The organism is Nocardia sp. NPDC059180 (assembly GCF_042754945.1).
Taxonomy (GTDB): domain Bacteria; phylum Actinomycetota; class Actinomycetes; order Mycobacteriales; family Mycobacteriaceae; genus Nocardia.
The window spans coordinates 1-113,225 of record NZ_JBHZBU010000009.1 but is presented as its reverse complement, the minus strand read 5'-3'; the positions used below and the strand labels follow the sequence as shown (position 1 = coordinate 113,225).

The 113,225-nt window shown below is 67.4% G+C and carries 113 protein-coding genes and 2 tRNA genes (1 of these 115 running past the window's edge); 71 read left to right on the top strand and 44 right to left on the bottom strand.

What is annotated here, in order from left to right; translation table 11 throughout:
* From ACFXNW_RS24975 to ACFXNW_RS24965, 3 genes are all read left to right on the top strand, one after another.
* A protein-coding gene (locus tag ACFXNW_RS24975; RefSeq protein WP_379420219.1) for a hypothetical protein crosses the window boundary here: on the top strand, positions 1–1,002 show its 3' portion. 24 nt of this gene lie to the left of the window's left edge; 1,002 of the gene's 1,026 nt are visible here — the last part of the coding sequence; the start codon falls outside the window, past its left edge; its stop codon occupies positions 1,000–1,002.
* Positions 1,003–1,162: 160 nt separating this feature from the next.
* Positions 1,163–1,357 carry a hypothetical protein gene (locus tag ACFXNW_RS24970; protein ID WP_379420218.1) on the top strand — a complete coding sequence of 65 codons (195 nt, stop codon included), beginning with the start codon at positions 1,163–1,165 and terminating at the stop codon, positions 1,355–1,357.
* A gap of 161 nt (positions 1,358–1,518) precedes the next feature.
* Positions 1,519–2,724 (top strand): PLP-dependent aminotransferase family protein, encoded by a 1,206-nt coding sequence (locus tag ACFXNW_RS24965; RefSeq protein ID WP_379420217.1) that lies wholly within the window; start codon positions 1,519–1,521, stop codon positions 2,722–2,724.
* On the opposite strand, the gene glpK is transcribed toward ACFXNW_RS24965, so the two are convergent.
* Positions 2,706–4,205: a glycerol kinase GlpK gene (glpK, locus tag ACFXNW_RS24960; RefSeq protein ID WP_379420216.1), complete on the bottom strand. Its 1,500-nt coding sequence runs from the start codon at positions 4,203–4,205 to the stop codon at positions 2,706–2,708. The genes ACFXNW_RS24965 and glpK overlap by 19 nt on opposite strands.
* 189 nt (positions 4,206–4,394) lie before the next feature.
* Here glpK and glpD point away from each other — a divergent pair, with 189 nt between their 5' ends.
* Positions 4,395–6,128, top strand: coding sequence for a glycerol-3-phosphate dehydrogenase (gene glpD, locus ACFXNW_RS24955; protein WP_379420215.1), 1,734 nt, complete (start codon positions 4,395–4,397; stop codon positions 6,126–6,128).
* Between the two features lie 31 nt (positions 6,129–6,159).
* Here the strand turns inward: glpD and ACFXNW_RS24950 are convergent, their stop codons facing one another.
* The 5 genes from ACFXNW_RS24950 to ACFXNW_RS24930 all read right to left on the bottom strand — a co-directional run bounded on the left by ACFXNW_RS24950 (position 6,160) and on the right by ACFXNW_RS24930 (position 13,746).
* On the bottom strand, positions 6,160–6,993 hold the full coding sequence (locus tag ACFXNW_RS24950) for an MBL fold metallo-hydrolase (RefSeq protein ID WP_379420214.1): 834 nt from the start codon (positions 6,991–6,993) through the stop codon (positions 6,160–6,162).
* The gene (locus ACFXNW_RS24945; protein WP_379420213.1) at positions 6,990–7,553 is read right to left on the bottom strand and encodes a TetR/AcrR family transcriptional regulator; all 564 of its coding nucleotides are present in this window, start codon (positions 7,551–7,553) and stop codon (positions 6,990–6,992) included. The genes ACFXNW_RS24950 and ACFXNW_RS24945 overlap by 4 nt, the downstream gene beginning before the upstream one ends.
* A gap of 33 nt (positions 7,554–7,586) precedes the next feature.
* Complete coding sequence (locus tag ACFXNW_RS24940; RefSeq protein ID WP_379420212.1) at positions 7,587–7,781, bottom strand: hypothetical protein; 195 nt, start codon at positions 7,779–7,781, stop codon at positions 7,587–7,589.
* Positions 7,782–7,869: 88 nt separating this feature from the next.
* Complete coding sequence (locus ACFXNW_RS24935) at positions 7,870–8,652, bottom strand: DNA-formamidopyrimidine glycosylase family protein (protein WP_379420211.1); 783 nt, start codon at positions 8,650–8,652, stop codon at positions 7,870–7,872.
* A 24-nt stretch (positions 8,653–8,676) separates the two neighbouring features.
* A complete protein-coding gene (locus ACFXNW_RS24930) occupies positions 8,677–13,746 on the bottom strand; it encodes an ATP-dependent helicase (protein WP_379420210.1) in 5,070 nt (1,689 codons plus the stop codon).
* A 68-nt stretch (positions 13,747–13,814) separates the two neighbouring features.
* On the opposite strand from ACFXNW_RS24930, the gene ACFXNW_RS24925 reads away from it, so the two are divergent.
* Positions 13,815–14,360 carry a histidine phosphatase family protein gene (locus ACFXNW_RS24925; RefSeq protein ID WP_379420209.1) on the top strand — a complete coding sequence of 182 codons (546 nt, stop codon included), beginning with the start codon at positions 13,815–13,817 and terminating at the stop codon, positions 14,358–14,360.
* Positions 14,361–14,374: 14 nt separating this feature from the next.
* Here the strand turns inward: ACFXNW_RS24925 and ACFXNW_RS24920 are convergent, their stop codons facing one another.
* Positions 14,375–14,995, bottom strand: coding sequence for a TetR/AcrR family transcriptional regulator (locus ACFXNW_RS24920; protein ID WP_379420208.1), 621 nt, complete (start codon positions 14,993–14,995; stop codon positions 14,375–14,377).
* A gap of 69 nt (positions 14,996–15,064) precedes the next feature.
* Here ACFXNW_RS24920 and ACFXNW_RS24915 point away from each other — a divergent pair, with 69 nt between their 5' ends.
* Positions 15,065–16,012: a patatin-like phospholipase family protein gene (locus ACFXNW_RS24915; RefSeq protein WP_379420207.1), complete on the top strand. Its 948-nt coding sequence runs from the start codon at positions 15,065–15,067 to the stop codon at positions 16,010–16,012.
* 86 nt (positions 16,013–16,098) lie between these two features.
* Positions 16,099–16,935: an SDR family oxidoreductase gene (locus ACFXNW_RS24910; RefSeq protein WP_379420206.1), complete on the top strand. Its 837-nt coding sequence runs from the start codon at positions 16,099–16,101 to the stop codon at positions 16,933–16,935.
* 6 nt (positions 16,936–16,941) lie between these two features.
* Here ACFXNW_RS24910 and ACFXNW_RS24905 read toward each other — a convergent pair whose 3' ends face one another.
* Positions 16,942–18,471: an aldehyde dehydrogenase family protein gene (locus tag ACFXNW_RS24905; RefSeq protein ID WP_379420205.1), complete on the bottom strand. Its 1,530-nt coding sequence runs from the start codon at positions 18,469–18,471 to the stop codon at positions 16,942–16,944.
* Positions 18,472–18,581: 110 nt separating this feature from the next.
* Between ACFXNW_RS24905 and ACFXNW_RS24900 the strand changes: the two genes are divergently transcribed.
* The 3 genes from ACFXNW_RS24900 (at position 18,582) to ACFXNW_RS24890 (ending at position 21,760) form a co-directional block, all read left to right on the top strand.
* Complete coding sequence (locus tag ACFXNW_RS24900) at positions 18,582–19,034, top strand: Lrp/AsnC family transcriptional regulator (protein WP_163825970.1); 453 nt, start codon at positions 18,582–18,584, stop codon at positions 19,032–19,034.
* A gap of 64 nt (positions 19,035–19,098) precedes the next feature.
* Entirely contained in the window at positions 19,099–20,448 is a 1,350-nt protein-coding gene (gene lat / locus ACFXNW_RS24895; RefSeq protein WP_379420204.1) for an L-lysine 6-transaminase, read from the top strand.
* Between the two features lie 124 nt (positions 20,449–20,572).
* Complete coding sequence (locus ACFXNW_RS24890; protein WP_379420203.1) at positions 20,573–21,760, top strand: hypothetical protein; 1,188 nt, start codon at positions 20,573–20,575, stop codon at positions 21,758–21,760.
* 17 nt (positions 21,761–21,777) lie between these two features.
* Here the strand turns inward: ACFXNW_RS24890 and ACFXNW_RS24885 are convergent, their stop codons facing one another.
* From ACFXNW_RS24885 to ACFXNW_RS24870, 4 genes are all read right to left on the bottom strand, one after another.
* On the bottom strand, positions 21,778–22,125 hold the full coding sequence (locus tag ACFXNW_RS24885) for a hypothetical protein (protein ID WP_379420202.1): 348 nt from the start codon (positions 22,123–22,125) through the stop codon (positions 21,778–21,780).
* A gap of 16 nt (positions 22,126–22,141) precedes the next feature.
* Positions 22,142–23,077 carry a patatin family protein gene (locus ACFXNW_RS24880; protein ID WP_379420201.1) on the bottom strand — a complete coding sequence of 312 codons (936 nt, stop codon included), beginning with the start codon at positions 23,075–23,077 and terminating at the stop codon, positions 22,142–22,144.
* Positions 23,078–23,348: 271 nt separating this feature from the next.
* The gene (locus ACFXNW_RS24875) at positions 23,349–25,151 is read right to left on the bottom strand and encodes an acetyl/propionyl/methylcrotonyl-CoA carboxylase subunit alpha (RefSeq protein ID WP_379420200.1); all 1,803 of its coding nucleotides are present in this window, start codon (positions 25,149–25,151) and stop codon (positions 23,349–23,351) included.
* A gap of 151 nt (positions 25,152–25,302) precedes the next feature.
* The gene (locus ACFXNW_RS24870) at positions 25,303–26,208 is read right to left on the bottom strand and encodes a sulfurtransferase (protein WP_379420199.1); all 906 of its coding nucleotides are present in this window, start codon (positions 26,206–26,208) and stop codon (positions 25,303–25,305) included.
* 167 nt (positions 26,209–26,375) lie between these two features.
* On the opposite strand from ACFXNW_RS24870, the gene ACFXNW_RS24865 reads away from it, so the two are divergent.
* A complete protein-coding gene (locus ACFXNW_RS24865) occupies positions 26,376–27,131 on the top strand; it encodes a helix-turn-helix transcriptional regulator (protein ID WP_379420198.1) in 756 nt (251 codons plus the stop codon).
* Here ACFXNW_RS24865 and ACFXNW_RS24860 read toward each other — a convergent pair.
* From ACFXNW_RS24860 to ACFXNW_RS24850, 3 genes are all read right to left on the bottom strand, one after another.
* A complete protein-coding gene (locus ACFXNW_RS24860; RefSeq protein WP_379420197.1) occupies positions 27,054–27,692 on the bottom strand; it encodes a nucleoside triphosphate pyrophosphatase in 639 nt (212 codons plus the stop codon). The genes ACFXNW_RS24865 and ACFXNW_RS24860 overlap by 78 nt on opposite strands.
* 28 nt (positions 27,693–27,720) lie before the next feature.
* Positions 27,721–28,053, bottom strand: a complete 333-nt coding sequence (locus ACFXNW_RS24855) for an acyl-CoA carboxylase subunit epsilon (RefSeq protein WP_379420196.1) — start codon at positions 28,051–28,053, stop codon at positions 27,721–27,723.
* Positions 28,054–28,181: 128 nt separating this feature from the next.
* Entirely contained in the window at positions 28,182–29,822 is a 1,641-nt protein-coding gene (locus tag ACFXNW_RS24850; RefSeq protein WP_379420195.1) for an acyl-CoA carboxylase subunit beta, read from the bottom strand.
* A 168-nt stretch (positions 29,823–29,990) separates the two neighbouring features.
* Between ACFXNW_RS24850 and ACFXNW_RS24845 the strand changes: the two genes are divergently transcribed.
* Entirely contained in the window at positions 29,991–30,176 is a 186-nt protein-coding gene (locus ACFXNW_RS24845) for a hypothetical protein (RefSeq protein WP_379420194.1), read from the top strand.
* Between the two features lie 28 nt (positions 30,177–30,204).
* The gene (locus ACFXNW_RS24840; RefSeq protein WP_379420193.1) at positions 30,205–30,999 is read left to right on the top strand and encodes a biotin--[acetyl-CoA-carboxylase] ligase; all 795 of its coding nucleotides are present in this window, start codon (positions 30,205–30,207) and stop codon (positions 30,997–30,999) included.
* A gap of 9 nt (positions 31,000–31,008) precedes the next feature.
* Here the strand turns inward: ACFXNW_RS24840 and ACFXNW_RS24835 are convergent, their stop codons facing one another.
* Positions 31,009–31,185 (bottom strand): hypothetical protein, encoded by a 177-nt coding sequence (locus ACFXNW_RS24835; RefSeq protein ID WP_379420192.1) that lies wholly within the window; start codon positions 31,183–31,185, stop codon positions 31,009–31,011.
* Between the two features lie 219 nt (positions 31,186–31,404).
* Here ACFXNW_RS24835 and ACFXNW_RS24830 point away from each other — a divergent pair, with 219 nt between their 5' ends.
* Genes ACFXNW_RS24830 through ACFXNW_RS24820 form a run of 3 tightly spaced genes read left to right on the top strand, consistent with a single transcriptional unit; the run spans position 31,405 to position 33,965 of the window.
* Complete coding sequence (locus tag ACFXNW_RS24830) at positions 31,405–31,935, top strand: PH domain-containing protein (protein WP_379420191.1); 531 nt, start codon at positions 31,405–31,407, stop codon at positions 31,933–31,935.
* Positions 31,936–31,975: 40 nt separating this feature from the next.
* Positions 31,976–32,653, top strand: a complete 678-nt coding sequence (locus ACFXNW_RS24825) for a response regulator transcription factor (RefSeq protein WP_036533618.1) — start codon at positions 31,976–31,978, stop codon at positions 32,651–32,653.
* A 1-nt stretch (position 32,654) separates the two neighbouring features.
* The gene (locus ACFXNW_RS24820; protein ID WP_379420190.1) at positions 32,655–33,965 is read left to right on the top strand and encodes an ATP-binding protein; all 1,311 of its coding nucleotides are present in this window, start codon (positions 32,655–32,657) and stop codon (positions 33,963–33,965) included.
* A gap of 12 nt (positions 33,966–33,977) precedes the next feature.
* On the opposite strand, the gene ACFXNW_RS24815 is transcribed toward ACFXNW_RS24820, so the two are convergent.
* Entirely contained in the window at positions 33,978–34,523 is a 546-nt protein-coding gene (locus ACFXNW_RS24815) for a GtrA family protein (RefSeq protein ID WP_379420189.1), read from the bottom strand.
* A gap of 39 nt (positions 34,524–34,562) precedes the next feature.
* Here ACFXNW_RS24815 and ACFXNW_RS24810 point away from each other — a divergent pair, with 39 nt between their 5' ends.
* A complete protein-coding gene (locus ACFXNW_RS24810) occupies positions 34,563–35,783 on the top strand; it encodes a 5-(carboxyamino)imidazole ribonucleotide synthase (protein WP_379420188.1) in 1,221 nt (406 codons plus the stop codon).
* Positions 35,776–36,285 (top strand): 5-(carboxyamino)imidazole ribonucleotide mutase, encoded by a 510-nt coding sequence (gene purE / locus ACFXNW_RS24805; RefSeq protein ID WP_379420187.1) that lies wholly within the window; start codon positions 35,776–35,778, stop codon positions 36,283–36,285. Before ACFXNW_RS24810 ends, purE begins: the two co-directional genes overlap by 8 nt.
* Before the next feature lie 113 nt (positions 36,286–36,398).
* Here the strand turns inward: purE and ACFXNW_RS24800 are convergent, their stop codons facing one another.
* Positions 36,399–36,530 carry a hypothetical protein gene (locus ACFXNW_RS24800; protein ID WP_379420186.1) on the bottom strand — a complete coding sequence of 44 codons (132 nt, stop codon included), beginning with the start codon at positions 36,528–36,530 and terminating at the stop codon, positions 36,399–36,401.
* A gap of 702 nt (positions 36,531–37,232) precedes the next feature.
* Here ACFXNW_RS24800 and ACFXNW_RS24795 point away from each other — a divergent pair.
* Together ACFXNW_RS24795 and ACFXNW_RS24790 are read left to right on the top strand one after the other, a co-directional pair.
* Positions 37,233–38,579 (top strand): helix-turn-helix domain-containing protein, encoded by a 1,347-nt coding sequence (locus tag ACFXNW_RS24795; protein WP_379420185.1) that lies wholly within the window; start codon positions 37,233–37,235, stop codon positions 38,577–38,579.
* Between the two features lie 14 nt (positions 38,580–38,593).
* Positions 38,594–38,974 carry a hypothetical protein gene (locus ACFXNW_RS24790; RefSeq protein ID WP_379420184.1) on the top strand — a complete coding sequence of 127 codons (381 nt, stop codon included), beginning with the start codon at positions 38,594–38,596 and terminating at the stop codon, positions 38,972–38,974.
* Between the two features lie 215 nt (positions 38,975–39,189).
* On the opposite strand, the gene ACFXNW_RS24785 is transcribed toward ACFXNW_RS24790, so the two are convergent.
* Positions 39,190–39,588, bottom strand: coding sequence for a VOC family protein (locus ACFXNW_RS24785; RefSeq protein ID WP_379420183.1), 399 nt, complete (start codon positions 39,586–39,588; stop codon positions 39,190–39,192).
* A gap of 126 nt (positions 39,589–39,714) precedes the next feature.
* A complete protein-coding gene (locus tag ACFXNW_RS24780; protein WP_379420182.1) occupies positions 39,715–40,026 on the bottom strand; it encodes a hypothetical protein in 312 nt (103 codons plus the stop codon).
* A 96-nt stretch (positions 40,027–40,122) separates the two neighbouring features.
* Here ACFXNW_RS24780 and ACFXNW_RS24775 point away from each other — a divergent pair, with 96 nt between their 5' ends.
* Together ACFXNW_RS24775 and ACFXNW_RS24770 are read left to right on the top strand one after the other, a co-directional pair.
* The gene (locus tag ACFXNW_RS24775; protein ID WP_379420181.1) at positions 40,123–40,806 is read left to right on the top strand and encodes a TetR family transcriptional regulator; all 684 of its coding nucleotides are present in this window, start codon (positions 40,123–40,125) and stop codon (positions 40,804–40,806) included.
* Between the two features lie 160 nt (positions 40,807–40,966).
* Positions 40,967–42,127: an acyl-CoA dehydrogenase family protein gene (locus tag ACFXNW_RS24770; RefSeq protein ID WP_379420180.1), complete on the top strand. Its 1,161-nt coding sequence runs from the start codon at positions 40,967–40,969 to the stop codon at positions 42,125–42,127.
* A 170-nt stretch (positions 42,128–42,297) separates the two neighbouring features.
* On the opposite strand, the gene ACFXNW_RS24765 is transcribed toward ACFXNW_RS24770, so the two are convergent.
* Positions 42,298–42,780, bottom strand: a complete 483-nt coding sequence (locus tag ACFXNW_RS24765) for an SRPBCC family protein (RefSeq protein WP_379420179.1) — start codon at positions 42,778–42,780, stop codon at positions 42,298–42,300.
* A 55-nt stretch (positions 42,781–42,835) separates the two neighbouring features.
* Between ACFXNW_RS24765 and ACFXNW_RS24760 the strand changes: the two genes are divergently transcribed.
* A complete protein-coding gene (locus ACFXNW_RS24760) occupies positions 42,836–44,161 on the top strand; it encodes a serine hydrolase domain-containing protein (protein WP_379420178.1) in 1,326 nt (441 codons plus the stop codon).
* A gap of 63 nt (positions 44,162–44,224) precedes the next feature.
* Here ACFXNW_RS24760 and ACFXNW_RS24755 read toward each other — a convergent pair whose 3' ends face one another.
* Both ACFXNW_RS24755 and ACFXNW_RS24750 read right to left on the bottom strand, forming a co-directional pair.
* Positions 44,225–44,563, bottom strand: coding sequence for a GNAT family N-acetyltransferase (locus ACFXNW_RS24755; protein ID WP_379420379.1), 339 nt, complete (start codon positions 44,561–44,563; stop codon positions 44,225–44,227).
* Positions 44,563–45,927, bottom strand: a complete 1,365-nt coding sequence (locus ACFXNW_RS24750) for an FAD-binding oxidoreductase (protein WP_379420378.1) — start codon at positions 45,925–45,927, stop codon at positions 44,563–44,565. Before ACFXNW_RS24750 ends, ACFXNW_RS24755 begins: the two co-directional genes overlap by 1 nt.
* A 122-nt stretch (positions 45,928–46,049) precedes the next feature.
* Here ACFXNW_RS24750 and ACFXNW_RS24745 point away from each other — a divergent pair, with 122 nt between their 5' ends.
* Together ACFXNW_RS24745 and ACFXNW_RS24740 are read left to right on the top strand one after the other, a co-directional pair.
* Positions 46,050–46,376: a hypothetical protein gene (locus ACFXNW_RS24745; RefSeq protein WP_379420177.1), complete on the top strand. Its 327-nt coding sequence runs from the start codon at positions 46,050–46,052 to the stop codon at positions 46,374–46,376.
* Between the two features lie 58 nt (positions 46,377–46,434).
* Positions 46,435–46,929, top strand: coding sequence for a GtrA family protein (locus ACFXNW_RS24740; RefSeq protein WP_379420176.1), 495 nt, complete (start codon positions 46,435–46,437; stop codon positions 46,927–46,929).
* 133 nt (positions 46,930–47,062) lie between these two features.
* Here the strand turns inward: ACFXNW_RS24740 and ACFXNW_RS24735 are convergent, their stop codons facing one another.
* Genes ACFXNW_RS24735 through ACFXNW_RS24725 form a run of 3 tightly spaced genes read right to left on the bottom strand, consistent with a single transcriptional unit; the run spans position 47,063 to position 49,037 of the window.
* Complete coding sequence (locus tag ACFXNW_RS24735) at positions 47,063–47,701, bottom strand: Type 1 glutamine amidotransferase-like domain-containing protein (protein ID WP_379420175.1); 639 nt, start codon at positions 47,699–47,701, stop codon at positions 47,063–47,065.
* 5 nt (positions 47,702–47,706) lie between these two features.
* The gene (locus tag ACFXNW_RS24730; RefSeq protein WP_379420174.1) at positions 47,707–48,543 is read right to left on the bottom strand and encodes a maleylpyruvate isomerase family mycothiol-dependent enzyme; all 837 of its coding nucleotides are present in this window, start codon (positions 48,541–48,543) and stop codon (positions 47,707–47,709) included.
* The gene (locus ACFXNW_RS24725; protein WP_379420173.1) at positions 48,540–49,037 is read right to left on the bottom strand and encodes an HIT family protein; all 498 of its coding nucleotides are present in this window, start codon (positions 49,035–49,037) and stop codon (positions 48,540–48,542) included. The genes ACFXNW_RS24730 and ACFXNW_RS24725 overlap by 4 nt, the downstream gene beginning before the upstream one ends.
* A gap of 357 nt (positions 49,038–49,394) precedes the next feature.
* Between ACFXNW_RS24725 and ACFXNW_RS24720 the strand changes: the two genes are divergently transcribed.
* The 5 genes from ACFXNW_RS24720 to ACFXNW_RS24700 all read left to right on the top strand — a co-directional run bounded on the left by ACFXNW_RS24720 (position 49,395) and on the right by ACFXNW_RS24700 (position 54,063).
* Complete coding sequence (locus tag ACFXNW_RS24720; protein ID WP_379420172.1) at positions 49,395–50,513, top strand: Re/Si-specific NAD(P)(+) transhydrogenase subunit alpha; 1,119 nt, start codon at positions 49,395–49,397, stop codon at positions 50,511–50,513.
* A complete protein-coding gene (locus tag ACFXNW_RS24715) occupies positions 50,513–50,827 on the top strand; it encodes an NAD(P) transhydrogenase subunit alpha (protein ID WP_163825992.1) in 315 nt (104 codons plus the stop codon). The genes ACFXNW_RS24720 and ACFXNW_RS24715 overlap by 1 nt, the downstream gene beginning before the upstream one ends.
* Before the next feature lie 4 nt (positions 50,828–50,831).
* On the top strand, positions 50,832–52,253 hold the full coding sequence (locus tag ACFXNW_RS24710; RefSeq protein WP_379420171.1) for an NAD(P)(+) transhydrogenase (Re/Si-specific) subunit beta: 1,422 nt from the start codon (positions 50,832–50,834) through the stop codon (positions 52,251–52,253).
* A gap of 117 nt (positions 52,254–52,370) precedes the next feature.
* Positions 52,371–53,516 carry a DUF5925 domain-containing protein gene (locus ACFXNW_RS24705; protein WP_379420170.1) on the top strand — a complete coding sequence of 382 codons (1,146 nt, stop codon included), beginning with the start codon at positions 52,371–52,373 and terminating at the stop codon, positions 53,514–53,516.
* Positions 53,517–53,613: 97 nt separating this feature from the next.
* Positions 53,614–54,063, top strand: a complete 450-nt coding sequence (locus tag ACFXNW_RS24700) for a nitroreductase family deazaflavin-dependent oxidoreductase (RefSeq protein ID WP_379420169.1) — start codon at positions 53,614–53,616, stop codon at positions 54,061–54,063.
* Between the two features lie 127 nt (positions 54,064–54,190).
* Here the strand turns inward: ACFXNW_RS24700 and ACFXNW_RS24695 are convergent, their stop codons facing one another.
* Both ACFXNW_RS24695 and ACFXNW_RS24690 read right to left on the bottom strand, forming a co-directional pair.
* Positions 54,191–55,405, bottom strand: coding sequence for an MFS transporter (locus tag ACFXNW_RS24695; protein ID WP_379420168.1), 1,215 nt, complete (start codon positions 55,403–55,405; stop codon positions 54,191–54,193).
* Entirely contained in the window at positions 55,402–55,989 is a 588-nt protein-coding gene (locus ACFXNW_RS24690; RefSeq protein WP_379420167.1) for a hypothetical protein, read from the bottom strand. Before ACFXNW_RS24690 ends, ACFXNW_RS24695 begins: the two co-directional genes overlap by 4 nt.
* A 151-nt stretch (positions 55,990–56,140) precedes the next feature.
* On the opposite strand from ACFXNW_RS24690, the gene ACFXNW_RS24685 reads away from it, so the two are divergent.
* Together ACFXNW_RS24685 and ACFXNW_RS24680 are read left to right on the top strand one after the other, a co-directional pair.
* Positions 56,141–57,094 (top strand): AraC family transcriptional regulator, encoded by a 954-nt coding sequence (locus tag ACFXNW_RS24685; protein WP_379420166.1) that lies wholly within the window; start codon positions 56,141–56,143, stop codon positions 57,092–57,094.
* The gene (locus ACFXNW_RS24680) at positions 57,091–57,516 is read left to right on the top strand and encodes an acyl-CoA thioesterase (RefSeq protein ID WP_379420165.1); all 426 of its coding nucleotides are present in this window, start codon (positions 57,091–57,093) and stop codon (positions 57,514–57,516) included. The genes ACFXNW_RS24685 and ACFXNW_RS24680 overlap by 4 nt, the downstream gene beginning before the upstream one ends.
* Before the next feature lie 26 nt (positions 57,517–57,542).
* Here the strand turns inward: ACFXNW_RS24680 and ACFXNW_RS24675 are convergent, their stop codons facing one another.
* From ACFXNW_RS24675 to ACFXNW_RS24665, 3 genes are all read right to left on the bottom strand, one after another.
* On the bottom strand, positions 57,543–58,358 hold the full coding sequence (locus ACFXNW_RS24675; RefSeq protein WP_379420164.1) for an SDR family oxidoreductase: 816 nt from the start codon (positions 58,356–58,358) through the stop codon (positions 57,543–57,545).
* 53 nt (positions 58,359–58,411) lie between these two features.
* On the bottom strand, positions 58,412–58,906 hold the full coding sequence (locus ACFXNW_RS24670) for an Lrp/AsnC family transcriptional regulator (protein ID WP_163826004.1): 495 nt from the start codon (positions 58,904–58,906) through the stop codon (positions 58,412–58,414).
* Positions 58,907–59,032: 126 nt separating this feature from the next.
* Positions 59,033–59,242: a hypothetical protein gene (locus ACFXNW_RS24665; protein WP_379420163.1), complete on the bottom strand. Its 210-nt coding sequence runs from the start codon at positions 59,240–59,242 to the stop codon at positions 59,033–59,035.
* Here ACFXNW_RS24665 and ACFXNW_RS24660 point away from each other — a divergent pair.
* The 4 genes from ACFXNW_RS24660 (at position 59,232) to ACFXNW_RS24645 (ending at position 63,394) form a co-directional block, all read left to right on the top strand.
* Positions 59,232–59,516 carry a hypothetical protein gene (locus ACFXNW_RS24660; protein ID WP_379420162.1) on the top strand — a complete coding sequence of 95 codons (285 nt, stop codon included), beginning with the start codon at positions 59,232–59,234 and terminating at the stop codon, positions 59,514–59,516. The genes ACFXNW_RS24665 and ACFXNW_RS24660 overlap by 11 nt on opposite strands.
* A gap of 400 nt (positions 59,517–59,916) precedes the next feature.
* Positions 59,917–61,014: a pyruvate dehydrogenase (acetyl-transferring) E1 component subunit alpha gene (pdhA, locus tag ACFXNW_RS24655; RefSeq protein ID WP_379420377.1), complete on the top strand. Its 1,098-nt coding sequence runs from the start codon at positions 59,917–59,919 to the stop codon at positions 61,012–61,014.
* Positions 61,011–61,985: an alpha-ketoacid dehydrogenase subunit beta gene (locus ACFXNW_RS24650; RefSeq protein WP_379420161.1), complete on the top strand. Its 975-nt coding sequence runs from the start codon at positions 61,011–61,013 to the stop codon at positions 61,983–61,985. The genes pdhA and ACFXNW_RS24650 overlap by 4 nt, the downstream gene beginning before the upstream one ends.
* A gap of 20 nt (positions 61,986–62,005) precedes the next feature.
* Positions 62,006–63,394, top strand: coding sequence for a dihydrolipoamide acetyltransferase family protein (locus tag ACFXNW_RS24645; protein ID WP_379420160.1), 1,389 nt, complete (start codon positions 62,006–62,008; stop codon positions 63,392–63,394).
* On the opposite strand, the gene ACFXNW_RS24640 is transcribed toward ACFXNW_RS24645, so the two are convergent.
* Complete coding sequence (locus tag ACFXNW_RS24640; protein ID WP_379420159.1) at positions 63,391–64,605, bottom strand: benzoate/H(+) symporter BenE family transporter; 1,215 nt, start codon at positions 64,603–64,605, stop codon at positions 63,391–63,393. The genes ACFXNW_RS24645 and ACFXNW_RS24640 overlap by 4 nt on opposite strands.
* A gap of 188 nt (positions 64,606–64,793) precedes the next feature.
* Between ACFXNW_RS24640 and ACFXNW_RS24635 the strand changes: the two genes are divergently transcribed.
* On the top strand, positions 64,794–65,609 hold the full coding sequence (locus ACFXNW_RS24635; RefSeq protein WP_379420158.1) for a sulfurtransferase: 816 nt from the start codon (positions 64,794–64,796) through the stop codon (positions 65,607–65,609).
* Positions 65,610–65,612: 3 nt separating this feature from the next.
* Here ACFXNW_RS24635 and ACFXNW_RS24630 read toward each other — a convergent pair whose 3' ends face one another.
* The 3 genes from ACFXNW_RS24630 to ACFXNW_RS24620 form a co-directional block, all read right to left on the bottom strand.
* On the bottom strand, positions 65,613–65,984 hold the full coding sequence (locus ACFXNW_RS24630) for a hypothetical protein (RefSeq protein WP_379420157.1): 372 nt from the start codon (positions 65,982–65,984) through the stop codon (positions 65,613–65,615).
* 172 nt (positions 65,985–66,156) lie between these two features.
* Positions 66,157–66,855, bottom strand: a complete 699-nt coding sequence (locus ACFXNW_RS24625; protein ID WP_379420156.1) for an HNH endonuclease family protein — start codon at positions 66,853–66,855, stop codon at positions 66,157–66,159.
* A gap of 198 nt (positions 66,856–67,053) precedes the next feature.
* Positions 67,054–67,416, bottom strand: coding sequence for a hypothetical protein (locus ACFXNW_RS24620; protein WP_379420155.1), 363 nt, complete (start codon positions 67,414–67,416; stop codon positions 67,054–67,056).
* Between the two features lie 239 nt (positions 67,417–67,655).
* Between ACFXNW_RS24620 and ACFXNW_RS24615 the strand changes: the two genes are divergently transcribed.
* Positions 67,656–70,478, top strand: a complete 2,823-nt coding sequence (locus tag ACFXNW_RS24615) for a DEAD/DEAH box helicase (RefSeq protein ID WP_379420154.1) — start codon at positions 67,656–67,658, stop codon at positions 70,476–70,478.
* Entirely contained in the window at positions 70,475–71,245 is a 771-nt protein-coding gene (locus tag ACFXNW_RS24610; RefSeq protein ID WP_379420153.1) for a hypothetical protein, read from the top strand. The genes ACFXNW_RS24615 and ACFXNW_RS24610 overlap by 4 nt, the downstream gene beginning before the upstream one ends.
* Positions 71,246–71,338: 93 nt before the next feature.
* On the opposite strand, the gene ACFXNW_RS24605 is transcribed toward ACFXNW_RS24610, so the two are convergent.
* Complete coding sequence (locus ACFXNW_RS24605) at positions 71,339–72,415, bottom strand: amidohydrolase family protein (protein ID WP_379420152.1); 1,077 nt, start codon at positions 72,413–72,415, stop codon at positions 71,339–71,341.
* 109 nt (positions 72,416–72,524) lie between these two features.
* Between ACFXNW_RS24605 and ACFXNW_RS24600 the strand changes: the two genes are divergently transcribed.
* A complete protein-coding gene (locus tag ACFXNW_RS24600) occupies positions 72,525–73,727 on the top strand; it encodes a hypothetical protein (RefSeq protein ID WP_379420151.1) in 1,203 nt (400 codons plus the stop codon).
* A gap of 26 nt (positions 73,728–73,753) precedes the next feature.
* On the opposite strand, the gene ACFXNW_RS24595 is transcribed toward ACFXNW_RS24600, so the two are convergent.
* Positions 73,754–74,389, bottom strand: a complete 636-nt coding sequence (locus ACFXNW_RS24595) for a TetR/AcrR family transcriptional regulator (RefSeq protein ID WP_379420150.1) — start codon at positions 74,387–74,389, stop codon at positions 73,754–73,756.
* Between the two features lie 108 nt (positions 74,390–74,497).
* Here ACFXNW_RS24595 and ACFXNW_RS24590 point away from each other — a divergent pair, with 108 nt between their 5' ends.
* From ACFXNW_RS24590 to ACFXNW_RS24565, 6 genes are all read left to right on the top strand, one after another.
* The gene (locus ACFXNW_RS24590; protein WP_379420149.1) at positions 74,498–74,899 is read left to right on the top strand and encodes a Dabb family protein; all 402 of its coding nucleotides are present in this window, start codon (positions 74,498–74,500) and stop codon (positions 74,897–74,899) included.
* Positions 74,900–75,018: 119 nt separating this feature from the next.
* Positions 75,019–76,521 carry a CoA-acylating methylmalonate-semialdehyde dehydrogenase gene (locus tag ACFXNW_RS24585; protein ID WP_379420148.1) on the top strand — a complete coding sequence of 501 codons (1,503 nt, stop codon included), beginning with the start codon at positions 75,019–75,021 and terminating at the stop codon, positions 76,519–76,521.
* A gap of 4 nt (positions 76,522–76,525) precedes the next feature.
* Positions 76,526–77,683, top strand: a complete 1,158-nt coding sequence (locus tag ACFXNW_RS24580) for an acyl-CoA dehydrogenase family protein (RefSeq protein ID WP_379420147.1) — start codon at positions 76,526–76,528, stop codon at positions 77,681–77,683.
* Positions 77,680–78,774, top strand: coding sequence for an enoyl-CoA hydratase/isomerase family protein (locus ACFXNW_RS24575; RefSeq protein ID WP_379420146.1), 1,095 nt, complete (start codon positions 77,680–77,682; stop codon positions 78,772–78,774). The genes ACFXNW_RS24580 and ACFXNW_RS24575 overlap by 4 nt, the downstream gene beginning before the upstream one ends.
* Positions 78,771–79,679, top strand: coding sequence for a 3-hydroxyisobutyrate dehydrogenase (mmsB, locus tag ACFXNW_RS24570; protein WP_379420145.1), 909 nt, complete (start codon positions 78,771–78,773; stop codon positions 79,677–79,679). Before ACFXNW_RS24575 ends, mmsB begins: the two co-directional genes overlap by 4 nt.
* Position 79,680: 1 nt before the next feature.
* A complete protein-coding gene (locus ACFXNW_RS24565) occupies positions 79,681–80,457 on the top strand; it encodes an enoyl-CoA hydratase (RefSeq protein WP_379420144.1) in 777 nt (258 codons plus the stop codon).
* 15 nt (positions 80,458–80,472) lie between these two features.
* On the opposite strand, the gene ACFXNW_RS24560 is transcribed toward ACFXNW_RS24565, so the two are convergent.
* Positions 80,473–81,537 carry an Hsp70 family protein gene (locus tag ACFXNW_RS24560; RefSeq protein ID WP_379420143.1) on the bottom strand — a complete coding sequence of 355 codons (1,065 nt, stop codon included), beginning with the start codon at positions 81,535–81,537 and terminating at the stop codon, positions 80,473–80,475.
* Positions 81,538–81,697: 160 nt separating this feature from the next.
* The gene (locus ACFXNW_RS24555; RefSeq protein WP_379420142.1) at positions 81,698–82,246 is read right to left on the bottom strand and encodes a MarR family winged helix-turn-helix transcriptional regulator; all 549 of its coding nucleotides are present in this window, start codon (positions 82,244–82,246) and stop codon (positions 81,698–81,700) included.
* Positions 82,247–82,364: 118 nt separating this feature from the next.
* Here ACFXNW_RS24555 and ACFXNW_RS24550 point away from each other — a divergent pair.
* Positions 82,365–82,439: transfer RNA gene (locus tag ACFXNW_RS24550), tRNA-Cys, on the top strand.
* Between the two features lie 94 nt (positions 82,440–82,533).
* Here the strand turns inward: ACFXNW_RS24550 and ACFXNW_RS24545 are convergent.
* Positions 82,534–83,889, bottom strand: a complete 1,356-nt coding sequence (locus tag ACFXNW_RS24545; RefSeq protein WP_379420141.1) for a metallophosphoesterase — start codon at positions 83,887–83,889, stop codon at positions 82,534–82,536.
* Positions 83,890–83,971: 82 nt separating this feature from the next.
* The gene (locus ACFXNW_RS24540; RefSeq protein WP_379420140.1) at positions 83,972–84,643 is read right to left on the bottom strand and encodes a hypothetical protein; all 672 of its coding nucleotides are present in this window, start codon (positions 84,641–84,643) and stop codon (positions 83,972–83,974) included.
* A 304-nt stretch (positions 84,644–84,947) separates the two neighbouring features.
* On the opposite strand from ACFXNW_RS24540, the gene ACFXNW_RS24535 reads away from it, so the two are divergent.
* A complete protein-coding gene (locus tag ACFXNW_RS24535; protein ID WP_379420139.1) occupies positions 84,948–85,877 on the top strand; it encodes a hypothetical protein in 930 nt (309 codons plus the stop codon).
* Positions 85,878–85,927: 50 nt separating this feature from the next.
* Here ACFXNW_RS24535 and ACFXNW_RS24530 read toward each other — a convergent pair.
* The 3 genes from ACFXNW_RS24530 to ACFXNW_RS24520 all read right to left on the bottom strand — a co-directional run bounded on the left by ACFXNW_RS24530 (position 85,928) and on the right by ACFXNW_RS24520 (position 87,886).
* Positions 85,928–86,000: transfer RNA gene (locus tag ACFXNW_RS24530), tRNA-Arg, on the bottom strand.
* An 86-nt stretch (positions 86,001–86,086) separates the two neighbouring features.
* Positions 86,087–86,824, bottom strand: a complete 738-nt coding sequence (locus ACFXNW_RS24525; RefSeq protein WP_379420376.1) for a DUF305 domain-containing protein — start codon at positions 86,822–86,824, stop codon at positions 86,087–86,089.
* 105 nt (positions 86,825–86,929) lie between these two features.
* Positions 86,930–87,886: a DUF3105 domain-containing protein gene (locus tag ACFXNW_RS24520; protein ID WP_379420138.1), complete on the bottom strand. Its 957-nt coding sequence runs from the start codon at positions 87,884–87,886 to the stop codon at positions 86,930–86,932.
* 115 nt (positions 87,887–88,001) lie between these two features.
* On the opposite strand from ACFXNW_RS24520, the gene argS reads away from it, so the two are divergent.
* From argS to murA, 23 genes are all read left to right on the top strand, one after another.
* Positions 88,002–89,663, top strand: coding sequence for an arginine--tRNA ligase (gene argS / locus ACFXNW_RS24515; RefSeq protein WP_379420137.1), 1,662 nt, complete (start codon positions 88,002–88,004; stop codon positions 89,661–89,663).
* A gap of 46 nt (positions 89,664–89,709) precedes the next feature.
* Positions 89,710–91,125, top strand: a complete 1,416-nt coding sequence (gene lysA / locus ACFXNW_RS24510) for a diaminopimelate decarboxylase (protein WP_379420136.1) — start codon at positions 89,710–89,712, stop codon at positions 91,123–91,125.
* 40 nt (positions 91,126–91,165) lie between these two features.
* Positions 91,166–92,542: a homoserine dehydrogenase gene (locus tag ACFXNW_RS24505; RefSeq protein ID WP_379420135.1), complete on the top strand. Its 1,377-nt coding sequence runs from the start codon at positions 91,166–91,168 to the stop codon at positions 92,540–92,542.
* Positions 92,539–93,639, top strand: a complete 1,101-nt coding sequence (gene thrC, locus ACFXNW_RS24500) for a threonine synthase (protein WP_379420134.1) — start codon at positions 92,539–92,541, stop codon at positions 93,637–93,639. Before ACFXNW_RS24505 ends, thrC begins: the two co-directional genes overlap by 4 nt.
* A 24-nt stretch (positions 93,640–93,663) precedes the next feature.
* Positions 93,664–94,626: a homoserine kinase gene (thrB, locus tag ACFXNW_RS24495; RefSeq protein ID WP_379420375.1), complete on the top strand. Its 963-nt coding sequence runs from the start codon at positions 93,664–93,666 to the stop codon at positions 94,624–94,626.
* 315 nt (positions 94,627–94,941) lie between these two features.
* Positions 94,942–97,062, top strand: coding sequence for a transcription termination factor Rho (gene rho / locus ACFXNW_RS24490; protein WP_379420133.1), 2,121 nt, complete (start codon positions 94,942–94,944; stop codon positions 97,060–97,062).
* A gap of 770 nt (positions 97,063–97,832) precedes the next feature.
* The gene (gene rpmE, locus ACFXNW_RS24485; RefSeq protein WP_163826033.1) at positions 97,833–98,063 is read left to right on the top strand and encodes a 50S ribosomal protein L31; all 231 of its coding nucleotides are present in this window, start codon (positions 97,833–97,835) and stop codon (positions 98,061–98,063) included.
* A 93-nt stretch (positions 98,064–98,156) separates the two neighbouring features.
* Positions 98,157–99,227, top strand: a complete 1,071-nt coding sequence (gene prfA / locus ACFXNW_RS24480) for a peptide chain release factor 1 (protein WP_379420132.1) — start codon at positions 98,157–98,159, stop codon at positions 99,225–99,227.
* 48 nt (positions 99,228–99,275) lie between these two features.
* Positions 99,276–100,148, top strand: coding sequence for a peptide chain release factor N(5)-glutamine methyltransferase (gene prmC, locus ACFXNW_RS24475; protein WP_379420131.1), 873 nt, complete (start codon positions 99,276–99,278; stop codon positions 100,146–100,148).
* A 132-nt stretch (positions 100,149–100,280) separates the two neighbouring features.
* Positions 100,281–100,946, top strand: a complete 666-nt coding sequence (locus ACFXNW_RS24470; protein ID WP_379420130.1) for an L-threonylcarbamoyladenylate synthase — start codon at positions 100,281–100,283, stop codon at positions 100,944–100,946.
* Positions 100,947–101,000: 54 nt separating this feature from the next.
* Positions 101,001–102,182 (top strand): MraY family glycosyltransferase, encoded by a 1,182-nt coding sequence (locus tag ACFXNW_RS24465; RefSeq protein WP_379420129.1) that lies wholly within the window; start codon positions 101,001–101,003, stop codon positions 102,180–102,182.
* Positions 102,183–102,214: 32 nt separating this feature from the next.
* The gene (locus ACFXNW_RS24460; protein WP_379420374.1) at positions 102,215–102,679 is read left to right on the top strand and encodes a hypothetical protein; all 465 of its coding nucleotides are present in this window, start codon (positions 102,215–102,217) and stop codon (positions 102,677–102,679) included.
* Between the two features lie 244 nt (positions 102,680–102,923).
* Entirely contained in the window at positions 102,924–103,772 is an 849-nt protein-coding gene (gene atpB / locus ACFXNW_RS24455) for a F0F1 ATP synthase subunit A (RefSeq protein ID WP_379420128.1), read from the top strand.
* A gap of 76 nt (positions 103,773–103,848) precedes the next feature.
* Positions 103,849–104,094 (top strand): ATP synthase F0 subunit C, encoded by a 246-nt coding sequence (locus ACFXNW_RS24450; protein ID WP_011207590.1) that lies wholly within the window; start codon positions 103,849–103,851, stop codon positions 104,092–104,094.
* A gap of 5 nt (positions 104,095–104,099) precedes the next feature.
* Positions 104,100–104,660 (top strand): F0F1 ATP synthase subunit B, encoded by a 561-nt coding sequence (locus ACFXNW_RS24445; RefSeq protein ID WP_379420127.1) that lies wholly within the window; start codon positions 104,100–104,102, stop codon positions 104,658–104,660.
* 19 nt (positions 104,661–104,679) lie between these two features.
* Complete coding sequence (locus ACFXNW_RS24440) at positions 104,680–105,489, top strand: F0F1 ATP synthase subunit delta (RefSeq protein ID WP_379420126.1); 810 nt, start codon at positions 104,680–104,682, stop codon at positions 105,487–105,489.
* Positions 105,490–105,539: 50 nt separating this feature from the next.
* On the top strand, positions 105,540–107,180 hold the full coding sequence (gene atpA, locus ACFXNW_RS24435) for a F0F1 ATP synthase subunit alpha (RefSeq protein ID WP_379420125.1): 1,641 nt from the start codon (positions 105,540–105,542) through the stop codon (positions 107,178–107,180).
* Positions 107,181–107,310: 130 nt separating this feature from the next.
* Complete coding sequence (locus ACFXNW_RS24430) at positions 107,311–108,282, top strand: F0F1 ATP synthase subunit gamma (protein WP_379420124.1); 972 nt, start codon at positions 107,311–107,313, stop codon at positions 108,280–108,282.
* Positions 108,283–108,307: 25 nt separating this feature from the next.
* Complete coding sequence (atpD, locus tag ACFXNW_RS24425) at positions 108,308–109,756, top strand: F0F1 ATP synthase subunit beta (protein WP_379420123.1); 1,449 nt, start codon at positions 108,308–108,310, stop codon at positions 109,754–109,756.
* Positions 109,757–109,762: 6 nt separating this feature from the next.
* Positions 109,763–110,140 (top strand): F0F1 ATP synthase subunit epsilon, encoded by a 378-nt coding sequence (locus tag ACFXNW_RS24420; RefSeq protein WP_379420122.1) that lies wholly within the window; start codon positions 109,763–109,765, stop codon positions 110,138–110,140.
* 249 nt (positions 110,141–110,389) lie between these two features.
* Positions 110,390–110,812 (top strand): DUF2550 domain-containing protein, encoded by a 423-nt coding sequence (locus ACFXNW_RS24415; RefSeq protein ID WP_175583222.1) that lies wholly within the window; start codon positions 110,390–110,392, stop codon positions 110,810–110,812.
* A 41-nt stretch (positions 110,813–110,853) separates the two neighbouring features.
* Positions 110,854–111,447, top strand: coding sequence for a cob(I)yrinic acid a,c-diamide adenosyltransferase (locus ACFXNW_RS24410; RefSeq protein ID WP_379420121.1), 594 nt, complete (start codon positions 110,854–110,856; stop codon positions 111,445–111,447).
* Positions 111,448–111,539: 92 nt separating this feature from the next.
* Complete coding sequence (murA, locus tag ACFXNW_RS24405; protein WP_379420120.1) at positions 111,540–112,799, top strand: UDP-N-acetylglucosamine 1-carboxyvinyltransferase; 1,260 nt, start codon at positions 111,540–111,542, stop codon at positions 112,797–112,799.
* Positions 112,800–113,225: the final 426 nt, after the last annotated feature.

The window sequence follows — 113,225 nt, the reverse complement described above, 5'->3', positions numbered from 1 at the left end:
GACAGCGGGTCCGGCGGATCGGATTTCGGCCCGCCGGTGGGAGACTTCGGGCCGCCGATGTCGGATTTCGGTCCGCCGCTCAGCGATTTCGGTCCGCCGACCACCGGAGGCCCCGATGTGGGGTGGCAGGCGGAACCGGCACCCGAGAAACCAGGTCTGACCTGGCGCCCGGCCGGTGAAACCGCGCAGGAGCCGCCGCCGAGCGTGCCCGCGCCGCCGCCGCAGTTCCGCGCGCCCGACAGCACCACCTTCCTGGACAATCCGCCGCGGCCACCGCGCCCCGAGCTCGCGGATGCAGGTGAGGACCGCACCGTCCGCCTGTCGACCACCGAGGACGAGACCTGGTGGAACCAGCCGACCAAATCCGGTGAGCCGCCCGCCCCGCCTGCCGAGTCCGCGCAGGAACCGGGCCTGTCCTGGGCCGACGATCCGATCGCCAAGCGCCTGACACCGCAGTCGGTGAGTGAGGCGCTGGCGCGTCCGACCAAACCGAAGCGCCCGATGGGCCCGATCATCGCCGGATCGGCGGCGGTCGTCGCCGTGCTGGTCGCGCTCACCCTGACCATCGTGCTGATGACCGGTGACGACAGTGAGGCCGGATCCGCACAGGCGCCCGCCACCACCAGCGCCGCCCTGAGTTGCCCGGCAAGCAAGGACGGCAACGTCACCGTCGGTAACGGTGCGGGTGATACCGCGAGCGGGGCCGGAGCCATTCTCGGCTACCAGCACGCGTTCTACTCCACGCGCGATGGTGCGAAGGCGCACAGTTTCGCGGCACCGGAGGCGAACGTGCTGCCCGCCGCGGATCTGCAGCTGGTCATCGATGAGCAGATCCCGGACGGCACCACCTACTGTGTGCGAATGACCGAGCGTGAGCCGAACGTCTTCGATGTCGACCTGACCGAGCACCGGCCCGACGGCAGGACCTTCGTGTACCCGCAGACGGTGAAGACCATCGAGCAGGGCGGCAAGCATCTGATCCTCGCCATCCTGGACCGGTGAGGCGAACCGAACTCTGGCTCGATCTGAAAGCCTCGCGGTGCGAGCTTCATGAAAACAGCATGGGCGCAACAGCTTTCGCGGACGTAGTGCAGGGATTGCTATTGCTTTGCGCGGATTCTCTCCGGTAGGGTTCGGAGCGGAATCTAGGGAGGGAGTACCCATGTTGAAGAAATCGTTCGCCGGTGCCGTGATCGTGGTCGGCCTGCTGTCCGCTGGGGCGACTGTTGCGCCTGCTATGGCGGTGGCCGGTCCGTGCCAGCCGGGTGTCACCAAGGACTGTAAGGACACCAAGAAGCAGCCGCCGTGCCAGCCCGGCGTCACGAAGGACTGCAAGTACAAGGAGCCGCGGCGCTAACGGCGCAGCATTCGAATCGGCCCCATCTCGGTTTCGGGATGGGGCCGATTCGTTTCCCGGGAAAAAGATCTTGTCTCAAAATATGAGACGATAATTTCACAGTATGGTCAGCGATATGCGACAGTGGAGTCGGCGCACCTCGCGTAATCCCTGGAGGTTCCATGTCGCAGCACCTTCCGCCCCTGGCCGGCCGACTGAGTGGCCTGACCAGCTCGGCCATCCGTGACCTGCTCAAACTCACCGCGCGCGCGGAGATCATCAGCCTCGCCGGTGGTCTACCCGACGCGGCGCTGATGCCACGCGAGCGGATCGCGGTAGCCGCCGACACCGCACTACGCGACACAGCATCTCTCCAATACACCGAATCGCCCGGGTGGGGTCCGCTGCGCACCCTGCTGGCCGAACGTGAGAGCACACGGCTGGGCCGGGCCGTCCCGATCGACGAGGTGTTCGTCACCCACGGTTCCCAGCAGGCGCTGTCGCTGCTGTCGGAGGTGCTGCTCGATCCGGGCGCACTGGTCGTCGTAGAGGATCCGGCCTACGTCGGGGCGCTGCAGGTCTTCCGTGCGGCAGGCGCGCGGATCGTGGCGCTGCCGCTGGATGCCGACGGCATGCGGACAGACCTGCTCGGCGAGCTGCTCGCCCGAGGTGAACGTCCCGCCGTGGTGCATACGGTGAGCAACTTCCACAACCCCGGTGGGGTCACCATGAGCCCGGCGCGCCGCCGGGAACTGGCTGCGCTCGCCGACCGGTACGGGTTCTGGGTGATCGAGGACGATCCCTACGGTGAGCTGCGGTTCGACAAGCCCGCCCCGGAGCCGGTCGCGACGTATTCGCCGAAGGTGATCCGGCTATCGAGCGCGTCCAAGATCTTGGCGCCGACCCTGCGGGTGGGCTGGATGGTCGCACCGGATCCGGTGTGCCGCGCGGTGGAGCTGCTCAAACAGGGCGCCGATCTGTGCGGTTCGGCGCTGACCCAGCAGATCGCAACCGACCTGCTCGCCGACACCGACTGGCTCGCCGGACATATCGATACCGTCCGCACCGCCTACGCCGAACGCGCGACCGCACTCGTCACCGCACTGCGTGACACCTTCGGTGATCGGCTCACCTGCACCGACGCCGACGGCGGCATGTTCGTCTGGGCGGACTTCACCGACGGCACCGACACCACGGCGCTGCTACCGCACGCACTCGACGCCGGTGTCGCCTACGTGCCAGGACAGGCGTTCTCGGTGAGCACCGCGCGCCCGCAGTCGTTGCGCATGTGCTTCTCCACGGCCGCGCCCGCCACCCTCGCCGAGGCCGTGGACCGGCTCGACCACGCGGCCGTCACACAGGCTCCGGCTCAGTCGGTCCAGTTGTAGGTGCGCTCGACGGCCTTGTTCCACGCGTCGAGCCGCTCCCGGCGGTCGGTATCGGTCATGGCGGGCTCCCAGGTCTTGTCCGCGGCCCAGTTGGCCTGGATATCGTCGGTACCGGCCCAGTAGCCGACGGCCAGGCCCGCCGCATACGCGGCGCCGAGAGCAGTGGTTTCGTTGACGACGGGCCGGACCACCGGGACGCCGAGGATATCGGCCTGGAACTGCATCAGCAGTTCGTTGTTCACCATGCCGCCGTCCACCTTGAGCGTGGTCAACTCCAGTCGCAGCTGTTGGGATTCGGCGTCGGCGCGCATGGCGTCGGTGACCTCGCGGGTCTGGAACGCGGTGGATTCGAGCACGGCCCTGGCCAGGTGGGCCTTGTTCACGAAACGGGTCAGGCCGGCGATGACACCGCGCGCGTCCGGCCGCCAGCGCGGGGCGAACAAACCGGAGAACGCGGGCACGATGTAGGCGCCGCCGTTGTCGTCGACGCTGCGTGCCAGCGGCTCGATCTCGGCGGCCGAGGAGACGATGCCCAAGTTATCGCGGAACCACTGCACCAGCGAGCCGGTGACGGCGATCGAACCTTCGAGCGCGTAGACCGGCGCTTGCTCGCCGAGGCGGTAGCAGACGGTGGTGAGCAGGCCGTGTTTGCTGAACACCGGCGTCGTCCCGGTGTTGAGCAACATGAAATTGCCAGTGCCGTAAGTGTTCTTGGCGTCACCGGGTGACAGGCAGGCCTGGCCGAAGGTGGCGGCCTGCTGGTCGCCGAGGATTCCGGCTACCGGAACACCGGCCAGCGGGCCCGAGGCGATCTCCGCGTACACCTCCGAGGAACTGCGGATCTGCGGCAGCATGGCCATCGGCACACCGAATTCGGCGCAGATCTGGCCGTCCCACTGCAGTGTGCGCAGATCCATCAGCATGGTGCGCGAGGCGTTGGTGACATCGGTCAGATGCTGACCGGTCAAATTCCACAGCACCCAGCTGTCGATGGTGCCGAAGCACAGCTCACCCGCTTCGGCGCGTTCGCGCGCGCCCTCGACATGATCGAGAATCCAGCGCAGCTTGGGGCCGGAGAAGTATGTCGACAGCGGCAGGCCGGTGCGGTCCTGGTACCTGGTCCGGCCGACCTCGCCCGCCAGTTCGGTGCACAGCGACTCGGTGCGGGTGTCCTGCCAGACGATGGCGTTGTGGATCGGCTTGCCGGTGGCCCGGTCCCAGACGACGGTGGTCTCGCGCTGATTGGTGACGCCCACCGCCGCGATATCGGCGGCGGTGATGCCGGTCGCCGTCAGCGCCTCGCCGAGCACGGCTTCGGTGTTGTGCCAGATCGCCTCGGCATCGTGTTCCACCCAGCCCGGCCGCGGGAACAGCTGTTCGTGCTCGCGCTGGGCGAGGCCCGCGACGCGCCCCGCGCGGTCGAAAACGATGCACCGACTCGACGTCGTTCCCTGATCGATGGCGGCCACATAGCGTCGCATTGGTGCAGGCTACCGGAACCCGCGGCCGGTCACGGCGGGCTCGGGGCATCCAGGAACCGCAGGCGCGCAAGGGCGTCGCACGCGTGGGGTGCAGCTGCGGCGATAGGGTGTACTCCGAAGCTCGAACGCGCCCGATCACAGACCACAACGTCGACCACCGACGCTTGCGTCGGTTGGAGGAGCCGAGCAATGACCAAGAAGCCCGAATCGCAGTTCCTCGGTCCGCAGCAGCGGCTGGATGCCTGGGGCAGGCTGGGCAAAGACCATTTCGACGTGGTCGTCGTCGGCGGCGGCGTTGTCGGCGCGGGGATCGCGCTCGACGCCGCGACTCGTGGCTTGCGGGTGGCGCTGGTGGAGGCGCGTGATCTGGCGTCGGGCACGTCGAGCCGGTCGTCGAAGATGTTCCACGGCGGACTGCGGTATCTGGAGCAACTCGAGTTCGGGCTGGTCCGTGAGGCGCTGGCCGAACGCGAACTCTCCATGTCGATGCTGGCACCGCATCTGGTGAAACCGCTGCGATTCCTCTATCCGCTGACCCGGCGGGTGTGGGAACGGCCCTATGTGGCCTCCGGTCTGCTGCTCTACGACACCATGGGCGGCGCGAAATCGGTGCCCGGGCAGCGTCATCTGAGCAGGCATGGTGCGCTGCGGTTGGCGCCGGGTCTGCGTCGCGATTCGATGATCGGCGGGATCAGCTACTACGACACCGTCGTCGACGACGCCCGCCACACCATGACCGTGGCCCGCACCGCCGCCCATTACGGCGCGGTGATCCGTACCTCCACCCAGGTCGTCGGCTTCCTGCGCGAGGCCGATCGAGTGGTCGGGGTCAAGTTGCGCGACAGCGAGGACGGGCGGACCACCGAGACCCGCGCGCACGTCGTGATCAATGCGGCCGGAGTCTGGACCGACGAGATCCAGGCCCTGTCGCATCAGCGCGGGCGCTTCCATGTGCGCGCGTCCAAAGGTGTACACATCGTGGTCCCGCGTGATCGGATCGTCAGCGATGCGGCGATCATCCTGCGCACCGCGTCGTCGGTGTTGTTCGTGATCCCGTGGGGCAGTCACTGGATCATCGGTACCACCGACACCGACTGGAACCTCGACCTCGCGCATCCGGCCGCGACGAAGGCCGATATCGATTATCTGCTCGAGCACGTCAACCGGGTGCTGGTCACCCCGCTCACCCCGGACGATATCGACGGCGTGTACGCGGGTCTGCGGCCGTTGCTGGCCGGGGAGAGCGACGACACCTCGAAGCTCTCGCGCGAACACGCCGTCGCCCGGATCGCGCCCGGTCTGGTCGCCATCGCGGGCGGGAAGTACACCACCTACCGAGTGATGGCCTATGACGCCGTCGATGAGGCGGCGCAGGACATTCCGGCCCGGGTGTCGCCCTCGATCACCGAGAAGGTGCCGCTGCTCGGCGCCGACGGCTACTTCGCGCTGGTCAACCAGACCGTGCAACTGGCCGAGGCCTACGGCGTGCACCCGTACCGGATCAAGCATCTGCTCGACCGGTACGGCTCACTGATCGACGAGGTCATGGCCCTGGCCGATGGCAAGCCCGAACTGCTGCAACCGCTCACCGACGCACCGTCGTACTTGCAGGTCGAGGTGGTCTACGCGGCGGCCGCCGAGGGCGCGCTGCACCTGGACGACATCCTGGCGCGGCGCACCCGAATCTCCATCGAGTACTCCCATCGCGGTGCGGACTGTGCCGAGCAGGTGGGGCTGCTCGTGGCGCCAGTATTGGGCTGGGACGATGACGATGTCGACCGGGAGGTCGGCCTCTATCTGGCCCGGGTCGAGGCCGAGATCTGTTCCCAGACCCAGCCCGACGACGCAGGCGCCGACGCGTTGCGGGTGGCCGCGCCGGAGCCGCGGCCGGAGATTCTGGAGCCGGTCCCGCTGGATCGCTGATCCGCGGCGTTCGGAGCTGTAGACCGCTGACTCAGACCCCGGCGGACTGCATCTCGCGCAGCTCACCGGCGTGGTGGGCGCAGAAGATTCGGACGTCATCGCCTTGGGCGGCGATGAGTTCGCGTAGTCGCTGCTGATTGTCGATCCTGGACTCGGCGACCGTCTGGACGAGGCGCTCGAAGACGGTGATACCCAATGGCTGATGCGGGTGGGTGGCGTCGAGGACCCCTGGGTCGAAGTAGGCGTCACCGGCGCTGAGCAGCCAGCCGTCGCCGGTATCGACGGCGACGCCCGCATGCCCGCGGGTGTGCCCGGCCAGCGGCACGAGCAAGATCTCCGGCGGCACACCGGCCAGTTCACGTACCGCCTCGAACCCGAACCATGGCTCGCCTTGCTCGCCGTGCAGCTGCCAGTCCGGGCCGTGCGCGAACTGGATCGCGCGGTAGCGGAACCGTTCTCGTGGCCCGTACTTACCTTCCAGGGCCTGCATTTCCTCCGCGTAGACGTGTACGCGGGCGTGCGGGAAGTCGGCAAGGCCGCCCGCGTGATCGAGGTCGAGATGGGTCAGCACGATATCGCGGACGTCCTCGCGCCGGTAGCCGAGCTGCTCCACCTGCGCGACCGCGGTCCGCGCCGGATCGAGGACGGGCCTGGTCATCTGAATGAACTGGCTGCCGAGCCATTCGGCGGGGCGGCGCACGGCTTGTTCGCCGATGCCGGTCTCCACCAGCACCAGTCCGGTGTCGTGCTCGATGAGCAGGCAGTGGCAGACCATCTCACCGCGGTGCAGCAGTCCGCCGGACCCGGTGAGCAGGCGGCCGCCGAAGGGGCGCATGGTTCCGCCGTCGAGGTGATGGATCTTCATCGGGACAACTCCTGGTCCAAGAGGGTGTGGAAGTGGTCGGCGACCGCGCGCAGTGGCGCGATATCGCGGTTGGTCTTGGCGAGCAGCAGGGCGCCCTCGAGCATGGCGAGCGCGACGGTGGACAGGTGCTCGGTGCGTTCGGCGTCGACGCCCTCGGCCCGGAGGAAATCCGCGATGGTGACCCGCCAGGATTCGAAACCGTCGGCGCAGGCGGTGCGGATCGGTTCGCTGTCGGAGGCATCGAGCGCGACCGAGGCCAGCGGGCAGGCGCGTTCGAAATCGGATTCGATGAGTGTGGTTGCCAGCAGATCGAATACAGCATCGATATCGCCGTGTTCGAGTGCGGCCGCGAGGACCGCGTTCAGCTGCCTGCTGGACTGGCCGAGCGCTTCGGCGGCGAGTTGTTCCTTGCCGCCGGGGAAGTGGAAATACAGCGAGCCCTTGGGCGCTCCGCCCGCGGTGACCAGCTGGTTGAGGCCGGTGGCGTGATAGCCCTGGGTGTGGAACAGGTCGGCGGCGGCGTCGATGAAGCGCTGCCGGGAGTCCGTGCGTGGAGTCACGAGGGAGACGTTACGCGAACTATGACGACCGGTCTAGTGAGCGATGGAGAATCGTTCCATCTGCTGCGTCGGCGGCGCAGGGGCCGGAGGTACGACGGGGGAGAGCGCCGGGCCGGTCGCATGCAGCAGCAGATAGCTGAACAGCAGGGTGGCCAGGACGGCGAGCACGGTGGTCAGCACGCGGCCGGCGATGGCGGCCAGGCGCTGCCGCGTCGTCGGTGCCCGCATGTGGTGCTCGCTTTCGATCGGTCGGCGAAATCGACTACGCCGTCCTTGTCGTACGAACTCGTTGAATCATTAGCAATTGAAGGGCAAATCACAGCGAAACCGCAGGTTGGCAGCGAGGGCAGAAGTAGATGCCGCGCTCACGACGGGACACCCGATCCGACTCGGGCGCGGTCTCGCCGAGCAGCTCGACCTTGATCGGAGTGCCGCAGCGCTGGCACGGTCTGCGGGTGCGGCCATAGGCCAGCGGACGCCACGGCGGCTGGTGCGCGGCAGTGGTGAGGACCCGATGCGCTTCGTTGACGAGTGCGAGCAGATCCGGCACGGCCGCGACCGGGGTGGCCGGGTGCACGCGACGCAGGAAGCACACCTCACTGCGGTAGATATTGCCGATGCCCGCCAAATTGCGCTGATCGAGCAGGGCGATACCGATGGCTTCGCCGGGATGGTTCATGAGCAGGCCAACGGCCTCGGCGGGATCCCAGTCGGGGCCGAGCAGGTCGGGGCCGAGATGGTCGATCGCGCGGTGCTCCTCGCCGCGGCGCAGCACCTCGACGATGCCGAGGGAGAACCCGACAGCCTCCACCTCCTCGGCCGCCAGTACCACGCGGGCGGTGACGCGCGGCTGGGTCCAGCGCTGGCCACAGTGGAACACTCGCCAGCTGCCCTCCATTTTCAAGTGGGTGTGGATACTCACCGTCTCGGTGCGGATGAACAGGTGTTTGCCGTAGCTGCCGACGCTGTCCACCGTTTGTCCGCGCAGATCGACCGTGGCGTAGCGGGGGACGCGGAAGTCGCTGCGGGTCAGCACCTCACCGGCCAGCGCCGCACGCAGGCGTTGTGCGGTGAGGTAGACGGTGTCACCTTCGGGCATCGCCTGTACCGGAGGGTGCGGTGGTCACGGGCGGCCTCGCAGGCGCAAGCCGCGCGGCGTGGCGGCGAAACCTGCATCGGTGAGGAAGGTGGCGAAGGTATTGCCGTGCACGGATTCACCGTCGACCCGGTCGATCACCAGCGAATCGACCCTGCGCTCGTGCACCAGCGCTGCGAGTGCCTGAGTCGCCTGCTGCCGGGCTGCCGGGTCTTCGGTGAAGGTGAGCAACGTCTTACCGCCGCGTTCCAGATACAGAACCAGTTCCCCGCCGACCAGAACCACCAGTGCGCCTGCCTTTCGGCCCGGTCGGTGCCCGGATTCGCCGGAGCCCTTGGGCCAGGACAGTGCGGCGCCATAGGGGTTGGCCGGATCGCAGGCGGCCAATGTCAGCGCCTCGCCCTCTGGTCCACCGCCGGTGCGGTCGGTATCGAAAGACCGCAACCGGTCGACCACGTCGGTGGTGGAGAACTGGGCGCCGCCGAGTGAATCGATGAAATAGCCGCGACGGCACCGGCCGCGGTCCTCGAATTCGGTGAGCACCCGATACATCAGCGCGAAGCCACCCGGTACGCCCTCGCTCTGGACCGAGCCCCTCGTCAGGACGCCGTAGCGCTCCAAGAGCAGGTCGGCGGTGGCATGTGCGCGGATCGTATTGTCGGACAACCGGTCCGGCAGCAGCGACCAGCGTCCGGCGACCGTCGGCGGACCCGAACGCGTCGGCAGCGCCTGGCGCGGGAGGTAGGCCCGGCCACGTGGGGTGCGCCGTGGTGAGCGATGCGCGGTCGGTGTGCGGGTGGAACCGGACAATCGTGCGCGGACAGGGGCGAAGGTGTCGCCGGAGACGAGGCCGGCCCACACCAGATCCCACAGGGCTTGCGCCACCGCGGCGTCATCGAGCAGGCCCGTCGCGTCCGAGAGCTGCCGGAAGAAATAGGCGCCGCCGCCGTGCAGCATCGGTGGCACCCGCATCAGGGCCGGCTGCTCGGCCGGGCCGGAGCCTCCCGTGTCGCTGCCTGTCGGCGTCCCGTCGGCAGGTGGGCGCGATGCCCGTGGTCCCGCAGCGCTGTCCACCGAAGCCGCAGCGCGTCCCGCTGTTGTCTCGTCAGCCGGTAGGGCCGATGCCGCTGACGCCGGCCGACCGTCCGCGGCGGCTGCGGTGCCGCCGGATCTCGACTCGGATCGAGCGCCTTTCGCGCTGCGCCGCGCGGAGCTGGGGTGCGGTTTCGCGGCGGCGTGTCTTTCAGCGGGCGAGTCCAGCGAATTCGAGCCCGATGTAGCGGCGTCCGGGCCGAGCTCCGGTGCGTCGAGGTCTACCGGCACGGCCGATGGCGCAGGCGCTCCTGGCGTCCACGCGGGTAGTTGTGCGCCGAGTGCGGTGAGGAGCCGCAGATGTAGTTCGGTGAGTTCGATGTCGTCGGTAGGCGGCAAGGTGATCGGTGCCTGGTCGGCTGGGTGCAGGGCGATCCAGCCGTCCTTGGCGTTGATGGCACCGTGGCCGGACCAGCGCACCTCGCCGGTGGCCATGAGTTCGTCCAGCATGGCGGGGGAGTAGTCGCGCACCCGGGCGGGCAGCACCAGTGATTCCAGCGCGGACGCGGGCATCGGCACACCGGCCAGCTGCTCCACGGCCGCGGCGACACCGTCGATGCCGCGCAGTTCCCCGGTGCCCAGATGTTGCCAGGCGGGCAGGAAACGGCCGAAGGTGGCGGTGGACACTGGTTCCACTTCGTGGCGTGCGGCTGCCAGACTGCGTCTGCGCAATCGGCGCAGCACCTGGGCGTCGCACCATTCCGAGCCGGAGGCGGCGGGCGTGAATTCGCCTTCCACCACCCGTTTCTCGGCGGCAAGGCGATGCAGGGCACTGGCGGCGACCGCGGTGCCGAGACCGAACCTGGCCGCGACCGCCTCCACTCCGAACGGGCCGTGGGTGCGGGCGTAGCGGGCCACCAGGTCGCCGAGTGGATCGGCGACCGGCTCGATGAAGGCAGCCGGGGTGCCGATGGGCAGCGGCACGCCGAGCGCATCACGCAACCGCGCCGCGTCCTCGACGGCGGCCCACCAGGTGCGACCGGCGAAGGAGACCTCCAGGGCGCGCCGGGCCCGCACCAGCTCGGCGAACCAAGGCGAGGGGTCCTCGCGGCAGCGTTCGGTGGCCTCGGCGGCAGTGAGCGGGCCGAGTAGTCGCAGCAGATCGGCAAGGCCTTCGACGTCGCGCGCCAGTCGCTCTGGTGTGAGCCGCTGCAATTCGCGTTCGGTCTGCTCGATGATCGAAGCGTCGAGCAGTTCCCGCAGCTCCACCCGGCCGAGCAACTCGGCCAGCAGCCCCGAATCCAGCGATAACGCCGCGGCCCGGCGCTCGGCCAGTGGACTGTCGCCGTCGTACATGAACTGGCCGATGTAATCGAACAGCAGTGCGTTGGCGAACGGTGACGGCGTGGCCGTCTCCACTTCGATCAGCCGCACCTGCCGCCGCGCCAGCCTGCCGAGCAGATCGCTCAAGGCGGGCAGATCGTAGACGTCGCGCAGGCATTCGCGCACTGTCTCCAGCAGGATCGGAAAATCCGGGAACTTACGCGCCACGTCCAGTAACTGCGCCGACCGCTGACGCTGCTGCCACAGCGGTGCACGCTTGCCGGGATCACGCCGCGGCAGTAGCAGGGCGCGCGCGGCGCATTCACGGAATCTGGAGGCGAAAAGCGCTGAGCCGCCGACCTGTTCGGTGACGATATCGTCGATCTCATCCGGCTCGAAAGCGAACAGTTCGGCGCCGGGGGGATCGTCGGTGGTATCCGGTAGCCGCACCACGATGCCGTCATCGGAGGCGTTGGGTGCGACGTCGACCCCGAACCGTTCACGCAGCCGGGCGCCCACAGCCAGTGCCCACGGCGCGTGTACAGGCAGCCCGTAGGGGGAGTGCAGTACCAGCCGCCAGTCGCCGAGTTCGTCGCGGAAGCGTTCCACGATGAGTGTGCGGTCGGTCGGCAGCCGTCCGGTCGCATCGCGTTGGTCATCGAGCAGCGCAACCAGATTGGAGGTTGCGTTCTCGTCGAGTCCGGCCGCGCGCACCAGCTCCGCGATGCCGTCACGCCGCAGGTCGCGAGGGGGCGCTGATCGAGGGTGCGAGCCGGCCTCGTGTCGAGAGTCGGATCGGGATTCGGCCTGGCCGTTGCTCGCTGCGGGGTCCGGTGAGTGCGCTCCACGAGCCTCCGCCGACTCGGGCCGCCCGCGCCGACTGCTGCCGCCCGGTGAGACACCGCCGGATTCCTGACCGGCCCGGCGGATGAATTCACCAAGCGCCGCACCCAATTCGGCGGGCCGCCCGAGACCGTCGCCGTGCCAGAACGGCAGTCGCCCCGGCAGGCCGAAGGCGGGCGTCACCAGGACCCGGTCGAAGGTGATCTCCTCGATGCGCCAGCTGGTCGCGCCGAGGGCGAAGACATCGCCGACGCGCGATTCGTAGACCATCTCCTCATCGAGTTCGCCGACCCTGGACGCCTTTTCGCCCACCATGTACACCGCGAACATGCCGCGGTCGGGAATCGCGCCGCCCGAGGTGACCGCGAGCCGCTGCGCACCTGGCCTTCCGGTCAGCGTGCCCGCGTCGCGATCCCAGACCAGGCGCGGGCGCAGTTCGGCGAATTCATCGGAGGGGTACCGCCCGGACAGCAGGTCGAGAACCGATTCGTAGGCCGAACGTGGCAGCGTCGCATAGCTTCCGGTGCCGCGGACCACCTCGAACCAGGTGTCGACGTCGACCGGGTCGAGCGCGCACATCGCGACCGTCTGCTGAGCGAGGATATCGAGTGGGTGGGCCGGGATCTGGATGGCTTCGATCTGCCCGGTGGTCATGCGTTGGGCGGCGACGGCACAGTGGATGACGTCGGTGCGGTGCTTGGGAAAGAGCACCCCGCGTGAGATCTCGCCGACCTGATGACCGGCTCGGCCGATCCGCTGCAACCCACTTGCCACCGACGGCGGCGCCTCCACTTGCACCACCAAGTCGACGGCACCCATATCGATGCCGAGCTCGAGGCTGCTGGTGGCGACCACACAGCGCAGCCGCCCGCTCTTCAGATCGTCCTCGATCAGCGCGCGTTGTTCTTTGCTGACCGAGCCGTGGTGCGCGCGAGCCAGCAGCGGCGCCGCGCCGTGAACCACCTCGGTGGACGGTCCGAGCTGCGCGGGCGGCGCGTGTTCGGTCTCGACCGGATCGCCGGTACGTTCGGCGAACGTCTCGTTCAGGCGCGCGGTGAGCCGTTCGGCCAGTCGGCGCGAATTGGCGAACACGATCGACGACCGGTGCGCGAGCACCAGATCAACGATCGCCTCGTCCACATGCGGCCAGATCGACCCCGGCTGATCCGATGCACCGGGCTCGGTCATATCCGCGACCGGGACCCGCACCGACAGGTCGAAGGTCTTCGGTGCGGGCGGGGACACGATGGTGAGCGGTGCGTTGCCGACCAGGAAGCGCCCGACCTCCTCGGGTGGGCGCACGGTGGCCGAGAGCCCGATCCGCTGCACCGGGCGTTCGGAGAGCAGGTCGAGCCGGGCCAGCGACAACGCCAGATGCGAGCCGCGCTTGGACCCTGCGATGGCGTGTACTTCGTCCACGATCACCGTCCGTACCGTCCGCAGCGTTTCCCTGGCGGCGGAGGTGAGCATGAGGAACAGCGATTCCGGCGTGGTGATCAGGATGTCGGGCGGCGTGCGCTGCATGGTCCGGCGTTCGCTTGCGGTGGTATCGCCGGAGCGCACGCCGACGCTGATGTGCGGTGGGTCGAGACCGAGTCGTTTCGCGGTCTGGGTGATGCCGACCAGCGGGGCACGCAGATTGCGCTCCACGTCGACGGCGAGGGCTTTCAACGGCGAGATGTAGAGCACCGTGGTACCGGCCTCGTCCGACTTCTCCCCGCCCGCCAGCTGATCAATCGCCCACAGGAACGCCGACAATGTCTTACCCGACCCGGTCGGGGCGACGACAAGAGTGTGTTCACCGGCCGCGATCGCCCGCCACGCGCCGAGCTGGGCGTCGGTCGGCGCGGGGAAGGCGCCGTCGAACCACTCCCGGGTCGCGGTGGAGAACTCGGTCATGAGTTCAGTGTGCACCCCGGCACCGACACGAACACCGCGACCAGCGCCGATCCCCGTACCCTGCACCTGTGCCCGGCGTGCTGAAACTCGACCTGATCGGCCATGGTGTGACCGAGGCCATGCGCCGCGCGCGTTTCCCCGACGACGAGCCGCTCACCGAATCCGGCCGCAGCGCACTCGGGCCGTATCGCCCGACTGCCGACGCGGTGGTGCTGGTCGCCCCTGAGCGCCGCGCCATCGACACCGCGCAGGCGCTGGACCTGTCAGGCACCGCCGAACCCGCCTTGCGTGACCTCGATGCAGGTAGCTGGCGCGGTCGCGAACTAGCCGCGCTCGCACCCGGCGAAGCACACGCCTGGCTCACCGACCCGGGGTTTCGCGGGCACGGCGGTGAATCGATCAGTGATGTCGTCGACCGCGTAGCGGCATGGCTCGGCGCAATCGCCGACACCGGCCGATCCACGGTCGCCGTCACCCACCCGGCGGTGATCCGGGCAGCATTGTTGGTGGCGCTCGATGCGCCCGCGGCGTCTTTCTGGCGTCTCGACATTCCGCAGGGCCGGGCCATCCGGCTGCACTACCGGGGCGCCTGGACCGTGCGATTCGGTCGCTGAACGACGGACGTCGGTCAGCTGCGGCTACGCACCGCAGAAGTCTCCGTACCCGTAGCGAGCAGCATCCGGACCGCATCGGTGACCAACCGCGCCGACAGCGATGGATCGACGGCGCGCTGGATGCCGAGGCCGATTCCCATGCTCAGCACCGCGCCCGCCGCGTCCATTGCGGGCAATGGCAGCTCGATGCCCGCGGAATCGGCGAGGATCTGGACCTGTGCGGCGACCGCGCCGCGGACGGCATCGAGGCTCGATACCAACTCGGCGTTCAGCTGCGGATCGTCCCGCGCGACGATGGCGAACTCGAATTCGAGCATGGTCCACCCGACGTCGCCCAGGGTGCGTTCGGCCCACTCCTGCAGGCGTTCGAGCTGGTCGTCCAGGCCGGTCCCGGCGGCGAGCAGGGTGGTGATCTCGCCGAACTTCGTCTCGTGGATCAAATCGAGTACTTCGAGGCACAGCTGCTTCTTGGTGCGGAAGTTCGAATACACCGCTCCTTTGGAGTAGCCGGCCGCCTCTGCGACCCGGTCGAGGCTGGTCCGGGCATAGCCGTCGGTCAGGAACAGATCGCGTGCGGTGGCGATCAAGTCGGCGCGGGTGCGCGCCTGACTTTCGGACCGGGTCAGTCGAGCCATAGCACCGATTCTAGATTCCTCCAGGATTCAGATACCGACAGTATCCGAAATCTGCTAGTGTCTGAAAACATGAGTAACAACAACAGGTCACAACGCCGTGGCCTGGCCATCGGATGCGGTGGCACCCTCGGTGCCGCCTGGATCGTGGCCGCGCTCGCTTCGGTGCGCGACGCGCTGGACTGGGACCCGCGCACCGCGGACGTACTGATCGGCACCTCGGCCGGCGCGGAGCTGGTGACCATGCTCGGAAGCGGCATCGGTGTCGACGAGCTGGTATCGATGCAGCGTGGCACTACCTCGAATCCGATCCTGGCCGCGCATATGCGCGATGAACCCGGCCGTTTCCCGCCACTGCCCCGGCTGCGGTGGAAACCGTCGCGACTGGCCGTGCGCGGCCCCGCCTCCGGGCAGCGGCTGCTGACCGCGGGTAGCACCCTCCTGCCGGTCGGTGGTGGTGACGCGGGCTGGTTGCAGCGGCTGGCCGAAGATGTCGCGCCCGGTCAGAATTGGGTGTCACATCCGGCGACCTGGCTGGTGAGTATGGACACCGCGACCGGCGAACGCGTCCCCTTCGGCGCTCCCGATGCGCCGGCCGCCACAGTGGGCGAGGCATTGCGTGCTTCCTGGGCGATTCCCGGCTGGTACCCGCCGGTGACGATCGGTTCCCGCCGCTTCGTCGACGGCGGCGCGGGCTCCACCGCGTCGGTGGACCTGCTCGCCGGACAGCAGCTCGACGAGGTGATCGTGCTCGCCCCGATGGCGTCGGCCGAACGCATTCCCGCCTCCGGCCCCGGGCATCTGCTCGAACGTCAGCTTCGCGACCGGATGAGCGCCCAACTCGCCACCGAGATCGCCACTCTGCGGGCCACCGGGACCCGGGTGCTGTCGCTCGGCGCGACCGCAGACGACCTCGCGGTCATGGGCCCCAACTTCATGGACGGCCGTCGCCGCCTCGCCACCTTCGAGCACAGTCTGAACAGCACCCGCCGGGCGCTGGAGCACGCCGCGCTCGTGTGAGCGATCTGGCCAGGAGGCGGTCGCGCCGCGCTTCCATACCCGGGCCCCGATCAGGCGCCGACAGAAACATTCTGAGGAGAGCGGAAATGGGAATTCTCGGCCACGGATACCCCGGCATCGACCTGGCCGCCGCGACGGTGCTGATCACCGGCGCCGGTCGCGGCATCGGTCAGGCGACGGCGGAAATGTTCGCCGCCAAGGGATCCGACGTGGTGATCGCCGATGTGGACCTCGTCGCGGCCGAGGCAGCAGCCGCCGCGATCGGTGCGCGTGCCTTCGGCCTCGATGTGCGTTCGCGGGCCGACTGGGACTCCGTTGTCGCCGAGACCGGTGCGGTCGACGTCCTCGTCAACAATGCCGGTGTCATGCCCGCGGGCGCCTTCCTCGACGAATCCGACGAGGTCGGCCACGCGACCATGGACATCAATGTGTGGGGCCTTATCCACGGTATGCGTGCGGCGGTGCCCGGCATGGTCGAGCGCGGCCGCGGCCATGTGGTGAACGTGGCCTCCCTCGCGGGCAAGGTGCCGGTGCCGGGTCTAGCGGTCTACAACGCCAGCAAGTTCGCCGCGGTCGGTCTCTCGGCCGCCACCCGGCTGGAATTCGCCGAGCACGGCGTCAGCGTCAGCGCAGTGCTGCCCTCGGCGGTACGAACCCGCCTGTCCTCCGGCCTCACCCTCGGTCGCGGTATGCCGACCGTCGATCCGGCCGACGTGGCCGAGGCGATCGTGCAGACCTGCCGCACCCGCCGCGCCGAGGTTGCCGTGCCCAACTATCTCGGCCCGATCGACATCGCGTTGGCCGCGGCACCGGAACGCGCGGTTCGCCTGGTGCGCAATCTCTTCGACGGCAACCGCGCGCTGCACCCGGCCGATGAGCAGACCAGGGCCGCCTACGAAGCCCAGGTCCGCTCGATCACCTGAGCGGGCTCAGCCGAACTCGATACCCTGGGCCAGCGGCAGGTCGTCGGAGTAGTTGATGGTGTTGGTGGCGCGGCGCATATAGGCCTTCCAGGAATCGGACCCGGATTCGCGCCCGCCACCGGTCTGCTTCTCGCCGCCGAAAGCGCCGCCGATCTCCGCGCCCGAGGTGCCGATATTCACGTTGGCGATGCCGCAGTCGGAGCCGTCGGCGGCGAGGAAACGTTCGGCCTCGCGCTGATCGGTGGTGAACACCGACGACGAAAGCCCCTGCGGCACCGCATTGTGCAACTCGACCGCGGTATCGAAATCGTGATAGGTGAGCACGTACAGGATCGGTGCGAAGGTCTCCTCCCGCACCACCGCGGTCTGGGTGGGCATGCGGATGATCGCCGGACGCACGTAGTAGGCGTTGTCGCCGAAACCTTCCACTCGTTCACCGCCGCAGATCAATTCGCCGCCGTCGGCGAGCGCGCGGTCGATCGCGGCGGTCATGCCCGCGTAGGCCCGGCCGTCGATCAGCGGCCCGACCAGGACACCGGGCTCCAGCGGATTGCCCACGCGCAGTTGCAGGTATGCGCTCTCCAGCAGGTCCGTCAGCGGGCCTGCCACGTCGGTGTGCACGATCAGCCGCCGCAAGCTCGTGCAGCGCTGCCCGGCGGTGCCCGCCGCCGCGAAGACGATGCCGCGTGCCGCCAGCTCCAGATCCGCCGACTCGGTCACGATCGCCGCGTTGTTACCGCCCAGCTCCAGCAGGCAGCGCCCGAGACGCCCCGCGACTCGCGGGGCGACCGTGCGGCCCATCCGCACCGAACCCGTCGCACTCAGCAACGCCACGCGCTCGTCGTCTACCAGACGTTCGCCGGCCTCCGCGCCGCCGAGGATCAACTGATGAACCTGAGGATCGGCGCCGACATCGGCCGCGGCGCGGCGCAGCAGCGCATGGCAGGCCAGTCCGGTCAGCGGTGTGGTCTCCGACGGCTTCCACACCACGGTGTCACCACAGACCAACGCGATCGCGGTATTCCAGGCCCACACCGCGACCGGGAAGTTGAACGCCGAGATCACTCCGACCACGCCCAGCGGATGCCAGGTTTCCATCAGCCGGTGGCCCGGACGCTCCGACGGCATCGTCCGCCCGTAGAGCTGACGGGACAGTCCGACGGCGAATTCGCAGACATCGATCATCTCCTGCACCTCGCCGACCGCCTCGGCGCCGATCTTGCCCGCCTCCAGCGTGACCAGCTCGCCCAGCAGGTCCTTATGGGCCTCGAGCAATACGGCGAGCCTGCGTACCAGCGCGCCGCGCACCGGTGCGGGTACCGTGCGCCAGGTCCGAAACGCGGTGGCGGCCCGATCGATCGCGGCCTCGACGTCGTCGGGGGAGTCCGGTCGCAGGGTGGCCAGCTGCCCGCCGGTGATGGGGGTGCGGGCCACCAGCGTGCCCGGTATCGGCGGTTCGGCGCCCAGCGCGTCGAGCAGTGCTTCGGCGCGGCCCGGGAGTACTCGGGTCGAGTGTTCACCGACGATGTGGGTCATCTGGGTCCTCCGCTTCGACGTGGGTGACCGGTGTGCGCGGCGCTCCGGTCGCGGAATGAACGATTACAAGTTTTCTGCACGGGCCGCGTTGGCTGCGTTAGCCTTCGCTGATGGCGGAAACACCGGCAAAGCCCGTTCTCGACGATATCGATCGGCTACTGATTCGCGAGTTGATGGCCGATGGCCGGGCGACCCTGTCGAATCTGGCCGAGAAGGCGAGCCTGTCGGTGTCGGCCGTGCAGTCACGGGTGCGCAGGTTGGAAGCGCGAGGCGTGATCCGGGGCTATACCGCGAACGTCGATCCCGAGGCGCTGGGGCATCTGCTGTCGGCATTCGTCGCGATCACTCCTCTCGACCCGTCGCAACCCGATGACGCGCCCGCATTGTTGCAGCAGGTCCCCGGAATCGAGGCGTGCCACTCGGTAGCGGGCGATGAGAGTTATGTGCTGCTGGTGCGGGTGGCCTCGCCCCGCCATCTCGAGCAGCTGCTGCAGGAGATCCGGGCGACCGCCAATGTGCGCACGCGAAGCACCATCATCTTGCAGACATTCTACGACAGGTAGGGCTTGACCGGAGTTTCTCCGTTTTGTTGTAGCGATTTCGCTAAATCTTTCGTACCCTGCGGATGTGACCATCGAACTGGAGCGCACCCGCTCGGATGGTGACGAGGTATCGGTCACCACCGCCACCCGGGTCCACGAGATCTTGTCGGCGAGCATCCTCGCCGATGGCTTCGAGCTGGTTTTGGACCTTCGACAATCGCAGGGCCGCCAGCTCGTCGACGAACGCGACGGCAGCACCTACCTGGACATGTTCGGCTTCTTCGCCTCCAACGCTCTCGGCATGAACCATCCGGCGCTCGCCGGTGACGAGGCGTTCGTCGCCGAGCTCGCCACCGCCGCACTCAACAAGCCGAGCAACTCCGACATCTACACCGTGGCCATGGCCCGCTTCGTGCAGACCTTCGTCCGGGTGCTCGGCGATCCCCGGCTCCCGCATCTGTTCTTCATCGACGGCGGCGGCCTCGCGGTGGAGAACGCGCTCAAGGTGGCTTTCGACTGGAAGAGCAGGCATAACGAAAGCCACGGCCGATCACCGCGACTGGGCACCAAAGTGATGCATCTGACCGGCGCCTTCCACGGCCGCACCGGCTACACCCTGTCGCTGACCAATACCGATCCGGCCAAGACCGCGCGCTTCCCTGCCTTCGACTGGCCGCGCATCGACGCGCCGTATCTGGGTGCGGGCGGCGATATTGCGGTCGCGGAGCAGCAGGCGCTCGACCAGGCCACCCTGGCCTTCGCCGGGAACCCGCACGACATCGCATGTTTCATCGCCGAACCCATCCAGGGTGAGGGCGGCGACCGGCATCTGCGTCCCGAATTCCTCCAGGCGATGCAGCGGCTGTGCCATGACAACGATGCGCTGTTCGTGCTCGACGAGGTGCAGACCGGGGTCGGCATGACCGGAACGACCTGGGCCTACCAGCAATTGGGGCTCGCACCGGACGTGGTCGCATTCGGTAAGAAGACCCAGGTCTGTGGCGTGATGGCAGGTGGACGCGTCGACGAGGTACCCGACAACGTATTCGCGGTCAGTTCCCGGCTGAACTCCACCTGGGGTGGCAATCTCACCGATATGGTGCGCACCCGCCGGATCCTCGAGGTGATCGAGCGCGACGGGCTCATCGATCGATCGCGGCTGCTCGGCACCCACCTGTTGGACCGGCTCACCGCCCTGGCGGACCGGCACCCGACGGTGACCGAACCTCGTGGTCGAGGCCTAATGTGCGCGATCGACCTGCCGGACACCCGGTTCCGTGACGACGTGCTCACCCAGCTGCGTGAACGCGAACATGTGCTGCTCCTGGGCACCGGTGAACGCGGCATCCGGTTCCGTCCGCCGTTGACGGTCACCGCCGAGGAACTCGACGCCGCGGTCTCGGCGGTGGATCGGGTACTGACCGACCTCGACTGAGCGCGATTCGGCTCGAACGGGTTTCGCGCTGTTTCGGCGCGGACAGCTGCGCTACCGGCTGGTTATCCCTAGGGTGCCTGCCATGTCCTCCGCTCAGCACTTCATTCAGTCGCGGGTTCCGTGCGTGAATCGTCGTCGGGCACCCCTTGCCGCCTCGCTCGCGGTGGTCGCCGCCGTCGCCGGTTGCTCCACCAGCGAAGCGGGCTCGGTTCAGCACACCGAAACCACCACCGGCGCGACGACCTCGGCGCCGCCACCCCATCTGGCCGACCTGCTACCGGGTATGCCGCCGCCGCTGTCGGATACCGACGTCTACGCGGCCAACCGGGAACTCGATCCGTCGGTCGCCGACCACCGGCCGCTGGTCTATGTGCCCAATAGTGAATCGAATTCGGTCACGGTGATCGACCCGGCGACCTTCCAAGTGGTCGATACCTTCCCCGCGGGTGGGCTGGAGCCACAGCATGTGGTCCCGTCCTACGACATGCAGACGCTGTATGTCACCAACGACCTGCCCATCGGCGGCGGCAGCCTGTTGCCGATCGACCCGCGGACCGGTACGCCGGGGCAGCCGATTCCGGTGCGCGACCCCTACAACATGTATTACACCCCGGACGGCAAGTTCGCCCTCGTCGTCGCCGAGGCGGATAAGTCGCTGGATTTCTACGACCCCGAGACCTGGCAGAAGCTGCACGGCGTCCCGGTGCCCGACTGCGCGGGCGTCGACCATATGGACTTCACAGCCGACGGCCGGTTCGCGCTGGCCAGTTGCGAGTTCATCGGCCGGATGCTGGTTTTCGATGTCGCCGAACGCAAGCCGATCAGGACGATCGATCTGCCCGGCGGCCGGTCCGGCAAACCGCAGGACGTCAAACTCTCGCCGGACGGTAAGCAGTTCTTCGTCGCCGATATGGTTGCCAACGGCATGTACGTCTTCGACGCGCTCACCTTCGAGAACACCGGCTTCATCCCCACCGGCCACGGCGCACACGGGCTCTACATCACCCGTGACTCGAAGCAGATGATCATCACCAACCGGCACGAGGGCAGCATCTCGGTCTGGGACTTCGCCCAAGACAAGCTGGTGCACAAATGGTTCCTGCCCGGCGGCGGCAGCCCGGACATGGGCAATATCTCCGCCGACGGCCGCGTCTTCTGGGTCTCGGGTCGTCACCACGGCGAGGTCTATGCCATCGACATCATCGACTGGAAGCTGCTGGCACGGATTCCGGTCGGTAAGGGTGCGCACGGACTCACGGTGTGGCCGCAGCCGGGGCGTTACTCCACCGGGCATACCGGGGTGATGCGCTGAGATATGGCGGAAAGGGCTCAGTCCACCCGACGCGGACTCAGCCCGAGCGCGCCCTCGGTGAAGCGGTGAACGGCCGTCAGCCCGGCATCGAGGGCGTCGGTATAACCGGGTCGGGACCAGCCGGCGATCTCGGCCGAACCGTCCGTGCTCGGGGTGACCACGATCTCGGCGACCAGTTCGGCGGTGGTGGGTTCGCATACCGCCCACGAGTAGTGGGTTTCGGCGTCCCACTGGCCGTTGCGGCGCAGAACGTAATCCGGGTCGGTGATACCGCCCTCGGCGAGCGCCGGGCGATCATCGATGCGTTCGTCGGCCCGGAGGGCGCGCAGGTACCAGGAGCCGGCGTTGATCTCGATCGGTTCCATCAGCTCTCTTCGTGTGTCAGGTGGTGGCCGCCACGATATCGCCCAGCGTGACATGCGCCGCGCGCCGCCCGATTTCGAGCGCCTGCGCCAGCAGATCGGTATCGCGGGCCGCGCTGTCGACGGCGGGCGAGCCCGCGGGCGGGTGGATCTGCAGGACGGCATCGCCGAGGCCGGTCAGCACTCGATCCTCCACCGACTGCTGCTGTGGGCGCTCCAACCAGGCCCGGTAGGCGCCCGGTGCACGCACCCGCAGATACGCGCCACCGACGACGGAATGGATCCGCGATGCGGGCGGACGCCGCTCGTCCATGCGTCGGGTGCGCAACACCACCGCATGGGTCGCGCCCGAACGCAGTGCGGTACGGATCGGCACGGTCTCGGCCAGTCCGCCGTCGAGGTAGAACGCGTCGCCGAGCGGGACCGGTGGCCCGGCCAGGATCGGCAGGCCCGCGGAGGCCCGCAGCGCGGTCATGAGGGTGTGCTTGTCCACGATGTGGCGGCTCAGATCGACCGCGAGCCCGGTGCGGACATCGGTGGCCACCGGATGGAAGGTGGTGGGGTTGGCCAGGATGGCCGGGAAGTCCATCGGCTCGATGCCGTCGTAGACCTGATGCACCAGATACCGCAGATCGAAGGCCGGGCGTCCACGCAGCAGCCTGGCCGGGTCGATGGCGCGGCGCATGATGGCCGGATCGGTCCACGACCGCATACCGGGCTCCGCCCGACCGCACAGCAGCCACGCCCCGTTGATGGCGCCGGCCGAGGTGCCGTAGACGGCGTCGAACACCGAGCCAAGCCCCAGCTGTTCGAGTCCGTGCACCATGCCGCTGGAATACACACCGCGGCTGCCGCCACCCTCGACGACGAGCACCAACCGGTGTCCGTCGGTACGGCTACCGGATTCGACGCGGGTACGAATGACCTCCGCGACGGCGGGCGTAGAGCTGGTCACCCGACCACGATACTGGGTTTATTTGCCGCTGGCGCGGCGTGTTCACGGCCCCTGGTGTCTCGCGTTTCCGCTACCGCTGCTTGCCTTCGGCTTGCGCAGCGGCAGCGGAAACGCGAGACGGGCCGCGAACCGGGGCTCCTCGGGGTCGCCTCTCCAGTGTCTGCAACTGGGTTGCGTTTCCGTGAGCGCTGCTGTCGTCGACTCGTGGAGCGTTGGCGGAACGCGAATGGGGCTCCTCAGGTCGCCCTGTGGAGCCCCATTCGCGAGGGTCTTACTTGATCTCGGCGAGCACCGTGCCCTGAGTGATGGCGGCACCGGCTTCCACCGCAAGGCCGGTGACCACACCGGCCTTGTGCGCGTTGACCGGGTTTTCCATCTTCATGGCCTCGAGCACCACGATCAGGTCGCCGGCCTCGACGGTCTGGCCTTCCTCGACCGCGACCTTGACGACGGTGCCCTGCATCGGCGCGGTGACCGAGTCACCCGATGCCGCGCCGCCGCCCGTGCCGCCACGCTTGCGCGCCTTGGGCTTCTTGCGGATCACGCCTGCGCCGTTACCGCCCGCGCCTGCGGCGCCCGCACCGACGGTGAAGTTGCCGGGCAGCGAGACCTCGACGCGACGGCCGCCGACCTCGACGACCACCTTCTGCCGCGGGCCGTCCTCGTCCTCGTCGAGGGGAGCGCCACCGGTGTAGGGCTCGACGGTGTTGTTCCACTCGTTTTCGATCCACTTGGTGTAGACGTCGAACTTCTCGCCGTCACCGATGAAGGCGGGATCTTCGACGATCGCGCGGTGGAACGGGATGACGGTGGCCAGGCCCTCGACGTGGAACTCGGCCAGCGCGCGCCGCGCCCGCTCCAGCGCCTCGGTGCGGTTCGCGCCGGTGACGATCAGCTTGGCGAGCATCGAGTCGAACTGGCCGCCGATCACGCTGCCCTGCACCACACCGGAGTCCACGCGCACACCGGGGCCGGTGGGCTCGGAGTACACGGTGACCGGGCCGGGAGCGGGCAGGAATCCGCGACCGGCGTCCTCGCCGTTGATCCGGAACTCGAACGAGTGCCCGCGCGGAGTCGGGTCTTCGGTGATCGAGAGTTCTTCGCCGTTGGCGATGCGGAACTGCTGGCGCACCAGGTCGATACCGGCGGTCTCCTCGGTGACCGGGTGCTCGACCTGCAGGCGGGTGTTCACCTCGAGGAACGACACGGTGTCGCCCTGCACCAGGTACTCAACGGTGCCGGCGCCGTAGTAGTGGGCTTCCTTGCAGATGGCCTTGGCCGAGGCGTGGATGCGCGCACGCTGATCATCGGTGAGGAACGGCGCGGGCGCCTCCTCGACCAGCTTCTGGAATCGGCGCTGCAGCGAGCAGTCACGGGTGCCCGCGACCACGACGTTGCCGTGCTTGTCGGCGATGACCTGCGCCTCGACGTGGCGGGCCTTGTCCAGGTACTGCTCGACGAAGCACTCACCGCGACCGAAGGCGGCGACCGCCTCGCGGGTGGCCGACTCGAACAGCTCGGGGATCTCCTCGATGGTGTGGGCGACCTTCATGCCGCGGCCACCACCACCGAAGGCGGCCTTGATGGCCACCGGGACGCCGTACTGCTTCGCGAACTCGACGACCTCGTCGGCGTTCTTGACCGGGTCCTTGGTGCCCGCGGCCATCGGCGCCTTGGCGCGCTCGGCGATGTGGCGTGCGGTGACCTTGTCACCGAGGTCGCGAATGGACTGCGGCGACGGGCCGATCCAGATCAGCCCGGCGTCGAGGACGGCCTGGGCGAAGTCGGCATTCTCGGAAAGGAATCCGTAGCCGGGGTGGATGGCGTCCGCACCGGACTTGGCGGCGGCATCGAGGATCTTGTCGAACACCAGGTACGACTCTGCCGACGTCTGTCCACCGAGGGCGAAGGCCTCATCGGCGAGCTTGACGAACGGGGCATCGGCATCGGGTTCGGCGTATACCGCGACGCTCCCGATACCGGCATCCTTGGCCGCCCGGATCACGCGCACGGCGATCTCGCCTCGATTAGCTACGAGTACCTTCGTGATCTGCGCGCTGGCATGGCTGGGCACTGAGCCTCCTGTGCAATCTTCTCTGTGGTCGCCCCTGGTCGACAACTTTTCATCTGGGGCGAGTGTAGGCAGTCTGCCAATAGACGCCGAACTCGGATAGTCCTACCGAAGAGTAGGTCGTGGATCACACCCGCTCCGAGGCGGGGCTGTTCTACCTGGTGCGAGCACGTCGACCGGCTCCAGCGGGTGCGGTGCCCGGCTCGGATCCGCGGGCGATCGGCATGCGCACCGAGTTGCCCCATTCGGTCCAGGAGCCATCGTAATTACGCACCGATTCGAAGCCGAGCAGATACTTCAGCACGAACCAGGTGTGGCTGGAGCGCTCGCCGACCCTGCTGTACACGACCAGCGGGTCTTCGGCGGCCAGGTCGCCGTAGAGAGCGTCGAGTTCGGCGCGGGGACGGAAACGTCCGTCGGAGTGGAACGTCTCGGCCCACGCGATGTTCACCGCGGTCGGGATATGGCCGCCGCGCAGGGCGAGATCGTCGGGCGCCGACGGCGCCTCGCCGCTGTACTCCTCCGGTGAGCGCACATCGACCAGCGGTTTGCCGAGGTGGCTCAGCACATCGGAACGAAAGGCGCGGTCGGTGCCGTCGTCGCGGCGGGCGGCCGGGTAGTGGCTGCCTCCGATACGAGGCGGTTCGAAGGTGGTGTCGCGTTCCTCGCCGATCCAGGCCTCACGGCCGCCGTCGAGGAGCCGGACGTCCTCGTGGCCGAACAGCGTGAGAACCCACAGGGTGTGCGCGGCCTGTGCGTTGCCGCGATCGCCGTAGACGACAACGGTGTCCTCGCGTTCGATGCCCTTGGCTCGCATGAGTTCGGTGAAGCCCGCGCCGTCGATGTAATCGCGGGTGACCGGATCGTTGAGGTCGCCGCGCCAGTCGATCTTGGTGGCGCCGGGGACGTGCCCGATGTCATAGAGCAGGATATCTTCGTTCGACTCGATGATCTTCAGCCCCGCAGCGCCGATGTTTGCCGACAGCCACTCCGTGGTTACTAGTCGTTGTGGGTGTGCGTAGGAACCGAATGCGGGATTGGGGTCCGGGGCAACGGGCACGTCAAGGGTCCTTCACGCGAGGTAGGCGGCGGTAGGGCGGTTTCGGGTCGCACAGTGCATGCTATGTGTGACTCGAAGTTGAATCTCGTTTCAGATCACAAATCGGCTGAATGGGCGAATAAGTCGCACGAGCATCCGATAAAGTCTCCCGGGAGGAGGGGTGAGCTATGTCCGATTCATGGCCGCGGCGGCGACTGCTCGCGATCCTACGTGGCGCCAGCGAGCCTCTCGACGCCCAGGAGCTGGCCAAGATCACCGGACAGCACGTCACCACCGTCCGTTTTCACCTCGATGTGCTCACCCGTGAGTCCCTCGTTCGCCAGTTCCAGCAGCCCCCACGGGGTCGTGGGCGCCCGCGGATCGGCTACCGCGCCGTGCAGCGAACGGTCGGTTATCAGGAATTGGCTCAGGTGCTCGCCGACCAGCTCGGACCCGATGCGCGCCGCCGTGCCGAAGCCGCGGTCGCGGCCGGGCGAGCATGGGGCGCCAAGCTCGATGTGGTCGAGCAGCCTGCCGAATCGCTGGCCGATGCCAAAGACCTGGCGATGTCGCTGATGTCGGAACTCGGGTTCGCGCCCGAACGTGATCCCGCGGGCGATACCGACGAGAAGGTCACCATCCGGCTGACCGCGTGCCCCCTGCGCGAGCTGGCCCGCACCCATTCCGAGGTTGTGTGCGGCGTACATCAGGGGCTGATTCAAGAAGTGCTCGACCGCAATGGCGCGCGTGAGCGGATAGCGGTCACCCTCGACCCGTTCGTGGAGGCCGAGGTGTGCGAGCTGCGCCTGGCGTTGCTCGCCGTCGGGCGTGAGCGCTACGACGAGGGCCCGCGACCGGCGCAGGCGTCAGTGGTCGGACGGCTGACGCCACAGGTCCGCGACACCGACTCCGACATCGTCGAGCAGCCTGCGCAGCAGCGGTAACCCGATCCCGATCACGCTCGACGGATCCCCGTCGATGCGGTCGACGAACCAGCCGCCGAGACCGTCGAGGGTGAACGCGCCCGCGACCTGCAGGGGCTCACCGGTGGCGATATAGGCGTCGAGTGCCTCGGGTTCGGGTTCGGCGAAATGAATCGTGGTGGAGCTACAGTCCACCGCTTCGGCCGTGACGGCCCCGTCGAGCAGCCGTAGCACGCAGTGCCCGGTGATGAGTTCGGCGCTGCGTCCCGCCATCGCGTTCCAGCGGGCTCGCGCCACCTCGGGAGTGTGCGGTTTTCCTTGCAGCATGCCGTCGATCAACAGCATGGAATCACAGCCGACCACCACACAGTCGTCCGCGAACTCGGGAACCGTCGCGGCGATGACGGCAGCCTTCGCCTCGGCCAAGGCGACCACCACACCCTGCGGTGGGGTGTCGGCGGGTAGTGCGGCGGCGACCGCGTCTTCGTCCACGTCCGAGACCCGGACGATGGGTTCGATGCCCGCGGAACGCAGCACCGTGCGCCGGGCAGGGGACGCTGACGCAAGGACCAATTCGGTCACGGTAGATCCCCTCCCCGGTGCCGGTGGGTCAGCGCAGATGCGACAGCTGCGGGAACGCGTACGGCGAGAACGGCGAGGTGCCGCGGTGCATCATGGTGGGCTTGCCCCAGAAATCATTGGGCCCCTGCGGGCCCGCGGCCGTGCCGCTGCCTGCCGCCGCGGTCAGCACACACACCAGCGCCGCGATCTCCTCATCGGTGGGCGCACCCTTCTCGATGATCAGGAAGGGCTTATCGCCTGTGACCGCAGCCAGGGCTGCGTCGACGTCGGTGCCGACCACCGCGGCGTCCTCGGTGAGCGAGTCGACCGCGAGGTCGAGTTCGGCGGCGGTCAACACATCTTCATCTGCCACAATCGTCACGGTGCCAGATCCTCTCTCTTTTCTTGACCAGACGGGGGTGGTGTCCGGTCAAGAGACGCAATCATCGTCGGATTCACTCATTGCATCAATGCAACCAGTGTGCGCGGCTCAACGAGGGTATCGCTGATTCACAGCGGAATGTTGCCGTGTTTCTTCGGCGGAAGGGTCACCATCTTGCGTTCGAGCAGTCGCAGCGCGGACACGATCTGCCCGCGAGTGTGCGACGGCGGGATGACCGCGTCGACATAGCCGCGCTCGGCGGCGACGTAGGGGTTCACCAACGTGTCCTCGTACTCGTTCTGGAGCTCGAGCCGCAGCGCATCGACGTCGGCGCCCTCCTTGGCGGCCTCCAGCAACTGCTTGCGATAGACGAATCCGACGGCCCCCGAAGCGCCCATGACGGCGATCTGCGCGGTCGGCCAGGCGAGGTTCACATCGGCACCCATGTGCTTGGAACCCATGACGTCGTAGGCGCCGCCGTAGGCCTTGCGAGTGATGATCGTGATTTTGCCCACAGTGGCCTCGCCGTAGGCGTAAAGAAGCTTCGCGCCGCGCCGGATGATGCCGTTGTATTCCTGTCCGGTGCCGGGCAAGAAGCCGGGAACATCGACCAGGGTGATGATCGGAATATTGAACGCGTCGCAGGTGCGCACGAAGCGTGCGGCCTTCTCCGAGGCGTCGATATCGAGACAGCCGGCGAACTGGGTGGGCTGGTTCGCGACGATGCCGACGCTGCGGCCGTCGACTCGGCCGTAGCCGATGATGATGTTCATCGCGCGCTCGGCCTGCACCTCGAGGAACTCGTCGTCGTCGAGCAGGCGACGGATGACCTCGTGCATGTCGTAGGGCTGGTTCGGCGAGTCCGGAATCAGGGTGTCCAGCTCGATGTCCTCGTCGGTGAGCGAGTCCTCGATGGCGCCGTCGATCGGATCGGTGGCCGGGAAGCGCGGCGCCTCGGCGCGGTTGTTGCTCGGCAGGTAGGACAGCAGATCCTTGACGTAGTCGAGGGCGTCCTGCTCACCGGAGGCGACGTAATGCGCGACGCCGGACTTGGTCATATGGGTGTGCGCGCCACCCAGCTCCTCCATGGTGACTTCCTCACCGGTGACCGTCTTGATGACGTCCGGGCCGGTGACGAACATCTGGCTGGTCTGGTCGACCATCACCACGAAGTCGGTCAGTGCGGGGGAGTACACGTGGCCACCGGCGGCAGGGCCCATGATCAGCGAGATCTGCGGGATCACGCCGGAGGCCTGGATGTTGCGGTGGAAGATCTCGCCGTAGAGGCCGAGCGAGACCACGCCCTCCTGGATGCGGGCGCCCGCGCCCTCGTTGATGCCGACCAGGGGACGACCGGTCTTGATCGCCAGGTCCATGACCTTGACGATCTTCTCGCCGTACACCTCGCCGAGGCTGCCACCGAAGACGGTGACGTCCTGGCTGAAGATGCACACGTCGCGGCCGTCGATGGTGCCGTAGCCGGTGACGACGCCGTCGCCGAGCGGGCGGTTGTTCTCCAGGCCGAAGTTCACGCTGCGGTGCCGGGCCAGGGCGTCCAATTCGACGAAGGAACCCTCGTCGAGCAGGGCGAGGATGCGTTCGCGGGCGGTCATCTTGCCCTTGGCGTGGACCTTGTCGACCGCGGCCTCACCCATCGGGTGCTGGGCCTCTTCGAGCCGATTCCGCAGGTCAGCCAGCTTGCCGGCGGTGGTGTGGATATCTGGGGCACCCGCCGGACCCGGCGAAGGCTGCTGCTGGACACTCGTCATGGGTCGGAGTGTAACCAGTACCAATCCCGTCCGGTAACCCAGGAAGGGCTACCCGTCAGTAAAACCGCAGGTGGGCGGGGGTCGGGGCAGAAAATCGGTTTCTTTTCGGATCGGGTCCGCAATACCCTGTGAGCGTTGGTTTTTCGAGCTCAGGGGAGGAGAGCGATCATGTGGGAATGGGGTAGAAGCGTCGCGGAACACGCCACCGCGGCCGCGTTCACTCAACCGGTGACGGAGCCGGAGCCGAAGTACACCGAGGCCGAATTCACCGTCGAAGCGCCGGAAGGCGAGGCAGAGGACGCGCGTCGGATGTGGCGGGCAGCGCGTCCGAGCGAGTTCGACCTCGCCGGGTAGCGCTGCCGACGCCGAGTAACCTGCCGGTATGCAGAGGCCACCGCTGGATGTCGCGCAGTTGAAGAGCAGTCTCACCGAGGTTGCCGAGCTGTCGTTCTACACCGGCATCGAGGTGGTGGAGTCGACCGGATCCACCAACGCGGACCTGATCGCGCGGGCCGCGGATCCCGACGTCGACCGGATCGCGCTGCTGGCCGAAACACAGGAGCACGGGCGCGGCAGGCACGCCCGAGTGTGGGTGAGCCCGCCGCGCGCGCAGATCTCGCTGTCGGTGCTGGTGCGGCTGCGGGGTATCGATCCGAATGCGCTCGGCTGGCTACCCCTGTTGACAGGCGTCGCCGTCGTGGACGCCCTGCGGGGGACCGCGTCGGTGCCCGCGACCCTCAAATGGCCCAACGATGTCCTGATCGAGGGCCGCAAGGTCGCGGGCATCCTCGCGGAGGTGGCGGCGAGCGGTGCCGATCCCGCCGTAGTGGTCGGGGTCGGGTTGAACGTGAGCCTCACCGAGGACGAGCTTCCGGTACCGCACGCGACCTCGCTGACGCTGGCAGGTGGCGCCATCGACCGCACCACGCTGGTGCGGTCGATGCTCACCGAATTCGCCCGGCGGCTCACTGCCTGGAGTGACGCGGGCTGGGCCGCCGACGGACTCGCCGCCGACTACCGCGAGCGTTGCGCGACCCTCGGCGCCCGGGTACGCGCCGACCTGCCCGGCGGCAAGTCCCTGACCGGCATCGCCACCGACGTCGACGCGGCGGGCAGGCTGCTCATCGGCGATCAGCCGGTCTCGGCCGGCGACGTCACCCACCTGCGCGCGCAGTGATGGCTCCGATCACGCCGAGGTGAGCGCACCGCGCGCGGCTTCCCTGGCCGGCAGCTTGTCTCGCTGCTCCTCGAGCTTCGCCACGTCGCCGCGCAGCTTGTCGAGGCACAGATCCAGTTCCTCCCTGGCGTCCTCTCCGGTGGCGCGAAATCGTTGTGGTCGAAGATGGGTCGGTTTCTTGGTCACGCGCGCCTCCAGTGTCATTGGGGGACAGACGTATCCGATCGGTATCAGCTCATCCACCGGGTTCGATGCGCCTGCCGGGCGGGGCAGGACGATGTAGCGGGAAAACCGGGCAGAGCGGCTCGATCATGATGTGCGCCACCGTGCGTCGGCTGACGATTGTGCAGCACCGCGACGTTGCGCGTCGGTCATTTCGGCATCTCGAGCGGTAGGGTTCGGCACATGGGTTATCCGGAGGACGTCCTGGCGCCCGACGAAGAGCTGATCGTGCATCGTCATCCGCACTGGAAGATGCTGTTCTGGCCGGTCGTGACACTGATCGTCGCCACCGCGCTGGCCGGCTTCGCCGGCGGTCTCGCCTGGCGCAACACCGAGACGCCGGGCCGTTCGATCCTGCTGCTGGTGATCTTCCTGCTGTGGCTGCTCATCATCGTATGGCGTTGTGTCGTACCGCTGATCAGCTGGAAGTCGACGCATTTCATCATCACCCAGCGCCGGGTGCTTGTCCGTCAGGGCGTGCTCACCCATACCGGCATCGATATTCCGATGAGCCGCATCTCCAGCGTCCAGTTCCGGCACGGGTTGTTCGATCGGCTGCTCGGCACCGGCACCCTGATCATCGGGTCGTCGTCGGAGGAACCGCTCGAGTACGACGACATCCCCGAGGTGCAGAAGGTGCACGCGCTGCTCTACCACCAGGTGTTCGAGGTCGAGCGTCGTGGTCACCACGACGATTCGCACGGCTATCGGTGAGCTGCGCATCGGTTCGGTCGCGGGTCCGTAATCTTTCCTTATGACCGCCGTACTGCTGGCCGAGGACGATGAGGCCATCGCCGCACCGCTGTCGCGTGCACTGGGCCGGGAAGGGTATTCGGTCACCGTCGAACGCTTCGGTCCCGCGGTGCTGCGCCGCGCGCTCGAGGGCAACCATGACCTGCTGATCCTCGATCTCGGATTGCCCGGCATGGACGGGCTCGAGGTGTGCCGCCAGGTGCGTGCGCGCGGTGCCGATCTGGCGGTGTTGATGCTGACCGCCCGTACCGACGAGGTGGACTTCGTGGTCGGGCTCGACGCGGGCGCTGACGATTACGTCGGCAAACCGTTCCGGCTGGCGGAACTGCTGGCCCGGGTGCGAGCCCTGCTGCGGCGCAGCGGAATCGGCGACGACACCGTCGAGGTCGGCGGTATCCGGTTGGAGCCCGCGGCGCGGCGGGTGCTGGTCAACGGGGTCGAGGTCGGGTTGGCCAACAAGGAGTACGAGCTGCTCAAGGTCCTGATCGACCGGGCCGGGCAGGTGGTCTCGCGCGAGACCATCCTGCGTGAGGTCTGGGGCGATGCCGAATTGCGTGGCTCCAAGACCCTCGATATGCACATGTCCTGGTTGCGCCGCAAGATCGGCGACGAGGGCCCGATGGCCGAGCGGCGCATCGTCACCGTGCGCGGTGTCGGGTTCCGGCTGAACACCGACTGACGTGCGGCGCCGGATTCTGCGGTCGATGCTGACCGTGCTCATGCTCACCACGGTGGCGCTCGGTGTGCCGTTGACCTACACCGCGTGGCTGTGGGTCGAGGACATCACCAGAAATGATCTGCAGAGCAGGCTCGAGCGGATCGCCGTCGAGGTCATCGCGCAGGAGCGCGACGACGGCCGGGTGCACGACGGGCTCGATCTGCGCACGGTGCGCCCGCTGGTGCCCGAGGACGGGCGGCTCACCATCGTCTACCCGGCGCCGCACGACAACGCCTCACAGGTCGATATCGGGGCCGAGCGGGTCCGTGACCCGATGTTGGAATCGCTGTCGATGGGTGCGTCGGGGTCGTTGCGGCTGGAGGTGCCGTCGGCGCCGATGCATGCCAGGCAGCGCCAGGCCGTCGCCGTCGTCGGGCTGGCCGTGCTGGCCTCGCTGGGCGCGGCGGTGACCGTCGCGGTGGTGACCACGCGCCGGGTCGCCGATCCGTTGCGCGATGTCGCGGCGCGGGCGGCCCGGCTGGCCATGGGCGATTTCCGGCCCGATCCCCGTCGGCACGGCATCGCCGAGCTCGACCGGGTCTCCGATGTGCTCGATTCGGCGACCGTCGAGATCGCCGGTCGCCTGCAACGGGAGCATGCGCTGGTGGCCGATGTCTCCCATCAGCTGCGCAGCAGACTGACGGCGGTGCGGTTGCGGCTCGACGAGCTGTCGGCCCACCGCGACCCGGATGTGGTGCACGAGGCCGAGGAGGCGATGGCGCAGGTCGACCGGCTGACCGAGGCGATCGACGACCTGGTTCGCGCCTCCCGCGACGAGGACGCCACCGAACGCGATCCGGTGCCGGTGATGGATGAACTGCGCGGCATCGTCACCGAATGGACCCATCCGTTCACCGAGGCCGGGCGCACGCTGCAACTGATCGGTGATCAACAGCTACGCGCCCCGATCACCGGCTCCCGGCTGCGAGAGGCGGTGGCGGTGCTGATCGACAATGCCCTGATGCACGGCGGCGGCACCTGCACGGTGTCGGTGCGCACCGTGCGGCCAGGCGGGGATCGGGAGCCGCTGGTGTGCGTGGAGATCGCCGACGAGGGCGACGGCGTCAGCGACGAGCTGGCTCCGCACATCTTCGACCGCGGCTTCTCCGGTGCGGGATCGACCGGTGTGGGGCTGGCGCTGGCGCGCGCGCTGATCGAGGCCGACGGCGGGCGGCTGGAGTTGCAGCGGCGCAGGCCCGCATTGTTCGCGGTGTTCCTCGGCGCGCCGACGGCGATGCGTCAGGCGAACGGTGTGGTGGGGGAGCCGCGGTAGAACAGTGTGAGGTCAGCTGTGGCCGAGCCGGCGTTCCTCTTCGACGAGTTCTTCGAACTCCTCCATGATCTGTTCCATCTCGTCCGGGAACACCCAGCGGCGCATGGCCCAGAATCGGAACGCCATCTGCAGCAGGTTGCCGATGATGAAGGCGCTGATGAAGTCGGCGATGTTCTCGACAAGGAAGCTGACATCGGGCTGACGCAGGTGGAAGACGTAACTGGAGATCCACAGCGGCAGGAAACTCAGCACCACGCCGACGCCGCTGACCGCGAAGAACAAAGCCGCCTCATGGTGGCGTTCGCGGCCGCCGCGGTTCTTGAACGACCATTCGCGGTTGAGGATGTAGGAACAGATCACCGCGATCACACCGGAGATGATCTTCGCGGTGACCGGCTTGGGTTCCAGAACGGTCCACTTCAGCAGGAAGTAGATGCCGCTGTCGATGATGAACGTGGTCGCGCCGACGATCGCGAACTTGATCAGTTCGCGGTGGCGGTACGCGATATCCTGCGCAGGCTTGGGAAGGACGCGGACCACGTCGTCGACGAATGACACAAGGCACGAGTGTACCGGTAGCGGTCATTCGCAGCGGACATGACAGTATTGACCGACGTGAGCGCACGTTCCTTCGATCCCTCGGCGATGCCGACCGTCACCATGATCGGCGGTGGCCAGCTGGCGCGCATGACGCACCAGGCCGCCATCGCACTCGGCCAGCGCCTTCGGGTACTCGCCGAGCAGCCCGGCGACCCTGCCGCGCAGGTCAGCCCCGATGTCGTCCTCGGCAGCCACACCGACCTGGCCGCGCTGCGCGCCGCCGCCGTCGGCTCGCACGCGCTGACCTTCGATCACGAGCACGTGCCGACCGAGCATCTCGAGACGCTGGTCGCCGAGGGCGTGAACGTCCAGCCGCCACCATCGGCGCTGCTCTACGCACAGGACAAGCTGGCCATGCGGACCAAGCTGGCGAGCATGGGGCTGCCGGTGCCCGCGTTCGTGGAGGTCGCCGAGCCCGCCGACGCGGTGAAGTTCGGTGCCGAACAGGGCTGGCCCATCGTCATCAAGGCGGTGCGCGGCGGCTACGACGGGCGCGGGGTGTGGATGCCCGAGGACGCCGAGGAGGCCGAGCGGATCGTCGCCGATCAGCTCGCCCACGGCGTGCGGTTGCTGGCCGAGGCCCGGGTCGATCTGAAGCGTGAGCTGTCGGCGATGGTGGCGCGCTCGCCCTTCGGGCAGGCCGCGACCTGGCCGGTGGTGGAGACGGTGCAGCGCAAGGGGCAGTGCGCGGTGGTGATCGCCCCCGCGCCGGAGCTGTCCGAGCAGGTGGGCGCCGAGGCCGAGACCATGGCGCTCGCGCTCGCGAACGAACTCGGTGTGGTCGGCGCGATGGCGGTGGAGCTGTTCGAGACCCACGACGGCACCCTGCTGATCAACGAGCTGGCGATGCGTCCGCACAACTCCGGGCACTGGGGGATGGACGGCGCCCGCACCGGTCAGTTCGAACAGCATCTGCGTGCGGTGCTCGATTACCCGCTCGGCGATACCAGCCCGCTGGCGCCGGTGACCGTCATGGCGAACATTCTCGGCGCGCCCGAGGCGCCTGCCATGTCGATGGACGAGCGCCTGCATCATCTGTTCGCCCGGATGCCGGATGCGAAGGTGCATCTATACGGCAAGGGAGAGCGCCCGGATCGCAAGATCGGGCATGTGAACGTGCTGGGCGAGGATGTCGCCGCGGTGCGGGAGAAGGCCGAGCGCGCGGCGCATTGGATGTCGCACGCCGTATGGACCGATGGATGGGATCCGCATGAGTGAGCACGAGGGCCCCGCGGTCGGCCTGATCATGGGCAGCGACTCCGACTGGCCGACGATGGAGGCCGCCGCCGAGGCACTGGCCGAATTCGGTATCCGCTTCGAGGTCGGCGTGGTCTCCGCGCACCGCACCCCGCAGCGCATGCTCGACTACGCCCGTGACGCCGCAGGCCGCGGCATCAAGGTCATCATCGCGGGCGCGGGTGGCGCTGCCCACCTGCCCGGCATGGTCGCCTCCGCGACCCCGCTCCCGGTCATCGGCGTCCCCGTCCCGCTGAAATACCTCGACGGCATGGACTCCCTGCTGTCCATCGTCCAGATGCCCGCAGGCGTCCCGGTGGCCACCGTCTCCATCGGCGGCGCCCGCAACGCAGGCCTGCTCGCCGCCCGCATCCTCGCCACCAACGACCCGGACCTGCGCACCCGCATGGAAAAGTTCCAGGCAGGTCTGGAGCAGATGGTTCTCGAAAAGGACGAAGCACTGCGCAACAAACTGCTGGGCTGACCGGCGATCAGACGCTGAGTTCCTGTTCCGTCGGAAATCCATTCAGATCCATTCTGTTCGAAGGTGTTGAGTGGAGCGGTCGAGTCGCCTCAACTGTTGTCCTGCTGACGTAATCACGCATCGAACTCGTCATCGTCGAACGACGGTTCCTGGTAGGTCGATTCCGGCCACCAGATGGCAGCGACCAGGACTACCAGCGGAAGCCCGATCGCGGCGGCGAACCCGAGCACAGTTCCCGTATTCACCGCGCGCCTCCTACGGATGACCAGCGTGCGAACGACATTCGCGGACACACGGTTTCGATATCGGCGATATACATGAGCCCGTCGAGTTCCAACGGGGTGAGGTGGTGTGGCGCAGGCACGATGACTGCATCGGCCCCGTACCTACGAACCTGGTCGGCCAGGGGTAATACGGTCAGCAGACTCGGCCATATCAGTTGGTACCCCAGCCGCCGACCCAGTCGCTGTACCTGCGCTGAATCCCAGTCAGGAGCGCGGCTGACGTCGATGTCGATCCATCCGAGCGCGATTGGTTGCATTGTCACCGCCTGCTCAGGTCGTCGTGGCTCCCGGCGTCGCGGAACCGGCGAGAAGTCAGGTCGAGATGGAAATGGGCGGTCTCGCACTCGGGCATCACGGACTCCGTCAGCGGTTGAGTTCTGGGACAGGGCAAGTCGGTGTGACAGGCTGAGGACCCAGCCGTGTCACGGGTCACGCGACCGGCGCCGAGGGCTTTCGCCACCCGCCGGATCACATCAGTCCGGTGGGTGTGCTGCTCGAACACGAAGAGGCTCAATCGATGGAGCGGCAACTCCCCGGCGCCGGTGCCAGATCAGAGTCACACTCGTTCTGGGTGCGAACCAGGAAAGATTCGGAACGATTGACCTACTCTGGCGGGCAGATCCGGAAAGATCCGGAACGCCATAACCCATCGACTGGTCTGGAATGGGCATGTTCGAGTGGACTGGGATCGAAATCAAGGCCATGCGCGAGGCTGCGCTTGATCTAACACAAGAACGGTTCGCCGAGCGGCTTGGTGTCGACGATCGCACTGTGCGTAACTGGGAACGGGGTACACGACTCCGCCCCCGATACGTTGCGCGCCTAGATGCGCTGCGCGCACGGCTGAGTGCTGAGCAGGCTCGAAGATTCGATGTTGCCATCGAGCGGACACATTCCACGCGGAATCCGGTGGTCACCGATTCCGGCTCGGCCGTACCTTTGCCGTTGGTCGGCCCGACTACCACTTCGCTGCTGGTTGCGCACCGCGGTGACTACTCGACGGAGATCAGCGACATGGACCGCCGCGAATTACTGCGACTACTCGGACTGGCGACTGCGGCCGTCACGACCTCGATCGACTGGGATCGTGTCTGTGTCACGGCGTCCTCGGGTGCTGTCGATCAAGCCACGCTGGACCAGTATGCGGTGATCAATAAGCATTTGTGGCAAGAGTTCTCATCCGCCAAGACCAAGACAAGCGTATTCCCTGCTGCTCGCGCGACCATCGCCGTCCTCGTCGACGGACTGCGCAAGGCCCACGACCGAATGGCGCGGCGGCGACTGTGCGAGCTTGCTGCCGACGTTCTGCAACTGGCGGGGGAGTCGCTGTTCGACGGCCTGCACTTCACCGAAGCGGCCCACTGCTACACCCTCTCGGCGCAGTCCGCCGTGGCCGCTGGTGCATTCGACCTACATGCGACTGCCCTGACCCGACACGCCTTCCTCCAGATATACGACCAGCGCTACACCGAAGCCCGCCAGATGCTCGAGTTCGCTCGCCGGACTGCGCAACGGGGCGACAGCGCCCTGTCGACCCGGTACTGGATCGACAGTGTCAGAGCGCACGCCGAAGCCGGTCTCGGGGAAATAGTCAGCTGTGAACGCTCCTTCGAGTGCGCGCGTGGTGTCACGCAGCTCGAGGTCGCAGAACCGACGGGGTGGTTGCGGTTCGATGGCGAACGCATAGACGAGGATCTCGCCAGCTGCCATGTTCTTCTTGGCCGACCCGACTTCGCAGAGGTACTGCTCGCTGGGTTGCTCGATCGTCCTCTTTCGACGCGCCGGCGCGGTGGAGTCCTCATCGACTTGGCGGGAGTCGCAGCTCTGCGTAACGATCCGGTGCTTTTGGCGTCAGCGGCGAACGCCGCTATGGAAATCACGCGGCACACCCACTCCGGCTACCTCGCACGTCGACTCAGCTATCTCCGCCCGCGCTATCAGCGGCTTCTCGCTGACCCCCACATCGCCCATCTGGATCGCCAAATCGCTAACCTCGCAACGACACGCTAACCACGAGGAGCACCATGCACGACGACAGCGAACGTGGCGGCCAGGTCTTTCGCCAGGCATGGATTACCGGGGTCTCCAAGCACTACCCCGGAACCCCCAAGGATAGTTACATCGTCCCGTGGGTCGACACACCCGACTGGGAACGCGCGAGTGCAGCCGCCGTCTATCAACAGGTCGCGAATTTCATCGGCATCAGTGGCGGCAACACTCGTCACCTCGAACGTGCACAAAAGAGCCAGTTCGTCGCGTTGTGTTGGATCGCGCAGATATACAAGCACATCGACAATCCGAAGGCGGGCTACGTGGCTCCGTGGGACCAGCTTCCCGAGTGGCAGCAGGAAACCGACGCCGATATCTTCGAAGCCGTCGAACTCGACGTGACCGCCGCCAACTAACCGGCTCTAACAGAGTCTCCCTGATGACGTGGAGGCCTGGCCAGGCGCGATATGTGAGCCGACGATAGCGGGTGAGTTTGTGGATGCAGCCGCACGTTGCCGCTCGATGACGACGTGGGCGTCGTAGACGGGGCGACGGTGCGGCGCTACGCGTAACCGCACAGGCGTCCGCAGCATGCGAGCCCGCAGCGATGCGGAGGGGCCCTCGGACCCGCTCAGTTCAGCGGCGTCATGAACGTCCACAACCGTTGTTCGCAGTCGCGGACGCTGTAGTCCCGATAGCCGTACGACTGGTCGATGGGCTCGTACAAGGTCTGCACACCCTTGTCTTTCACATGGCGGAAGTGCGCGTCCACATCGCTGACGACGATGGACATCCCTTCAGTGCAAGCGCCGAGGGACGCGGGCGAGTCCAGACCGAACTGTTCGGATACCTGATGCAGCCAGATGACGCCGTCACCCGCACCGACCTCGCCGTGGATGACGGTGCCGTCGTCTGCGCGGACCAGCAACCCAGGCGCCAGGCCGAAGACCTCGGTCAGGAATTCGTGCGCGGCCCCGATATCGCGATAGACCAGCGTCGGGATCCGACGCTGAATGGTGGTGTTCAGCATGGCCATCCTCCAGATTCGTCGGTGGGTGCGGCCCAATGGTGGTCCTGGTCAAAGACCAGTCGATGCGGCAGCGCCTGGCGGGCCGAGGAAGTCGGCGAGTCTCGACGCGTAGGGCGAGGCCGGTGTTCAGGATGCTTTTCGGTGCTCGTACTCGTGCGCGGCAGCGAGAAGGACCGAGATCGGGACGGTGTGCGAGCCGCCCTTCGCGGTGATCACAGCGGCTTCGATGACCTCGCGTAGCCAGGCCCCCGTGGGTAGGCCACGGTCTTTGGCGATCTGTCGGGCTTCCTCGAGTACGGCCGTCGGCATCCGCACGCTGTATCCGGACATTCGGGCCGAGCCGGTCGACTCGGGGATCACGAGTTCAGCGCCTTCCAGCTCGGCACTGAAGTCGGTGTTCTCGAACTGCTCACGGGCCGCGTCGATCTTGTTCTTCATGACCTCGATCATATCGAGGTGTATCACGAATGTGATACACGCAGGTGTCGCGCGTGCGACTCGATCGCGGGAGTCCGCGCTCGATACGGTGAAACGATGACGACCGACGGGACGGCGCGGATCAAGGCGGAGGACGACACCGTTCGCTTCCGTTTGGCGGTAGTGGATGTGGCGTTGCGCTTGTTCGCCGAACAGGGATATGAGGCGACGTCGGTGGATGAGATCGCGGAGGCGGCGGGGATTTCCCGGCGGACCTTCTTTCGGCAGTTCCGCTCGAAAGAGGACGTGATCTTCGCCGATCACGAGGCGCAATTGGCGGCGGCGGGCGAATATCTGGCCGAGAGCGATGAGGATCCGTGGGATGCCGTGTGCTCGGCGGTGGTGCAGGTATTCGAACGGTTCACCCAGTGGCGCGATATCGCGGCGCGGCGTTATCGGGTGGTGCGGCGAGCGCCCGCGCTGCGCGAGCGCGAGATCGTGACAGTCTTCCGGTATGAGCGGCTGTTCACCGACTTCTTGCGCCAACGGCTGCCGGAGACGTCGGATCTGGCGCGAGTGCAGTTCACGGCGGCGGTGACCGCGACCCACAACTATCTGCTGCGGCGCATGGTGCGCGGTGAATCCGATGCGGGAGCGGCCGATCTCCGGGTCGAGCTGGCCGCCATTCCGCGTGGTACGGCACGGACCGGCTCCGATGAGATGGTGCTCGCGGTGTTCCCGCGCGATCTGCCCCCGCGCCGGGTCGCCGACCTGCTCCAACATCGCCTCGGTAATCTGTGACCAGCGACACGCCAGATATCTGACACTGAGTGCCAAATGGTTGCCGCAAGTGGCAATGGCCCCGCGCGTATACTCAACATCGACGTGGCACTGAGTGCCGGACCAATCTGTGTGTCCGGAAAGGACCGCAGCTTTTCACACACGATCAGGAGCGTGCCCGATGGCGGGAAACCCCGATTTCGACCTGTTCAAGCTCGAGGACTTCCATGATGAGCTTCGTGCGGCCATCCGCGGCCTGGCCGAGAAGGAGATCGCGCCCTACGCCAAGGACGTCGACGGCAACTCCCGCTTCCCTGAAGAGGCGCTGACCGCCCTCAACGCGGCGGGCTTCAACGCCGTGCACGTGCCCGAGGCCTACGGCGGCCAGGGCGCCGACTCGGTCGCCACCTGCATCGTCATCGAAGAGGTCGCCCGCATCTGTGGTTCCTCCTCGCTGATCCCCGCGGTCAACAAGCTCGGCACCATGGGCCTGATCCTCAACGGCTCCGAGGAGCTCAAGCAGAAGGTGCTGCCCGACATCGTCAACGGCGAGATGGCCTCCTACGCGCTGTCCGAGCGTGAGGCGGGCTCCGACGCCGCAGGCATGCGTACCCGCGCCAAGCAGGACGGCGACGACTGGGTTATCAACGGTTCCAAGTGTTGGATCACCAACGGCGGCAAGTCTTCCTGGTACACCGTGATGGCTGTGACCGAGGCCGACAAGGGCGCCAACGGCATCTCGGCGTTCATGGTGCACAAGGATGACGAGGGCTTCGTCGTCGGCCCGCTCGAGCACAAGCTCGGCATCAAGGGTTCGCCCACCGCCGAGCTCTACTTCGAGAACTGCCGGGTCTCGGGCGACCGGATGATCGGCGCGCCGGGCACCGGGTTCAAGACCGCGCTGCAGACCCTCGACCACACCCGCCCCACCATCGGCGCGCAGGCCGTCGGCCTGGCCCAGGGCGCGCTGGACGCGGCCATCGCCTACACCAAGGACCGCAAGCAGTTCGGTAAGGCGATCGCCGACTTCCAGAACACCCAGTTCATGCTGGCTGATATGGCGATGAAGGTCGAAGCGGCCCGCCTGATGGTCTACACCTCGGCGGCCCGCGCCGAGCGTGGCGAACAGAACCTCGGCTTCATCTCCGCCGCGGCCAAGTGCTTCGCCTCCGATGTGGCCATGGAGGTCACCACCAACGCCGTCCAGCTCTTCGGCGGCGCCGGCTACACGACCGACTTCCCGGTCGAGCGCATGATGCGCGACGCGAAGATCACCCAGATCTACGAGGGCACCAACCAGATCCAGCGTCTGGTGATGTCGCGCGCCCTGCTCAAGGGCTAGCGCGCGTTGTCACGGCTCGGCTGATCGCGTCTGCCGGGCCGTCGCACTGCCGCCAGTGGTATCTGGGGCTGCTCCATGAGCTCGACGACCGCCCCGGGCGATCGCTCCATAAGGAGCGGTCGTCCGGGGCGGTTTCGTTTGTGCCGCATCGGTATCCGTGCCTCCGGGCGTCAACCGGCGAATGTGCGGAGGAGGCGAACGTAGCGGCTCCAGCGGGCGGGGCGGGGGAGCTGTCCGGTGATATCGCGCTGAGCCCGGTCGAGCCCGTCCTCCAGAAGGGCGTCATGCAACCACCGGTATGCCAGTGGCCAGGTGAGGCGGGCCGGTCCCCGGGCGTGCATGGCCAATAGGTGGCGCAGCGTCGTCGTGCCGTCGCCCGCGTCGTGGACGGTGAATTCGTGAAAGCCGTCGAAGCCGCGCGGGCCCGTGAATCGGAATCGCACCCACCGTCCTGGCTGGTAGCCCTCGACGGTGTACCGCACCGGCCCGTGCCCGCCGACCGCGCCGACTTCGAGGCAGCGATCGAATCGCATCGGCGGCCAGCCGCTGATCGGCCAGAGTCGGTCGCCGTTGCCCGCGAGGGCATCAATCAGTACGCCTACCTGCGACAACGGTGCGGGCAGCGTTCGGCTGTGGATATTGATGACGGCCATCTCGGCTCCAATTGGAAGGTACGTTCTATAACGATGTAGAGCATACATTCTAATTATGTTCATCGGCCCAATCGGTCGTTGGGTACACGCCGCCGAGCCAGGGCGGCTCAGCCTGGATACGATGATCGAGGCGCTCTCGGCCGCTGTGAACGCCGGTCTCGCCGAACGAACTGGAGAGCGAGGACCGTTCATGAACGCGTCGGCACCGCAGCCGTCACGCAGACGCACATACCTGCTGCGCACCGCCATCGGTGTCACAGCGACGGTGCTGGTGCTGATCGGTGCCGCGTTCGGGGCGACCGCGATCATGTCGCTACCCTCGCCCCCGACGTTGGTCCAGCTGATGTTCGATCCGCCGTCCACACAAGGTGAGCTGTTCGCCTCTCGGACGGTGCCCGCGTCGCCGAATCCGCGGCCGTTGCCGACCGCGGACGTGCCGATGCCGGAGACCGTGCCGTGGAAGGGATCGCAGATCCCACTGTCCGAGTTCCTCGACACGACCAAGACGAATTCGTTCGTGGTGCTGCGCGACGGTGCGGTGATCCACGAGTGGTACCGCGACGGTGTCACCGAGACCACGAAGCAGTCGTCCTGGTCGGTCGCGAAATCGGTGGTGTCGTTGCTGATCGGGCGCGCCATCGACGCGGGGCAGATGCGTGAGGACGACCGGCTCGTCGACCTGCTGCCCGAACTCGCCACAGGTGGCGACTACGACAAGGTCACCATCGGCGATCTGCTCGATATGAGTTCCGGTGTCGATGTGTCGGAGAACTACAACAAATGGGCGCCGTTCACCGGCACCGCCCGCATGTACCTCACCACCGACCTCGCCGAATTCGTCGAACAGCACCGCACGCTGATCTTTCCGCCCGGCAGCACCGGCGATTACCGCAGCGTCGATACCCAGCTGCTCGGCATGGCATTGGCGCGGGTCACCGGAACGCCGCTGGGTGAGCTGCTGGCCCGCGATATCTGGGCGCCCATCGGCGCCGAGCGCGACGCGCTGTGGAACCTCGATCGCAGCGGCGGCCAGGAGAAGGCCTTCTGCTGCCTCAATGCCACGGCTCGCGATTTCGCCAGGATCGGGCAGCTGGTGGCCGACGGCGGACGTGTCGGGGACAACCAGATCATTCCGCCGGCCTGGATCGAGCGCATCAGCACACCGTCACCGCACCGGATCTCCGACGAGGGCTATGCGGCGCAGTGGTGGCATCCGGACGGCGGCGACGGCGCGGACCTGTCCGCCATCGGCGTCTACGGTCAGTACATCTACGTCGACCCGCCCAGCGGCACCGTCATCGTGAAGCTCAGCGATTACGGCACCTCGCAGGACGAGACCGAAACCTTCGAGGTCTTCCGCACCATCGCGCGCGCGGGCTGAATCCGCGCCCGGCCGCGAGTCCGGTCCAGCTGAACAACCTCGGACCGGGCTCGATGGCAGCGTTCAGCCGACGAGCGCGGAGTACTCCGGATGCGAGCCGATGTACTGGTCGACATACCAGCAGGTGGGGACCACGGAGAAACCGTTGTCCCTGGAATCGGCGAGGGCGTATTCGACCACCTGGGCGGCCACACCACGGCCACGGAATTCCGGGAATGTCATGGTGTGGTGGAAGTCGCGGACCTTGGCGTCCTCGCGTTCGGCGTAGTCGGCGTAACCAGCGAGGGTGTCGTCGATGTAGATCTCGAAGCGAGTATCGGCGACATTGTGTTCGAGCCTGGTGGTCATATCTGGGTGGAACTCCTTCTCCGGCGCGGTTGTTCCGGATGTGGTCGATTCGATCACAGGATGGCGCCGGGGTTGAGAATGCCGTGCGGGTCGAGCGCGTCTTTGATGCGGGAGGTCAGGGCCATCACATCGGGGCCGAGCTGATCGGGCAGCCAGGCCTTTTTGAGCCTGCCGACGCCGTGTTCGCCGGTGATGGTGCCACCGAGCGCGATGGCCAGATCCATGATCTCGCCGAAGGCGCGGTGGGCGCGCTCGGTCATCTCCGGATCGGTGGGGTCGTGCACGATCAGCGGATGGGTGTTGCCGTCGCCTGCGTGCGCGATCACCGAGACCAGGACATCGTTGCGTTCGGCGATGTCGGCGATGCCGTTGACCAAGTCGCCGAGCCGAGGCAGCGGCACGCCGACGTCTTCGAGCAGCAGCGGCCCGAGCCGCTCGACGGCCGGAATCGCGAAACGCCGGGCCGCAGTGAAGGCATCACCTTCATCGGCGTCCTCGGTGTGGAACACCTCGGTGGCGCCCGCCTTCTCGCACGCTGCGACCATGATCTGTGCCTCGTGGGCGGCGAACGCGCCGGGCGCGTCCGAGCGCGCGACAAGCAGCGCGGCAGCTTCGCGGTCGAGGCCCATTCGCATCTCGTCCTCCACCGCGTTGATCGCCACGGTGTCCATGAACTCGAGCATTGCCGGGCGCAGCGCGCCGGTGATCGACAGGATCGCCTCGGTCGCCGCTGTGAGCGTGCCGAAGGAGGCCACGACGGTGCTCTGCGGCGGCTGCGCGGGCAGCAGCCGCAGGGTGAGTTCGGTGATGACGCCGAGGGTGCCCTCGCTGCCGACGAACAGCTTGGTCAGCGACAGGCCCGCGGAATCCTTCAGCCGCGGCCCGCCGAGCCGCACCGGCGTCCCGTCGGCGAGCACGACCTCCATGCCGAGCACGTAGTCGGTGGTCACGCCGTATTTCACACAGCACAGCCCGCCCGCGTTGGTCGCGGCATTGCCGCCGATCGAGCACATCTCGAACGAGGACGGATCCGGCGGATACCAGAGCCCGTGCTCGGCCACGGCGCGTTTGACCTCGGCGTTGAGCAGGCCGGGTTGCACCACCGCGGTGCGTGTCACCGGGTCCACGCTGATCTCTCGCATCCGCTCGGTGCACAGCACGATCCCACCGTCCACCGCGGTCGCCCCACCGGACAGTCCCGATCCCGCCCCGCGCGGCACCACCGGTACTCGATGCGAGTTCGCCCACCGGAGTGTCGCCGCGACGTCGGCGGTGCTGGTGGCCCTGACCACGGCCAGCGGGGTGCCTGCATCGGGATCGCGGGCCCAGTCGTGCCGGTAGCCGTCGAGCAGATCGGGGTCGGTGACCACCGCACCTTCGGGCAGGGAGTCGATCAGTTCATGCAGGTCCACGTCGATAACACTAGGGCCAGTACCGCCCGCGCAAGCCACCGAATGTGATGTCGCGCGCCCGAGTGGCCCGCGACGGGCTGGGAGGAGACAATTCACTGTCGGGGTTTGCGCACTGGTCGGGCGGAGGGATGGCGTTGAAGCAAGTCGAACCGCAGAGTTGCCGGGAGCTGGTGGCCGCGATGTTCTCCGCCGAATTCGTCGACGGCGGAGTCGATCCGGAGACGCTGCGCCGCGTACACGCGGGTGAGCACGCCGAATGGGCGGGCGCGCTGGATCGGTCCGGGATGTTCGGCGTCGATACCGTCGCCGCGGTCACCGCGCAATGGCAGCAGGATCCACGGGTGCTGCTCGACGCATTGCTGACCGAGGCCGACGACGTGACAAGGCGCCGCTGCCTCACCGCGTGGACGGCACTGGACGAGGGGTCCGCCGGCACCCAGGCTCAAATGGCCTGACCTGCGCGTTTGCCGGGTGATCACCTGGCAGACACCTGCCGCTGGCACTCTGGCCGCCGTGCATGATCTGGCCGTCGCCACCGATACCCTGGCCGACCGTTTCACTCGTTTGTGCGAGGCCGTGGTCGCGCGGCTGCCGTGGGGGCTGGACCGGATCGTCGCACCGACGTTCCTGGGTTTCGCGCTGATCAACAGCTTCACCTTCGGCGTCGACCTGCTGCTGCTCACCGCTTTACACAGCGGGGTCGGCCGGCCGCTGTGGGTGTCGGTGACGGTCGGTTATGTATGCGCGTTCGGACTTGCGTTCCTACTCAACCGCACCTTCAACTTCCACTCCCACGCCCCGATAGGGCGCCAGGCCGCGGTGTACGTGGCGGTCGTGGTGGTCAACTATCTGGCGTTCATCCTCGGGGTGAGTACCGGTCTGACCGCGCTCGGCCTCGAATACCACCTGGCCCGACTGGCGGCGGGGGCTTGTGAGGCGGTCTATATGTACAGCGCGATGCGGTGGGTGGTGTTCCGGCGTGCGGATCGCGTGCCGGAGGAGGCGTGATGCCGCGGCATCCGGCGATGAGCAGCCGCAAGGCGATGCTCGAGTCCGCGCGCATCACCAGCCCGGTCATACACGGCACGTCGGCGATCGCGACCCCCGGGCAGCTCGGCGGGCCGGGGTCGGCGCCCGCCGTTCAGCAGAAGCAGCGCACCGTCTCTCCGTCGACAACGACCACGTCGTCATCGGTGAGTGCCCAGTGCGTGACCCCTGCGGCCTGATAGGCGGCGGCCAGGCGATTGCCGTCTCCGTCGGGATCGGTCGCGGAATCGATATGCGGGACGATCGGCCGGTCGATGAGGCCGAGCCCGTCCCAGCGCGGCTCGATGCCGCAGACGGGCCGGACCTCGGCGGGATCATCGGCGGTTTCCAGGCCGTGCAGATCGGGCGCGAGGACACAGGCGCCGGCGCTGTAGCCCGCGTACACCAACGCGTCGGCGGCGAGTAATTCCGGGATGACGAGATCGGCTCCGCTGCGGGCGAATTGGGCACGCAGCACGAAGGTGTTTCCTCCGCGCACCCACACCAGCGGGAAATCAGCCAGCCTCGCCGCCAACTGCTCGGTCCGCCCGGCATACTCGCGCAGATCGACTTCCTCGGCCTGATATCCCAACCGGCGCAGCGGAACCAGATCGCTGGTGATCGCCGCGGCACGGGCGGCAGGCCAGGCATCGCAGGCGTTGCCGATCACCGCGACCCGCCCCGGCGCACCGGCGAGCGCGGCGAGCCGGTCGTAATGCGCGCCGAATCGGTAGGACGCCAGGAACAGCCGCACCGGGCTCAGATGGTGAAGGCGAGCTTGCGCACCAGCTGCCTGCCCAGGTCGTCGTCGCCGGTGATGCCGATCTCGCCCATGCGCGAATCGGCGGTGACACGGCCGCCGCCGAGCCGCACCAGCAGCCCGGAATCCAGGGTGACGGTCGTGGTGGGCGGGCCGTCGAGGGCGTCCACGTAGCGGGCCCGGCCCTCGACCGCGATATGGAGGGTGCGGGCCAGCGGCCCGGTCAGTTCGAAGGTGATCCGGGAACCTTCCGGAGCTTTGATCACCTTGGCGATCACCCTGGGCACGGTCTGGAGGAACTCGGCCAGGGCCAGCTCACCGCGTGCCCCGCCCTCGTCGACCCGCACACCGAGCGCGTCGGCGATATCCAATTCGTGCATCCAGCAGTCGAACAGCCGCACCCGCATGAACCGCCCGTAGCTCACCGGGCCGATCGGCGACTGGCTCTGTGCCTGCCACTGCGTGTTGTCCATCTCGGTCAGCGCCTTGCGCCTGCGTTCGGTGACATCCCGGAACCGTTGCAGCAGTGCGGATCCGGTGAGCGGGCGCAGCCGCTGGATCCAGATCTCGTTGAACACCGCGGTCTCGTTGCGCACATGCGGCAGGGTGTGCACATCGATATCGGGCTGCGAACGATCGCGCGCCGGTGGCTTCTCGCCGAGCAGGAACGCCTCGGTGCCGACGATATGGGCCACCACATCGAAGACTGTCCACCCCGGCAGCGTCGTCGGCTTGCGCCAGACGTGCTCGTCCAGGCCATCGACGAGGGCGGCGATGGACTCCCACTGCTCGGGTAGCAGTGCGGCGAGCTCGGCTTGATTCGGCGTATCGGTCATCGTGGTGCGGTTCCTTCCCCCGTGCCGGGCTGTTCGATGTCGAGTTCGGTTGCGGCGGATGCAGTTTCGGCGTCGAGTACGGTGAGTCCGGTGCGGATCGCGGCGGCGGTGGATTCGGGCTCATGGGGCCTGCGCAGCAAGAATCCGGCCGCGAAGCGCAGCTTGTCACCGTGTCGACGTGGCACGACATGCAGATGGACGTGCGGCACGGTCTGGAAGGCCGCGGTGCCGTCGTTGAGGATGAGGTTGGCGCCGTCGGCGGCCAAGCCACCGCGCCGGATCGCCAGCGCCAGCCGATGTCCGGCGCGGAACAGCTCGGCGCCGGTCTCGGGATCGAGGTCCTCGAGTTCGGTGGCGTGACGTTTGGGCACGACCAGCGTGTGGCCGCGAGCGATCGGACGGATGTCGAGAAACGCGCACAGGGTGTCGTCCTCGTACACCTTGGTCGCCGGAGCTTCACCCGCCACGATGCGGCAGAAGGCGCAGTCGTTCACACGGCGACCATACGGCGTACGAGTGGCCTGGAACACCCCGCGCCCGGCGATCGGGGTGATGCGTGTCACGGTCCCTGCATTCGTGGCCGCCCGACCGGGCAACCTACCCATAGGTATGTAACCGACGTGGACGTACGGTCTTGTGCCGTTTGCCCTGCTTCGTCACGATCTGAGTCCGAAAGGCAACCCTAACCGGCCGTCCGTGTGTGATGGGGCTCTCAGCTAAGCTCACCGCGAGCCGGGTACAGTTGCGAGGATTTGGTGGAACTTACTCTTCAGTAACTTCGTTCGGCCGTCGTTCAGCGGCGCTGAGTCGATTCGGTGGAGCTAAGCCAGCACGAGAAGGAAGTCTGACAGGTGGAGACAACGCAAAACGTGGGCGAGGAGTCCCCGCGCGGAGCGCGTGTCGGAGTCGTTCGCGAAACCGGTGCGGGCGAACGACGTGTCGCATTGGTACCCAAGATCATTCCGGCTCTGGTGAAACAGGGCGTGCAGGTGGTCGTGGAATCCGGTGCCGGACTCGGCGCGCTCATCCCCGACGAGGCCTATGTCGAGGCCGGTGCGACCATCGGTGATCCGTGGTCGGCCGAGGTCGTGGCCAAGGTCGCGCCGCCGAGCGACGGCGAGGTGGCGAAGCTGGCCTCCGGGCAGACGCTGATCGGGTTCCTGGCCCCGCGCAACGCCGACAACCAGATCGGTGCGCTGAAATCGGCAGGGGTCCAGGCCTTTGCGGTGGAGGCGATTCCGCGTATTTCGCGTGCACAGGTGATGGACGCGCTGTCCTCGCAGGCGAACGTGGCCGGCTACAAGGCTGTGCTGCTCGCGGCGTCGGAGTCGACCCGCTTCTTCCCGATGCTCACCACCGCGGCGGGCACCGTGAAGCCGGCGACCGTGCTGGTGCTCGGCGTGGGTGTGGCAGGTTTGCAGGCGTTGGCCACGGCCAAGCGCTTGGGCGGGCGTACCACCGGCTATGACGTGCGTCCCGAGGTGGCCGATCAGGTGCGTTCGGTCGGCTCGCAGTGGCTCGATCTCGGTATCGACGCTGCTGGTGAGGGCGGGTACGCCCGTGAACTCACCGACGAGGAGAAGGCTCAGCAGCAGCAGGCCCTCGAAGACGCCATCAAGAGCTTCGACGTCGTCATCACTACCGCGCTGGTGCCGGGACGCCCCGCGCCGCGCCTGGTCACCGCCGCCGCGGTGGAGGGTATGAAGCCCGGCAGTGTGATCGTCGACCTGGCCGGTGAGACCGGTGGTAACTGTGAGCTGACCGAGCCCGGCGAGACCGTCGTCAAGCACGGTGTCACGATCTGCTCGCCGCTGAACCTGCCCGCGACCATGCCCGAGCATGCCAGCGAGCTGTATTCGAAGAACATTGCGGCACTGCTGGAATTGATGCTGGTCGACGGCAAGATCGCCCCTGATTTCGATGATCAGGTGCTCGCCGATTCCTGCGTGACGCGTGAGGTGGAGAACTGATGTACACCGAACTGCTTGCCAATATCGCGATCCTGGTGCTGTCCGGGTTCGTCGGGTTCGCGGTCATCTCCAAGGTGCCCAACACCCTGCACACTCCGCTGATGTCGGGCACCAACGCCATTCACGGCATCGTCGTGCTCGGTGCGCTGGTGACCCTGGGCAAGGTCGAGGACCCGTCGGTGGGGATGCAGATCATCCTGTTCGTTGCCGTGGTGTTCGGAACCTTGAACGTCATCGGTGGTTTCGTGGTGACCGACCGCATGCTCGGCATGTTCAAGGGCAAGAAGCCGGCCGCGCAGAAGGCGAGCGAGTAAACCGATGGACAACCTGGTCAATATTCTCTACATCGTCGCGTTCTCGCTGTTCATCTACGGTCTGATGGGCCTGACCGGCCCGAAGACCGCGGTGCGCGGCAACTGGATCGCCGCGGCCGGTATGGCGCTGGCGGTCGTCGCGACGCTGATCGCGGTGCGTGACACCGGTAACTGGATCCTCATCATCGCCGGCCTGGTGGTCGGTGTGGCGCTGGGTGTGCCGCCGGCCAAGTTCACCAAGATGACCGAGATGCCGCAGCTGGTGGCGGCGTTCAACGGTGTCGGTGGTGGCACGGTCGCGCTCATCGCGTGGGCGGAATTCCTCGACACCACCGGGTTCTCGAACTTCACCCACGGTGAGGAACCGACCGTGCACATCGTGATCGGTTCGCTGTTCGCGGCCGTGATCGGTTCGATCTCGTTCTGGGGTTCGCTGATCGCGTTCGGCAAACTGCAGGAGATCCTGCCCGGCCGTCCGATCGGTCTCGGCAAGCTTCAGCAGCCGCTGAACCTGCTGCTGCTGGTCGGTGCGATCGCCGCGGCGGTGTTCATCGGTGTGAAGGCCGCCGATGGTGGCGCCTCGCAGTGGTGGATGGTCGCGGTGCTGGTGCTCGCGGGCATCCTCGGCCTGATGGTGGTGCTGCCCATCGGCGGCGCCGATATGCCCGTGGTCATCTCGCTGCTCAACGCCCTGACCGGCCTGTCCGCGGCGGCGGCGGGTCTGGCGTTGAACAACACCGCCATGATCGTGGCGGGCATGATCGTCGGCGCGTCCGGCACCATCCTGACCAACCTGATGGCCAAGGCGATGAACCGGTCCATCCCGGCGATCGTGGCCGGCGGGTTCGGCGGTGGCGGTGGCGCCGCGGCCGCTTCCGGTGGCGGCGAGGCCAAGCAGGCCAAGGCCACCTCCGCCGCCGATGCCGCGATCCAGATGGCCTACGCCAATCAGGTCATCGTGGTGCCCGGCTACGGTATGGCCGTGGCGCAGGCCCAGCACGCGGTCAAGGAGATGGCGGCGCTGCTGGAGGCCAAGGGTGTCGAGGTCAAGTACGCCATTCATCCGGTCGCCGGTCGTATGCCCGGCCATATGAACGTGCTGCTGGCCGAGGCCGAGGTGTCCTACGACGCGATGAAGGAAATGGACGACATCAACGGCGAGTTCTCCCGCACCGATGTCGCCCTCATCATCGGCGCCAACGACGTCACCAACCCCTCGGCCCGCGAGGACGCCAACAGCCCCATTTACGGCATGCCCGTCCTCAACGTCGACCACGCGAAATCGGTCATCGTGCTCAAACGCTCGATGAACTCCGGCTTCGCAGGCATCGACAACCCGCTGTTCTACGCCGACCACACCTCCATGTTGTTCGGTGACGCCAAGAAGTCCGTCGGTGAAGTCACCGAAGAACTCAAGGCGCTCTAGTCCACGCGGTTTTCCCGCGCACGCGGCCCGTCGTCCCGAGCGGACGTCGGGCCGTCGCGCTGTCCGTGACCCGATATTCGCTGGACGTGCACCGTTCCAGCGCGAAGCATGGTGGCGATGTTCGAACACAGTGAAGCTCTGCGCCTGGTCGGCTCGCCGGAGGCATCCGCGGATGCCACCGGCGGTCTCGACTGGTCGGTCCGGCTCGATTCCTACTATTCCGCGCGCGATGTCCTCGACGTTCTCGCGTTGACGCCGTTCGCGCGCGGTGCGCTGCCCTGCTACCGGAAGATGCATCTGGAACGGGTCCGCCCGCAGGCCTTGCTGCGGCCCGCAGGCTCGACCGTTTCGCGGATGATCAACGACGGCGGCAGCGTTTCGGTCCTCGTGCATGGTGACGGGTGGACGCTGCGCTCGGATCGCTGGGAGGACCGCAGCGGCGTCGTCGAGGTGGTCGCCACCGACGATGAGCTGGCCGAGCGGATCATGACCGAGTCGACCCACGACGCGGTGGAGGAAGCCACCTCCGACGACGTCATCAAGATGGGCTTCTGGCATCTCGATGAACAACAGGGCCCACGCAGGCGCGTGCTCGACGTGTCGACCCCCGCCTGGCCCGATATCCGAGACAATTACGCCGGACCGGTGGCCGCCACACTGGATCGGCTGATGGCGTTGGGTGCGGCCGACGTCCGCGGTCGGCTGTTGCTGCTGCACGGCCCGCCGGGGACCGGCAAGACGACCGCGCTGCGAGCGCTCGCTCGCTCCTGGGGCCAGTGGTGCCAGGCCGATTGCGTGCTCGACCCGGAGATCCTGTTCTCCCGGCCCGGATATCTGATGTCGGCGACGATGGGCGCCGACGGCGGCGAACAGGGTGCGGGACGCTGGCGGCTGCTGGTGCTGGAGGATTGTGACGAGCTGATTCGTGCCGAGGCGAAAGAGTCGGCGGGTCAGGGCCTTTCCCGGCTGCTGAATCTCACCGACGGCATGCTCGGCCAGGGCAGGGATGTGCTGGTCGCGATCACCACCAATGAGGATCTGTCGCGCTTGCATCCGGCGGTCACCCGGCCGGGACGCTGCCTGGCCCAACTCGAGGTGGGTCGGCTGAGCCATTCCGAATCGCGGGACTGGCTGGGCGAGCACGCCGATCGGGTGGAGGTGCCTGCCGGTGGCGCATCGCTGGCCGAACTGATCGCCTTGCGCGATGGCGCCGACCGGATCACGACCCTGCCCGCACCGGTCGAATCGGGTCTCTACCTGTAGAGGCTCGGACCCCGGATAGTGCGAAGGCACACCGTATTTCGCGCAACACCTCGAGTCGCAGACGGGGATCGCCGACGACCACTGTTACCGTCTCTGCATGCCGAGTGCCGGAGCGAAGCTGTTGCGGACGCGGTGGTTCGTGCGGTCACCCATCTGGGTGTTCCGGGCGCGCCTCGGGTTCCTGTTCGGTGGTCGGTTGATGATGCTCGAGCACGTCGGCCGCACATCAGGGCAGGTGCGGTACGTGGTGCTGGAGACCGTCGACCGGCCCGACGCCGACACCGTCGTCATCGCCTCCGGATTCGGCGCGACCTCGCAGTGGTACCGGAATCTGCTGGCCGAACCACGATGCCGGGTGAGCGTCGGATGGCGCTACCGGGAGACGGCGATCGCGCGCATGCTCGATATCGAGGAGACCGCGGCGGTGCTGGCCGGATACCAGGTCCGCCATCCCAAGGCCTATCAGGAGCTGGGCGGCATCATCGAGGAGGCGACGGGCCGGGGTATCGATACGGTGCCGATGGTCGAGCTGTCGATGCGGGCTTGAACGAACTCGGTACCAGGCTCAGCACAGTGGCTCGACGCGGCAGATGCCCCGGATGGGTGCATTGTCCCGGCAGCGCGCGGTGACCCGGCAGCGCGTGGGCATCCCACCGACATTTCCCGGGACGCGATCACGCGACGGGGCGTTTTTCCGGTGCAGCCGTGGATCCTGCGGGAGCGACGACGCCCGCGAACACACCACACAACACCACGATCGCCAACGGCACCACGAACGTCGCGGTGAGCGGGACCAGCGCCGTCAGCCAGCCGATCACCGCGGGCCCGGCGAGTAAACCCACATAGCCGATGCTGAACACCCGCGACATGTCGGTGGCCGCACCGCCGGAACCGAGATTGCCCGCGGCGGTGAAGATCTGCGGGATGCCGCCGGACAGCCCTAGCCCGCACAAAGCCCACCCCAGTAGCGTCAGTACAACCCACGGCGACACCAGAATCAGCACCAGCCCGATCGCTGCGAGCAGGCAGCCGTAGCGCACCACCGCCACCCGGCCGAACGCACCGCTGACCCGGTCGGCGGTGAAACGGCCGAGGGTCATGGTCACCGAGAAGGCGCCGAAAGCCAGTGCGGCGGTGGCCTCGTCGGTGCCGAGGTGTTCGCGCATCTGCAAGGTGCTCCAGTCGTTGGCGACACCCTCGGTGAGCAGCAGGCCGAAGGCCAGCGCTGCCAGCGCCCACACCTTGCGCGGACTGCGGCGGGTCGCCGGCGCGGCGCTCTCGTGCTGTGGTGCGGCGTGCGGAAGCAGCCGGGGCAGGCAGGCCAGCACGATGACGATGCCGAAGGCCCCGGCCAGCGACATCGTCAGCCAGGGCGACCAGCCGATTCGCAGGGTGAGCGCACCGACCAGCGCGCCGAGTAGCCCACCACCGGAGAACAACGCGTGGAACGCCGACATGATGGGACGCCGATACTCCCGTTCCACATGCACCGCTTGGGTATTCATCGACACGTCGAGCGCGCCGTTGCCGAAACCGAACGCCGACAGCGCGATCGCCAGCGAAACCGGTCCGGTTGCCAAGCCCGGCCCGACCACGCACACCGACGCCGTCAGCCCCGCCACCCCGACCAGCGCCCGGCTGCCGAACCGATCTGCGAGTGGCCCCGCCAACCGCATACCGACGATCCCGGCGCCCGCCATCAACAGGATGAACATGCCGAGCGTGGAATGGGAGATACCGGTCCGCTCGGTGATCGCGGGAATGTGCACCACCCACATGGCGAGCAGGAACCCGTTCAGCCCGAAGACCGTGAATACCGCCGCGCGAGCGATCCGCACCATCGGGTCGATCGTGGAGGTGGCCACCGCGTCGACGGTACCGCCGCTCATCGGAGCTGCCCCGGATCGTCACCGGTCCCGAGGTCCACGGGACGGTCCGCGACGGCCATGGCCCAGGCGCGGAATTCGGCTAGGTCGCCGAGGCCTGCGCGCAGGTGCTGTGGCACGAAACGCGTGATGCCGGCTTCGAGCAGGTCGGGAAGGCCGAGGTGGACCCATTCCCAGACCATCGTGTTGTACGCGTGGACGACCGGACCGACCCGCTCGCGGATGCGCGCGATCTCCTCGGCGGGGATGCCCGCGCGTTCGAGCCTGACGATGGTGCCGCGGTGCACGTCGTCGGGGAACTCGGTGTCGAGATACGGTTCGAGCAGGTCGGCCCATACGTCGAAACGGCGAGAGATCGTAATCGCATTCGCCGCGCAGAACTCCCGCAGGTCCTCGCGCTGGGTCGCGGAGACGAAAAGCGTGATCCCGGTGCGGGTGCGGATTTCGGGGGAGATGGCGGCGGGATCGGCGTCGCGGATCTCCGCGGCAGACACCTCACGGCGATCGGCCGGCAGATCGGCGGCGGACAGATGCTCGTCGCCGAAGCAGACCCGGTCTCCGGTGAATGTGGCTTCGAGTGTCATCATCGGTCGCCCCCTGTCGTCGGGTTCCATAGTGACATCTCGTCGGTCAGCCGGCCCTGAGACTTGTCGCACCGTGACCGCACCGCTGGACGGTGGTCCATCGCAGCGAGTCGCACGTGCTGTAGCCGCGGCCGTCACGTCGTACAGTGAGGGAATGGACGCGCTCGCCGGTTTGCTCGAGGGTCCTCGGGCGCGCGGAGCTTTTCTCATGCGGTCGATCCTGGAACCGCCGTGGTCGCTGCGCATCGAGGACGAGGCGCCGCTGACCGTGCTCGCGATGATGCGCGGCAGTGCGTGGATCATGCCAGGCGACGCCGACTCCCTGCGGGTGAGCGCCGGTGATGTCGTCGTCTTCAGCGGCGCGAAGCCCTACACCGTCGCCGACGACCCGGCCACCGATCCCCAGATCATCATCAGACCGGGCCAGGTCACGATGACCCCGGACGGTGAAATCCTCTGTGAGACGCTGAGTCTCGGTGTGCGGGAATGGGGCACCGACCCCGACGGCGAAACCATGATGGTCACCGGGACCTACGAATCGGCAGGCGCGGTCAGTCAAGGGTTGCTGCGCGCCCTGCCGCCGGTCATCGTGTTGCCCCGCGGCGAATGCGACACCCGGCTGCTCGAACTGCTCGTCGACGAGATGTCCAAGGACCAGCCCGCCCAGGGCGCCGTCCTGGATCGGCTGCTCGACCTGCTGCTCATCGCCGCACTGCGCAGCTGGTTCGCGCGCAACGATGCCCCCGCCTGGTATCACGCCTACAACGACCCGCTGGTCGGCAAGGCGCTTCGGCTGCTGCAGCACAATCCCGCGCACGGCTGGACGGTCGCGAGCCTGGCCTCGGCGGTCGGGGTGTCGAGGGCGGCGCTGGCCCGCCGGTTCACCGACCTGGTGGGGGAGCCGCCGATGGCCTTCCTCACCGAATGGCGGCTGGCATTGGCCGCCGACCTGCTCCAGGACTCCGACGCCACCATCGAGTCCATCGCACGGCAGGTGGGTTACGGCAGCGCGTTCGCACTCAGCTCGGCGTTCAAACGCCACTTCGGTGTGAGCCCGCGTGACCACCGCAGAGGCGCCGCACCGGCGCCGGTATCGTCGGCCGGGTGAGCGAGCAGCAGTATCCGGTGCTCTGGCCGGTGCCCACCCGGTGGGCCGACAACGACCACTACGGGCACGTCAACAACGTGACGTACTACTCGTACTTCGACACCGCGGTCAACGCGTGGTTGATACACGCCACCGGCACCGATATTCGCGATCTGCCCGCTCTCGGCGTGGTGGCGCAGACGTCCTGCCAGTTCCTGGGTTCGATCAGCTTCCCCGATCAGCTCCAGGTCGGACTGCGGATCTCGCGCCTCGGGCGCTCCAGCATCACCTATGACCTCGCGATCTTCCGCGAGGCCGACGGTGCACTGGAGCTGGCCGCCACCGGCAATTTCGTGCATGTCTACGTCGACTCAGAGACTCGCAAGCCGGTCGAGATCCCCGACGTCATCCGTACCGCGGCCACGCAGCTCGTCACGGACTGAACGCTGCTGCGCCGGTCAGCGCCCGATCAGGACGCCGGCGCCTGCAAGGCCGCCTGGAACCTGCGCATACCGTCGATCCAGCGGTCGTAATCGCTGCCCTTGTACCGGTACATCTTCAGCACCTCCTGATGCGGGAGGATGAGGAAGGTTTCGGCCTCGACGCCCGCGATCACGGTGTCGGCGACCTGCTCCGGGGTGAGCACGGCACCGGCCGTGGTCACCGCCTTGATCGCCAGTTCCGCGGCCTCGGCGTTCTCCGGCGGCATCATCCCGCCGTGCAGCAGTTGGGTGTCCACGCCCATCGGGCACAGACAACTGACGCGAATGCCTTTGTCCCCGTAAGTCACCGACAACCATTCGGCGAAGCCGACCGCCGCATGCTTGGACACCGAATACGGTGCCGACCCGATCTGGGTGAGCAGCCCCGCCGCCGACGCGGTCGTCACGAAGTACCCGCTACCGCGCTCCAGCCAGCCGGGCATCAACTGCCGCGCCGCCCGCACGTGGGCGAGCACATTGACCTCGAGCGCGGCCGTCCACTGTGCGTCGGTGCTGTCGAGCCCCGGCCCGCCACCGATGCCCGCATTCGCGAAGAACAGGTCCACTGGTCCGAATTCCGCCTCGGCACGCTCGATGAGCGCGGCGATCACCGCGTCATCGGCGACGTCGCCGCCCACCGCGACCGCATCGGCGCCCAGCGATTGCGCCACCGCGCCCGCCGCCTCGCCATCGAGATCGGCGACGACCACGCGCGCTCCGCCGGCGACCAGCCGCCGCGCCAGCGCCGCTCCGATCCCCGCCCCGGCTCCGGTGACGATGGCGACCTTGCCAGAAATGTCCATGTCCGCACCCTAGCCGCCGGGCAAGGGGATCGGATGGCCTCGGCCCGGACCGATCAGCCCGATTCGGCGATGCGCTCCAGCAGCGGCGAGATCCGCGGCCCGACCAGCTCACGCATCACCAGGGCCATATTGGTGCGCTCGACCCCGGGGATCTTCAGGATGCGGCCGGTGATGCGGTAGAGGTCGTCGGCGTCGCGGGCCACGACCCGGACGGTCAGATCGGTGGCGCCGGTCATGCCGCATACCTCGGTGACCTCGGGGACCTCCGCGAGTTCGTCGACCACGGGATCGAGTTTGTGCTGGTCGACGACCACCGCGACGAACGCGGCCAGCGGATAACCGAGTGCCCGCGCCTCGACCCGGCGCTCGAAACTTGCGAGCACCCCATTGGCCTCCCAGCGCGCCAGCCGCGCCTGCACAGTATTGCGGGACAACCCGAGCCGGGCGGCCAGCTCGACGCCGGTCGCCCTCGGGTTGTCCACCAGTTCCAGCAACAGCCGCGCGTCGGTGCCGTCAACGGCCGGATCGACGAGTTCTCGACTGGTCATACATCGCATGATGGCACGTGCGGGGTCGCAGGCATGGGCGATCAGTGCGCGCGGCCGCACCGCGGCGGCCATCGGGTGACCGGCACGGGCGGAGCGATCCGCCCGTGCCGTCGACCAGGGCTAGCCCTATGCCGCCGAGCCGCTGATCAGCTTCTCGATCAGCGAAGTCACTGCGCTACCCGACGACGTCCCGCCCGGTGCGGGCTCACCCGGGGCAACCACCGGGGTGACCTCCGGCGTGACGGCGAGCGGTTCGGCGAGTGCCGGACCCGCAGCGAGGACTGTTCCGAGAGCCAACGCCGCGACGCCTGCGCCGAGCAGCTTGGTGAACGACATGATGAATCCTTTGTTCGGTGTTGTGGGGAGCATCGCCAGAGCCGGCATCTCAACGGCGATGTGGACGGAACCGGAACCGGAGTCGATGCCGGTGCCGACGTCGACCACTTCCCTGGTCGGAGTCGATACGCTCGGCGGGAAGGCCGAGAACACCGGCGGTACGGACTGCGGTACCGCGGGCTACGCGATAGCGGCGGGTGGCAGCACAGCGCAGGGCATCGGCACCGATGCTCGGCGCGTGATTCGAGACATCTCGAATGTGCCTTTCTGCTAACAGGTTTGGCCCGCCCGCGTGGCCCATCGAGACTATCGCGATGCCGCACAGGCTGTTACAGCCGAATTTCGCGGTGGAAGGAAAGCGTGTTTCCGCGTTCGGCCTCCGACCCGCCTCGCATCCCGATACGCGAGTGTGTGGGTACCTTCCGCGGTCGGCGCATCGGCCTGTACTACCTGCTCGGCAACTGTGTGACGTGCTCTCGAAGCCTGAGCTCCGCTGCGCTGACACGCCGAGCCGATGACCTGTCACAACGTGCAATATGGAAGTCCGCTCAGGGGGTAAACCGAGCAGTCTGCTCAGTTTCGTGTCGGTCGCTTGCGCACATCGTTTAATCGTGGATGCTGTGTGGTACAGGACACAATCCTGGTGCGCTGACCTCGAGGAGGCGATGATGCAGATGCTCGGCAAACCCAGCTATCCGGTGCAGCTGATCCAGCCGGACGGCCGTCGCGTCCTCGATCGGGAACACGCCGCCGTGGTCGCCGATATCGGCCCCGGCGAACTGCGGAACCTGTACGAAGACCTGGTGGTGACCCGCCGGATCGATACCGAGGCGACCGCATTGCAGCGCCAGGGGCAGCTCGGTCTGTGGGCTCCGCTGCTCGGCCAGGAAGCCGCGCAGGTGGGCTCCGCGCGCGCACTGCATCGCGACGACTACGTGTTCTGTAGCTACCGGGAGGCCGCGGTCGCCTATTGCCGCGGCGTCGACCCGGCCGAACTGACCCGGATGTGGCGCGGTGTTGCTCATTCGTGCTGGGATCCCGATGTCATCAATATGACCAATCCGGCCATCGTTGTCGGCGCGCAGGGTTTGCACGCCACGGGTTACGCCTTCGCCGCGCATCTGGAAGGCGCCGATATCGCCACCATCGCCTACTTCGGTGACGGCGCGACCAGTCAGGGCGATATCGCCGAGGCGCTCGGGTTCGCGGCGAGTTGGAGCGCGCCGGTGGTGTTCTTCTGCCAGAACAATCACTGGGCGATCAGTGAACCGGTCCGCCTGCAGAGCGCCACACCCATCGCGCAGCGCGCCCTCGGGTACGGCATCCCCGCGGTCCAGGTCGACGGCAACGATGTGCTCGGCGTGCTTTCTGTTACCAGGCAGGCGCTGGCCAGGGCGCATGCCGGCGGCGGCCCGTCGTTCATCGAGGCGATCACCTACCGCATGGGTCCGCACACCACCGCCGACGATCCGACCCGCTACCGCTCTGCTGCCGAGACCGAGGAATGGAAGAAACGCGACCCCATCGACCGGGTGCGCCGGCTGCTCGAACGCGAGAACCTGTTGGACGCGCAGTTCGAGCAACGGGTCCGCGCCAGGGCCGACGAGGTCGCCGCCGTGGTCCGTACCGCGACCATCGACATGGCCGATCCCGCGCCGATGGAGCTGTTCGACCACGTCTACAGCACCGAGCATCCGCTGATCGCCGCACAACGGCGTGAATACGCGGAGTATCTGGCAGCCGATGTGCCCACGGAAGGAGTCACGTCATGATCACCACCTTCGCCGCCGCACTCAATACCGGGCTGCGCCGGGCGCTCGAGGACGACCCGAAGGTGCTGCTCATGGGCGAGGACATCGGCCGCCTCGGCGGTGTGTTCCGGGTGACCGACACCCTGCAGAAGGACTTCGGCAACAATCGCGTCATCGATGCGCCGCTGGCTGAATCCGGCATCATCGGTACGGCTTTCGGTATGGCGCTACGCGGGTTCCGTCCGGTGTGTGAGATCCAGTTCGATGGATTCGTCTATCCCGCTTTCGACCAGATCGTTTCCCAGGTGGCCAAGATCCACTACCGCACCCAGGGAAAGGTGAAGGCGCCCATCACCATTCGCATCCCGTTCGGTGGCGGCATCGGTTCGGTGGAGCATCATTCCGAATCTCCGGAGGCGTATTTCGCGCATACGGCAGGGCTCCGGGTAATGACGCCGAGCAACCCGGCCGACGCCTATGTGATGATCCGGCAGGCGATTGCGCTGGACGATCCGGTGATCTTCTTCGAACCCAAGCGCCGCTACTGGGACAAGGCCGAGGTCGACTTCGAGGAGCCTGCGCAGTTGCCGTTGGGCCGAGCCCGGGTCTGCCACGACGGCGCCGACGCCACGGTGGTCGCCTACGGCGGTACGGTCGCCACCGCGCTCGCCGCAGCGAAAATCGCTGCCGAGGAGGGGCATTCGCTGGAGGTCATCGATCTGCGCAGCCTCTCGCCCATCGACTTCGACACCGTCGAGGCGTCGGTTGCCAAGACGGGCAGGCTGGTGGTGGTACACGAGGCGCCGGTTTTCGCCGGGCTCGGCGCCGAAATCGCCGCCCGCATCACCGAACGCTGCTTCTATCACCTGGAAGCGCCGGTGCTGCGCGTCGGCGGCTTCGACATCCCCTACCCCCCGGCTAAGCTCGAAAAGCACCACCTGCCCGATCCGGACCGTATTCTCGCGGCGATCGACCGTTCATTGGCCGCCTGACCCAGAGCCGAGGTGCCTTCGTGGATGACCCGCGTGCCGACGACCCGAATCACGTACTGGAATTCCGGCTGCCGGATCTGGGGGAGGGCCTCGCCGACGCCGAACTGCAGTCGTGGGCGGTGGCCGTCGGCGACACCGTCGAGCTGAACCAGACCATCGCCGAGGTGGAGACGGCCAAGGCGGTGGTGGCGTTACCGTCGCCGTTCGCGGGCACGGTGGTCGAATTGCTGGCCGAGCCGGGACAGACCGTGCCGGTCGGCGCGCCGCTGATCCGGGTACGCACGACCGCGCCCGCTACGCCGGAGGCGCCGTCGGTTGGGGAGTCTTCCGAGCCGCCTGTGCCCGAGCGGAAGTCGGTGCTGGTCGGGTACGGCCCCGAAGATGACGCGGTGTCCAGGCGTCGTCGGCCTGCGGCGAAAAGCGCACAGCAGCAGGCGGAGCCGGACAACGGGACATCCGCATCGAACGGAACCCGATCCGCAGGCGCCCGCGCCGCCGCTACACCCGGCGCCCGGAAACTGGCCAGAGAACTGGGCATCGACCTGTGGTACGTCGCGGGATCCGGCCCCGAGGGCGCGGTCACCGTCGAGGACGTGCGCTCGGCGGTGCCGGTGTCACAACCCCGGGTCCGCGCCGCCGCGCCTGCCTCGGCCGAGTCCGCGGCAGCGGTGGAGGCCGGTGCGGACTCCGGTGTCGTGCGCCCACCCGCGCGCGAGGAACGCACCCCGATCAGCGGTATCCGCAAGCGCACCGCGGCCGCCATGGTCGCAAGCGCGCGCACCATTCCGCAGGCAGGCGCCTCGATCACCGTTGACTGCACGGGGTCGATGGAACTGCTCGACCACCTGCGCACCACTGCCGCGTTCTCCGGGCTGACGCTCACCCCACTCGCGTTGGTCGCGAAATCGGTGCTGGCCGCGCTCGCGGAATTCCCCGGGATCAACGCGTACTGGGATGAAGCCAACCAGGAGATCGTCACCAAGCATTACGTCAACCTCGGTATCGCCGTTGCCACCGAACGCGGGCTGCTGGTGCCCAACATCAAGGACGCGCACGCGTCGAGCCTGCGTGATCTGTGCCGGGATATCAGCTGGCTGGTCGATGTGGCCCGCACCGGGAATGCCGCACCCACCGATCTGCGCGGTGGCACGTTCACAATCTCCAATGTCGGCGTCTTCGGGGTCGACGCGGGGATGCCGCTGGTCAACCCCGGTGAGGCCGCGATCATGTGCCTCGGCGCGATCAGCAGACGCCCCTGGGTGGTGCGCGACGAACTCACCATCCGCTGGGTCACCACCCTCACCCTCAGTTTCGATCACCGCATGATCGACGGTGAACAGGCCGCCCGTTTCCTCGCCACGGTGGGCAGCCTGATCGAGGATCCGATCACCCTGCTCAGCCGTCTCTAGCTCGCGCCTCGCCCGCCCAACGCCTGCCGCACGACGAGCCCCGCCACCACGGCCCAGAAGGCGGATCCGACACCGAAGAACCCGATCCCGGACGCGGCGACGAGGAAGGTGACCACGCCCGCTTCGCGATGCTGTTCCGAGGCCAGCGCTCCGGCGAGGACCGCGGCAAGGGTGGGCAGCAATGCGAGGCCCGCAACGGTTTCCAGCGTTCCCGCGGGCGCTGCGGCGATGAGAGCGACCAGCGCGGCCGAGCCGAGTCCGAGCAGCAGATAGCTCACACCCGCCGTACACGCGGCGATCCAGCGGCGGTCGGGGTTCGGATGTGCGGTGGGTGCGGCCGCCAGCGCGGTACTGATGGCCGCCAGATTGATCGCGTGGCCGCCGGCTGCGGCGCCGGCAATCGTGCCGATCCCGGTGACGGTCAGCGCGGCCCGCCACGGCGCTTTATAGCCGAAGGAACGCAGCACGGCCATGCCCGGGATGTTCTGCGAAGCCATGGTGACGAAGTAGAGCGGGATCGCGATGCTGATCATCGCCTGCCAGCTCCACTGCGGCAGGGTCAGCTCGACCGTAGGAATCATCGCTGCCGTATCGAGGTGTTTGTGTCCGGCCACGATGCCGACTCCCACACCGACCGCGGCCGCACCGAACGCGGCGATCACTGCCCAGCGTGCGGCGATTCGACTCATGATCAGCCACACCAGGATGACCGGCACCACCACGGCGGGACTGGTCTGCACCGCACGAACCGGAGCCAGGCACAGCGGCACCAGCACACCGGCCAACATGGCCTGGGCGATCTCCACCGGGATCGCGGTCACCAGGCCGGCGAGCCGCCGCGATAATCCGGTGCACACAATGAGCACCCCCACGATCACGAACGCGCCGACGGCCGCGGCCCAGCCACCTGCGACCAGTCCGGTGCCCGCGAGTAGCGCCGAGCCAGGGGTGGACCAGGCCACGACGATCGGCATCCGGTAGCGGTAGCTCAGCACGATCATGCCGATGGCCTGGGCCAAGCACAGCGCGAGCAACCCGGACGCGGCCTGCGCTGTGGACGCGCCGACCGCTGTCAGTCCGCTGAGCACCACCGCGAACGTGCTGGTGAAACCAACCAGCGCGGTGATCACGCCCGCACCGATCGGCTGCGCGATATCGCGTGCGCCCCGGTCGGTGGTAGGCGGGGCGGCGGGTGGGGAATTCAACGACACTGGGCGATCTTGCGCTGGTCGAGTCGGTATGTCCCGATCCAGTCGGGCGGAACTGGCCTGAATCCGGCGCTGCCGAGGGCACTTCGGGCCGCGCGGCGGCTTTTGCCCGGTCCGGGGACGGTATCGCGGCCGGATGCGTAGGGTAGGGGAGACGGGCTCGACGGTGCGGATCTGAACGAGGAGCTGGGGTGCGGCCGGTACTCATTTCGGCGGACGAACTGCGGGAAGCGTTGTCGGACAATCGGGTACGGCTACTCGATGTCCGATGGGCGCTCGGCGACCCGGACGGTCCGCAACACTATCTGGACGGGCACATCCCCGGCGCGATCTTCGTCGACTTGGAGACCGAACTGGCGGCGCCGCCCTCACCCACACGCGGCAGGCATCCGCTGCCCGATATCGGGCAGCTGGAGAAATGCGCGCGCAGCTGGGGCGTGTGCACGGGCGACACGGTGGTCGTCTACGACGCGACCGGCGGTATGGCCGCCGCCCGCGCCTGGTGGCTGCTGCGCTGGGCGGGCATCGCGGATGTACGGATCCTCGACGGTGGTCTGCCCGCGTGGATCGCCACCGGTGGTGCGCCTGCGACCGGCGCCGAGGCAGACCCCGCTGCGGGCGATGTCGAGCTGAGCCCGAACCATCTGCCCGTCATCGACGCCGAGGCGGCCGCACGCTGGCCGGGCGCACTGCTCGACGCGCGCGCAGGCGAACGCTTCCGCGGCGAACAGGAACCGGTCGACCCACGGGCAGGCCACATCCCGGGCGCGATCAGCGCGCCCACCGCCGAGAACCTCACCGCCGAGGGCCGCTTCCGCACGGCCGCCGAACTGCGCGAACGCTTCGCCGACTGTGATGGCCCGGTCGCGGTCTACTGCGGTTCCGGCGTCACCGCCGCCCACCAGATCGCGGCACTCGCCGTCGCGGGCATCGAGGCCGCCCTCTACCCGGGCTCCTGGTCCCAATGGTCCAACGACCCCAAACGCGCGGTGGCCACCGGCGCCTGAGAACTACGCCCATACCGCGAAGATCACCGCGGCCACCGCCAGCGCGATCAGCGCGACCACATCGACCTGTGCGACGCGGAGAATGCGCGGGTTCACCTCGCGCGCGCCGAAGGCGAACACGATGAACGTCGCCATGCTGATCGCACCCCCGATCATCGCGGGAATGCGCAAATCCTCGACGAACGCGCCCGCGAGCACGGCTGCCCCGACCAGGGCGAGCAGCACAGCTCGATGTCGAAGTAGCACCGTCACGTCTTGATTCGAAGCGTCCACACCATAGGCGGACCGCACCTGCGCTGCCGACAACGCCACCACACCCGGCGCGAGATTGACCAGGGCGACCGCGATCAACAAGACCCGTGCCACGAATTCCACCGATGCCTCCTCACTGCCTCGGCGCCGGGCTCGATTTCGCTGCCCCACTGCCGGTCGAAATGCTCTGATGAGTGGTCTCGAGCATCGCCGCTGCACGACGATGGCGCTTCCAGAAACCGGCTGTCTGTTGGCGAGCCGGGGTGAACGTCGGCTCAGCCGGGCGCCCGGAGTATCAGGCCGGGCAGGTGAGGGCGATCGGCTGCAGCGCCGCATGGTCGGCAGCAGTGATCGGTAGGTCGTATCGGATGGCCACTGCCAGGTATTTGGCCGCGTAAAAGCAGTGGCCGGGCCGCGACGGCGGCAACCATTCGGCGGGGGTGCTGTCGCCCTTGGCCTGATTGGCGGTGCGGGTGGTGGTTTGCAGATTGAAGTCGATGTCATTGGCGAAGCGGACGCGGCGCTGCTGCGGCCAGGCGTCGGCGCCGAGATCCCAGGCGGCGGCCAGCGGGTAGACGTGGTCGACGGGGACATTCCCGGCGTCGGATTTGGTGAAGGTGACGCTGGTGCCGGTGTAAGGGTCGGCGAGGATGCCGGAAACCACCACGCAGTCGCGGGTGCCCGGCCGATAGCCGATATCGGTGAGCTGACGGGCCAGCACATTGTTACGGGTGTCGCAGCCGTCGTGCCCGCCGGTCCCTTCGTAGTCATCGGACCATGCGGGACCGAAGACGCAGCCCTCACCCTCCCGGCAACCACGCTCGTAGCCGCCGGGGTGCGGGCGTGCCTCGACGACGCGCACCGAGGCCAGCAGGCGCTCGACCTCGGCGCGGCCGGGACTGCCCGGGGCTGGGATCGCGGGCTGCGCGCATCCGCAGAGCACCGACAGGGCCGTGACCAGTGCAGCGAGGACCGTCAGCGCGGTGAGTTGCACCGACCTGCGTGTAAACAGGTACCCAGGCGCCGACGAGGCAGCCGCCTCACCGGGTCTGTCCCAGCTGCTTCGATCCTGCGGACAAAACTCCGGCAGGGCCGCCACCGAAGGTTCCCGTCGAATTCCCACCCGCATGGACAAGGTGTACCGGCACCCACCGACAGGTGACGGCATGCGGTGCGGGTTTCGCGGAGGGATTTATAACCAGGCGCGGGCCAGCAGCTCGTCGGCGGTGTCCTGGCTGCCGTGTGGCGGGAAACGTGTGGCGGCCAGCGTGCCGCTGTGCGTGCCGTCGTGGCCGATCAACCAGCTGCCACCGCGATCTTCGCATTCGGCGATCTTGGCGAAGGTGGTGAGCAGGAAGGTGATCGCCTCGTGCGGATCGCCGGTGTGCGCCAGCCGCTGCGATTCCCCGGGGCGGGACAGATCCAGCCAGACGCCGGACTCGCCGTCCAGCCGCATCCCGACGATGCAGTGTGCGTTGACGAAGGTGAATTTGCGCCGTTCCCACGGCGTTGTCGGCGTGAAGCTCTGCTCGAGAACCTGGAGCAGAATCGTCATACTGCTGCCCTCCGCGATGTGTGCCGTCGTTGTGGTGAGTGACCGCGTTGTCATGCTGCGGGCGTCTTGTGGACACCGCTGCCTTGCTTGTGAATGATTCCGCTACCGCATCCGCCGAGCGTATGAATCCCCGCGGTGACCAGCGGATATCCCAGTATGTTCCGTACTCGGCGATAAATCCAGGGCCAGGCCGCTCATCCCTGCGATGGACTGTCGGTGCGAGCTGATTTGATGGGGCCATGCTGCACGGTCTGTGGTCGCCGGGATCGGGGCTGCTGCTGTGGTACCCGCCCGAGCAGGGCGCAAGCCACCGCGCGGCCTCCGATTCCGGCGCCGCGACCGTGCCCGGCCTGCTCGGCGATGTCGTCGGTACGGCCAAGTTCCGGCACCGTGCGCAGGTACTGCTGGCCGATGCGGGCGGCTTCCGCACCGAACGGGTGCCTGCCCACGCATTGGCGCCCGATGCTGCCGCAGCGGCGCTGCGGCAACGTCTTCCTGCCGCCGCGGTCGCTGGTGACCTGCGGTTTCTCGCCCACGTAGCGCAGGGCGTCGAACGATGGGTGCGCGCCGGGCGGGTCGTGCCCGAACTGCGCCGTGATGACGGCCAGTGGTGGGCGCGCTGGCGGCTGGTCGGGGGAGCGGGACAGCGGGCCTGGCTGGCCGAACTCGCTTCCGCGATGCCTGCCGCGCTGCGGGTAGCCGGCGAGCCCGGTGCCGTGCTCGACGATATGGTCACCGAGCTCACCGACCCCATCGCCCGCGAGCTGATCCAGGCGCGTCCGTCACCGCATGCACTGGTGCACGGGCTCACCGCCGACGTCGCGGTGGACGGCGGCAGCCATCAGGCCGCGCAGATGCTGGATCGCTGGCGAAGCAGCCTCGCCGTCGACGAGCCCGAATTGGTGTTGCGGCTGCTCGAACCCGACGCCGACGACACCGACGAGGCGGCGCTGTGGCGGCTGGAGGTGTGCCTGCGGGTCGACGGTCGAGCGCCCGGTCCTATTCCGCTACAGGGTGATCCGCAACTGGTCCGGGCCGCGGTGGAACGGCTCGGCGAGGCGCAACGCGCCTACCCACGGCTGCGTGATCTGCCCGGCGATCCGCGCACCATGGATCTGTTGCTGCCCACCGAGGTCGTGGTCGATCTGGTCGCCCATGGCGCGCACGCCCTGCACGCGGCCGGCATTCGACTGCTGCTGCCGCGGGCCTGGACCGTCGGCGCACCGACCATGCGGCTGAAGGTGAACAGCGCCGTGCCCGCGGCCGAGAGCACCGTCGGCCTGCCCGGGCTGGTGTCCTATCGCTGGGAACTCGCCCTCGGCGACACCGTGCTGAGCCGCGACGAGATGCAACGGCTCGTGCATGCGAAATCGGATCTGGTGCAGCTGCGCGGGGAATGGGTGCAGGCCGATCACAAGGTACTGTCGGCGGCCGCGAAATATGTGGCGCTGCATGCCGAGGACACCGAGGTCACCCTGGCCGACATGATCGGCGAGATCGCCGCAACCCGCGTCGACCAGGTGCCGGTCACCGAGGTCACCGCTACCGGCTGGGCTGCCGAATTGTTCGATCCGGCCGCCGCCGATGAGCCCGTTCCCGCGCCGGTCGGGTTGAAGGCGCAGCTGCGGCCCTATCAGGAGCGCGGCCTGTCCTGGCTGGCCACCATGAGCCGGATGGGCCTCGGCGCGATCCTGGCCGACGATATGGGTCTCGGCAAGACGATCCAGGTCCTCGCGCTGCTACTGCACGAGCGCGACGACGACCGGCCGATCGGCCCGACCCTGCTGGTGTGCCCGATGTCAGTGGTCGGCAACTGGCAGCGCGAAGCCGAACGATTCGCCCCCGACCTGCGGGTGCTGGTGCATCACGGTGCCGGACGGGCCAAGGGCGAACAGCTCTCGGCGGCGATCGCCGACGCCGATCTGGTTCTCACCACCTATGCGCTGCTGGCCCGCGATAACGCGGATCTTTCCGCGCGAGAGTGGGAACGGGTGGTGCTCGACGAGGCACAACACATCAAGAATTCGGGCACCAGACAGGCTCGGGCGGCACGCGCGCTTCCCGCCAGGCACCGACTGGCGTTGACCGGAACGCCGGTGGAGAACCGCTTGGAGGAACTGCGCTCGATCCTCGACTTCACCATGCCGAAACTGCTCGGCAGTGCGCAGTCGTTCCGCGCCAGGTTCGCCGTGCCGATCGAACGCGAGCGCGACGAGAATGCCATCACCCGGCTGCGCACCGTCACCGCGCCGTTTGTGCTGCGCCGGGTGAAAACCGATCCGAAGGTGATCTCGGATCTGCCGGACAAGCTCGAGATGACGGTACGCGCCAACCTGACCGTCGAGCAGGCCGCGCTCTACCAGGCCGTCGTCGACGACATGCTGAACAAGCTGCGCGACGCCAAGGGCATGGCCCGCAAGGGTGCGGTGCTCGGTGCCCTGACCCGCCTCAAACAGGTCTGCAACCATCCGGCGCATTACCTCGGCGACGGTTCGGCCGTGCTGCGCCGCGGCGGCCATCGCTCGGGCAAGCTCGCCCTGGTGGAGGACGTGCTCGACGCGGTGCTCGCCGACGACGAGAAGGCGCTGCTGTTCACCCAGTTCCGCGAGTTCGGTGAGCTGATCGCGCCCTACCTGGCCGAGCGATTCGGTACCAGGATCCCGTTCCTGCACGGCGGGGTCACCAAACAGCGCCGCGACACCATGGTGGCCGAATTCCAGCAGGACGCGGGCCCGCCGCTGATGCTGCTCTCACTCAAGGCAGGCGGTACCGGCCTGAATCTCACCGCAGCCAATCATGTTGTGCACCTGGATCGCTGGTGGAATCCGGCAGTGGAAAACCAGGCCACAGACCGCGCCTACCGGATCGGTCAGCAGCGGGCGGTACAGGTGCGCAAGCTGGTGTGCGTCGACACCATCGAGGAGCGGATCGACGAAATGATCAGTGGGAAAAGTCAACTCGCCGATCTCGCGGTCGGTTCGGGCGAGAACTGGATCACCGAGTTGAGCACCGACGAGTTGCGTGATCTGTTCACCCTCGGCGCGGAAGCGGTGGGCGAATGAATCCGCGCGTCGACTTCCGGGAATTCGGCCCGCGCCGGGCGGTGTCCGGCGGGGTCGAAGCACGCAGCAGGCGTGGGGCATTCGGGCGCACCGCCTGGGGCCGGGCGTTCATCGACGCGGTGGAGCGCATGGCCGAGCCGGGCAGGCTCTCCCGTGGACGCAGCTATGCGCGGTCCGGGCAGGTGGTGAGCTATCGGATCGAACGCGGCGCGGTCGTCGGTGAGGTGCAGGGCAGCCAGCCGCGTCCGTTCACCGCCACAGCCACGGTGCGGCCGCTGCGGACGGAGGAAATCGAACTGCTCGTCGAACAGATCCGCTCCGCGCCGGGCATGCTGGCCCAGATCGCCTCCGGTGCCCTGCCGACCGCACTGTCGCCGCATCTGCTGCCCGACACCGCCGCGGACCTGGATTTCGGCTGCACCTGCCCCGATCCCGGCTGGCCGTGCAAACACGTCGCCGCGCTGTGCTATCTGCTCGCCGAACGACTCGACGAATACCCGCGCGATCTGCTCACGCTGCGCGGACTGTCGCTGGACACCCTCATCGGCGGGGTGGAACGTGGTAGCGGCCCCGGCGGCGACACCGACCCGTACGGGCAGGAGCTCGAGCTTCCCGCCCTACCTACGCCCGAATTCCATTCCGCTGCCGATGATCTGGATCCGGCGCCGTTGCGCCGCGCATTACGCATGCTCGCCGAAGACGAGCCGACGGCCGCGAATGGCCTGCGCACGCTGACGGCCTGCTACGCCGATCTGCGCGACGGCTGAGCGCGCTACATCCGTGGCCCTCGATCGCGAGCAGCCTGCGCTGGGTTCAGCGGCCGGAAACGGGGCATAGCCGGTCGTCGGGATCGCGACAGCTCAGGATTCGTCGATGCGATAGACCCGCTGCGCGTTCGCGCGGAACACCTGATCCAGGCATCCGGAATCGCCGACGTGCGCGGTGATCGCCGTGGCGACGGCCTGCGCGCTGCCCGCGATGGTGGTGATCGGCTTGTCCACCGGGAAATTCGAGCCCCACACCAGCCGATCGACGCCGAAACAGTCCACCGCATGCGTCAACAACGGCCCGATCCGGTCGAGCAGCTCGGGTACCGGCGTCGCGGATCCGCGCGGCGGCACCTTGTGACCGAGAATCGGCATCATCAGGCCGCTGACCTTGGCGACCACATTCGGCTGGGCCGCGACGGCCGCGATGTCCTCACGCCAGCGGAGGAAAAGCTCACGTCGGTGTCCCGGGTTGGCGCCGGTGTGCTTGCCGACCGGGCCGAAGATCCCTGCCGGTGTGCCGAGATGATCGAGCACGATGGTGACCTCGGGATAGCGCGCGGCGAGCGCGGCGACATCGGGCAGCTGATGCGAATACACCCACGCCTCGAACGACAGCTCGCGCTCTGCCAGTTCGGCGAATCCTTCGAGGAACGCGTTCGCGGTCAGATCACCCGGCGTGCCGGTGAACGAGCGGATGCCCGGGTCCGGATGGTGGGCGACCATGGTGCGGATTCCGCGCAGCAGCGATGACGCCGACGCGTGTGCGTCCAGCAGCGCCGCGAACCCCGGTGCGGCCGGATCGGCACTGGCGAGAACGGCGCCGAGCGCGGGCGTATCGACTCCGAACGGCAGGCTCGCCACCCAGCGCGTCTCGTCGGCCTTGGCCAGCGGGCCGGTGCCGGTCCATTCGACCTCGATGTGGGCGATGGTGCGCACCGTCAGCCCGGCCGTATCGGTGCGGTAGTCCGCGGGCAGATAGGGATGCATGTAAGGCGTCGGATCGCCGACGAATTCCCGGTCACGCTGCGGCGCGACCTTCATGGCGACACCTATCGGGACCGGCAGATATTTGAACAGCCGGGCCAGGCCGCTGAAATCACGCGGCGTCGACAGCGGATCCCACTGGTGGATATGCGCGTCGATGATGGGTATGTCGGTGAGATTCATGAGCTCCATCCCGTCCGCCGTTCACCCGGTCGGGGCGATTGTCACACGCGAGCCGGACCCGCATTCGCAGTACCGCCGAAACCGCGGCCGGGTCGGACATACTGGCCGCGTGGTCGACAACAATCGCGGCGCATCGGATGCGGCTCCCGATTCCAGCGAACCGAGCGGGCGGGCCGAGTCGGCGCCATCGGGCGTTCCGGCTGAAGGCAGCGGTAAGCAGCCTCATCCCGCCGGATCCGGTGACGGAGCCCGGCACGATGGGGCGACATCGCCTGCCAAGGGTGAGATCGATCGGCATCGCCACGCCGCATCGCGCCGTCCGACCGACGTGGGTCTCCGGGAACATGCGGCGGCATTGCTCCCGCTGGTCGACTCCGGGGTGCTCACCGAGGAGCAGCTGGGCGCAGTCCTCGGCGCCCTGGCCAAGCCGCCTGTCCGTCCCTCGCGCACCAGGCTGCTCGCCGAGATCGCGGCCTATGCCGGCGCCGGACTTCTGCTCGCGGGGATCGCGCTGGTGCTCGCGGCCTCGTGGGAGGACTTGGCCCGAACCGGTCGCGTCGCCATCCTCGCACTGATCTCGGTGGTGCTCACCGTCATCGCGGTCGCGGTAGCCGGCGGAACATCGGCGCTGTTCGAACGTCTCCGGGACCGGACCGATGGGACCGCCGAAGTGCCAGCAGTCAGGACCCGGCTCGCCGCCGTTCTGTTCGCGCTCACCGCCGCGTTCGTCGCCGGTACTGTCGGCTCGGCCATCGAGGACGGCAATACCGATTCGGCCTGGGTCTATGCCTGCGTCGCCGGCTTGATCGTTGCCGTGATCGGCTATCTGGCCTTGCCGGCGCTGATCGGCATACTCGCCTGCGCGGGCTTCAGCGCCGCCGCCGTGCCAGGGGTGATGACCGACCTGGTCGACCTACACGACGGTTGGCCCGGGTTCGCCGTACTGCTGCTCGGCATCGTCTGGGGTGTCCTGACCCGCCTCGGCGCCTTCGAAGAACGCTGGGCCGGCTACCTGATCGCAGTGATTCTCGCCGTCTTCGGCGCCCAATTCACCGGCGAATACGACACCATGGTCATCGCCTACTGGCTCACCGCTCTTGTCGCAGTGTTCTGCTTCGCCCTCTACCTGACCGAACGCTCCTGGGTCCTCGTTCTCGGCGGTGCCGCCGCCCTGGCCATCGCCGCGGCAGAAGCCGTGTGGGACTGGACCGACGGCTCCGTCGGCGCCGCGGGCGCGGTCTTGATCATCGGCGCCCTGGTACTCGGCACCGGCGGCTTCCTGCTCATCCGCGCCACCAGTCGGTCCGAGTAGTGCGGCAGTCGGCCGGTGATGGACACCTAGGAACTATCTGGAGCGTAGGCCCTGAGGAACGTGTCGACCGCCGCGTCCGAGATATCGCGAAGAGTGGTCTGGGCAACCTCACGGGTGCCGAGTCGGCTGTGCCGTTCGAGCGGGCCGGTGAGCAACGCGAGCAGTTGTTCGGCCGCGCGTCCCGGATCGGAGTGCCGTAGCCGTCCGTCGAGCATGTAGCGAGCCAGCCGATCGGTCAGCGCCTCGGCCAGCCGCTGCGGCACGCGCTCCAGAATCTCGGCACTCAGCTCGGGGAAGGTGACCAGCTGCGCGTAAGTCAGGCGATGCAACGCCGTCGCCCGCGGCCCAGCGCACACCCGGATCAGGCGATACGCGGCCTCGCCGAGCGCGGTGTCCGGATTCGAACCGGTGGTGCGCAACGGTTCCAGCGCGGCGAGGCACTGCGCCCCGACCGAATCCGCCGCGGCGCGCATCGTCTCCCGCAACAGTGTGGGCTTATCGGTGAGGTGGTTGTACACCGTCGGCTTGGCCACGCCCGCCTCGTCGGCGATCTCCTGAACACACGCCTGGTCATAGCCGCGGCGCGCGAAGACTTCGAATGCGACATCGAGGATTGCCCGCCGTTTATCGATGCGTCCGCGGGTGGTCGTCGATGGAGTCACGGTGGAGAGCTTATCGGGGAGTCCGCCGGATTGAACTTGCGGGTTCATTTGTTTGGTTGTACTAGTAGGTCTTGTCTTTTGAACCAGCAAGTTCAATCTGGAGGACTCATGATCGTGCACGTACTACGTTTCGGATTCCGCGATGAAGTCACCGAGCAGCAAAAGGAGCTGGTGCTGGCGACGCTGCGTCGGACCGCCGGGGTCGAATCGGTCGAATTCGCTTGCGTCGGACAGGACCTCGGTGATCCGGCATCGGGATTCACGCACGCGTACTGCGTCGGCATCGCGGACCTGGCCGCGCTGGAGCGCTACATGCACGACCCCGTGCACCTGGCGGGCGATCCGGTGATCATCCCGTATCTGGCGAAGGTGGCCATCGGTCCCGATGTCTCCGATGATTCCGATCCCGAGCTCAACGACCGGATCATGGCGCTGCATCAGCGCAAGGTGCAGATGTATCCGGAGTGGGATCGGCTCATGTCCACCATTCCGGAGGTGCGTATCGCCTGAGTCTGGTGCGACGAAGTGGGTGGGTGTATATTTTTGCTTGGACGTCCAACTATTGGACGACCGCAAATCGGGTACGCGTCGCATGCCCGCCACCGCCGACACCTGAGGACAGGATTCGCATGGTTCGTGAGCTCACCCACTTCATCGGCGGACAGCAGGTCCCCGGCACCTCCGGCCGCTTCGGTGATGTGTTCGATCCCAATATCGGCCAGGTCCAGGCCAGGGTTCCGCTGGCCTCGACCGCCGAGGTGGAGGCGGCGATCGCGAATGCCGCCGCCGCGCAGCCGGAATGGGCCGCGTTCAACCCGCAGAAGCGGGCGCGAGTCCTGATGAAATTCCTGACCCTGGTGCAGGAGGAGATGGATTCGCTTGCGGCGCTGCTGTCGAGCGAACACGGCAAAACCCTCGCCGACGCCAAGGGTGATATCCAGCGCGGCCTCGAGGTGATCGAGTTCTCGACCGGCATCCCGCACCTGCTCAAAGGTGAGTACACCGAGAGCGCGGGCACCGGCATCGACGTCTACTCGATGCGCCAGCCGCTCGGCGTCGTCGCGGGCATCACGCCGTTCAACTTCCCGGCCATGATCCCGCTGTGGAAGGCCGGGCCCGCGCTGGCCTGCGGTAACGCCTTCATCCTCAAGCCGTCCGAGCGTGATCCGTCGGTCCCGCTGCGGCTGGCCGAGCTGTTCCTCGAAGCGGGGCTGCCCGCGGGTGTGTTCAATGTCGTCAACGGCGACAAGGAAGCGGTGGACGCGATCCTGCACGATCCGCGCATCCAGGCCGTCGGCTTCGTCGGCTCCACGCCGATCGCCCACTACATCTACGAGACCGCCACCGCCAACGGCAAGCGCGCCCAGTGCTTCGGCGGCGCAAAGAACCACGCCATCGTCATGCCGGATGCCGACCTCGACGATGTCGCCGACCAGCTCATCGGTGCGGGCTACGGTTCCGCGGGTGAGCGCTGCATGGCGATCTCGGTGGCTGTGCCCGTCGGTGAGGAGACCGCCGACCGGCTCGTCGCCAAGCTCACCGAGCGCGTGCACAAGCTCAATGTCGGCCGCTCCGATGATCCGGGTGTCGATTTCGGCCCGCTGGTCAGTCGCGACGGCTTGGACCGGGTGAACAACTACGTCCAGATCGGTATCGACGAGGGCGCCGAGCTGGTGGTGGACGGCCGCGGCCTGTCCGTCGACGGCGCCGAGGACGGCTACTTCGCCGGTGCGACCCTGTTCGACAAGGTCACCCCCGAGATGCGCATCTACACCGAGGAGATTTTCGGCCCGGTGCTCACCGTCGTGCGTGCGCACGACTACGAGGAGGGCTTGCGCCTGGCCAGCGAGCACGAATTCGGCAACGGCGTCGCGATCTTCACCCGCGACGGCGACACCGCCCGTGACTTCGCCGCCCGCGTCCAGGTCGGCATGGTCGGTATCAACGTTCCGATTCCGGTGCCCATCGCCTACCACACCTTCGGTGGCTGGAAGCGGTCCGGATTCGGCGATCTGAACCAGCACGGTCCGGATTCGATCCGCTTCTACACCAAGACCAAGACCGTCACCCAGCGCTGGCCGAAGGGTCTGAAGGAGAACGCGGACCACTTCGTCATCCCGACGATGGACTGAGGCGATGTTCACCCTGAACTCCGATGAACGGGCGATCCGCGAGACAGCGCGGGATTTCGCCGACGAGTTCCTGGCCCCGCACGCGCTCGAATGGGACGAGCACATGCACTTCCCGATCGAGGTGCTGCGCAAATCCGGTTCGGTCGGCCTCGGCGGCATCTACGTCGCCGAGGACGTGGGCGGGTCGGCGCTGCGCAGGCTGGATGCGGTGCGCATCTTCGAAGAGCTGGCCACCGGCTGTCCGGCGGTCGCGGCCTATATCTCCATCCACAATATGGCCGCGTGGATGATCGACGCCTACGGTGACGATGCGCAGCGGTTCCGCTGGTTGCCCGGTATGACGTCGATGGAGATCCTCGGCAGTTATGCGCTCACCGAACCGGGCGTCGGCTCGGATGCGGCGGCGTTGACCACCAAGGCGGTCCGCGACGGCGACGACTACATCCTCAACGGCGTCAAGCAGTTCATCTCCGGCGCGGGTGCCAACGATGTGTACGTGATGATGGTGCGCACCGGAGACGAAGGGGCGCGAGGCATTTCGGCGCTCATCGTCCCCGCCGACACTCCTGGCCTGACCGTCGGTCCGAACGAGAAGAAGATGGGCTGGAAGGCGCAGCCGACCCGTCAGGTGATCCTCACCGACGCCCGCGTCCCGGTGGCCAACCGGCTCGGCGCCGAGGGTGACGGCTTCCGCATCGCCATGAACGGTCTCAACGGCGGCAGGCTCAATATCGCGGCCTGTTCGGTCGGCGGCGCGCAGGCGGCGCTGGACAAAACCGTGCCGTACCTGGCCCAGCGCCAGGCATTCGGCGCGCCGCTGTTGAAGAATCAGGCGTTGCAGTTCGACCTGGCCGATATGCGCACGCAGCTGGAGGCCGCGCGGACTCTGCTGTGGCGCGCCGCCGCCGCCCTCGACGCCGACGACGCCGACAAGGTCGAACTCTGCGCGATGGCCAAGCGGTTCGCCACCGACGCAGGCTTCGACGTCGCGAACAAGGCTCTGCAACTGCACGGTGGCTACGGTTACCTCGCCGAGTACGGTCTGGAGAAAATCGTCCGGGATCTGCGGGTGCATCAGATCCTCGAGGGCACCAACGAAATCATGCGGGTGGTCGTCGCTCGGTCGATGACCTCGACCGCCCGCGGGGCAGGAGCAGCGTGAGCCAGGAACCTGAAGTTCTGATCGATAAACGTGACGGCCTCGGCGTCATCACCCTGAACCGGCCCAAGGCCATCAACGCGCTGAATCACCCGATGGTGCTCACCATCACCGAGGCGCTGCGAGCCTGGGCCGACGATCCGCAGGTGCGCACCGTTGTGCTCACCGGTGCGGGGGAGCGCGGGTTGTGCGCGGGCGGCGATATCGTCGCCATCCACAACGATGCCAAGAACGCACAACAGGAATCGGGTGCGGTTGCCACCGGCGCCGAATCAGCGTCGGGCCGGTTCTGGCGCGACGAGTACATTCTGAACGCGCTCATCGGCCGGTTTCCCAAGCCATATGTCGCGGTGATGGACGGCATCGTCATGGGTGGTGGCGTCGGATTGTCCGGGCACGCGGGACACCGGATCGTCACCGAGCGGTCCATGATCGGCATGCCCGAGGTCGGCATCGGCTTCGTCCCGGATGTCGGTGGCACCTATCTGCTTGCGCGCACCCCCGGTGAGCTCGGCACACACGTCGCGCTCACCACCGCCCGGATGCGTGCGGGCGATGCCATCGCCGCCGGCTTCGCCGACTATTTCATTCCGTCCGAGCACATTCCGGCGTTGCTGGAGACCTTGCGCTCCGAAACCGCTGATATCGCCATCGCCAAGTTCGCCACGGCCGCACCGGAATCGGAGCTGCTGGCCCAGCGCGACTGGATCGACGTCTGCTATAGCGCCGACACCGTCGAGGAGATCGTGGATCGGTTGCGTACGCACGGCCCGCAGGCCGAGACTGCCGCGACCGAGCTGTTGTCGAAATCGCCGGTGTCGCTGAAGGTCACGTTGCGCTCGTTGCGTTCGGCCCGCGCCGCCGGCTCGCTGGAGACGGTGCTGAACGAGGAATATCGCGTCTCGATCGCCACGCTCGGTTCCCACGACCTGGTCGAGGGCATTCGCGCGCAGGTGATCGACAAGGACCGCAACCCACAGTGGTCGCCCCCCACCCTGGAAGCGGTGACCGATGCGCAGGTCGCGGCGTATTTCACCGAATTGGGTGGCCAGGAACTGGGTCTGACCGCCCCGAGTCCGGAGGGACAGCAGTGAACGAGCCTGCCCGCAAGACGATCGGCTTTCTCGGCCTCGGCCATATGGGCGAGCCCATGGCCGTCAACCTGGTGCGCGCCGGATACGACGTGCATGCCTTCGACCCGATGCCCGCCGCCCAGGAGACCGCGCGCGAGGCGGGTATCCGCCTGGCCGACACCGGCGTCGCGGCCGCTACCGATCGCGACATCGTGATCACCATGCTGACCAACGGCAAACTGGTCCGCGACGTCTACGCCGAACTGCTACCCGCCGCGCGCCCGGACACCCTGTTCATCGACTGTTCGACCATCGATGTCGCCGACGCCAAGGCAGCCGCCGAGATGGCGACCGCCGCGGGACATCGCGCCCTGGACGCCCCGGTGTCCGGTGGTGTCGCCGGCGCCGCCGCGGGCACGCTGACCTTCATGGTCGGCGGCGGCGAGGCCGATTTCGCCGAGGCGCTGCCGATCCTCGACGTCATGGGCGGCAAGGTCGTGCACTGCGGCGCTAGCGGCGTCGGCCAGGTCGCCAAGATATGCAACAACATGCTGCTCGGCATCTCGATGATCGGTTTGTCCGAGGCGTTGGTGCTGGGGGAGAAGCTGGGGCTGAGCCACCAGTCGTTCTTCGATGTGGTGTCCAAGGCGTCCGGCCAGAGCTGGTCGCTGACCAGCTACTGCCCGGTCCCCGGCCCGGTCCCGACCAGCCCGGCCAACAACGACTACGAGCCCGGATTCGCCACCGCACTCATGAACAAGGATCTCGGCCTCGCCGCGAATGCCCTGCGCACCAACGGTGTCGATGGTCAGCTCGGGCTGCTGGCCGCGGAGATCTACGAGCGGTTCAACCAGTCTGCGGCGGGTAAGGACTTCTCCGCTATCGTCACCGACGTCCGTAAACGCAGCGAGCAAGAGGGTGCATAAAGTGGGAGACTTCGAGACGATTCTGCTGGAGCGTAAGGGCCGGGTCGGCCTGATCACGCTGAACCGCCCGAAGGCGCTCAACGCGCTGAACGCGCAGGTCCTCGATGACGTCATCGCGGCACTCGACGAGCTCGAGAACGACAACGAGATCGGCGCCGTCGTCATCACCGGCTCGGAGAAGGCGTTCGCCGCGGGCGCCGACATCAAGGAAATGCAGCCCCAGTCGTACATGGACATGTTCATGAACGACTTCTTCGCCCGCTGGGACCGCCTGGCCGCGTTCCGCAAGCCCACCATCGCCGCCGTCGCCGGATATGCGCTCGGTGGCGGCTGTGAGCTGGCGATGATCTGCGACATCCTGATCGCGGCCGATACCGCCAAGTTCGGCCAGCCCGAGATCAAGCTCGGTGTCATCCCCGGTATCGGCGGTTCGCAGCGGCTGACTCGGGCGATCGGTAAGGCCAAGGCGATGGACCTGGTGCTCACCGGCCGCAATATGGACGTCGAGGAGGCCGAACGGGCCGGGCTCGTCTCGCGCATCGTGCCCGCCGCCGAACTGCTCGACACCGCGCTCGAGGTGGCCGACACCATTGCGTCCATGTCGCTGCCGGTCGCGATGATCGCCAAGGAAGCGGTGAACCGGTCCTTCGAAACCACGCTGGCCGAGGGTCTGCGGTTCGAGCGGCGGGTCTTCCACTCGCTGTTCGCCATCGAAGATCAGAAGGAAGGCATGTCCGCCTTCGTGGAGAAGCGGCAGGCGAAGTTCACCAACCGCTGATCATCGGGGTCGGGTTCAGTTCTCGGAACTGGGCGGGATGCCCGCGATCTCCATCGGTGTCGGCGCGGTCCCTCCCTCGGAGGGCCGCGCCGACCCGTCGTTGACGGTGAGCAGCCCTGCGATGGTGGCGCCGAGTCCCGCTGTCACCGCGAGGGCCGCGACGAGTTTGCGACGGCCCACCGAGCCACCGGCCAGGCTCGCCGACAGTGCCCCGGTGCGCAGCCGCGGCGCCCGTATCTCCGCGGCCGGGCGTTCGGCGGCCAGCAGGACCGCACCACGCGCCGAGACGCATTCGGGCTCGGGGTCGTAGACGATCGGCAGACCGACCAGCGTCTCGAGTTCGGCGCGAATGCTCGGATTCCGGGTACAACCGCCGAGCAACACCATCGTGTCCGGCCGCACCCCGGCCTCTTCGCCGAGCTGGCGGACGAACGAGGCCGAATGGTGAATACCCGCCGCGCACAGTTCGGCGAGATCGCTGCGGGTGACCACGGCGCGTTCGTCGGTGCCGGGGTCCATCGCGGTGACCACCCGGGCGCTACTGAGCGCTTCGCGGTGTTTGCGGATGGTCGGCTTATCGGTGAGCACCCCGCCGCGGGCCAGCTGCCAGCGCAGCAGGGCGTCGTAGCCATCGCCGCCGAGCACTGTGCTTCGCCTGCTGGCCAGGACCGAATCCGTGCGGCAGTCGATATGGGTGATGGTGAGCCCCGAACTGCCGAGGTCGTAGAGGATGGCCGTGCCGGACTCGGGCAACGCCCCGGTGAAACGAAGGTAGCGCAGCTGGGCGAGTGGCTCGTCGACGACGGTGAGGTCGCTACCGCCGGCCGCCCTGATGCTGTCGGCGTGCAGCGAACAGCGGCAGGTGACCGCGGTACGGGTGATCAATTCGTCGCGCCGGGCGGCGGCGGCCCGCATCCTGCGGATCGCCTCGAAAACTGCCTCTTCGATCCCTGCGCCGGCCCGGCGTGGTACCTGACATCGGTCGATGGGATCCAGATGGGGTTGGTCGGAATGGGTGAGCATGGCGCGCGCACCGCAGGCACCCGCCGACACCCCGAGGACCAGCACCATGGAGTCCATGGTGGACCACCCGCCCGTTCTTGCCAAGGCGATCGGCCGCGAAATTCGCTACTTGGATGCCGGAACGTTACCCGGCGGATGCCTCGGAGGAGTATTGGACCGTGTGGTTTTCACCGTTTGTGCTACTTGGGCGTTTCGCGCGGTTTGTCGTTGTGACAGCTCACGAGTCGGCCGCGCTCCAGCGGGCAGGCTCTTCGCCGGTGTCGAAGTCGCCCGCGGTATGCCGGAATTCCGCAAGCAGTTGCAGCAGCGTGTGCAGCCGGTCCGGCGGGAGGCCGGTGCGGGCGAACACCTCGCCGTTGAGCCTTTCGGTGGCCTTGGCGACGACTTCCCTTCCCGCATCGGTGATTTCGATGAGGGTGGCACGGCGGTCGCTGGGATGCGGTACCCGCACCACCAATCCCGCGGCCTCCAGCCGGTCGACGGTATTGGTGACGCTGGTCGGATGCACCTGCAGCCTGGCACTGGCCTTGGCCATCGGCAGTGCGCCGGTTTTGCTGAAACTCAGCAGCATGAGCAGTTCATAGCGGGAGAACGTCAACCCGGTGGGCTTCAATGCCTCGTCGACCCGTGACATCACGATCTGCTGCGCCCGCACCAGCGACGTCACCGCAGCCATCCCGTCGGCCACCGCGCCCCAGCCGTGGCCGACCCACTGACGGTGGGCCTCCTGGATCGGGTCGAGCGGTAGCGGACGTGACCTGGACATGGATCCGATCATTCCATGTGCCCGCTCCTGGGCTGCCGCGCCGCGGCCCGCGCATTGCGATCACGGTGATCGTAACCCTGGGCGAGTCGGGCCGCGGCGGGCACTATCGGTAGGCGAGGCGGGCGTGGCTGAGTGGTTCAGGCAACGGTCTGCAAAGCCGTCCACGCGGGTTCGATTCCCGCCGCTCGCTCCACGTGTCGGGGTGCGTCGCCTCGGTGCCTCGCTCGGTTGGCGTCACTGCCGGGCGAGGCACCGGGTTCGGCCTCGTCGGCGGTCCGGGAATTCCCTCAGCGCAGGCCTGAGAAGTCGCGCGGCACAACGTGATTGCGGTCGGCGAAAGTCCCGAGCGTGTAGTCCGGGAAGAGTCCGAAGTATTCGCCGCGCGTCAGCGTGCTCCATCGGCGGGCCTGCTCGGTGCGGGTCTTGTAGAAATTCAGCATGTACCCGCCCTCGTAGATCCGGGCCAGGCTGTAGCCGCCTGGGTACTCCTTCACCGCTGCCACCTCCAGGAATTCGACCGCACAGGCCGCGTCGGGCCGGGTGCGCCGGTTGCGGTGGGTGTGTCCGCTGTGGTGCAGGAAAACCCCCGGCGAGCGCTCGTACAGCGCTTGCAGCTCGGCGCTGTCGCGGCGGTTCAGCACGAATCCCGGACCCGCGGTGTTGGTCAATCCCGATTCCACGGTGACCGGATGATGGCCGAACACGAGCGTCGGGCGGTCGGGTTCGTCGCGAAGGGTCTCGCGCACCCGGTCCAATTGCGGGCGTTCGATCGTGCCGCCTGAACCGTCGAGTTCGCTGGTGTCCAGCCCGATCAGCCGCAGGCCGCCCAGATCGTGTTCCACCGGCTGTTGTCGGGGGCCGAACTCTTGTGCCCAGCAATCGAAATGAGCATTATCCGCGCCGGGCACGGCAGGGCAGTCACGGTAGTCGGTCCCGGTGTGCGGGCGATCGTGGTTGCCGCGCACCGCGAGATAGTCGGCGCTCGCGGTGCCCCACGCGTCGAGATGCGCACGTACGCCACGGGTTTCGGCCGGGGTGGCCTCGCTGGTGAGATCTCCGGCCAGCAGCAGGATCCCGGCGTCACGATCCGGTCGGCGCAGATCGTCGAGCATGGCCGTGAGCATCACTTCCGGATACGGCGGCAGCCCGGGCTCCTGGCGGAATCCGGGCGGCAGATCCCCGACGACGAGGCCGCTGACATCCTCGCCGTAGTGCACGTCATTGGCGAGTGCGACGGTGCGCAGTAGCCGACCCGGCGGCGGGACCAGCGTAGTGAATTCGCCGAGCAACTCTGGACTGTCGGGCAGATGCGTGATCAGCGACGGCGCGGGTTGCGCGCGCACGCCTTGTGACCAGGCTTCGAAACGGTAGCGCCGGCCCGGCTCCAAGCCGTCGACCTGCGCGTAATGAAAGGGTGTTCGGGCACCGGAGGCCCACACCTGAATCGGTGCGCGTGGACTGTCGGCCGGAATCAGCCGGACTTCGCCGTCGGTGGCCACGGGTAGCAGTCGCCCGGCGGCGTCCGGGGTGCGCGTGGTCCAGGTCAGCACGGCGGACCGATCGGTGGCGGTGACGACCTCCAGATCGCACGCGATGATCGGATTCGACTGGGCCAGAACCGAACCCGGCCGCACTGCGCCCACAGCGGGCAACAGTGCGGCCAGGCCGATAGCACCGAGAATCGTGCGGCGCGAAGGTCCGCAACAGCTCATGTGCGGCAGCGGATCAGTTCTCGGAAGAGTCGTCCGAGCAGATCTTCCACGTGCCGTCTTCCTTGGCGAGGGTCTCATCCGACTCGCTGTCGGTGTCGGTGTCGTCGTCCATGCCGGGGATCGTGATCTTGAACGTGCCGGTGACGTGTGCCTTCGCCTTGTCGCCGGTGATCACCACATTCTCGACCTTGTCGATATCGATCGAGAAGGACGCCTTGTCCATCATGTCCTTCTCGCTCTGCGGTGCCTTGTCGATCTCGGCCCGGTCGGCCGAGCAGGACAGTTCGGCCGCGGCGAGGATGCCGTCGTTCTCGAGAGTGTCGTAGAACTCGCGGATCGCGTTCTCGATCTGCTTCTCATCCGATGCCAGCGGCGTCTTGCCCTGCATCGTCAGCACCACTCCGGTGGTGATACCGCCGATCACCACGAGCGCGAGCACCACGAGACCGATGATGAGTCCGGTCTTCTTCTTCGGCGGCTGCTGCGGCGGGTAGCCGCCGGGCTGCTGGAATCCGCCGGGCGGCGGGTACTGGCCCGGCTGCTGCCCGTACTGGGGCTGCTGGCCGTAAGGCGGCGGCTGCTGTCCGTACGGCTGCTGCCCGTACGGCTGCTGACCCTGCGGCGGCTGCTGGCCGTAGGGCGGCTGCTGCCCATGCGGCGGCTGGCCTGCTGGTGGGTAGGTCATGTGGGTTCGTCCTCCGTATCCCCCGGGTGTGCCTGGAACATTACGACACCTGATGGCTGCTGTGCGCGTCCGGCTCGATGACTGTAGGCGGGCCTTGGTCCGGCGCCGCCAGCGCTGGGAAGCATCCGTTCCCGTTCCGATGTCAGGGTATTCGGGCGTTCGAGCCGGTGCCGGGCGTGAGCCAGGAAAGCTGGAGGTAGTTATGGTCAGACGCGGTATTCATCTGTGCGGCAGTGTGCCATCGGATGGCCCCGAAGCCGTTTTTCGTCAGGTGTCCGCGCGCCTCGGTGGCCGAGTTGCCCGAATGCCCGACGGTGAAACCGGCATTCGTGACAATTGGGTGGTGTGGCAGCTGCCCAGGCTCCAGGCGCACCCCGATCTGGTGACGGTGCCGCCGCCGAGCCCGGAATACGGTCCGAGTGAGCGTGTGCAGCCTCGTGCGGGTGTCGATCCGTTGTCGATCGATTTCGGCCCGCTCGGCTATGCCGAGGCCGCGGTGGCGTCCTGGAAGGTCTTTGATCGGCTGCGGGCCGAGGGGTTGATCGATGCCGGCATCCGGTTCCAGGTGAGCCTGCCATCGCCGATCGCAGTGATCGGCGCCTTCATGGCCGGCCCGCAGGCCGAGCTCGAACGGCGCTACGAGGCTGCGCTGCTCGGCGAGCTGGACGCAATACTGGCCGAGGTCCCGGCGCGCGATCTGGCGGTGCAGTGGGATGCGGCCGTCGAGTTCGCCCTCTTCGAAGGCGTGTTCCCGTCCTGGTTCGGCTCCGGGTACACGCAGGTGCTCTCCGGCGTCACCGAGCGGCTCGTCCGCCTGGGTAATGCCGTGCCCGCCGGTGTCGAGCTCGGCTACCACCTCTGCTACGGCGATTTCGGGCACCGGCACTTCGTCGAGCCTTCCGATACCTCGACACTGGTCGCGGTCGCGAATGCCATCGCCGCGGGTGTGACGCGGCCGGTCGAGTGGATCCATCTTCCGGTGCCGCGTGGTCGCGCCGATGTCGAATACTTCGCGCCGATGGCTGATCTTGCCCTCGCGCCGTACACCGCGCTCTACCTCGGCCTGGTGCACGCTACGGACGGGTTCGCCGGCGGCAGACGCCGGATCGAGGCCGCCGAGGCAGTCGTCTCCCATTTCGGTATCGCCACTGAATGCGGTTTCGGCAGACGACCGGTCGAGCAGATCCCGCGGCTACTGGATCTGCATGCTCGACTGGCAGATTCACTGGACTGACCGAAAAAGCCCCCGACCGGCAAATGCTGGTCGGGGGCCTTTCGTATGCGTGCCCTCGGCAGGAATCGAACCTGCGGCCTTCTGCTCCGGAGGCAGACGCTCTATCCCCTGAGCTACGAGGGCGGGGATGGGGCCGGTCGGGGCCGGGAGGGCCGTCCGATCGGGCTGGGAAAGCGTATCGCATCCGGGGCCGTTGGCCAAAAAGTGGTTCAGTTCAGTGGCAGCGGGGTGGCGCCCCTGGTGGCGAGCATGCCGGTCATCAGGCGGGACTCACCCTGCTGGGTCTGATCCATATTGCTCGCCAGGGTCCGCACGGCCGTGGTGTCGGCGTAGGTGGCGGCGTACTGGATCATCGGCAGCCCGCCTTGATGATGGCGCAGCATCAGTTGCAGGAACAGCACATCCAATGCGGTGCCCTCGGCCCGGCGCAATGCGGTGAGGTCCTCGGGGCTCGCCATACCGGGCATCTCGCGCACCGGGCCGTCCATCGTATGGCCCGATGCGGCGCCGGCGTGGTCGTGGCCGCCGCCGTGTTCGGTCATCCAGCCCATATAGCCGTCGACGCCGCGCGCGGGCTCACCCCACAGCTGCAACCAGCCCTGCATCCGCCCGACCTGGTTCTGCTGGGTGGTGAGGATGTCGTAGGCCAGGCGCCGCACGTCCTGATCGGTGGATCGGATCAACGCGACACCGGCCATTTCGACGGCCTGCGCGTGGTGGGCCGACATGTCCTGGCTGAATCCGACGTCGACCGGGCTCGGTGACGGTTCGGAGTCACGATCCAGCGGGAGCCGGGCCAGCACCCCGATGGCGAAACCGAGCACGATCGCCCCGATGACGCCGAGCACCAGCAGCGCGGTCCGTTGTCGGCGCACCTGCGCGGAGAAACTCGGGTCGTCATCCGGCTCGGTGTCGTCGGCTTCCGCCGAATCCTTCGCGGCGTCGATAGATACCGCCGCGCCGGGTTCATCTGCGGTGTCGGTCGCGGGGCCGTTGTCCGGCTCACCGGAAGCAGCCTCGGTGCCGGTCGCCTCGGAGTCCTTCGATCCCATCTACTGACCCGCGCCCGCGCCGGGCTGCGTGCCCGCGGGAGCAGGCGCAACCGGCGCACCGCCCTGCGCCCCACCGGGCACCGGCGCACCACCCGGCATACCGGGCAGGCCGGGGATACCGGGGACGCCAGGAACACCGGGCAACCCGCCCGGCATACCGCCGCCGAGCTCGCTCTGATCCGGCGTGATGCCGCCACCGTCCATCGGCACCGCGTCGGGGCCGGGGGGAGTGGGGTCGAACGGCGGCGGGTTCTCGGTGTCGAAGACGATCGTCGAGCAGTCCGCGCCGACCTCGGGGTAGGCGTAAGAGTTCAGCCGCAGCGCGGTGATGAACTGGCCGACGCGCTTGTCCTCGGCGCTGTCGAGCTTGAGCTGGTGGCCCCACGACTGCATCGCGACGGCCGTGTCCTGGCCGGGGTAGGGCGACATCATCGTGTACTGCTCGCCCTTGACCTTGCTCGCGAGCATCTCGATACCCGAGGCGTCGACCTTGTCCGGGTTGTAGGTGATCCAGATCGCGCCGTGCTCGAGCGAATGCACGGCGTTCTCCACCCGGATCGGCTTGTCGTAGACGACGCCGGTACAGGTGGCCCACGAGCTGTCGTGCGGTCCACCGAAGGGCGGACTCTGGTCGTAGGCCACGCGCTGATCCGGGCCGATGTGCAGGCCTGCCGGGTACTCCTTCTTCACCACGCCCTCGATATCGAGGGACGGGTCTTGTTTGTCGGCGCTGGGCGTGAACTTCTCCAGTTCCGCCGCCTCCTGGTACTTCGGTACCAGGTTGTAGGCCAGGGCGCCGATGAGTGCGACGATCACCGCGGCCGCACCGATGGCGAGCCAGGGAATCTGGCGCTGACGTGTACCTTTACCCTTGCCGGTGCCCTTTTTCCGGCCGGGCCCCGCCTTTCCGGCGGCCTTGACGGCCTTGGCCGATGTGGCGCTGGTCTTGCTCGGCATCGCTGATCGTGCTCTTTCGACGTGGTGGACGGTCCTTCGCGCGGTGTCCGCGTGAGCGCGAACACGTGGTGCCCACTCGTGGTGCACACCTGCCCAGACCATAGGATAGAGACTCGTGACTCCAGCTGACCTTGCAGATCTCCTTCACGCGACCGCGGCGAAGGTGCTTGTCGAACGTGGACTGGACCCGGCGGTCCTGCCCGACGAGGTCACGGTGGAGCGTCCCCGCAATCCGGAACACGGCGACTATGCCACGAATCTGGCCATGCGTGTCGCGAAGAAGGCCGGAGCCAATCCTCGGGAACTGGCGACATGGCTGGCCGAGGCGCTCGACGCCACCGACGCTGTCGCCGCGGCCGAGGTCGCGGGACCCGGCTTCCTTAACATCCGGCTCGCCGCCTCCGCCCAGGGCGCCATTCTCGAGCAGGTGCGTTCGGCGGGCGCCGCGTACGGCACCGCCGAGACCCTGTCGGGCACCAAGATCAACCTCGAGTTCGTCTCCGCCAACCCCACTGGCCCGGTGCACCTGGGCGGCACCCGCTGGGCGGCCGTCGGTGACGCGCTCGGCCGCATCCTGGACGCGCAGGGCGCCGATGTGGTGCGCGAGTACTACTTCAACGACCACGGTGCGCAGATCGACCGCTTCGCCGAATCCCTGGTCGCGGCCGCCACGGGCGCCCCGACCCCGGAGAAGGGCTACGCAGGCGCCTACATCGGTGAGATCGCCGACAAGATCGTCGCCGAGCACCCCGGTGTGCTCGAGATCGAGCCCGATGCCCGGCTGGAGCGCTTCCGCGCCGAGGGTGTGGAGCTGATGTTCGCCCACATCAAGAAGACGCTGCACGATTTCGGCACCGACTTCGATGTGTACTTCAACGAGAGCTCGCTGTTCGCCTCGGGCGCGGTCGACGAAGCGGTGAACACGCTCAAGAATTCCGGCGACCTGTACGAGAAGGACGGCGCCTGGTGGATCGCCAGCTCCGAGTACGGCGACGATCAGGACCGCGTCGTCATCAAGAGCGACGGCAACGCCGCCTACATCGCCGGTGACATCGCCTACTTTCAGAACAAGCGCTCGCGCGGCTTCGACCTGTGCATCTACATGCTCGGCGCCGACCATCACGGCTACATCGGCCGGTTGAAGGCCGCCGCCGCCGCGTTCGGTGACGATCCGGCCACCGTCGAGGTGCTCATCGGCCAGATGGTCAACCTGCTGCGCGACGGCGTCGCGGTCCGGATGAGCAAGCGGGCAGGCACCGTCGTCACCCTCGACGACCTGGTCGAGGCCATCGGCGTGGACGCCGCGCGCTACTCGCTGGTGCGCAGCTCGGCGAATTCGAGCCTGGACATCGACCTGGACCTGTGGACGAAACAGGACAGCGTCAACCCGGTCTACTACGTGCAGTACGCCCACGCCCGCGCCGCCTCCATCGGCCGCAATGCCGCCGAATTCCCGGAGTACGGCACCGTCGAACCGGACTTCGCGCTGCTCACCGCCGACGAAGAAGGTGCGCTCATCCGCACCATCGGTGAGTTCCCCCGGGTCGTCGCCGGCGCCGCGAGCCTGCGCGAGCCGCATCGGATCGCCCGCTACCTGGAGGAGCTGGCCGGGGCGTACCACCCGTTCCAGACCAACAAGTCCCTGCGCGTCCTGCCGCTGGGCGACGAGCCGGTCTCGCCGACCAACGTCGCCCGCCTCGCGTTGGTGAACGCCACCAAGCAGGTGCTGGCCAACGGCCTGGCCCTGCTCGGTGTCTCCGCACCGGAGCGCATGTGAACACGCGGCACCAGGCATCGAACGCACCGGCTATGGAGGAAAACAAGTGAGCGCCCATCCAGCCGGACCCCGGCACGCCGAAATCCCGCACGCCCCGAATCTGCCGGAGCGCCCGGCCGACCCGAAGCAGCTCATCGAGCTGCCCGCGCACGTGTGGCCGCGCAACGCCACCCGCGGCGAGGACGGTGTGGTGCGACTGGCCGGTATCCCGGTGACCGAACTCGCGGCCGAATTCGGTACGCCGCTGTTCGTCATCGACGAGGACGACTTCCGTTCCCGCTGCCGCGACATGGTGCGTGCCTTCGGTTCGAATGCCCGGGTGCACTACGCCTCCAAGGCGTTCCTGTGCGGTGAGATCGCCCGCTGGATTCGCGACGAGGGCCTGTCGCTGGATGTGTGTTCCGGTGGTGAACTCGCGGTAGCGCTCAACGGCGGATTCCCGGCCGAGCGGATCGCCTTGCACGGCAACAACAAGTCCGTCGCCGAGCTGGAGAAGGCGGTCGAGGTCGGTGTCGGGCACGTGGTGGTCGACTCGCTGATCGAGATCGAACGGCTCGAGGCCGTGGCCGGGCGCGCAGGTGTGGTGCAGGACGTGCTTGTCCGCGTCACCGTCGGTGTGGAAGCGCATACCCACGAATACATTTCGACCGCGCACGAGGACCAGAAGTTCGGGTTCTCCATCGCAGGCGGCGACGCCATGCAGGCGCTGGCCCGGGTCTTCGAGGCCGACAACCTGCGCTTGGTCGGTCTGCACAGCCATATCGGCTCGCAGATCTTCGAGATCGACGGTTTCGAGATCGCCGCGCGCCGCATGCTCGGCCTGCTGCGCGATGCGGTCGACAAGTTCGGCGCCGAACGTACCGCGCAGATCGCCATCCTGGATCTCGGTGGTGGACTCGGCATCTCCTATCTGGAGGCCGACAGCCCGCCGCCGCTGGACGAATTCGCCGCCAAGCTGCGCAAGCTCGTCGCACAGGAGGCCGAGCGTGCCGGTCTGCCGGAGCCGATCATCGCGGTGGAACCCGGACGCGCGATCGCCGGACCCGGCACGGTCACTCTCTACGAGGTCGGCACCACCAAGGATGTCTCCCTCGACGGCGGCCTGCGTCGCCGTTACGTCAGCGTCGACGGCGGGATGAGCGACAACATCCGGCCCGCGCTGTATCAGGCCGACTACGACTGCCGTCTGGTCTCCCGCGCCTCCGATGCCGCGCCCGTTGTCGCTCGGGTCGTCGGAAAGCATTGCGAGAGTGGGGATATCGTCATCAGGGACACTTGGATGCAGGCCGACGCCGGTCCGGGTGATCTGGTCGCGGTGGCCGCGACCGGTGCGTACTGCTACTCGATGTCGAGTCGGTACAACATGCTGACCAGGCCCGCGGTCGTCGCCGTGCGTGATGGGAAGGCGCGGCTGCTGCTGCGCCGCGAAACCGTTGCGGACCTGATCAGCCTGGAGGTCTGATGAACGACCTCAGGGGCAATGCCAGAAAAGAAGGAGCATCATGACCGAGGCGACTGACGCCGGCGCGGCTGTGGCTGCGAAGAACGGCACCTGGGGCACCGATCGTCCGATCGGGGTCGCGGTCCTCGGCATGGGCAATGTCGGGACCGAGGTGGTGCGCATCCTGCGTGAGCACACCGCCGATCTGGAATCGCGGGTCGGTGCGCCGGTGGTGCTGCGCGGGGTCGCGGTGCGCAATACCGCCGACCGTGGCATCCCCGATGAGCTGCTCACCACTGACGCCGACGCGCTCGTCGCGCGCGACGACGTCGATCTGGTGGTCGAGGTCATCGGCGGTATCGATCCGCCGCGCAGGCTGATCCTGGCCGCGCTCAACGCGGGCAAGTCCGTGGTGACCGCCAACAAGGCCCTACTGGCCGACTACACCGGCGAACTCGCCGCCGCCGCCGAACGCAGCCGCGCCGACCTCTACTTCGAGGCCGCAGTGGCCGGCGCCATCCCGGTGGTGCGCCCGCTCATCCAGTCGCTGGCCGGTGACCGGGTCAACCGGGTGGTCGGCATCGTCAACGGCACCACCAACTTCATCCTCTCCGCGATGGACGAGACCGGCGCCGACTATCACGACACCCTCGCCGAGGCGACCCGTCTCGGCTACGCCGAGGCCGACCCGACCGCCGATGTCGAGGGCTACGACGCCGCCGCCAAGGCCGCGATCCTGGCTTCGCTCGCCTTCCACACCCGGGTCACCGCCGCCGACGTCTACCGCGAGGGCATCTCCCGGATCACCTCCGAGGACCTGGAGACCGCCTCCGCGGTCGGCTGCACGGTGAAACTGCTCGCCATCTGCGAGCGGGTACCGGCAGGCCCCGGCGAGCCCGGACCCGAGGACGGCGGCAAGGAGCGGGTCTCGGTTCGCGTCTACCCGGCGCTCATCCCGCGCGAGCATCCGCTGGCCGCGGTGAACGGCGCCTTCAACGCGGTGGTCGTCGAGGCCGAGAACGCGGGCAGGCTGATGTTCTACGGCCAGGGTGCCGGTGGCGCCCCGACCGCGTCGGCGGTGCTCGGCGATCTGGTGATGGCGGCCCGCAACAAGTTCTATGGTGGCCGGGCTCCGGGCGAATCGGTTTATGCTGAGCTACCGATCGCGCCGATCGGTGACACACCCACCCGCTACCACGTGAACCTGCAGGTCGCCGACCGTGCGGGTGTGCTGCAGGCGGTCGCGGGTGAGTTCGCCGAACACGGGGTGAGCATCTCCACCGTCCGCCAGGAAGGCCACGGCGAAGGTGCGCGCCTCGTCGTCGTCACCCACCATGCGACGGAGTCGGCGCTCGCGGATACTGTGTCCGCGCTGGCGGAATTGCCGTCCGTCACCTCTGTGACCAGTGTTCTTAGATTGGAAGGCACCGAAGAATGAGTTCCACAGGCGCGGGAGTGGCCCACCAGACCGGAGTGCACTCCCGGTGGCCGGGTCTGATCACTGCCTACCGCGATCGGCTCGCGGTCGGTGCCGACTGGGAGCCGGTCACCCTCTTCGAGGGCGGCACCCCGCTGGTGCCCGCGACGCATCTGTCCGAGCTGACCGGTTGCGAGGTGTACCTCAAGGTCGAGGGCCTGAACCCGACCGGTTCGTTCAAGGACCGTGGCATGACCATGGCCATCACCGATGCCAAGTACCGCGGCCAGAAGGCCGTGCTGTGTGCCTCCACCGGCAACACCTCGGCGTCGGCCGCGGCCTACGCCACCAGGGCGGGCATGAGCTGTGCGGTGCTGATTCCCGAGGGCAAGATCGCGATGGGCAAGCTCGCCCAGGCCGTCATGCTCGGCGCGAAGGTCATCCAGGTGCAGGGCAACTTCGACGACTGCCTCGAGCTCGCCCGCAAGGTGACCTCGGAGTTCCCCGAGATCGGCCTGGTCAACTCGGTGAACCCGGCCCGTATCGAGGGCCAGAAGACCGCGTCGTTCGAGATCTGCGATGTGCTCGGCAAGGCACCGGACGTGCACGTGCTGCCGGTGGGCAACGCGGGCAACATCACCGCCTACTGGCGCGGTTACCGCGAGTACCACGCCGACGGTGTCACCACCTCGCTGCCGCGCATGCTCGGCGTGCAGGCCGCCGGTGCCGCCCCGCTGGTGAACGGTGCCCCGGTGAAGGATCCGGAGACCATCGCGACCGCGATCCGGATCGGCGCCCCGGCGTCCTGGAACAGCGCGGTCGAGGCCAAGGAGCAGTCCGGTGGCGCCTTCCGCGCGGCCACCGACGAAGAGATCCTTGCGGCCTACCGTCTGGTCGCCGCGACCGAGGGCGTGTTCGTCGAACCCGCGTCGGCGGCAAGCGTCGCGGGTCTGCTCGCCGCGCGCGACGAGGGCTGGCTCGACTCCGGCCTGACCGTCGTATGCACCGTGACCGGTAACGGCCTGAAGGATCCCGACACCGCGCTGCTGGGAATGCCGCAGGTCCAGGCGATTCCGGTCGACCCGGTCGCGGTCGCCACCGAACTCGAGCTGGCCTGAGTGACCGCGCGCGAGAGCCAGGTGATGACGCGGACGCTGCCCGCCGGTCTGTCGGTGACCGCGCGGGTACCCGCGTCCAGCGCCAACCTCGGCCCCGGATTCGATTCGCTCGGTATGGCATTGGGTATCTACGACGAGATCGAGGTACGCACCACCGATACCGGCCTCACCATCCGGGTCGAGGGTGAGGGCGCCGACGATGTGCCCTGGGGCCCTTCGCATCTGGTGGTGCGCGCGATCGAACGCGGACTCGAGTCGGCCGGAGTGTGGGCCGACGGCCTCGATGTGGTGTGCCGCAACGTGATTCCGCATTCGCGCGGTCTCGGATCGTCGGCGTCGGCGGTCGTCGGTGGGTTGGCCGCCGGCTGCGGCCTCGCCACGAAATTCGATCCCGAACTGACCGTCGATACCGATCGGCTGGTGCAGTTGGCCTCGGAATTCGAAGGTCATCCCGACAATGCGGCGGCCAGTGTGCTCGGCGGCATCGTGGTGTCCTGGTCGGAGACCGACCGTCCGGCCGACGCCGGACTCGATGGCGCCCAGGTGGAGCACCATAACCGGGCCTATCACGCGGTCCGGCTGAACCCGCATCCCGCGCTGCGTCCGGTGGTGCTGATCCCGCAGGACCGGTCCTCGACCGCGCACACCCGCGGCCTGCTGCCCGAGGTGGTGCCGCACGGCGACGCGGCGTTCAACGTCAGCCGGGCCGCCCTGGCCGTTGTGGCCCTGACCGAGCGTCCCGACCTGCTGATGCCCGCCACCGCCGACCGCCTGCACCAGGCGCAGCGCGCGCCCGCGCTACCGCTGACCACCACCTGGATCGCCCGGTTGCGGGCCGCGGGCATCGCCGCGACGGTGTCCGGCGCGGGCCCGACCGTGCTGGCCCTCACCACCTCGGAATTCCCCTCCGAGCTGCGTGAACTTGCCATCGCCGACGGCCTGCGGGTGGTCGAGCCCGGACTCGCCGAAGGCGTCGGCGTCCGCTGACGGCGAGTCCGCCTTGCCGAGCCTCACAGTTGCCAGCTATCCTGGGCAGGTCCGTACATCGTGCGCGTCAGACGCCGGTGCTTCATCAGGGCAATCGCTCCAGCAGGCTCCAGGCTCGAGCCTCCAGGCCATGGGGGTGTTGCGGAGCTACGCAACTGGAATGATCTCTCCCACCTTTTTCATGATCGGTGGCGAAGCCTCCGACTCCGACGGAGCAGGCGATACGGCTACACATCCGTGCCCGGCACAGCGACCGGTCTGCGGAACGAACCCTCGATACAGCACACGGCCCATCGAGGGAAGGAAAGGATCTCCGTGACAGATACGGACCTGCTCGCGACACCCGGGGTGGATTCCAACCCGCAGCCCTCGGGAGACCGCGATAGTGACTCCGGACAGATTTCGAAGATGAGCGAACAAACCGACGTCGCACGATCGGGGCTGACTGGAATGTTGTTGCCGCAGTTGCGCGCACTCGCGGGGGAGCTCGGTATCCGAGGAACCTCCGGTATGCGTAAGGGCGATCTTATCGCCGCCATCAAGGAAAATCAGGCCGGTAAAGCGGCGCCCGCGGACAAGCCGGCGCGTGGATCGGCCAAGTCCGCCACCAAGACCGAGGCGAAGAACGCCGCCACCGATGCCGCCCCGGCCCGCGCCGAGCAGCCGACTCTCGACGTCGCGCCCGCGCCCGCCGCTGAGGAATCTGCCGCCCCCGTCAAGGCCGCAGTGGCCCAGGCCGAGCAGGCCCCGGCCGGCGACGCCGCCAAGGACGCGCGCGCCAAAGACCAGACTTCCAAGAAGAATTCCGCCGACAACGCTGCCGGCGACAAGGCCGCGCCCGTCGCTGAGAACGCCGACGAGTCCGGTCGTGAGCAGGGTCAGCGTGGCCGTGGCAGGCAGCGCCGTGGCCGCGATCAGGCTCGCGGCGGTGCGAGTGGCGGCGGCGACACCGCCACCGAGACCCGCACCGACGAGTCCAAGCCGGAAGGTGACGGCGGCGAACGTCGTCGTGATCGTGGCCAGCAGTCGGGCCAGTCCGGTGACCGCGGTCAGACCGCCGGTGGCCGTGACGGAAACCGCGGTGGCGATAACCGTGGCGGCGATAACCGTGGCGGCGATAACCGTGGCGGCGATAACCGTGGTGGCGATCGCGGCGGTGACAACCGCGGCGGCGACGACGAGGAAGGCGGACGCGGTCGGCGCGGACGCCGGTTCCGCGAGCGTCGGCGCACCCGCGATCGTGACGGCAGCGGCGGCGGTGAGGCGCGTGAGCTCGAGATCCGCGAGGACGATGTCCTGCAGCCGGTCGCGGGCATTCTCGACGTCCTCGACAACTACGCGTTCGTGCGCACCTCCGGCTACCTGGCCGGACCGAACGATGTCTACGTCTCGATGAACCTGGTCCGCAAGAACGGCCTACGCCGTGGTGATGCCATCACCGGTGCGGTGCGCGCCCCGCGCGACGGTGAGCAGTCGAATCAGCGGCAGAAGTTCGATCCGCTGGTCCGTTTGGACACCGTCAACGGCGGTGATGTGGACGCGGCCAAGCGTCGCCCCGATTTCAACAAGCTGACCCCGCTCTACCCGAATCAGCGGCTGCGCCTGGAAACTCAGCAGAACAAGCTGACCACCAGGGTGATCGATCTGATCATGCCGATCGGTAAGGGCCAGCGCGCGCTGATCGTGTCCCCGCCCAAGGCCGGTAAGACCACGATCATGCAGGACATCGCCAACGCGATCGCGGTCAACAACCCCGAGGTCTACCTGATGGTGGTCCTGGTCGACGAGCGGCCCGAAGAGGTCACCGATATGCAGCGTTCGGTCAAGGGTGAGGTCATCGCCTCCACCTTCGACCGGCCGCCTGCCGATCACACCTCGGTCGCCGAGCTGGCGATCGAGCGGGCCAAGCGTCTGGTCGAGATGGGCAAGGACGTCGTCGTGCTGCTCGACTCGATCACCCGGCTCGGTCGCGCATACAACAACTCCTCGCCGGCTTCGGGCCGAATCCTTTCCGGTGGTGTGGATTCCACCGCGCTGTACCCGCCCAAGCGGTTCCTCGGCGCGGCCCGCAACATCGAGAACGGTGGCTCGCTGACGATCATCGCCACCGCCATGGTGGAGACCGGCTCGACCGGTGACACGGTGATCTTCGAGGAGTTCAAGGGCACCGGTAACGCCGAGCTCAAGCTGGACCGCAAGATCGCGGAACGGCGGGTGTTCCCTGCGGTGGATGTCGCTCCGTCCGGTACCCGTAAGGACGAACTACTGCTGAGCCCAGACGAAGCCGCGGTGCTGCACAAGCTGCGTCGCGTACTGTCCGGTCTGGACTCGCATCAGGCGATCGACCTGCTCATCGATCGTCTGAAGAAGAGCAAGAACAACCTGGAGTTCCTCATGCAGGTCTCCAAGACCGCGCCTGGTGCGCTCGACGAGTGATTCGCCGAACCGCCGCGCGGCGGTGAGCACGGCCTCGAGGGCTCCACTTCGGTGGGGCCCTCGAGCCGTTTCCGGGGCCGCACGCGAGCTGCGCGGCGCCCGGTCGGATGCCGGGGAGAAGAAGGCGACGCCGATCGCGGCGGCTCCCGCGATCAGAAAAGCGAGAATCAGTGCGGCGCCACCGAACGAGGTGCGCCGCGACGCCGCGGTGAGCGCGGTGTCGGAGGCCGGTGTGTGTCGTCGCTGCGTGTCCACGGGGTAGTCGGGTGCGGTCTCGGTCTCCGGTACGAATCCCGATTCCGCGGTCCGTTCCGGATTCGCCGAGGGCGGAGAGTCCGTACCACCCGGCGCGGCGAACCATCCCGCCACGACAGCCACGATCAGTGTGACCAGCACCGCGAGGGCCACACGGTTGTTCACTCGGCTGTTCAAAGGATTCTCCTTTCCATGTCTCGGCACGCCGACGTGCATCGGATTCCAACACTATGAACGGAGCTGTTCGTATTCTTGAGTAGCCGACTACCCGACTTCAGGGTTCCTCGAGTGCGGCTCGTGCGCGTCCCCCCAGTTCCTGGGGCGATAGCAAAGGGGGATTACTCGCCACGGGAACATCCCACCGTCCGGGGGCGTTCGATCGAGGTAGCGGTGACTCTGGCATACTGGATCGCCGTGCGTCCGCGCTGTTCGCGGACAATCCCGCCTAGTCGGCTCCGGTTCACGTTCGACGCTTCCCGCGCGAGCGACCCGGCGCCATTTTCGAGAGGACACCCATGAAGGCAGGAATCCACCCGACCTACGTCGACACCACCGTCGTCTGCGGTTGCGGAAACACCTTCCAGACCCGCTCCACCAAGGAATCCGGTCATATCACCGTCGAGGTCTGCTCGCAGTGCCACCCGTTCTACACCGGCAAGCAGAAGATCCTGGACACCGGCGGCCGCGTGGCCCGCTTCGAGGCCCGCTACGGCAAGCGTGCCGCGAAGAACGCCGAATCGAAGTAGCTTCCTCGCCGACGCCCGGTCCTGCACAGCAGGCCGGGCGTCGGCGCTTTTCTCGGTCCGACCACGAAACGAAGAGCACGAGAGGACGCCACCGTGACCCAGCCGTCCGCGATCGACGACATCCTGGCCGAGTACGCGGGCTTGGAGACCCAGCTCGCCGATCCGGCGCTGCACAACGACGCAGGCGCTGCCCGCCGCGTCGGTAAGCGGTTTGCCGAGCTCGCACCCGTGATGAGCACCTACCGGAAGCTGACGAGCGCGCGTGAGGACCTGGCCGCCGCCCGCGAGCTCGCCGCCGACGATGCCGCATTCGCCGCCGAGGTCCCCGACCTGGAACAGCAGGTCGGAGAGCTGGAGCAGGCGCTGACCGATCTGCTGGCCCCGCGCGACCCGCACGACGGCGACGATGTCGTGCTCGAGGTGAAGTCCGGTGAGGGTGGTGAGGAATCCGCGCTGTTCGCCTCCGACCTGGCCCGTATGTACGTGCGCTATGCCGAGCGTCACGGCTGGAAGGTCGAGATCCTCGACGCCACCTACTCCGACCTGGGCGGATACAAGGAGGCCACACTGTCGATCAAGAGCCGCGACGCCGCCCGCGACGGTGTGTGGTCCCGGTTCAAGTTCGAGGGTGGCGTGCACCGGGTGCAGCGGGTCCCGGTGACCGAATCGCAGGGCAGGGTGCACACCTCCGCCGCCGGCGTGCTGATCTATCCGGAGCCCGACGAGGTCGAGCAGGTGCAGATCGACGAGACCGATCTGCGCATCGACGTCTACCGCTCCTCCGGCAAGGGCGGTCAGGGCGTCAACACCACCGACTCCGCCGTTCGCATCACCCACCTGCCCTCCGGCATTGTGGTGACCTGCCAGAACGAGCGTTCCCAGCTGCAGAACAAGGCGCGTGCCATGCAGGTGCTTGCCGCCCGGCTGCAGGCGCTGGCCGAGGAGCAGGCCGATCAGGAAGCCGCGGCGGGCCGGGCCAGTCAGATCCGCACCGTCGACCGTTCCGAGCGGATCCGCACCTACAACTTCCCCGAGAACCGCATCGCCGACCATCGCATCGGTTTCAAGGCGCACAACCTCGACGCCGTCCTCGACGGAGATATGGACGCCCTGCTCGACGCGCTCGGCAAGGCTGACCGCGATGCCCGCATGGCCGCGGAGTGATGCGCGTTCGCGTCACGCCATGACCGGTCATCGGGCAGAGTCGAAGCCATGACACGCGCACCCTTGCGGCCTGCGCTCCTCGCGGCCGTCGAAACCCTGCGGGCTGCCGGCGTGCCGAGCCCGCGAGTCGACGCCGAACAGCTCGCCGCCCATGTCCTCGGGGTGCAGCGTTCGCGTCTGCTGCTCGCCCCGCTGCTCACCCCCGAGCAGCTGGCCGATCTGCGCGGTCTCGTCGAACGACGTGCGCAGCGAATTCCCTTGCAGCACTTGATCGGACATGCGGCCATGGGGCGCATCGACCTGGAGGTCGGGCCAGGGGTCTTCATTCCGCGGCCGGAGACCGAGCTGGTGTTCGCATGGGCGCTGGCGCACCTGGAGGCCGTGCGCCACGATCACGCGCCCATCGTCGTGGATCTGTGCACCGGCTCCGGGGCGCTGGCCCTTGCCATCGCGCATGCCCGTCCCGACGCCGAGGTGCACGCGGTCGAACTCGATCCGACGGCCCTGAGCTGGGCCAGGCGCAATGCCGACCTGCGCATCGCTGCGGGCGATACCGCCATCACCCTGCACGCCGACGACGCCACCGACCCCGGACTACTCACCGACCTGGACGGCAGGGCCGACATCGTCGTCTCCAACCCGCCCTACATTCCCGTCGGCGCCCGGCTCGACCCCGAGGTCGCCGACCACGATCCGCATATTGCCCTGTTCGGCGGCTCGGACGGGCTCGACGTCATCCGCGGTCTCGTTCCCGTCATCACCCGCTTGTTGCGCCCCGGCGGTGGCACCGCCATCGAACACGACGACAGCAACGGCTCCGCGCTGGCCACGCTGCTCAGCGACACCGGTGCGTTCACCGGCATCGCCGAACATCCGGACCTTGCGGGCAAGCCGCGCTTCGTCGCCGCCGTCCGTGGCTGACCCGACCGCAGTGCCCGCGAGCAGCCGTCTTGTGTGTGTCCCGGCACCCTGGTTTGCCCGTGGCGCGTGGCGAATTCGAGTTCGAGCCGGGGGCCGACGGCGCTGCGGCACCCGCGTGACAGGATGGGGGCCGTGAGTACCGTCTACGACTGCGCGGATCCCGACTCGCGCACCGCCGGACTGTCCGCCGCGACCAGCGCCCTGAAATCCGGACGGCTAGTCGTCATGCCCACCGACACGCTCTACGGCATAGCCGCCGACGCGTTCGACGGCCAGGCGGTGGCCGAGCTGCTCGCCGCCAAGCGGCGGGGGCGCGATATGCCGGTACCTGTGCTCGTCGGTTCCTGGCACACCATCGACGGCCTGGTCTTCTCGGTGCGGCCGCAGGCGCGGGAACTGATCCGGGCGTTCTGGCCGGGCGGGCTGAGTCTGGTTGTGCAGCAGGCGCCTTCGCTGGCCTGGGATCTCGGCGACACCAGGGGGACGGTCATGCTGCGGATGCCGCTGCACCCGGTCGCGCTGGATCTGCTGCGCGAGGTCGGTCCGCTGGCGGTGTCGAGCGCAAATGTCTCCGGGCAGCCACCCGCCACCACCGCAGACCAGGCACGCGCCCAACTCGGTGAGCACGTCGGGGTGTACCTCGACGGCGGCCCCGCCGAACACGCCACCGCCTCGACCATCGTCGACCTGACCGCGGACCAGCCGCGCATTCTGCGTGAGGGCGCGGTGTCGATCACCGATATCGCCGATGTGCTCGGTATGGCTCCCGAGGCCCTCACCGGGCCCGCTGCCCGGTGACCGGATGGCTGATCGGATGAGCGGGCGGTATCGCGAGTGATCGCGGTTCACGCGTTGGGTAGTACCGGTGCCGTCGTTCCGCTGCGTGAGCTGCTGCTCGTGCTGCTGGTCTCCACCGTGGTCACCTTTCTCGCCACCGGCGGGATCAGGGTGCTTGCCATCGGTTTCGGTGCCGTCGCCGTTCCGCGCGAGCGCGATGTGCACGTCAAGCCGATCCCGCGGATGGGCGGGGTCGGCATGTACCTCGGTGTGGTGGCGGCGGTGCTGTTCGCCCACCAGCTGCCCGCGCTGCGTCGCGGGTTCGATTACCGGCCCGATATCACCGCGGTGCTGGTCGCGGCGACGATCATCGTCGCGGTCGGCATCGTCGACGACCGCTGGGGCCTCGACGCGCTCACCAAATTCTCCGGCCAGGTCACGGCCGCCGGGGTGATGGCGGTGATGGGCCTGAGCTGGTACGTCATCTACAACCCGTTCAACAACGAAACCGTGGTGCTGGACGGGCTGCAGAGCGCGCTGGTGACGGTCGCGGTCGCGGTGACGCTGATCAACGCGATGAATTTCGTCGACGGCCTCGACGGCCTTGCCGCCGGCCTCGGCCTGATCTCCTCCATCGCGGTGTTCGCCTTCTCGGTCGGACTGCTCACCGAGCAGGGCGGCTCGGTCGACACCTACCCGCCGGCGATGCTGGCCGCCGCGTTGGCAGGCGCCTGCCTCGGCTTCCTGCCGCACAACTTCTCACCCGCGCGGATCTTCATGGGCGATTCCGGCTCGATGCTGATCGGGCTGGTGCTGGCCGCGGTATCGACCAGCGCCTCCGGGCGTATCCCGCTCACCGGATATGGTCCGCGCGACATCGTCGGTCTGCTGTCGCCGCTGCTGCTGGTCGGTGCGGTGATGTTCATCCCGGTTCTCGATCTGCTGCTCGCGATCGTGCGCCGGGTGCGGGCCGGGGTCAGCTTCTCCACGCCGGACAAGATGCACCTGCACCACCGGTTGCTCCAGATCGGCCACTCGCAGCGGCGCGTGGTCCTTCTGATCTATTTGTGGGTCGGCGTGCTGGCCTTCGGCGCCGTCGGCACCTCTCTGATGGACCGGCGTGTCGTCGTCCTGCTGATGGCGGGCGGACTGGTTTTCGCCCTGGTCGCAACGGCGGTTCCTGGGCTGCGCCGGGAGCGCGCCGGGGCCGCTGAACAGGCCGATCATCCCGGTGATCCGCAGGAGCCCGCCGGATGAGCTGATCGGTGCCGAACCCGGGCACGGGTAGAGTGCGGCTCGTGAGTTCGACACCGTATACAGACCCAGGCCCCGACGCCCCGCTGCGCGCCGCGTTGCGCTACGGCCTGGTCGGGCTCGTCGTGCTGACCGTGCTCGCGGTGGCGATCGCAGGCGCGGTCTCCGGTGCCGCGGGCGTCTGGGGCGCGCTGCTCGGCGCGGCCATCGGCGGCGGCTTCATCCTGACTACCGCCGCGGTGGTGCTTTTCGGCGCGAAACTGCCTCCCACCACGGCGGGGCTGGTGATGCTCGTCAGCTGGGCCGGCAAATTGCTTGTCGCCATGGTGGTTATCGCGATCTTGAATCAGTTCGATTTCTACGACCGGATCGCGCTGTTCCTGACCGTCATCGGCGCCCTGATCATCGTGCTCGGCGCGGAGACGTACGGCGTTCTGCGGCAGAAGGTTCCGTATGTGAATGTGCCTGATCGAGAGGCTGATCCGGGTACCGATCGGTAACAAATCGCACCCAGCTACACGCTGTCGTAGATAACTTGGTAAAGTCTTGGTAAGCAAGCGACCCTTCGGGGGGATCACCACGATCTCGCCAGGTGACGCTATGCTACTGCCGTGCCGGGCTCCGCAGAGTTCCGGTTCTGCATGTCGACGACGTCGCCGACACACGTACAGACGCCCGAGCGGGTATGCCGCGCAGCTGCTGACGAACTTCGAGCCGACCTGAGTCGACCCACATTGATCGTCAATGTCCGATCGAACCGCGGGAACGACCGAACCCGCGGCCCGAACACGGGAGAGAACGCTGAGCGTCACCACTTTGGCCGCGGAATTTCACGCGCCATCGCTAACCGACTTTTTCCCTCCGGCGGTGCTGTTCGAGGGAACGCCGTTCGAACTCGATCGCTTGATGCTCATTCGCATCCTGATGACGGCGGTCCTGATCGGCCTTATGGCGCTGGCCTTCCGCTCGCCGCGGATCGTTCCGCGTGGCCTGCAGAACGTCGCCGAGATCGGTCTGGTCTTCGTCAAGGAGCAGATCTGCGAAGAGATTCTCGGTAAGGAAACCGGGCGCAAGTTCTTCCCGCTCATCGCGACGATCTTCTTCACCGTCCTTTTCCTGAATTTCTCCAGCATCATCCCGTTCTTGAATATCTCCTCGAACGCGCGGATCGGTATGCCGCTGGTTCTGGCCGCGATCGCCTACATCGCGTTCAACTACGTCGGCATCAAGAAGTACGGCTTCTGGAAGTACATGCGTAGCAGCATCGTGGTGCCGAACGTGCCGCCCGCGCTGCATGTGCTGCTGATTCCGATCGAATTCGTCTCGACCTTCATCCTGCGTCCGTTCACGCTGACCGTCCGACTCATGGCCAATATGCTGGCCGGTCACATCATGCTGGTGCTGTTCTTCAGCTCCACCTGGTTCTTCCTGTTCGACGCAGCCAACTGGATGAAGGTGTTCTCGCCGTTCTCGCTGCTGGCGGGAATCGGGTTCACGATGTTCGAGATGTTGGTCATCTTCCTGCAGGCCTACGTGTTTGCACTGCTGACCGCCGTGTACATCGGCCTGGCCGAGCACGCAGATTCCCACTGACCGCACTGAATAATCACTGGAGACCTGCTACACCGCGCCGACCGGCGGGTGAGCAACAGAAAGGGAAAGAAGACTCATGAGCCTCTCGTACCTGGCCCAGGAAGCTGCCAACGAGTCGACGCTTAAGGGCCTCGGCGCCGTCGGCTACGGTCTGGCCGCCATCGGCCCGGGCATCGGCGTCGGCATCGTCGTCGGTAAGGCGATCGAGGGTATCGCCCGCCAGCCCGAGCTGCAGGGCACCATCCGTACCAATATGTTCCTCGGTATCGCCTTCACCGAGGCGCTGGCCCTGATCGGCCTCGTCGCCGGCTTCATCTTCTGATTCCGATGTACAACATTTCTGTACTCGCAGCGGAGGGCGGAGAGGATGTGAATCCTCTCCTCCCCGAAACGTACGACATCGTCTGGTCGATCGTCTGCGTCGCGGTAATCGCGGTGCTGTTCTACAAGTTGGTCGTTCCGCGCCTGACCAAGGTGCTCGACGAACGTAGCGACAAGATCGAGGGCGGTATCGCCAAGGCCGAGGCCGCGCAGGAAGAAGCTCAGCTCACCCTGCAGCAGTACCAGCAGCAGCTGGCCGACGCTCGTCTCGAAGCCGCACGCATCCGTGAGGACGCGCGCACCCAGGGCCAGCAGATCCTCGCGCAGATGCGCACGGAGGCCCAGGCCGAGAGCGACCGCATCGTGGCCGCGGGCCACTCCCAGCTGGAAGCCCAGCGCCAGCAGATCCTGACCGAACTGCGCTCCGAGGTCGGCCGCACCGCGGTTGATCTGGCCGAGAAGGTCATCGGGCAGTCGGTTTCGGACGAGGCCAAGCAGGCGGCGTCGATCGAGAAGTTCCTCAGCGAACTCGACGACACCGACGCCGGCATCGGGGTCGGAAGGTAGCGACGCGAAAGTGAGAAGCATGTACGCAGCGAGCCGCGAGGCCAGCTCCCGTTCGCGGGAAGCGCTTCGGGCCGCTCTGACCGGAAGCGACAGTGTTGCCGCGACGACGGGTTCGGAACTGTTCGCCGTCGTCGCCGTGCTGGACGACCAGCGTTCGCTGCGTGTTGCGCTCGCGGACGTGTCGGTGCCCGGTTCGGTACGCGCCGAACTGAGCGAGCGGGTCTTCGGCGGAAAGGTCAGCGTCGCCACCCTTGCGGTGCTGACCACCGCGGTGGCCCAGGACTGGTCCCGCACCGCCGACTTGGTCGACACCCTGGTGTTGCTCGGCCAGGAGGCACTGCTGGAGTCGGCCGCCGACAGCGGCAGACTCGACGCGGTCGAGGACGAGCTGTTCCGGCTCGGCCGGATCATCGCCGACAACCCCGACCTCGAGCAGGCACTGTCGGATCGCGCGAAGCCGGCCTCGGCGCGGCGTGAACTGATCACCCGTCTGCTGACCGGCAAGGCCGAGCCCATCACCGTCACCCTCGCGGAGCAGGCGGTGACCAGGCAGAGTTCCGGTCTCGGCGTGGCCTTCGACGAGTTGTCCGACCTGGCAGCGTCGCGGCGCGACCAGATCGTCGCGCACGTGCGGGCCGCGATCGCCCTGACCGCGCCGCAGCGGGAGCGGCTTTCCGCCTCCCTGCAGCGCATCTACGGCAAGCCGGTCACGGTGCACGTGCAGGTCGACGCGAGTCTGCTGAGCGGCCTCGTCGTGCACGTCGGTGACGATGTGATCGACGGCAGCGCCGTGGGCCGACTGGAGCGGCTGCGCCGCGAACTGGCGTAACCCGCCAAACCCCCCGACATTCGAGACCAGACAGCGAGAGCAGGAAGAACATGGCGGAGCTGACGATCTCCTCCGACGAGATCCGTAGCGCGATCGAGAGCTACACCCAGAGCTACACCCCCGAGACCTCCATCGAAGAAGTCGGTGTGGTCACCGATACCAGCGACGGCATCGCGCATGTCTCCGGCCTGCCCTCGGCAATGGCCAACGAGCTGCTCGAGTTCCCGGGCGGCGTGCTCGGCGTGGCGCTGAACCTCGAGGACCGCGAGATCGGTGCGGTCATCCTCGGCGAGTTCGCCGAGATCGAAGAGGGCCAGCAGGTCCGCCGGACCGGCGACGTGCTCTCGGTCCCGGTCGGCGACAAGTTCCTCGGTCGCGTGGTCAACCCGCTCGGCCAGCCGATCGACGGCCTCGGCGAGATCGAGGCCGATGACCGCCGCGTGCTCGAGCTGCAGGCCGCTTCGGTGCTGGAGCGCCAGCCGGTCGAGGAGCCGATGGCCACCGGTATCACCGCCATCGACGCCCTGACCGCGATCGGCCGTGGCCAGCGTCAGCTGGTCATCGGTGACCGCAAGACCGGCAAGACCGCGGTCTGCATCGACGCGATCCTGAACCAGAAGGCGAACTGGGAGTCGGGCGACCCCAAGAAGCAGATGCGCTGCATCTACGTCGCCATCGGTCAGAAGGGCTCCACCATCGCCGGCGTGAAGTCCGCGCTCGAGGAGCACGGCGCGATGGAATACACCACCATCGTTGCGGCCCCGGCCTCCGACTCCGCCGGCTTCAAGTGGCTGGCCCCCTACACCGGCTCGGCCATCGGCCAACACTGGATGTACGAGGGCAAGCACGTCCTGATCGTGTTCGACGACCTGACCAAGCAGGCCGAGGCCTACCGCGCCATCTCGCTGCTGCTGCGTCGTCCGCCGGGCCGCGAGGCGTACCCCGGCGACGTCTTCTACCTGCACTCCCGTCTGCTGGAGCGTTGCGCGAAGCTGTCCGACGAGATGGGCGCCGGCTCGATGACCGGTCTGCCGATCATCGAGACCAAGGCCGGTGACGTCTCGGCGTTCATCCCGACCAACGTCATCTCCATCACCGACGGTCAGGTCTTCCTCGAGTCCGACCTGTTCAACAAGGGTGTCCGCCCGGCGATCAACGTCGGTACCTCGGTCTCCCGTGTCGGTGGCGCCGCCCAGACCAAGGCCATGAAGAAGGTCGCCGGTTCGCTGCGTCTGGAGCTGGCCCAGTTCCGTGAGCTGGAGGCGTTCTCCGCCTTCGCCTCCGACCTGGATGCCGCCTCGAAGGCGCAGCTCGAGCGTGGCGCCCGCTGGGTCGAGCTGCTCAAGCAGGACCAGTACTCGCCGGTCTCGGTCGAGGATCAGGTCGTCTCGATCTTCCTGGTGGACAAGGGCTACTTCGACTCGGTTCCGGCCGGCGACATCCGTCGCTTCAACCGCGAGCTGCTCGAAGACCTGCATCGCAACGCCCAGGACGCGTTCGACTCGCTGCAGGGTGGCGCCAAGCCGCTCGACGGCGATGCGGCCGAGGCCATCACGACGGCCACCGACCAGTTCAAGCAGGGCTTCCTCGCCTCCGACGGCAGCCGCGTCGTGAACGAGCCTGCCGCAGGCGAGCTCGATCATGAAGAGGTCGAGAACCTGTCGGTCACCCGCAAGCACGTCGAGAAGTAATCGGCGGTCGGTGATGGCATTTACGATTCTCGGCGGGAGCGTAAGGCACGCGTGCGGTAGCACGTTGCCCAGTGCTCGTTGTCGATTCACTGCTCCCCGCGTCGGCGGGGATGAGCCAGGAGGGTGAACCGTGGCAACTTTGCGTGAATTGCGCTCCCGCATTCGTAGCGTGAATTCGACCAAGAAGATCACCAAGGCGCAGGAGCTGATCGCGACCTCGCGCATCACCAAGGCTCAGGCCCAGGTCGCGGCTGCCAAGCCGTACGCCGAGGAGATCACCAAGGCGCTGGCCGAGCTTGCGAGTGCGTCGAAGAACCTGTCGCACCCGCTGCTGACCGAGCGGGAGAACCCGCGCCGGGCGGCGGTGCTGGTGATCAGCAGTGACCGCGGCATGTGCGGCGGTTACAACTCGAACGTGTTCCGGCGCGCCGAAGAGCTGATGACCACCTTGCGCAGCGAGGGCAAGGAGCCGGTGCTGTATGTGATGGGCAACAAGGGCCTCACGTACTACACCTTCCGCGACCGCGAGCCGATGGCGTCGTGGACCGGGTTCTCGCAGCAGCCGAAGTACACCGATGCTTCGGTGGCCTGCCGCCACCTGGTCGATGCCTTCATGGCCGGCGCCGACGGTGAGGTGCCGCACCCCAACGGGACCGGCGACATCGCGGGCGTCGATGAACTGCACATCGTGTACACGCGTTTCGTGTCGATGTTGACCCAGACCCCTGAGGTGCGCCGCCTGGCGCCGATCCAGGTGAGCTTCGTCGACGAGAACTTCGACATGGGTGAGGACTCGTTCGTCGATTCGGCGACTGCGGATCCGCAGGCGCAGTACGAATTCGAGCCCGACGCCGATGTGCTGCTGGCGGCCCTGCTGCCGAAGTACATCAATACGCGTATCTACTCATCGTTGCTCGAGGCAGCGGCATCCGAGTCCGCGGCTCGGCGCACCGCAATGAAGGCGGCCACCGATAACGCCAACGAACTGGCAAGCGTGCTTCAGCGCGAAGCCAACTCGGTGCGTCAGGCCCACATCACGCAGGAAATCAGCGAAATCGTCGGCGGCGTCAACGCGCTGGCGTCGAGCTCGGACCGCGACTAAGAGCGCAGGAAGAGAACCAATCCAAATGACCGCAGCTGTCACACAAGACAACTCGAGCCGGACCGGCGCTGCTGCAGGCCGCGTCATCCGGGTCATCGGCCCCGTCGTGGACGTCGAGTTCCCGCGTGGTGCCATCCCCGAGCTGTTCAACGCTCTGCACGCCGAGATCGCCCTGGCCTCGGTTGCCAAGACCCTGACCCTCGAGGTCGCCCAGCACCTCGGTGACAACATCGTGCGCACCATCTCGATGCAGCCCACCGACGGCCTGGTCCGTGGCGCCACCGTCACCGACACCGGCAAGCCGATCTCGGTGCCGGTCGGCGACATCGTCAAGGGTCACGTCTTCAACGCCCTCGGCGACTGCCTGGACAGCCCTGGCCTCGGCCGCGACGGCGAGCAGTGGGGCATCCACCGCAAGCCGCCGAGCTTCGACCAGCTCGAAGGTAAGACCGAGCTGCTCGAAACCGGCATCAAGGTCATCGACCTGCTGACCCCGTACGTGAAGGGCGGCAAGATCGGTCTGTTCGGTGGTGCCGGTGTCGGCAAGACCGTGCTGATCCAGGAGATGATCACCCGTATCGCGCGTGAGTTCTCCGGTACGTCGGTGTTCGCCGGCGTCGGTGAGCGCACCCGTGAGGGCACCGACCTGCACCTGGAAATGGAAGAGATGGGCGTCCTCCAGGACACCGCCCTCGTCTTCGGCCAGATGGACGAGCCGCCCGGCACGCGTATGCGCGTCGCCCTCTCGGCCCTGACCATGGCCGAGTACTTCCGCGACGTGCAGCACCAGGACGTGCTGCTGTTCATCGACAACATCTTCCGGTTCACCCAGGCCGGTTCCGAGGTCTCGACCCTGCTGGGCCGTATGCCTTCGGCCGTGGGTTACCAGCCGACGCTGGCCGACGAGATGGGTGAGCTCCAGGAGCGCATCACCTCGACCCGTGGTCGCTCGATCACCTCGCTGCAGGCGATCTACGTCCCCGCCGACGACTACACCGACCCGGCGCCTGCGACCACCTTCGCCCACCTGGATGCGACGACCGAGCTTTCCCGCCCGATCTCGCAGAAGGGCATCTACCCGGCCGTCGACCCGCTGACCTCGACCTCCCGCATCCTGGAGGCCTCGATCGTCGGTGATCGGCACTTCGCCGTGGCCAACGAGGTCAAGCGGATCCTGCAGAAGTACAAGGAACTGCAGGACATCATCGCCATCCTCGGTATGGACGAGCTCTCCGAAGAGGACAAGGTCCTCGTCGGCCGCGCCCGTCGCCTGGAGAAGTTCCTGGGTCAGAACTTCATCGTCGCCGAGAAGTTCACCGGTCAGCCGGGTTCGGTGGTTCCGCTGGAGCAGACCATCGACGACTTCGACCGCGTGTGCAAGGGCGAGTTCGACCACTTCCCGGAGCAGGCGTTCAACTCCTGCGGTGGTCTCGACGACGTCGAGGCGGCCGCCAAGAAGATCGCCGGAAAGTAGTCACCGATGGCCGATATGTCAGTTGATCTCGTCGCCGTCGAACGGCTGCTCTGGTCCGGCCGGGCGTCGTTCGTCAGCGCGCAGACCACCGAAGGCCAGATCGGCATCATGGCAGGCCATGAGCCGCTGCTGGGCCAGCTGGTCGAAGGCGGAACGGTGACCATCGTCGATACCGACGGTCAGCGCATCGTCGCGGCGGTGCACGGCGGGTTCTTCTCGGTCACCGGCGACTCGGTGCGGGTACTGGCCGAGACCGCCGAGTTCGCCGGCGAGGTCGATATCGAGGCGGCCCGTAAGGTGCTCGCCGAGGGTACGGCCTCCGAGGAAGAACAGCGGGTGGCGCAGGGCCGGGTACGCGCGGTCGAACAGAACACGCACGCCTGAGGCCCGGGCGCTCGCGTAGCGTCCAAGCGGCACAACAGAATCGAACACGACACTGCCGGTGGCGATCTCGCCACCGGCAGTGTCGTTTCTGTCCCCACTCTCGCAAACCATGCGATCTGGGCGGTACGTTATCCGACAAGCCCGGCCCATTTGTACACTCGAGTCCGTGATTGAATGACCGGGTTCGGTCGACGGGGCGGGGTTCGATCGATATGGCGAACGAAGGGATGGACGGCATTGCAGACCGGGATGGTTCTTCTGATCATTCTGGTATGTCTGCTGGTCGCCCTTGCCCTTGCGTCGACCTATCGCCTGGTGATGTTGCGTCGCGGCGGTACAGCCGCGATCCTGCGGGTGCTTCCGGCCCGCGGTGGCGAGCGCTGGCGGCACGGATTGATCCGGTACGACGAGGACCGGCTCGTTTTCTACAAGCTGTCGAGCCTCAAACTCGGACCGGATTCGGTGATTCACCGGCGCGGCATCGAGGTCGGTGAGCGGCGCGGGCCCCGCGGTGACGAATACGACATCATGACCGACGAAATCGCGGTGATCGCGGTATCGGATACACAAGGCAGCTTCGAGTTGGCGTTGGATCGCGGCTCGCTGGCTGCCTTTTTGTCATGGGTGGAGTCCCGGCCCTCCGACCGAGCCCGCAGACTGCGCGGCCATTGACAGTGGGCGCCGGTAAGGGCGCCAGCGTTTAAGGTGGTCGTGTGAGCGTGCATCTGACCCGGATCTACACCCGGACCGGGGACGACGGGACCACCGGGTTGAGCGATTTCTCCCGCGTGGCCAAAACCGATCCGCGTTTGATCGCCTACGCCGACTGCGATGAGGCCAATGCCGCGATCGGCGTCGCCCTCGCGGTGGGCGATCCCGCGCCGCGGATCCTCGCGGTCCTGCGTCAGGTGCAGAACGACCTGTTCGACGCGGGCGCGGATCTGTCTACGCCGATCGTCGAGGCGCCGAAGTACCCTCCGCTGCGCATCACACAGCCCTATATCGATCGGCTGGAAGCCTGGTGCGACGAGTTCAACGCCGAGCTCACCCCACTGAACTCGTTCATCCTTCCAGGTGGCACACCCTTGGCCGCACAGCTGCACGTGGCCCGCACCGTGGCGCGCCGCGCCGAACGTTCGGCCTGGGCCGCGGTCGAAGCTCATCCCGACGACACCGGTACGCTGCCCGCTCGGTACCTGAATCGACTGTCGGACCTGCTGTTCATCCTCGGCAGGGTGGCCAATCCCGGTGGCGATGTGCTGTGGCAGCCCGGTGGGGGTGCCGAGCCCGCGGCCGGCGACGACTAGTTCACCGGTTCAGCGCTCGGTGCCCGATCGCCGGGAGCCGATAGAGCATTATCCTTGCACTCAGTGGTGCGCCGAAGACGCGGAGAGGCGGCATGGAACGTTTTCTGGTAACTGGCGGGAATCGGCTCGTCGGTGAGGTCGCGGTCGGGGGCGCCAAGAACAGCGTCCTCAAGTTGATGGCCGCGGCCCTGCTGGCCGAGGGCACCACAACCATCACCAACTGCCCCGACATTCTCGATGTACCGCTGATGGCGGATGTACTGCGCGGCCTCGGCTGCGATGTGGTGATCGAGGGCTCGGTGGTCAGCATCGATACCCCGGCCGAACCCAAATATCACGCCGACTTCCCGGCGGTGACCCAGTTCCGCGCCTCCGTCTGTGTGCTCGGCCCGCTGATGGCGCGCTGCAGGCGCGCGGTCGTCGCGCTGCCCGGTGGTGACGCCATCGGTTCCCGTCCCTTGGACATGCATCAGGCCGGACTGCGCCTACTCGGCGCGACCAGCGAGATCGAGCACGGTTGCGTGGTGGCCCGCGCCGACGAGCTGCAGGGCGCCCGGATCCGGCTCGACTTCCCGTCCGTCGGTGCGACCGAGAACATCCTCATGGCCGCGGTGCTGGCCGAGGGGGAGACGGTGATCGACAATGCCGCGCGCGAACCCGACATCGTCGACCTGTGCAACATGCTGGTGCAGATGGGTGCGCGGATCAGTGGCGCGGGCACCTCGGTGCTCACCATCGACGGCGTCGAGCGGCTCTCGCCCACCACCCACCGGGTGATCGGCGACCGCATCGTCGCGGCCACCTGGGGAATCGCGGCCGCGATGACCATGGGTGATGTCCGGGTGACCGGGATCAACCCCAAGCATCTGTCGCTGGTGTTGGACAAGCTGCGTTCGGCGGGCGCCCGGATCTCCTTCGAACCCGACGGTTTCCGTGTGGTGCAGCCCGAACGTCCGCGTGCGGTGAACTTCTCGACGCTGCCGTTCCCCGGTTTCCCCACCGACCTGCAGCCGATGGCGATCGGCCTCGCTGCCATCTCCGACGGCACCTCGATGATCACCGAGAACATCTTCGAGGCGCGGTTCCGTTTCGTGGAGGAAATGATCCGCCTCGGCGCCGATGCGCGCACCGATGGTCATCATGCGGTGGTGCGCGGGATTCCGCGGTTGTCGAGTGCGCCCGTGTGGTCGTCCGATATTCGGGCTGGTGCGGGTCTGGTGCTGGCCGGCCTTGTCGCCGACGGCACGACCGAAGTGCACGACGTCTTCCATATCGACCGCGGATACCCGGACTTCGTCGAGCAGTTGCAGGCGCTCGGTGGCCAGGTGCAGCGGGTGGGCGTCACCGAATGACCGGCTTCAGATCGCCGCTACGGCAACGGGAGCGGGGAAGCGATCCGAAATCATCGCTGAAAACCCTTCCTGACCAGGCGATTTGACATTGCAAATGTAGCCACGTAACTTTATTCAAGTCAGAGCGACACGGACACCGACCCGGGGCCCAGGAGCTGAGCGGAAACGCTGAGCGAGAGGCCGGGGATAACGAGGTAGTACGAGGAGCGCCTGGCAATCACACTAGCTGGACCGAGAGCCCCGATTTGCATTCGGGTCTGCGGCCGGGCTAAGCTGTAAAAGTTGCCTCACCGATCAACCAGGTTAAATCTTGCGAGATAGTGTGTGCGTGTGTTCTTTGAGAACTCAATAGTGTGTCGATGAATGTCAGTGCCAATTATTATATTGGTTCCGGCCTCTCATACCCCCCGGTTGACGAGGTCGGAC

Bases quoted from the DNA above. Each gene is read 5' to 3' on its own strand.
- ACFXNW_RS24745 (WP_379420177.1), top strand. From the start codon at position 46,050: ATGGCGTTGAAGCAAGTCGAACCGCAGAGTTGCCGGGAGCTGGTGGCC.
- ACFXNW_RS24590 (WP_379420149.1), top strand. From the start codon at position 74,498: ATGATCGTGCACGTACTACGTTTCGGATTCCGCGATGAAGTCACCGAG.
- murA (WP_379420120.1), top strand. From the start codon at position 111,540: ATGGAACGTTTTCTGGTAACTGGCGGGAATCGGCTCGTCGGTGAGGTC.
- ACFXNW_RS24780 (WP_379420182.1), bottom strand. From the start codon at position 40,026: ATGAAGAACAAGATCGACGCGGCCCGTGAGCAGTTCGAGAACACCGAC.
- ACFXNW_RS24790 (WP_379420184.1), top strand. From the start codon at position 38,594: ATGCACGACGACAGCGAACGTGGCGGCCAGGTCTTTCGCCAGGCATGG.
- ACFXNW_RS24710 (WP_379420171.1), top strand. From the start codon at position 50,832: ATGGACAACCTGGTCAATATTCTCTACATCGTCGCGTTCTCGCTGTTC.
- ACFXNW_RS24825 (WP_036533618.1), top strand. From the start codon at position 31,976: ATGACCGCCGTACTGCTGGCCGAGGACGATGAGGCCATCGCCGCACCG.
- ACFXNW_RS24910 (WP_379420206.1), top strand. From the start codon at position 16,099: ATGGGAATTCTCGGCCACGGATACCCCGGCATCGACCTGGCCGCCGCG.
- ACFXNW_RS24885 (WP_379420202.1), bottom strand. From the start codon at position 22,125: ATGGAACCGATCGAGATCAACGCCGGCTCCTGGTACCTGCGCGCCCTC.
- ACFXNW_RS24775 (WP_379420181.1), top strand. From the start codon at position 40,123: ATGACGACCGACGGGACGGCGCGGATCAAGGCGGAGGACGACACCGTT.
- thrB (WP_379420375.1), top strand. From the start codon at position 93,664: ATGACGCGGACGCTGCCCGCCGGTCTGTCGGTGACCGCGCGGGTACCC.
- ACFXNW_RS24900 (WP_163825970.1), top strand. From the start codon at position 18,582: ATGGCGGAAACACCGGCAAAGCCCGTTCTCGACGATATCGATCGGCTA.
- ACFXNW_RS24540 (WP_379420140.1), bottom strand. From the start codon at position 84,643: ATGACCTACCCACCAGCAGGCCAGCCGCCGCATGGGCAGCAGCCGCCC.
- ACFXNW_RS24605 (WP_379420152.1), bottom strand. From the start codon at position 72,415: ATGAATCTCACCGACATACCCATCATCGACGCGCATATCCACCAGTGG.
- ACFXNW_RS24610 (WP_379420153.1), top strand. From the start codon at position 70,475: ATGAATCCGCGCGTCGACTTCCGGGAATTCGGCCCGCGCCGGGCGGTG.
- atpB (WP_379420128.1), top strand. From the start codon at position 102,924: ATGTCCGATCGAACCGCGGGAACGACCGAACCCGCGGCCCGAACACGG.
- ACFXNW_RS24770 (WP_379420180.1), top strand. From the start codon at position 40,967: ATGGCGGGAAACCCCGATTTCGACCTGTTCAAGCTCGAGGACTTCCAT.
- ACFXNW_RS24795 (WP_379420185.1), top strand. From the start codon at position 37,233: ATGGGCATGTTCGAGTGGACTGGGATCGAAATCAAGGCCATGCGCGAG.
- ACFXNW_RS24700 (WP_379420169.1), top strand. From the start codon at position 53,614: ATGCCGAGTGCCGGAGCGAAGCTGTTGCGGACGCGGTGGTTCGTGCGG.
- ACFXNW_RS24445 (WP_379420127.1), top strand. From the start codon at position 104,100: ATGTACAACATTTCTGTACTCGCAGCGGAGGGCGGAGAGGATGTGAAT.
- ACFXNW_RS24950 (WP_379420214.1), bottom strand. From the start codon at position 6,993: ATGAAGATCCATCACCTCGACGGCGGAACCATGCGCCCCTTCGGCGGC.
- ACFXNW_RS24715 (WP_163825992.1), top strand. From the start codon at position 50,513: ATGTACACCGAACTGCTTGCCAATATCGCGATCCTGGTGCTGTCCGGG.
- purE (WP_379420187.1), top strand. From the start codon at position 35,776: ATGAGTGAGCACGAGGGCCCCGCGGTCGGCCTGATCATGGGCAGCGAC.
- rpmE (WP_163826033.1), top strand. From the start codon at position 97,833: ATGAAGGCAGGAATCCACCCGACCTACGTCGACACCACCGTCGTCTGC.
- ACFXNW_RS24450 (WP_011207590.1), top strand. From the start codon at position 103,849: ATGAGCCTCTCGTACCTGGCCCAGGAAGCTGCCAACGAGTCGACGCTT.
- ACFXNW_RS24440 (WP_379420126.1), top strand. From the start codon at position 104,680: ATGTACGCAGCGAGCCGCGAGGCCAGCTCCCGTTCGCGGGAAGCGCTT.
- ACFXNW_RS24560 (WP_379420143.1), bottom strand. From the start codon at position 81,537: ATGGACTCCATGGTGCTGGTCCTCGGGGTGTCGGCGGGTGCCTGCGGT.
- glpK (WP_379420216.1), bottom strand. From the start codon at position 4,205: ATGCGACGCTATGTGGCCGCCATCGATCAGGGAACGACGTCGAGTCGG.
- ACFXNW_RS24415 (WP_175583222.1), top strand. From the start codon at position 110,390: ATGGTTCTTCTGATCATTCTGGTATGTCTGCTGGTCGCCCTTGCCCTT.
- ACFXNW_RS24580 (WP_379420147.1), top strand. From the start codon at position 76,526: ATGTTCACCCTGAACTCCGATGAACGGGCGATCCGCGAGACAGCGCGG.
- ACFXNW_RS24935 (WP_379420211.1), bottom strand. From the start codon at position 8,652: ATGCCCGAAGGTGACACCGTCTACCTCACCGCACAACGCCTGCGTGCG.
- ACFXNW_RS24965 (WP_379420217.1), top strand. From the start codon at position 1,519: ATGTCGCAGCACCTTCCGCCCCTGGCCGGCCGACTGAGTGGCCTGACC.
- ACFXNW_RS24695 (WP_379420168.1), bottom strand. From the start codon at position 55,405: ATGAGCGGCGGTACCGTCGACGCGGTGGCCACCTCCACGATCGACCCG.
- ACFXNW_RS24785 (WP_379420183.1), bottom strand. From the start codon at position 39,588: ATGCTGAACACCACCATTCAGCGTCGGATCCCGACGCTGGTCTATCGC.
- ACFXNW_RS24865 (WP_379420198.1), top strand. From the start codon at position 26,376: ATGTCCGATTCATGGCCGCGGCGGCGACTGCTCGCGATCCTACGTGGC.
- ACFXNW_RS24670 (WP_163826004.1), bottom strand. From the start codon at position 58,906: ATGACCAGTCGAGAACTCGTCGATCCGGCCGTTGACGGCACCGACGCG.
- ACFXNW_RS24685 (WP_379420166.1), top strand. From the start codon at position 56,141: ATGGACGCGCTCGCCGGTTTGCTCGAGGGTCCTCGGGCGCGCGGAGCT.
- ACFXNW_RS24765 (WP_379420179.1), bottom strand. From the start codon at position 42,780: ATGGCCGTCATCAATATCCACAGCCGAACGCTGCCCGCACCGTTGTCG.
- ACFXNW_RS24505 (WP_379420135.1), top strand. From the start codon at position 91,166: ATGACCGAGGCGACTGACGCCGGCGCGGCTGTGGCTGCGAAGAACGGC.
- ACFXNW_RS24840 (WP_379420193.1), top strand. From the start codon at position 30,205: ATGCAGAGGCCACCGCTGGATGTCGCGCAGTTGAAGAGCAGTCTCACC.
- ACFXNW_RS24535 (WP_379420139.1), top strand. From the start codon at position 84,948: ATGCCCGACGGTGAAACCGGCATTCGTGACAATTGGGTGGTGTGGCAG.
- ACFXNW_RS24420 (WP_379420122.1), top strand. From the start codon at position 109,763: ATGGCCGATATGTCAGTTGATCTCGTCGCCGTCGAACGGCTGCTCTGG.
- ACFXNW_RS24830 (WP_379420191.1), top strand. From the start codon at position 31,405: ATGGGTTATCCGGAGGACGTCCTGGCGCCCGACGAAGAGCTGATCGTG.
- ACFXNW_RS24620 (WP_379420155.1), bottom strand. From the start codon at position 67,416: ATGACGATTCTGCTCCAGGTTCTCGAGCAGAGCTTCACGCCGACAACG.
- ACFXNW_RS24520 (WP_379420138.1), bottom strand. From the start codon at position 87,886: ATGCCGAGCAAGACCAGCGCCACATCGGCCAAGGCCGTCAAGGCCGCC.
- prmC (WP_379420131.1), top strand. From the start codon at position 99,276: ATGACACGCGCACCCTTGCGGCCTGCGCTCCTCGCGGCCGTCGAAACC.
- ACFXNW_RS24970 (WP_379420218.1), top strand. From the start codon at position 1,163: ATGTTGAAGAAATCGTTCGCCGGTGCCGTGATCGTGGTCGGCCTGCTG.
- ACFXNW_RS24650 (WP_379420161.1), top strand. From the start codon at position 61,011: ATGATCACCACCTTCGCCGCCGCACTCAATACCGGGCTGCGCCGGGCG.
- ACFXNW_RS24730 (WP_379420174.1), bottom strand. From the start codon at position 48,543: ATGACCGATACGCCGAATCAAGCCGAGCTCGCCGCACTGCTACCCGAG.
- ACFXNW_RS24810 (WP_379420188.1), top strand. From the start codon at position 34,563: ATGACAGTATTGACCGACGTGAGCGCACGTTCCTTCGATCCCTCGGCG.
- ACFXNW_RS24615 (WP_379420154.1), top strand. From the start codon at position 67,656: ATGCTGCACGGTCTGTGGTCGCCGGGATCGGGGCTGCTGCTGTGGTAC.
- ACFXNW_RS24705 (WP_379420170.1), top strand. From the start codon at position 52,371: ATGTTCGAACACAGTGAAGCTCTGCGCCTGGTCGGCTCGCCGGAGGCA.
- atpA (WP_379420125.1), top strand. From the start codon at position 105,540: ATGGCGGAGCTGACGATCTCCTCCGACGAGATCCGTAGCGCGATCGAG.
- atpD (WP_379420123.1), top strand. From the start codon at position 108,308: ATGACCGCAGCTGTCACACAAGACAACTCGAGCCGGACCGGCGCTGCT.
- ACFXNW_RS24850 (WP_379420195.1), bottom strand. From the start codon at position 29,822: ATGACGAGTGTCCAGCAGCAGCCTTCGCCGGGTCCGGCGGGTGCCCCA.
- glpD (WP_379420215.1), top strand. From the start codon at position 4,395: ATGACCAAGAAGCCCGAATCGCAGTTCCTCGGTCCGCAGCAGCGGCTG.
- ACFXNW_RS24690 (WP_379420167.1), bottom strand. From the start codon at position 55,989: ATGATGACACTCGAAGCCACATTCACCGGAGACCGGGTCTGCTTCGGC.
- ACFXNW_RS24940 (WP_379420212.1), bottom strand. From the start codon at position 7,781: ATGCGGGCACCGACGACGCGGCAGCGCCTGGCCGCCATCGCCGGCCGC.
- ACFXNW_RS24905 (WP_379420205.1), bottom strand. From the start codon at position 18,471: ATGACCCACATCGTCGGTGAACACTCGACCCGAGTACTCCCGGGCCGC.
- ACFXNW_RS24760 (WP_379420178.1), top strand. From the start codon at position 42,836: ATGTTCATCGGCCCAATCGGTCGTTGGGTACACGCCGCCGAGCCAGGG.
- ACFXNW_RS24920 (WP_379420208.1), bottom strand. From the start codon at position 14,995: ATGGCTCGACTGACCCGGTCCGAAAGTCAGGCGCGCACCCGCGCCGAC.
- ACFXNW_RS24845 (WP_379420194.1), top strand. From the start codon at position 29,991: ATGTGGGAATGGGGTAGAAGCGTCGCGGAACACGCCACCGCGGCCGCG.
- ACFXNW_RS24675 (WP_379420164.1), bottom strand. From the start codon at position 58,358: ATGGACATTTCTGGCAAGGTCGCCATCGTCACCGGAGCCGGGGCGGGG.
- ACFXNW_RS24930 (WP_379420210.1), bottom strand. From the start codon at position 13,746: ATGACCGAGTTCTCCACCGCGACCCGGGAGTGGTTCGACGGCGCCTTC.
- ACFXNW_RS24665 (WP_379420163.1), bottom strand. From the start codon at position 59,242: ATGTCGTTCACCAAGCTGCTCGGCGCAGGCGTCGCGGCGTTGGCTCTC.
- ACFXNW_RS24555 (WP_379420142.1), bottom strand. From the start codon at position 82,246: ATGTCCAGGTCACGTCCGCTACCGCTCGACCCGATCCAGGAGGCCCAC.
- thrC (WP_379420134.1), top strand. From the start codon at position 92,539: ATGAGTTCCACAGGCGCGGGAGTGGCCCACCAGACCGGAGTGCACTCC.
- ACFXNW_RS24915 (WP_379420207.1), top strand. From the start codon at position 15,065: ATGAGTAACAACAACAGGTCACAACGCCGTGGCCTGGCCATCGGATGC.
- ACFXNW_RS24585 (WP_379420148.1), top strand. From the start codon at position 75,019: ATGGTTCGTGAGCTCACCCACTTCATCGGCGGACAGCAGGTCCCCGGC.
- pdhA (WP_379420377.1), top strand. From the start codon at position 59,917: ATGCTCGGCAAACCCAGCTATCCGGTGCAGCTGATCCAGCCGGACGGC.